Raw genomic sequence first — 111,600 nt, forward strand, 5'->3', positions numbered from 1 at the left:
AATATATATGATGCGTTTTGTAACCAATATACACGTTTTTATACGAGCCATGGACAAATACAACTTGAACTTGTGCACATAATATTGGATCATGTGCACATTGGGGCTGTCATGACGATCGACATTTTTCACTTCCTGGATTATCGTCACTACCTGCGCGAGCGGGTCAGCGAACTCAAATCGGAGGCTTCATTTAATGTCCGCATGTTTGCGGAGCGCGCCGGAATCAGCGCGCCCGGCTATTTAAAGATGGTCACCGACGGCAAGCGCAACTTGACGCCCAAGACCGCGAAGAAGTTCGCCCACGCGCTCGAACTCGAATCGCCTCGATCCGACTACTTTCGGACACTCGTCCTGTACAACCAAACCACCGATCCGGACCGGAAGCGCGCCGCGTTTGATCGGCTGATGGAACTGCGTCCCCGTTCCCAACATTTCACCGAAGAGAAGCGGATCAAACGCTATTTCAGTCAGCCCCACTATGTCTGCATTCGGGAGATGGTCGCGTTAAAGCGCTTCCGCGAGGATTATCGCTGGATCGCACGGCAATGCGTCCCCAGCATCAGTCCCACCGAGGCGCGCGAGGCCGTGGCAACCTTAGTGGAACTCGGGTTGCTGGCCCGCACGCCAGAAGGACGCTTGGTGCAGGCTGAGGGATTCGTCCGTACCGCAGACCAAGACACGCAGGCGATCGAGGCATACCATTTCCACGAGGCGATGCTGGTGAAAGCGCGACAAGCCCTGACGCTGCTGCCGCAAGAGGAACGGAATTATTACGCCTTGACGGTTCCACTCCCGAAGTCGATGTTCGCCGAAGTCGTGAAGGAATTTTACGCGCTCCGCGATCGCATCATGGAGCGAATCACCCACGCGCCGGAATACGACGACGTGTATCACGTCAATTTTCAAATCTTCCGAGCCACGAAAGACGATGGAGCAAAGGGATAACGCATTATGAAACATGCGCAACAAGACAGCTGTCTCATGCGCACCACGCTGCACCAGTGCATCATCGGCTGTACGTTGAGTCTGCTGCTCGCGGCCTGCGGTGACGTTGGGTCCGGTGTCGCGAACCCGCCGACGGCCGATCCGACAAAACTGGCCGCCGCAGCGGTCGGAAGTTTATTTAATCAAGAGGGCGAGACAAACATCGCCGTCGTGGGAAAGAGCGACTCATTGGCCGCCTTCTGTCCCAACGATCCCGGCTGCACGTGCACCGGCATCCAGACCGGCCAGGCCGAACCGAACGATGTCTCCGTGGCCGCATTCAACGATCCTGGGACGTACGGCGCGGACAACGCTGGCATCACAGTGCTGACCGATCACTTTTGCACTCAACCGGACGGCACCGCGAATAGTGGCCTCGGGCCGGACGGACTCGGCCGGCTCGCCGGATTCGTGCTGACCGGCGACGTAAACACCAGCTGCGCGCTGGGCAGCACCAGCACCCCGGTCGTGATGAAAACCGGTTCCCACGGCATTTGGCGCAACACCGACACCAACGCCGAAGGCGTGGCCTATCAGCCACAGATCTTCGGCACGTTCACGTTTTCCGTCAATGGCACCGAAGTTATCTACGACTGCACGATCTACCTCGGCAACGACGAACGCATCGTTTTCGCCAGCTGCTCCGACGAATCCGGCTCCGCAGTCAGCTTGGAGAGCGACGCCAGCTGCCAAGTGTTGGGTGGGGAGTAGCAGAGAAACGCTTTCTTATGGTGCGGCAGTTTTCAGACGATCACGCAATTGCTCCGCCACGTGGCGCATCGCTCGATAGTATTGCAGTTGAATTTTTTGAAAGATCCGACGGGTCGTGGCGTAGTCGTACACATGCGTACAAATATTGCGATCCTCCAGCATGGCCAAATAGGCCGTTTCCTCCGCCAAGAGTCCCTCGCGAAACGCGGCCTTCAAGGTGTCACGCGGGTTATTAGTCGGTTGTCCAAGATACGCCAAGTAGCGTTTGAGCGTTTTCCAGAGGAGTTCAAACGTAAATTCAAACCGCTGAATCACGCCATCCTGTTTGAGCTCGTCCGCATCAGCGGCCGATTGCAGCGCAGTCTCCAGCCGCTGCAACGCTTGCTCGAGTTGGCATAGTGCCAAATGGACTTCACGCGTGCTCATACACCACTTTCCCGGTGGTTTCGACGAGCGCGCGGAATGGCGCATCGACCTCGTCGAGAAAAATGAGATTCGTGGAATACAATCCGGCTACGACGTCGAGCAGCTCCCGAATGCGCGATTTTTCTCGGTCCTGGAGCACGGCACCTTCCACTGCCAAGTCAAAGTCGGAAGTCGGCTGCGCCGTCCCCTTGGCGCGCGACCCAAACAAATAGATCCGCCGCGGCATGCACTCGCGCACTAAGAGCGCCACCCCATCACGCAAGATCTCCGCCTCCCGGCCCGGCGACGTCGCGACCATACGCCGTGGCTAACGCAAGTTCCGCACGGGTGTCAAAAGATATCGGGATGAGATCTGAACAGCAGCCGTCAAATCCGGACGCTCGATCTACACCGGCCGGATGGCCCAATAGAGATGTTGGGGATTGTCGTTCAAATCGATCAGCGTCGGCACTAAATATTCATCCAACGGCGCTGCGGACACCCAGTACATATCAGTCGGCGGCTCCCAGCGCATGCGTTGCGGAGGCGCTTCCGTCGCCAGCAACAGATGCCCACCGGGGAGTATTTGATCAAACACCTCAGGACGCGCCGGATATTCGATCAAACCGGGCCATGGCATACTCCAACAGGCGACATGGGTCGGCTCGTAGTCTCCGACGTTACGCTGTTCCACAGTTTGCCCGGCAATTTCAGCTCGAACTGCGGGTCTGCGAAAAAACATTTCGGCAATCACTCGAGACGCCTCATTCGGCTCATATCCGACCAAATGTGAAAATCCCGCCCGCGCGGCGGCCAGCACGGTGTACGATTGCAAGGTCCCACCACAGTGCTCGGCAAAATGTGGCACTGCCCCACCGAGTTGCAACCGCAGGAGCGCGAAGAGTGCCTCCATTTTCGGAAAGCGATGACGCGCATCGAGAGAGCCCCAGATTGCATGATACGAAGGCCCGGATTCCAGTCGCGGCAAATGACGCAGTTGTTCCCGCCAATATGCGCACTGTTCCCGAACACCGGGCGGCTCGACCTGATGTCCCGCCAGGAAAGCGCTGGCCGTCCGTGGAATCGGTCCGGCAGCGCGTGGAGCCGGCACTGGGCGTGACACTGTCGCTGTTCTCATATGGCACTATATCGGCAGGTCTGAAAAAAAGTTGCGCACGGCTCACGCCCAGCGGACGATTGCAGTCACGAGGCGGCTGATCCCAGCATCGGCCTCGGCAATGGTCGTGGCGAGCATATAGGCCGGCGTCGTCACCACACGATGCGTGTCGTCGACGCAGATTTGATCGACCGGCGTCGCGACGTGGACCGCGCCCATCGCTTCGAGTTGTTGGGCCGTTTTCGGATCGGTCCCAATGGTAAGACGGGGATGCTCCGCCCCCAGCACTTTCGCAATCACGGCCGGCGCAATGCAGATCGCGCCGATCGGTTTGCGGGCGGCGTGGAATGCGCGCACCACGCGTTCCACTTCCGGGTGCACGGTGCACTGCACACCCGCCGTGCCGAAGCTGCACAGGTTCAGCGCCGCGCCGAAACCTCCGGGGAAGATCACTGCGTCGGCCTCATGCACGGTCAGCAGCGCAAGATCGGCAATCTCGCCACGCGCAATCCGCGCCGCTTCGACGAGGGCATTGCGCGAAACGGTTTCGGCCTCACCGCTGAGGTGATTCATGACGCGCGTCTGCGCCACGTTCGGGGCATAGCAGCGCGCTACCGCCCCAACTTGCGCCAGATGCAGCAACGTTAAGACCGACTCATGGATTTCCGCGCCGTCTTGCACGCCACACCCGGACAAAATTACTGCAACGCGTTTGCTCATATGCACTCCTATGTCCCGTCAAAACTTCAAATCATCCAAATCCGGCAACCAGTCGTCGCCGGGGGGCAAGTCGGCGGGGGGCGGGATCGGGGGGGCTCGCGGGCGGGACGGCGGTGTCGGCGCGCCGTGGCGCGGCGCGGTCGGCGCGGGGGCATTAAAGCCGTATTGGCCGAGCGACAAGTCGGGACTATTGCCTTGCACCACATCGATCCGCTTGCCGGTTTGTGCCTCCCACTTTTTCAGCGCCTTCTCGAGCAACGGCTGATTGACGCTCCAGACCGAAATCCCTTGCGACTTGATCTGCTGTGAACTGAAGAGATTGAAACCGATGCTGAAGGTCTGGAATCCGGATTCGTCCGCGCCGCCCCAACAAATGAAACTGGCGGGCTCTTGAATACGGACGCGCACTTGATTGTCCGGGTCCCAATCGGCGCGGATGAATCCGACGATGCTCAAATTGAGCTTCAAAACCCAAAGCGACTCCTTCAGGTTTTTCATGATCAGCATGAGCTCATCGAGAAACGTCATTTGGTCCAAATTTTCACGTTTGACCTGCTTCGTAGCGTTGTAGGTCATCAATTCGAGCTGGTCGGGCATCACGACGCCGAAAAACGCGCGCAAGAAATTGAACGCCTGTTCAAAAAACCAGACGTTCGTCTCTTCCGCGGCCATCCGCGTGAAATCTACATTTGAGGAAAATCCCCACGAACCGACGACCTCGCCACGCTGCGAGGTGGACGCCAGAAAGTCGTCGTGGCTGGTGTAGGTGGTGTCGGCGGCTGACGGCATAGACGGCGGCTACTGTACGGCCAATCGGGACGGACGGCAAGCTGGGATCGTAGGGGCAGAGAGGAAAACAACGTCGGCAACTCACCGCACGCTGTTGCCCAGCAGCGCGACGATCCGCGAGGGGAACAGGCCAGCGGCCAAGACTCCGAGGACGGCGACTGCCAGCACGACGCGCGTGCCGAACGCCAAACGGAAGGTGGGGACGACAGTTTCCGCCGGGGCACGGAAATACATCATGACAATGGGTCGCACATAATACGCGACAGAGACGACACTGCTTAAGACGGCCACAATCACCAGTGGGATTTCGTCCGCAGCCACGGCGGTCTGGAAGAGATAGTACTTGCCGAAGAATCCGACCGTCGGCGGCATGCCGGCCAACGAGAGCAGGAAGACGCTGAACAGCGCCGCAACGGCCGGACGACGATATGCCAAACCGGCCACCGTGCTGACTTGCGTCGTTTCCCGATCCGCAGGGCTCATGGTCAACAAGACCGCAAAGGCGCCGAGCGTCATCAGCGTGTAGGCGAACAGATACAACAACAGCGGCGCGACGACACCGGACTCGCCACGACTCGCCAACACGATCGCGATCAACGCGTAGCCGGCATGCGCAATGCTGGAATACGCAAGCATTCGCTTCATGTCGTCTTGGGCCAGCGCGGCCAAGTTGCCGATGACCATCGTCGCGACCGCAAGCCACCAGAGGCACTCCGTGACACTCCCGTCGTTTAGCGCGACGACGGATTGCACAAGCCGCAACAACGCGATGAACGCCCCCGCCTTGACGCCGGTCGCAAAGAACGCAGTGACTGGCAATGGCGCGCCACTGTAGACATCCGGGGTCCAAAACTGGAATGGCACGGCGGCGATTTTAAATGCGAAGCCGACCATTAAACACGCCAGGCCGATCCGGACATAGTTCCACGCCATCGGGGTCAGAGCATCACTCCGCACCGCTTGAATCGCAAAGAGATCGAGCGATCCGGTGCCGGCATACAGCAGCGCCATGCCGAACAGCAGGAAGGACGCGGCGATGGAACCGAGGACGAAATACTTGATCCCGGCTTCCAAAGACGTGGCTTCACGACGATGATATGCGGCCATCACATACGACGCGATCGAGAGTGTTTCGATGCCGACGAAGATCAGCGCGAGGTGATGCGTGGCGACCATGCACCACATCCCGACCGCAGCGAAGAGGATCAACGCGGCGAATTCCGCCAGCGGCAAACGGCGTGCGCGCAGATACGTGGGCGACAAAATTAAGGTCAGGCCTAGCGCCAATAATATCAACGCCCCGCCGACCCACGCGAGGCCGTCGAAATAGAACAATGCTTGCGGCAGCGCGCCGACCGTGCCGCGCCATTGCGGGATCAGCGCGACGATCGCGCCCAAGACACCAACCACGGCCAAATCGAACGCGCGGCGTTGGTTCCAGAGTCCGAGCATCAGCGTCATGAGTCCCGCGACCGCCAAGATAAGCAACGGCGCGGCGTTCGCGGTCAAATGGGTCCAGCTGAGCGTTTGGAGCAACATGTTACGGCGCCTCCGTGAGTGGCGAAACCGCAGGGGCAACCGCAATCGGTTCCACGACCACCGGCGTTCTGCGCTGCACGAGTTGGAGGAAATCGGCCACCGAGGTCTTGGTATGATCGAGGATCACGCGCGGCGCGACCCCGAGCCACACCATCAGCACCAGCATCGGCACGACGACGAGGGCCTCTCGCGCATTGAGGTCTTTGAGTCCTGCGACGGCCACTTGCGTCTCGCCGATCATTTCTCGTGGACTGCCAAAGAAAACGCGCTCGACCATCCAGAGGAGATAGACCGCCGCGAAGATCACGCCGGTGGCGGCCACTATGGTGTACACCGGCTGGGTGCGGAACGAGCCCAACAGCACGAGAAACTCGCCGACGAAATTATTGAGGCCCGGCATCCCGAGCGACGAGAGTGTGGCGATTAAAAACGCGGTGGTGAACAATGGCAATTGCCGCGCGATCCCGCCGTAACTGGCAATCGCACGCGTATGGGTCCGTTCGTACAGCATGCCGAAGAGCAAGAAGAGCGCGCCGGTCGAAATGCCATGATTCAGCATTTGAATGACGGCGCCTTGCACCGCTTCCGGTGTGAGCGCAAACAGGCCGAGCATCACGAAACCTAAGTGGCTCACCGAGGAATACGCGATCAGTCGCTTCACATCCGGTTGGACCATCGAGACGATCGCGCCGCCGACGATTCCGACGACGGCCAAAAAGAGAAACAGCGGTTGCGCCGCCGCGACCGCATCGGGGAAGAGCGGCATCGCGAAGCGATAGAAGCCATAGGTCCCGACCTTCAAGAAGACGCCGGCCAGCAACACGCTCCCGGCGGTCGGGGCTTCGGTATGGGCGTCGGGCAACCAGGTGTGAAACGGGAACAGCGGAACTTTTACTGCAAACGCGAGCGCAAAGGCCGCGAAGAGCCACAGTTGCGCCTGCGCAGACAACGCGACGTCGTAGAGATCCAACAGATTGAACGTCTTGCCGCCGACGACATAGAGATACAGGATCGCAACGAGCATCAGCAGACTGCCGACCAGCGTATAAAGAAGGAACTTCATCGCGGCCATCACGCGCTGCTTGCCACCCCACACGCCGACCAGGAAATACATCGGGATCAGCATGATTTCCCAAAAGACATAGAACAGGAACAAGTCGAGCGCCGCGAAGGCGCCATTCAAGCCCACTTCGACCAACAACAGCAGCAGCATGAATTCTTTGGTCCGGCTGCGGATGTCGCGCCACGCGCAGAGAACACACAACGGCACTAGCAACGCCGTTAACACGATGAGCGACAAGCTGACGCCATCGATCCCGATTCGGTAATAGATGTTCAGTTCCGGCACCCAAGGGAGCGCCATCGCCAGCGCAAACCCCTCTGCGGGGGCGGTCGCGACGTAGCGCGCCGCCAGACAGAGCGAGAGAATGAAGGTGGCGAAACTGACGACAAACGCGATTTCGCGGCTCGCGGCCTCGTGGCGGCGTGGCAGCCACAGCAGCAGCAACACGCCGACCACCGGGAAGAAGATAGTCAGCGAAAGAATATTCGTTTCAACAAATGGGAACATATTTTTTTAGTGACTGGTGGCTGGGAAAAGACCTCACATGGTTCCGACCCCCAGTCACCAGTCACTAGCCACTAGTCACACATTATAAAATCATCCACCACAACATCACGACGGCGCCGAGGATCATCGCGAAAATGTAATGGGGCGTCGCTCCGGTCTCGACGGCGGCGCCCATCCTTCCTAACAATAATGCGACACGCCCGGTGCCATGAACGCCGATCCGGTCGATCAATAATGCGTCTTGGATCTTCCACAGCACTTCGCGGGAGACCCAGACGAGCGGCCGGATCAGATAGCGGTCGTAAATTTCATCGACAAAATAATTATGCACTAATACGTAATACCAACCCTTGAACCGCGCCGCCATGCGCGCCGGGGCCTCGCTGCGGCCGGCATAGATCGCCAATGCGACGATCGCCCAGAGCGAGCCCCATAACATTGTGCCCAATCCGACGAGCATTTCCAGACTCTCGTCGTGCTCCAGATGCGGCTGATGGACAAAGACCGGCGCGAGGAAGTGATGAAAATGGTCCGCGCCGCCAAAGCCCTTCGGCACGCCGATCCATCCGCCGACGAACGACAACACCGCCAAAATGACCAGCGGGACGAGCATCGTGACGCTGTCTTCTTTATGGCAATGGATCTGCTTCCCGGCCTCGCTGCGCGGCCCAAAGAACGCCAACCCCATCATGCGGAACATATAGAACGACGTCAGCCCTGCGGCCAAAATGCCAAGTCCCCAGATATAGGTGTGGCCGGCAATCGCGATCGGCGGATGCAACGCGGACCACAGAATCGCGTCTTTGCTGTAGAACCCGGCAAACGGATAAATGCCGGCGATCGCGCAGGTGGCAACTAAACAGGTCGTGAACGTAATCGGGAGATATTTGCGGAGCCCCCCATATGCGGAAAGACGCTGTTCATGATGCATGGCGTGGATGACGGCCCCCGCACCGAGAAACAGCAGCGCTTTGAAGAAGGCGTGAGTCATCAGGTGAAAAATTCCGGCACTGAACGCCCCGGTGCCGACGCCGATGAACATGAATCCGAGTTGGGACACGGTCGAATAGGCCAACACCTTTTTAATGTCGTCTTGGACTAAGCCCATCGTGGCAGCAAACAAGGCCGTGATGCATCCGGTCCAGGCCACCACCGTTAATGCAAGCGGCGTGAGGGCATACAGAAAATTGAGCCGCGCGATCATGTAGACGCCCGCCGTCACCATCGTGGCCGCGTGGATCAGCGCGGAGACCGGCGTCGGGCCGGCCATCGCGTCGGGGAGCCAGACATAGAGCGGAATTTGCGCCGACTTGCCGCAGGCGCCGACGAAGAGACAGAGGCAAATCGCCGTCGCGGCCGGAATGAGTGGATTGCCTTCTTGCAGCGCCACTTGCTTGATGACTTCGAAATTCAGTAACGCGCTCCCCGGCTCCACGGCGTTGTGGATCGTCACCCAAATCAGCAAGATTCCCAACATGAAGCCAAAGTCGCCGATTCGATTCACCACGAACGCCTTCTTGCCAGCATAGGCCTTGGCCGCGTCAGTGAACCAAAAGCCGATCAATAAGTAAGAGCAGAGTCCGACCCCTTCCCAGCCGACGAACATCACGAGCAAATTATCGCCGAGCACGAGCAAGAGCATGAAGAAGAGGAAGAGATTCAGATACGCGAAATAGCGCGCGTAACCGGGGTCTTTCTCCATATAGCCGATGGAGAAGAGATGAATGAGGGAGCCGACGCCGGTGACAACCAAGACCATCACCATCGAGAGTTGGTCGGTACGCACGCCGATCTGCAACACCCAATCGGAAAACGCGACCCAGGTATATAAAGGTGGGATGGCCGGAGCGAATTCGCCCGCGTCGAAACTCGCGAGCACATAAAAAAACCGCGCGGCGATAAAAAAGGCGAGAAACGGCAGTCCGACGCCGAGGAGCGACACCAGCATTTTCGGCGCCGCACGTTTCGTGGAGGCGCAGACGAGCGCCACCGTCCCGTTGATCGCCGCCCCCAGCAACGGCAGCGCGATCACTAGCCAAATCATTCCGGGCATAGAAAAATAGTACGACACTCCCTACCCCTGTAGTTGCCGCCATTCGGTCACTTCGACCGTGGGGCGATGGCGGAAGGCCGCCACGACGATGCCTAATCCGACCGCCACTTCACATGCCGCGATCACAAACGAAAACAGGACCAAGACCTGACCATCCAACGAGCCGCCGAAACGCGAGCTGGCGACCAGTGCCAAATTGGCCGCCGAGAGCATGATCTCGACCGACATCAACATGACTAATAAATTGCGACGCACCAACACGCCGAGCGCGCCGATACAAAACAGGATCGCGGAAAGTACGAGATAATGGTTCAGACCGATAGCCGTCATCGCAGTTCCCGCTTCCCTAAAACCACGGCGCCGATAATCGCGACGAACAACAGAATCGACGTGACTTCAAACGGAACGACATAGCGCGACAACAAGAGTTGCCCGACCGCCTCGACCGTGCCATCCGCCAGCTCCGTCGATTCCGCAACCGCAGCCGAGCGCGCCATGTAGAGCCCGAACAACAGCAGCGCCAACAGATACACAGCCGCGCTCCCCTGCAACAGCCGCGACCCGGAAATGGCGCGCCACCGCAGTTGTTTCGGTTCGAGGTTCAGCAACATGATCACGAAGACGAAGAAGACCATGATCGCGCCGGCGTAGAGCAAGATCTGCATGATCGCGATGAAGTGGGCGTGCAGCAGCACGAAGAGCAGCGCTACACCAAAAAAACTGGCCACCAGGGCCATCGCCGCGCCAACCGTGTTGGGCTGAAAAATGACCAACAGGGACATCAGCACGGTGAATCCGGCGAACGCGTAGAACAAAATTTCCATACGCGCGGTGTCCCTAACGTAGCCCGATTCGAATTGCAATGATTTGAACAGGGATCAGGTGACGTGATGCAACGGCGTCAGGCGGGGGTACAAGTGGCTCACGAACATTCCGGCCTCGGTCAGGCTATTGTTGTTTGCAGACGGAGTTCCACCACGTCGTCCGGCTCGCCACGCGGCATCTTCTTGACCTTCGGATCGGCGTTGACAGTTTTTCTTATTGAATAATGTATTCGATTCGAATACATTATAACTATGCGAGATAGAAAACAAAAAACTGCAATCATGACAGTCCGCCTATCCACAGCAGAAAGAGCTGCGGTTGCGGCGTACCTGCGACAGAATCCTTTATTCGACAGCTTCTCCGCTCTCGCTCGCGTGGCCACCCTCAGCCTCATCAATCAAGCCGGAACAATCCAACTCAACCCTGTGTCCTTCACTACGACGGCCAAGCGTCCGCATTTTCTTTGGGACTACGACCTGACCGAGACACACGTGCGAGAGATCCTCCATACTCCCGGCCTCTCGGCGCAGAAACGATGGCTCCTAGGCCGACTCCTCACCGCGGCCCGTTTCGAAGAGATTCCGGCGTTCGTACCAATCACAGAGATTGCACGTCATTTCCATGCGCTCCGTCTCTCGGCCAAGGTGCGCACTCGGTGGGCATACGCGCTGCATCATTGGGGGTACGATGCCTAACCGCTCGACTCCGAGCATCCTTACGCCGTTGCAACGGCGTTTTCTTCAGGCAGCCTTTCACAACGACTGGTTCCGCCGACATTTCTATCTGACAGGCGGCACAGCACTCTCGGCTTTTTATCTCCAGCACCGTTATTCCGAGGACCTTGATTTTTTTACCCATTCGGCAGCGCTCGACGGCATTGCCCCCATGGTGGCGACTATTGCCAAGCAGCTTAAAGTCTCAAGCAAAGCGCTACAGACGACTCCTGGGTTTCAACGCTATTTGCTGAGCGGCGACCTCAAACTCGACTTCGTCGTCGAGACAGAGTTCCGGATCGGCACTCCGGAGTTGATTGATGACTTTATGGTGGACTGTCTGAAAAATATTGCCGTCAATAAGGTCTGTACGATCCTCGGCCGACTGGACGTGAAGGACTACGTCGATCTCTTCTTCCTTTTGACTAAACAGCCGTTCGATATCTACGAACTCATGGAGCACGCACAGCAAAAAGATGGAGGCATGGACCGCTTCATTTGGGCATCGCTGATCGCCGACATCAAGACATTGCAGATCATGCCGCGCATGATCGCTCCCCTGACCAAAGAGACCCTCGATCATTATTTCCTGGGGCTTCGAGATCAAATTCTTGATTCCATCAATCCGAAAACCATTAAAAAGTGACAATGATGCATTCTCGGTGTTTCATAGCGGCCCTCTTGTTGTTTATCGCAACCCCCAGCATCGCCGCCGATTTGACGTTCGAAAACGTCGGACGTTCAACAATCGGTTTCGTGCGGAGCAATGGCACAGTGGAAAATGCGAATCGTTCTACCATGGGACATCTGTTGGCGAACGGCGCCGTGGAGAATGCGAGTCGCTCCACGATCGGATTTGTTCAAACGAATGGGATGATCGAAAACGGGAGCCGCTCCACGATCGGCTTCTTCGTGCGGCGTGGCGATGCGATCGTGCTGGAAAACAGCGGCCGCTCCACTTGTGGTCGCGTGCGCTCCAGCGGGATGGTCGAAAGCGCGGGTGGAAGTACAGTGGGATTTATCCACGGCGGCGTGGGCGGTCAGGAACGGGCCATTGTCGGCGCGTTGGTATTTTTCTTTTCGCTGCTCGGATGCCCGTGATCCGGATTACTCTTCCTCTTCTTCTATGGGCCCCTCGCGCGGTGGCAAATAGCGATCGAGCGCACGCGTGAAAGGGAGATCGGCAAACGGGTCTTCAAATGGACCGCGTGCCGGACGGATCGGCGGCGGAACGGTCCATTCGACTATGGCCGGCAGTCGCGGAGACGGTGCCGGTTGGCGCACTCCGAGTTCGGGCGGTATCGCTTGGCGCTTCTTGGCGGCGACCAGAATCCCGCTCCAGGTCTCCGATTCCCGCACCACAACGGCATCGACGAGTTTAGACATCACGGCAAACCCGCGCTTGCTGAGGTCGCGTTGTATCCCGAGTACTGCGTCCCGCGCGTTTTCCGGATCCTGAAAGACACAACGGAGATCGTCGCCCACGGCGAGATACGCAGCCGCCGCTGCCAACAGCTGACCGTATTGTGCGCCATGTAGCCCCAGATCATCGATATCGACCAAGAAGAGGAGACGGCATTGCCCCACTTGGGCCTGGGCATGGGCCAAGAATTCGCGCGGATCTCCCCAGCAATGGAGGGCCATACTTCCGCAGAGCTTCGTCTGCCGCGAGGCATGAGGAGTCGTTTCGGCCCACGGCACGTCGCGGGGCGGTCGCATACAATGCCAGCGCGCCAAACTGAACGCATTGGCGGTCGCGGCATAATTCGCATCAAAAAGATCTTCGAGACCGAGGTAGTGTTCCGGCCCAATCAGACAGACATTGCCGACGCGCCGCGCTCCCAATGGAGGGAAACAGAAGCGGGCCAGGCCGTCCAGCGGTTGTGCAAAACGGGCTTGGGGCAGGTCGGGGACTTCCTCTCGGCCCAAGGGAAAGTCGGGAATCGATCGCATATATAGCTTCTGCCGCGTCGGCAGACGACTCAGCAACGGATGGGCCTGCGGCATACGCGTTTGCATGTACTCATGCTCCGGATTCGAAACCGCACCGTGCTAGTGGTTGGCGCCGGCGCGTCCTACTAGCACGTAATGCAGCGGCGATACATATGCAATCAGGTTTTGCGGTCTGCCAAACATTTCAACTTGCGCCCATTGCTGGGCAGCGGGTAGGTCTGCGTATGGAGGTCTTATCATGATCCGGGCCGCGGCACCGGCAGTGAACCTAGCCCCCGCCTCTCGTCCCCGAGGCGGCAAAGTCGTCCGGCTCATCCCTTACACGTTGCGCCCTTCCGCCGTTTTGCAACGCGGGGATGCTTATGTTGAAATCCATCACCAACGTCCCGGGATCGCGATCGCGAATCCGTGGCCGCAGCTCACGCGCCATGGCCCGATCACGGCATTTGATCTGGCCCGTGCGCTGTGCAGTAAGGCCGCGTGGCGCACGCTGATGCGCGGCGGGCCGATCATGCAGCCCGGTCCCATTTGGGTCTTCCGCCGCGACGACCAAGCCCTCGCGCCATTGGTGCCGCTCCTCAAGGCCCACAGCATCCAACGACTCGCGGATTTCAGCCCCGACCCACGCTTTGTGCATCCGCGCGACATCGTCGATTTTGAACAGTTTGCGCAGGGCATTGCTGCCGGCACCGTTCCGCTCCCGATCATCTTCAAGCCGAACCACAACGCGTATGGCTGGCATATCTTCATCACGACCGGGCGGCACGACCAGGCCGTTGAGATCACGATGGCGCACTGTCCCGACCAACGCGACGGCGACGCGGCCGGCATGCTGCACGAACTGGGCAATCCGGACGAGATCCGCGTTGACTCCGAAAAGAATCTCGTCCACTGGACCGTGCGACGCGACCGCCACGATATTGCCGACACGTTGTACCGACTCTGGGCACGCAACGCCGTTAACTTGGAACACCGCTTGTTCGATGCGGGAATGGCGGAACGGATGATCCGCGACCCCGCGTGGCAGATGATCCGCGCGGACGGCGGCCGCTGTTACGAAACGCGGCACAAATTCGTCGGCTCATTGGCGACCGGACGAGTTTTCCTGCTCAACAGCGCGAATTGCGCCAAGCTCGGCGCGTCGTCGTTCATTGCCAATATTACCGGCCGTCCGGCTTCCGACGATGTCCGCGCGTCTCATATGTACGAACCACTGCTCGCCGGTGGCCATTTGCAGCCGCATGAATTCGCCGCGTTCCGGGATTACGTCGACGGCTTGGTGCTCGCCGCGTTCACGTACCTCGTGCAACGACTCCGCGCCGCCGGGGTCCACGCCGACTTCGGTCCCGGTCGCACTGTCCACGGCTGCTTCGATTTGATGTGGCTCGCGCCAATTCACGGCCGCGGCTTTCCCCGCCCGTTGCTGGTCGAAGGCGCTATCCCTATGCTCAAAGACTTCGGCCGCGCCGCCCTTCAAACCCTCCGTGTCACGGAATGAATGCACCCCGCCCCAAGGGGCGGGGTATCCACCTCCCTCTCCCTTTGGGGAGAGGGTTGGGTGAGGGGGAGACCACCAGGACTCTCACTATCTTGTAATCCTCCCCCTCACCCTAGCCCTCTCCCCAAAGGGAGAGGGGGGAAAAAAGCGCGGCAAGCCGCGAGGAATTTCACCTAGGAAGATTCAACCGGACCGCCTCATAACCTGAAACCACCGGGAGGCGGCTCATAACCGAATCTCGATGAGTTCTTCTTGAATCGGGGGAAATTGCCTCGTTGTGCTGTTGCAGACTACGTTAGGTACCCGTGCATGGCATCATGAATATTGCAGACGGCCTCGTCCCGTGTCAGCAGGCCATGCTGCTCGTCCGCTTCGTTGGGCCATAGGTGGATGCTTCAACAACGGCCGTGGGCGTGCGGTGGGGGCCGTAGGGGCTCTCGCAGCCGTTTTCTCCTTGCGTAATCTAATGACGAAAACGGCGAGGGCGAGCGCGCGGCCGCTCGATGCGGCCGCGATAGCGTACCCTGCGGCCCCCACCGCACGCCCACGGCCCCTCGTCTACAAAAACCAACGCATTATATCCCGCCAAGAAGGGGTTCGGGTTTTTCCAGTTGTTCCTTCACCAATTTCAAGAACCCGACCGATTCGCGGCCGTCGATGATGCGGTGGTCATAGGAAAATGCGACGTACATGATTGGACGAATCGCGACTTGGCCCTGCACGACGACTGGACGGTCGGCGATATTGTGCATGCCGAGGATGCCGCTCTGCGGCGGATTGAGGATCGGCGTGGAGAGCATCGAGCCGAAGACGCCGCCGTTCGTCAGCGTGAAGGTGCCGTTCGTCATATCGTCGAGGGTCAACTTGCCGCTGCGGGCCTTCTCGGCCAATGCCGCGATCGATTGTTCGATTTGCCCCGCGTGCAGCGCCTCCGCATGGCGGATGATCGGGACCATCAAGCCCTTCGGCGCGCTGACGGCGATGCCGATATCCATGTAGTCGTGAAAGACGATTTCATCGCCTTCGATCGCGGCATTGACGGCGGGGAATTCCCGCAATGCGCCGACGACGGCGCGGACGAAGAAAGACATCAGGCCTAACTTCACGCCATACTTCGTTTGAAACGACTCTTTGTGCCGGGCCCGCAGCGCCTGCACCGCGCTCATATCGACTTCATTGAAGGTCGTGAGCATCGCCGTCGTGTTCTTCACCGCCACGAGGCGTTCGGCGAGACTCTTGCGCAACATCGACATGCGCTCGCGACGGACTGGCCGGTCTGCTGCGGAGCTGGGCGCTGGGGGCTGAGAAGGCGTGACTGGTGGCTGGGGACCGGTGACTGGTGGCTGGTGGCTGGTGGCTAGTGTCGGACGTTCGGCGGTCGCTGCAACTGGCTTCGGTGTAGCGCCCTTCCCGGCCGCGTCGATTGTGGCCAGCACGGTTCCGACGGCCACGACATCGCCGACGGGAACCAGGATTTTCAACTGCCCGGCGGCGGACGCTGAGACGGTCAACGTGGCCTTATCGGATTCGATTTCGCACAAGACATCGTCTTTCTGCACGACATCGCCGTCTTGCTTCAACCAAACCGCCACTTGCACTTCACTGATCGACTCTCCTGGACTCGGGGCCTTGATTTCGGTCGGCATATAATAGACTCCTTCCTTATTCTCCCTCTCCCCTTGGGGAGAGGGCAGGCCGCCCGTTATTGGCGGCCGGGGTGAGGGGGAGACCGCACCGATGGACCTCCCCCTCACCCTGTCCCTCTCCCCAACGGGGAGAGGGGATATTATTTTACTCGTCGCGGACGCGCGACCCGCACCGGGGCATCGGCAAACGCCTGCGTCAGAATTTCTTGCTGTTGCGTCTGGTGTTGGCGGTGGAATCCGGTGGCCGGCGTGCTGCTCTCTTTGCGCGCCACGACGCGCAACGCGGACGCGGTCCAGGCCCGCAGGAGAAACGGCCACGCCCCCATATTCGCCGGCTCTTCCTGCACCCACACCCACTCCGCGTGCGGATAGCGCTGCACCAGTTCGGCGCATTGCGCCTTCGGCAACGGATACAATTGTTCCAGCCGACAGATCGCGACGTCGCGCCGCCCTGCCTGTGCGCGCTGCTCCACGAGTTCGTAATAAATTTTTCCGGTGCAGAGAATCACGCGCGTGACGCAGGTCGGGTCGACCGTGGTGTCATCCAAGAGTTCGCGAAACCCGCCGTGCGTGAAATCGCTCAAAGGGCTCACCCAGCGCGGATTGCGCAAGCCGCTCTTCGGCGTACACACCACGAGCGGCTTACGGAACGGACGCGCCAACTGGCGCCGCAACGCATGGAAGAGATTCGCCGGCGTCGTGCAGTTCACCACTTGCATGTTCTGGTTCGCACACAGCGCTAAGAACCGCTCCACACGCGCGGAGGAATGTTCCGGACCTTGGCCTTCGTAGCCGTGCGGGAGCAGCAAGACCATGCCGTTCATGCGTTGCCATTTGGTTTCGGAGCACGACAGGAATTGATCGATGATAATTTGTGCGCCGTTGGCGAAGTCGCCGAACTGCGCCTCCCAAACCACCAGCTGACTCGGGTCGGCGGAGGCATAGCCGAATTCGAAGCCGAGGCCGGCGTATTCAGAGAGCAGCGAATTGAAGATCGCGAAGCGACCTTGGGTCGGCGCCACGTGGCGCAACGGGACGTACTCTTCCACGGAGTCTTCGATCGTGATCACCGCGTGGCGATGCGCGAACGTGCCGCGCTCGACGTCTTGTCCGCTGATCCGCACACCGACGCCTTGCTGCAACAACGATGCGTAGGCGAGCCACTCTGCAATCGCCCAATCGATCGCGTTGCCCTTCTGAAACGTCCGAAAGCGCTCGTCGAAGAGTTTGCGGATCTTTTGAAAACAGCGCACCGTGGGCGGGATCGTCAACATCCGCTCGCCGAGCGGTCGCAGCACCGCTTCCGCGACCCCAGTCTCCGGCGACTGTTCGAAGTCCGCCTCGGTCGCCAAGCGTAATCCCTGCCACGCGCCATGAAATAACGCCGCGGTCGTAATCCGCGGCTGCTGTTTGGCCGCTTCATAGCGGTCATCGAGCAACGCGGCGCAAGTCTCGGCGATCTGATTCGCCTCCGCGACCAACACGCTCCCTTCGGCGTCGAGACGGCGTTTATAAATCTCGAACGGATTCGGATGTTGTTCGATGATTTTATAGAGGATCGGTTGGGTGAAACGCGGTTCGTCCGCCTCGTTGTGGCCGTGGCGGCGATAACAGAGCAGATCGATAAACACGTCGCGGTGAAACTCTTGGCGAAACGCCATCGCCAGCTCCACGGCCAACACCACGGCCTCGACGTCGTCGCCGTTGACATGCAGGATCGGCGAACGCGTGACCTTCCCGATATCAGTGCAATAGATGCTCGAACGTGCGTCGAGGAAACCGGTCGTGAATCCGAGCTGATTATTGATGACCAGATGCACCGTGCCGCCGGTGCGAAACCCGTCGAGCTGCGCCATTTGGACGACTTCGTAGACCACGCCTTGCGCGGCCAACGCGGCGTCGCCGTGGATCAGCACCGGCGTGATCGCGTCCAAGTCGCTTTGCCGTTCTTGTTTCGCGCGCACCATGCCTTCCACGACGGGATCGACCGCTTCGAGATGCGACGGATTCGGCGTCAACGTCAAGTGCATGGAACGCCCGCTCGCCAACGTGCGATCGCTGGAAAATCCGAGGTGATATTTCACATCGCCGTCGAAGATCGCCAACTCGCCTTCGGGCCCTTGACCTTCAAATTCGGCGAAGACCGCTTCGTACGGTTTGCCCAACACGTTGGTCAGGACGTTCAAGCGCCCGCGATGCGACATGCCGATCACGAATTCGCGGCAGCCGTGTTCGGCACCGGTCCGCAACATCGCTTCCAACGCGGGAATGGCGGACTCCGCACCTTCGAGCGAGAAGCGCTTCTGGCCGACGAATTTGGTGTGCAAACACCGTTCGAACAGGACCGCGCGCGCGAGTTGCTCCAGAATGGCCCGCTTCTTTTCCCGACTAAAGTTGGGACGATTGCGCGTGGATTCCATTCGCTGCTGCCACCAGCGAACCATGGTCGGATCGTCGAGATATTTGAACTCCGCGCCGATCGACTCGCAGTACGTTTGGTGGAGCAGGTCGCGAATCTGGCGCAACGGCACCGGGCCTAAGCCGACATCGATCCCGGCGTGATAGACCGTATCAAGGTCAGCGTCGCTGAGTCCAAAATTGTCCAGTTCCAGCGTCGGGAGATACTGACGCCTTTTCCGTACCGGATTCGTCTTCGTGAACAAGTGACCGCGATGGCGATAGGCGTCGATCAGTTGCAGGACGGCGATTTCTTGTTTGGGCGCCGTGATTGGTGACTGGTGGCTAGTGGCTGCGGCACCGTGACTGGTGACTGGTGGCTGGTGGCTGGAACGGAGTGTGGATTGCCCGAATTCAAATCCGGCGAAAAAGGCGCGCCAATTGGGATCGACGGACGCTGGGTCGCGTTGATAGTCGCGATGGAGCGCGTCGAGCAGCTCCGGTGCCAGATTGAAGAGAAACGAAAGATCCGCCGCCATAGAGACGCGGTAGATAAATCCACCACACCCCGCTTGTCGAGCCAAATCACATGCCGCGGATCATGTTGCGGTGACAACCGATCGATTCCCAAAGATGGTTGCTTGTCCCGGGGACCGGGGCAGCGGGGGAGGAGCAACAGGGTACGCGGTCGGTTCGCCATCGAGGCGAACCGCCGCTCACCCTCGCCGTTTTCGTCGTTAGATTTCGCAAGGAGAAAACGGCTGCGAGAGCCCCTGTTGCCCCTCCCCCGCCGCCCCGGCCGATGCTCAATCCATCCCCACCATATCAAGCGCACAATCATCTTTGGATCCGCATGAGAGTGCGTATTACGGATTCTCAAGGGGAGAATCAGGCTGTTCAAAAAGGTCCTAGTGGTCCATTCAGATTGAAACACGTGGTCCTCGGCAGGGGCAAGGGGGAGGGCCGCGGGCGAGTCTGAGAGAGGGAGATCTATGGAGTTGAAGCTCGACCGAGCGAGGTCTCAGTGAGCCGAGCGCCGTAACGCGAGGCGAACGGCCCGCGGCCCTCCCCCTTGCCCCTGCCGAGGACGCGGCTCAGCATTTCAATCTGGGTTGTCAACTAGTGGCTGGGCCTTTTTCAACAGCCTGCAAATCACCAATCGACGAAACTGCGCAGGCGTTTGGCGCGGCTGGGGTGGCGGAGTTTGCGGAGGGCTTTGGCCTCGATTTGGCGGATCCGCTCGCGGGTGACCGCAAAGTCGCGGCCGACCTCTTCCAGCGTGTGGTCGGATCGCTCGCCGATCCCGAAGCGCATCCGCAGCACTTTTTCTTCCCGCGGCGTCAGCGTCGACAACACACGTTGCGTGGAATCGGAGAGACTCAAGTTCACGACTGATTCGATCGGCGACAGGACCGATTTATCTTCGATGAAATCGCCTAAATGGCTGTCTTCTTCTTCGCCGATCGGCGTTTCGAGCGAGATCGGCTCCTTCGCGATCCGCAGGACCTTGCGGACTTTCTCGACCGGCAGTTCCATTTTTTCGGCGATCTCTTCCGGCGTCGGCTCGCGGCCCAAGTCCTGGACCAAATAGCGGGACGTCCGCACCAGTTTATTGATCGTTTCGATCATATGGACCGGAATGCGAATAGTCCGCGCTTGGTCGGCGATCGCGCGCGTGATGGCTTGGCGGATCCACCACGTGGCATAGGTGCTAAATTTGTAGCCTCGGCGATATTCGAATTTTTCCACCGCCTTCATTAAGCCGATATTGCCTTCCTGGATCAGGTCGAGGAACTGCAAGCCGCGATTGGTGTATTTCTTCGCGATGCTGACGACGAGGCGCAGATTCGCTTCGACCAATTCATTTTTCGCATGCTCCGCAAAATTCTTGGCGCGATCGATGGCAATGTAGGTTTGACGCAGACTTTCCACATCTTGGCCGGCCTCGACTTCGAGTTGGCGCAATTGGCGTTCCGTATTTTTGAAATCCTCTTCCAACTGCGCGAACGCGTCTTTGTCGAGTCCGATGTCGCTCAAGATCTTCCGTTGTTGATAGGTGTTGCGATGAAATTTGCGCAACAGTTCTTTCGGATCTTCGTGCTTCGGACAATGCAGCTTATGGGTATATTCCGCGATGCGCCGTTTGAGCCGGCCGGTATCCATGACCAAAGTTTGAAAGCGCTGGATAATCTCGTCAATCGTGCGTTTGCTGAGATTCATTTCCTTCACGCACTCCAACATTTTTTCCTGCAAGTCGCTCAACTTGGACTTCGCGGCCTCGCGCGTCGTGTCAGTCAGTCGATCGCTCTTCAGTTTCGCTTGATACGGCTTCGCCGCCTTCACCAACAACCGCGCCCGGCTCATGTGCTTGAGCACGCGCAGCCGATGTTCACCTTCGTTGAAGTCGCCTTCGGCCGCCACATCTTCCAGATCTTTCACGACCTCGACGACACGGACTTTATTGCGGCTCAGTTGATCGCCCAGCTGTAACACGGCCGAGATGCCCATCGGGGATGAGAGCAGGATGTTGAACATCTCGTTCTCGCCCTGCTCGATCCGCTTCGCGATCTCGACTTCGCCTTCGCGCGTCAGCAACGGGACTTGTCCCATCTTGCGCAAATAGAGCCGCACCGGATCGGCGCTGCCACCGGCCATTACCAAGGTTTCGGCGGCTTCTTCTTCCGGCGTCTCTTCTTCGGCGGCCTTGCCCTCGCCGTTTTGCTTTTGTTGGCGCTTTTTCCCTTCTTCTTCGTTTTCCACGATGTCGATATCGAGGTCGTCGAAGACGGCGAGGACATTGTCGAGTTGGTCAGCGGCAATCACGTCCGCCGGCAACGCGTCGTTGACCTCCTCGTAAGTCAGGAAGCCGCGCGTCTTGCCTTTATCGATCAGTTGCCGCACCTCGTTCGCATTGAGCACGGACGGCGGTACGGTGGGCGTCGCTTCTGCTTTGGTCACTTCCGTTTTGGCCATATGGATTCCCTAGTGGCTGGTGACTGGGGGCTGGTGACTGGGGGCTGGGGGGAGCATGCCGCGTGGGCCGTTCACCAGTCACCAGCCACCAGCCACCCCCTTATGCCTCGCCTGCAATAATGTCTGCTTCTCCAACAGCAATCGTTCCAACACCTCGCCCTGCGCGCCGCGTTCGGCGGCCGCGATCGCCGCGTTCAATTGTTCGCAGGTCTCTTGATGTTGTGTGCGCCGCATCGCCCCCGCCAATTGGCTCGCCAGCTCGTGACTGGGCCCACTATCCTCATATTGGCCCTCCGTCAATGCCAGTTCTGCCACCACACGCCGCACCGCTTCATCCGTTTCCCGCGCCAACACACTCCCCACCCGCAATTCGCCGTCCGCTTCGTAGGCCGTCCACAAATGCGTCGCAATGCGCCGCGCCGTCGGGTGTTGGAAATCTTGGGGACTCAGCTCTCGAACGATCGGGCCCATACCGGCCGGCACTTGGAGCAGGAATTCCAGACAGCGCCGCTCCACGAGCGGCAACGGCCGCGTGGCATCCACGAGCGTCCGCTCACGCGCGTGCACCGGCGACGGCAGCACCGCCGTCCCACTGCGCAGTGCGCGCTGGACCACGGAGCCCTCGATCCCGACCGCGCGCGCGACGCGTTCCATATACACCGCTTCCTGTACCGCATCGCGCAGCCGCGCAAAATACGGCCGCAACGCATCCACCGCGCGCACGCGGCCGATCGTATCTGTGCCGGCCAGCACTACGAGATCGTCGATCAGCCATTCGAACACGGTCGGCGCGGCGTCCAGTCGCGCGACAAACGCCTCGCGCCCCTCGCGCCGCATCACGGTATCCGGGTCGTCGCCGTCGGGGAGCCGCACCATCCGCGGGATCAGACCAACGTCGAGGCACAGCAGCAAACTCCGCTGCGCCGCTTGGCGTCCGGCCGCGTCGCCGTCGTAGGCGAACCAGACGTTTCGCGTGGCCCGCATGATGAGCCGCAAATGATCCGCCGTCAGCGCCGTGCCGAGCGGCGCGATCGTTTCTTCGAGTCCCGCCAGATGCAACGCGAGCACATCGAGATACCCTTCAACCACGATCGCGCGATCGTGTGTCCGCATCGCGGCAAGCGCCATCGGGAGGCCGTAGAGGGTCTTCCCTTTATGGAAGACCGGCGAATCGCTGCCGTTCAGATATTTCGCGCCTTCGTCGGCGGCGCCATCGGGCAGTACGCGCCCGCCGAAACTCACCACCTCCCCCTTCATCCCCCGGATCGGGAAGATGAGGCGACGGCGGAAGAAATCATAGTAGCCGGCACCTTGGTTGCGCCGACGAACCAACCCCGCTTGCATGGCCAACTCCATGGGAACGCGGCGCGATTGTAAAAAGTGTGTCACGCCTTCCCACTCTTCTTCGGCGGCCCCCAGAAAATGTTGCGTCCAAAATGCGGGCTCGGCGAAACCCCGCGAATTCAGGTAGGCTTTGACTGGCGAGCCGATCCGGCCCGCGACCAGCGTTTGTTGAAAGTACTCCAGCGCCAATTGATTCACACGCAGCAACAGCCGCCGGGTGCGGTCTTCCGCTTGGACGGCGGCGGCCGCGACCGGGTCTTCCGCCGTCGGCAACACCACGCCCGCACGCTCCGCCAGCTGCCGCACCGCCTCGGGGAAATTGAGCCCCTCGCGCTTCATGATGAAATGGAGCAGGTCGCCCCCCTCCCCGCAACCGAAGCAGTGAAAGAGCTGCTTCTCATCGTTCACCATGAAGGACGGCGATTTTTCCTGATGGAACGGACAGAGCCCTTTGTGGTTGCGCCCCGCTTTTTTGAGTTGGACATACTCGCCGATCAGCCCGACGATCGAGAGTCGATCTTTGATTTCCTGCAGGATGGCGGGGGGGAAGATCATACAGAGGTGGCTAGTGATTCGTGGCTGGTGATTTTGGCGTCCACAAAAGCGATTGCCGTATCCATTTCCCGGGAGGGGCACAAAGGGGACCTGCGGGCCGTTCGCCTCGCGTTACGGCGCTCGGCTCACTGAGACCTCGCTCGGTCGAGTTTCAACACCATAGCGCTCCCTCGCTCAGACTCGCCCTCTGGTCCCATTGGGGCCCCTCCCGGGACCATGTTGCAATCTGGATATTCGATACAACGTTTTTACCCATTTGATGACCAATTGCGGGGACTGATCGTGCTCTTGCCGGGCGGAGTGGCCCGGGGCCTCCAGGGGCTCTCGCAGCCGTTTTCTCCTTGCGCAATCTAAAGCCGAAAACGGCGAGGGCGAGCGCGCGGCGCCTCGATGGCGCCGCGACAGCGTACCCTGGGGGCCACGGGCCACTCCGCCCGGCCCTTGGAACGGGTACTGACTACTGCAGCCCGGATTGCTCCTCAGGACCCGCACACCGAAATCGATTTTACTCACAGCCCAGGCACGGCTATGCGCCGGATCCCTGCAGCTTTGCCTTCACTAACGCACTAACCACTTTCCCGTCGGCGCGGCCGGCGGCTTGGACGAGGACGGCCTTCATGACACGGCCCAGATCCTTCACACTCGTCGCCGCTTCGGCCTGGATGACGGCGTCGACTAACGCCGCAAGTTCGGTCTCGCTCATCGCCTGGGGCAGCAAACTTTCGAGGATCGCCAGTTCGGTTCGTTCTTTGGCGGCCAAGTCTTGGCGTCCGCCCTGTTCGAACTGAGCAATAGACTCACGTCGTTGTTTGGCCAAGCCAGCGATTAATTTGAGCAACTCGGCGTCGTCACAACGGCGCAACAGTTCGATTTCTTTGTACTGGATGGCCGATTTGATCCCACGGAACGTCTCCAGACGCACCACGTCCTTCGCCCGCATCGCGGCCTTCACTTCTGATTCGATTTGCTCGCGAAGGGACATATTTTACGTGTGTAAGTGCGCACGCGTACTATCTTGGTCCGAAACTCCGCCGCACGACGCGCTTCTTGGCCTGCGCGGCCTTCCGCTTCTTCCGCACACTCGGCTTCTCGTAATGCTCGCGCTTGCGCAATTCCGTCAGGATACCGGCCTTTTCGACCGATTTCTTGAACCGCCGCAACGCCGCTTCGAAACTCTCGCCGTCTTTGACTCGTACATTCGACATAAAGGAAACAATCACCCCGCTTTCACGACTATGAACTTTTTGGCCCTCCCCCCATAGGCAACCGGTCCCGGATTGTCAAAAAGATTCGCTTCGAGGTGTGTAAGGTTGATCGGATTCACGCGCTGTGCAAAGATGCCGACATGTATTCACCACTCGCTACAGAGCCCCCTGCGCCGACGCTCACAGCACAGCAACGTCTCGAACAAGCATTCAATCTCTTCTGGACGGCGTGCGCGCTGAAAGCGGCGTGGTTGCGGCAAATGCACCCGCAGGCGAACGCATCCGAAATTCAACGCCAATTGCGCCGCTGGATGTTGCTCTCGCGGAGTTGATCACCCGGTATCGTGCGAGGCCCCGATGTCGAACAACCTTCTTACGCTCTTCACAACACCACTCGAAACGGCGCGCATTCCCTATATGGTCACGGGGAGCATGGCGGCGATTGTGTACGGCGACCCACGACTCACGCATGATGCCGACATCGTGCTAGCGCTGCAAGCGGCGCATCTGCCCGTATTACTCACGGCCTTTCCGTTGACCGTTTTCTACACGCCGCCTGAGGAAGCAATAGCCACGGAACTCGCACGGAGCCAGCGCGGTCACTTCAACGTTATTCACCATGCCTCGGGCTTTAAAGCGGACATGTATCCGGTGGGGCGAGATCCGCTCCACCACTGGGCGCTCTCACGTATCACGACACTGATGATGGATGGGCACTCGGTACGAATCGCACCGCCGGAATATGTCATCACTCGCAAGTTGGAATTTTTTCGCGAAGGTGGAAGCGAAAAACATCTGCTCGACATCCGCAGCATGCTCGCGCATTCTCGTGCCCAAATCGATCAAGCGATCCTCGACCAATGGATCACACAGCGCGGCGTGCGCCCCCAATGGGAGCAAGTGCTGGTGGAAAATACCACATAGCGATCGCTGCGACGAGAGGCCAACCACGTCGATATTGACCGGCTTTGCTGACCCCCTGTAACGTGGCACGTCCTGGGTTTGAAAGTACTTTTGCGGTCCCGCTACACCCTGCCGCACACATACATCACGTAACAGACAGACATAGCAGCAATTTTTTCTATCGAGACTCGCGCTGCTGCGGCTTCTGCACTCAACCAACTGCGCATTCTCAGGTGGTCTTTGACCCGCCGCGTTCGGCCCGCGTGAGACAACGCACCAACATTGCACGATATTTTTTCCCAACCTCCGTTGGCACTCGCCTTGCTTTATCACAGGCCACGCACGGGACGGGTATCTGGATTGGTCGAACAGGGGGGGCGCTTATGAGTCGTCAACGCATTGGGGTGTTGGGTTCGCTCGCCGTGGCCATCGGCTACCTCTACACGGTCGGCTGCGGGGCCTTGACCGCCAACTTGAACGGCAGCAGCACCGGCAGCGACGGCACGAGTAGTGGGAGCGGCACGACGGTGACCGTCAGTGGGACGATCACCACGCCCGGCGCCAGTGCGTCGGCCGCGCTCTCTAAGGGGCTCGGCCGGAAGGCGATCGAAGACGTCGCGGCGGCCGGCTTGGCGGGGACGTTGTACGACGCCGTCACCGGCGAGGCCGTCGGGACCTTCACGACCGATAGCGCCGGGGCCTACACCGTGGACTGTGAGTTGGCAGAACACCCCGAGTCCGACAGCAACGCCTCGGCTGACGATGCGATCGTCACCGTGCAACTCGCGCTCGAGGCCGAGAACGCGGACGGGTCCATCCATATCGAGACGTATGTCGAAGTCAGCATCGATCCGGACAACGCGACCGATCCGATCACCGTGAATGCCGATTCCGACACCACGATCGCCGCGCAGGCCTTGCGCAGCCAGTTCGGCATCGCGGCGTGGGCGCAGGGCAACGCCGCGGCCTTCGTGCAAGGCGATCCGTTCTGCTTCTTCAAACTCCAACACGAGGTATTCACGAACGCCGATACCGCCAGCGACGGGATGGGCGATGACTTGGGCTCCCTCAAGGCCTTGATCGAAGGCGCGATGGCCGGTGGCGACGTCCAACCCGAAGACCTCGGCTACGACAACTGGGGCGCGGTCATGCAAGCCACGCTCGGCGGCGAGCTGCCGACGACCGACGCGGATGGCGACGGCGTCGCGGATGCACTCGACGCGCTGGCCACGGCGGCGGCCGGCGCCACGGGCGAAAGTGCGGACGCATTGCTCAACAACTACAGTGACGGGCTGAGTGCCATGGCGATCCTCGGCACCGCGTTCGGCGACAACATGGCCGGCGCCATGCCGGCCGCCGCGAATCTGGCCAAGGGGCGGCAGAAAACCGCCGCCACCGGCGGCGAGAGTGCGTGCGATACGCTCACCGGCAGTGGTGACGACAACGCCAGTTACCTCGACGTCTTGGTCGGATCGGTCCTGGAATGCGAAGTCGAAGACGGGGGGTGTGACGAGGCGTATGCCGATCCCGAAGGGCTGGCCGTCATGATCGGCACGCTCGACGAATTTCTGGCCGCCGACAATTTGGCACAGGCCGGTCTCCCGTTTGTGTTGAACAGCATGCTCGTGACTGACGGCGCCGACGGCTTCGACGAATACCTCAGCGCCGATGGCACGCTCGATCCGACCAAGATCGACGGCTTTTACGCCATCTGCGGGACGTTCGATCCGGAGCTGAGCGAAGGTCAGCTGGAAGATTGGTCGTACGCGATGATCCAGACCGTAGAGACCCAAGGCTGGGACACGATGTTCAAAGCGGACGGCACGGTCGATACCGGCAAGATGGAATTTTTTGGTGGATACTACGATGCGCTGCTCGGCAGTGGGGACGCGAACACGCTCGACTTCTCGGGCATCGACTACGACGGCACGGCCGAGCTTCTGCAGCAGGACTTCACCGAGCTTGGCGCCGGTGGCACAATCTTCGGCGACTGCTACGCCAGCACGGGCGACTTCCTCGGGTGCCAAGGCGACTCCGGGTCAATGACCGTCTACTCGGCGGATGGGACAACTTCCAGTGTCGAATTGGAGCCGTGGGGGGATGGGGGGAGCTACTTTTCCTGTTATCAGGAAGGGACGGCCCTCGGCACGTGTGACACGCTGTATGGCGAAGGGATGGGCGGGTCCTCGTCTTCTTCCAGTGGCGGCATGGACATGGCGACGTTCTGCCAAAGCAACCCGGACGACCCGGCCTGCGACTTCGGCAGCTCTTCAAGCAGCAGTTCGTCCTCCTCCAGTGGGGGCATGGAAGAGTTCTGTCAGCGGTATCCGGGCGACCCGTCCTGCGACTTCGGCAGTTCCAGCAGCAGTTCGTCGTCTTCCAGCTCCAGCGGGGGCATGGAAGAGTTCTGTCAGCAGTATCCGGACGACCCGTCCTGCGACTTCGGCAGTTCCAGCAGCAGCTCGTCGTCTTCCAGCTCAAGCGGGGGCTCGAGCAGCTCCTCGAGTGGTGGCGGTGGGGGGCTCGCGATCTCCGGGACCTGGCGTGACTCGCTGTGCTGGGGCGCCGCTGATTTGGAATTTGTTGATGGGAGTGCCTTCGTATCGGTGGGCGGCTTCGACATCGATGTCACGATCGCCGAAACATGCACGATGCTGGTGCCCGATACTCCCCTCACCTGTACCTGTACCGCACTCGGCGACCCAACTGTAGTGGGTTCACGCATTACTTATAGTTGCAACGCAGGGGGCGCACCCTGCAGTGGTCAACTGACGAAACGATAGACGAAACGCCAATCCACGACGCGGCCCGGGAACAGATCCCCGGGCCGTCGCTTTTCCACTTGCCCCTGCGCCACTGCCCTGTTAGGCCCGCCGACATTAGTTGCCGGCGCGTGCAGGGAAGCGGGGTGCAAAACCCCCACGGTCCCGCCACTGTGAAAAGGAAGTTGCTCGGCGTTCCAGTCACTGTCTGCCCCAACGGGCCGATGGGAAGGCAAGCCGGGTAATAAATGTGCGTACGAACGTCCGTGCGTCCCTTTGAGTCAGGAAACCTCGCGCGTTGGTGTTGTATCCATGGTTCACCTCCGCGGAGAGGGGCCTGATGCTGCGCTTTGTTTGCGATGTATTTTCAGTTCGTCCACTGCTCGGTTTACAAAACCCGTTATTGGTTGGCGGGTCCTGCCCGGGGGAGGGCCCCACCAAACGCGGGGAGGGTGCCCCTAATGATTCGCGGTGTGTTGCACGTGCAGCACCGCAGTGCTTGTCAGACCAACCATGCTCGCCATCCGGCCACTTGCTGGCCACTCCCCGAATCCCCGCGTCCGGTGGGGCCCTCCCCCGGTCACCCGCCGACGTTCATCAGGTTTTTCCAACCTTCGCGGCAGCTATCCACTTAATGATCATCGCGCTCTCCGCGTTTGTGGGGGTGGCGCGGACCGCTGTGGCGGCGGAAGTCCCGGACGGCGCGGTGTTGCCGGCGGTGGTGGTGACGGCGCCGGAGGAAAGAGCGGCAGCGCCGACGGCGTTTCATACGGTGATTCGGCCGGCGGAACAGCCGCAGAGTTTTACTACGGTCACGGAATTGCTGGCCACGGCGCCGGGGACGCAAGTGCGGCAGCTCGGATCGCCGGGGCAGTTTGCGTCAGTGACCATCCGCGGATCGAGCGCGGAACAAGTGGCCGTCTATTTAGATGGCGCGCGGCTTAATAGTGCGGGCACCGGTGTCGTGGATCTGGCAACGATTCCGCTCGGCGCGGTCGATCGGATCGAAGTGATTCGCGGCGGCGGCTCCGCGCAATTCGGCAGCGACGCGATCGGCGGCGTAGTGAACATTTCGACCGCGAACGCGCCGCTCGGGACGACGACCGCGGCCTCGGTCACCGGCGGTTCATTCCTGACGCTGCAAGGCAATGCGAGTTTTGCGCATCGCGATGACACGCAGCGCGTGCTGATCAGCGCCACGCATTGGAGCAGCGACGGCGATTTCTCGTTCCACCCCAGCACCACGACGTTGGCCGGAACCACGCTGGCCGGCAACACCGCACGCGTCCGGGAACATAATCGCACGCTCGGCGAATCGCTGCTGTTGCAATACGGCACGCAATCGGACGCCCACACGGAATTCCGCGCCACCAACGATTTCTATTTCGGCGATCGCCAACTCCCCGGTCTTGAAGTCGAGGCGACGCAACTCGCACCGCTCAATCCATTGGAGGCCACGCAGCAACTTTATCGCGACACCGCGACCGCAGGCATAACGTTTACAGACCTCGGCACGGAGGGGCTGCAGCTCGATATCGGTCTCAACAATGTCTTCGAAGTGAATCGGTTCGACGACCCGAGTCCCGCGCTCGGACCGGCCATTGCGCGCACTGCGTACAGCAACGGACTCAATCCGCATGTGCGCATGGCCTATACGCGCGGTAACGCCACGTTCACGAACACGCTCGCCGCGCGCTACGATTTTCGCTTCGACCTCTTTGATGATCGCGCGCGCAATCGAACCACGACGGCGGCCGGCACGCAGGTGCGCGACACGCACACGCTGTTGTTGCACGACGAATGGCAACCGTGGCGGGATCGACTGTTCGTCGCGCCGAGCCTTCGCCTGACGACGACGCCGACCGTCACACGCCATGCGGAATATCGGCTCGGCATCTTGGGCCGGCCGCTCCCATGGCTCGCGTTGCTCGGCAATATCGAAACGGCGCATCGCTTACCGACGTTGTTGGAACTCTATCACCCGGATCAAGGCTTCATCCGCGGGAATCCGGACCTCGACGCCGAACGCGCCTGGCATTGGGACGCCGGCGCGCGCATCGAAACGGCCGTCGTGCAAGCGGACGTGGCCTACTTTCAGCAGCACATCCACAATTCGATCCTGTTCGTCCCGATCAGCGCCACGACCATCGCCCCGATCAATACGTTTGCAGTCCGCAGCGACGGCATCGAAGCGAGTGCCACGCTGCAACCGTGGGAGTGGATGCGTCTCTCCGCGAACTATACGTGGCTGCGCGCCGCGTTTCGCAGCACCGGCTTGCAACTCCCGGGACGCCCACGCCATGCGGCCACGGCACGGTTGGAACTCGCGCACGATCTCTCCGCCCGCCTCCGCGGCAGCGGCTATACCGAAGGCCATTGGGTCGGCGCGATGCCGCTCAACGTCGACAACACCGTCTTCATCGCCGGCCGCGTCACATTGGACGTCGGCCTGAAGGCCACTTGGCAACCGCGCACCGGACACGAATACTTCGCCGCCCTCGAAGCCCGCAACGTGAGCAACGTGCAAATCTACGACGCGCGCGGGTTCCCACAACCGCGCCGCGCGTTCTATCTGACCGTGGGGGGGAAATGGGGATGAATGACCCCCGCCCCTGAGGGCGGGGTATCCACTTCCCTCTCCCATTTGGGGAGGCTAAGGGCGCAGCGGCCTGAGCCGCTGCATGGCCCGCAGCAGCGGTTACAGCAATGCGACGAACAGGAGCATTGCTCACCATTGCAGTTGGGTGAGGGGGAGAGGGAGAGTACCAGGAGAGCACCCGCTCAATCCCCCCCCTCACCCTGGCCCTCTCCCCAAATGGGAGAGGGAACATTAGAGAATGCGCTGACGATACAAGGAACTGCAACTATGAAGAGACCCTCTCACGCTTGCGTATTAGCCCTCTTTCTTTCCGCCTGCGGCGGCGGAGGACTCTACACCACCGCACTACCGGACACTGATCTCAGCATCGGCACGGCGCAGGAATTTGCGCTCGGCAGCGATTATCCGGCAGGCCTTGCCATTGCGGAATTTCCCGGCAAGCGCGCCACGGCATTCATCGTCAGCGTCGATAGTCCGGTCGGCGTGGTCGCGATCGATCTCGACGCCCCGAGTTTACGCCTCTCCGCGCAATTCGCCGGCTGCCAACTCCCTCCCGGCACCGGCCTCCCCGCCGGACCGCTGCTGGCGCTCGCTTCCACGCGGCTGCTCCTGCTCACGTCCAGCCACGTGATCGATTGCGACCCGACGACCGGAATGATCCGCGCCGCAGTACAACTGACCGATCCAGTCCAACTGCCCCACGCCGCGCCACTCTCCGCTCCGTTTGATCTCAACGGCGACGGCCGCGACGAAACGACGGTCGCGCGCGTGGATCCCAGTTATCCCGGCGGCATGGCCCTTCTCGGCGACGCGCTCTACATCAGCTTCGGCAACTATCTGATGCCGATCGGCGACCCCGTGGCCGCACCCGGCTTGGTGCTCCGCTATCGACTCCACGCAACCGCGCCGTTCGTCACCCGCGATCCCGCGCAGCCGATCGTCACCACCGCCTTCAACCCCACCGCACTGCAGGCATTGCCCAATGGGCAACTCCTGATCGTCGAATCGGGCATCAACGGCATCGTCAACGGTGCCACTGCGCCGCAAACCGACTCCGGCGTGGAGATTTTCACGCCCTCCACCGGAGCCAAGACGTATCACGGCCTCGGGCCAGTCGCGCTCGCGTTCCAGCCCCCGGCGATCACCGGCGACGGAACGCTGGCGTTTTTCACCAGCGCGGCGTTCGCCGAAGTGTATGCCCTCGATTTGCAACAACTGGCGTGGCTCCGCGACCACGACGACCCGATCACGCTCGGCCTTGCAACCAACACGAGTGATTTCCTCCCCGCCGCGACACTCGACGCGACGGAAAGTTATCTGTTCGTCGCGAGTTTCAGCACGAGCGCGATTTACCCGATCCGACTCGATGCCGACGATTTCACCCCACTGCCGCCGGAATACGCCACCCCGTTTCGGTTGGGATATGCGGCCGGCGCTACGGCCGCGAATCCGAGCGGCACCAACACCGGCGTCAGTGCCGTGGCGTTTCGCGGCACCACGACACGGCTGTACGCGCTGACTGCCAATCCGGGCAAACTCGTCGCGCTCGACGCACGTCCAAAAGCGGTCCCCAGTATTGCGTCTCCAGACGTCGCACCCGCTCCACCCGCTACGGGCAATCCGCCCCCAGAGACGGAAACAACGGCCCCAGCCACCAGTCCCCAGCCCCCAGTCACACCGGCGCCTCCGACTCCCGCGACATCCGCACCAACGGCACCGGCCACCACACCAACGCCTGCACCGACACCGCCGCCCCCAGCAGTACCGCCCCCGCCACCCAACACGCCAACACCCAAACCCGCGCTCGTGCCGCTCGCGCTGATGAATCCACCCGCCACCAGCCAAGTCCCGTTCGCCGATGCGGTGGCGTCCTTCACGCCCGACTGCAAGAAAACCGCCCATTACGGATGCAGCGAATTCCCCGCCAACGTCTTCGGCGCGCCGCACGGTGCCGGCGCCAATGCCGGCGCCACCAACAGCGTCCTCTCGCTCGGATGTGGCGGCCAGATCGTATTAGAGATGACGGATTTTTTAATCGCCGACGGCAAAGGCGCCGACTTCATCGTATTTGAAAATGCGTTCCTGATCGGCGGCGGACCGGCCACGTTCGCCGAACCAGGCGTAGTCGGCGTCAGCCAAGACGGTGTCATGTTCAAAGAATTTCCCTGCGCCGGGAAATCCGCGAATTATGCGGGTTGCGCGGGCGTGCGTCCGGCGTTGAGTCACCCGGATAACGGCATCGACCCAACCGACCCGTTCGCAGCCGGCGGCGACGCATTCGATCTAGCCGCCGTCGGACTCCCGACCGCGCGCTTCGTCCGCATTCGCGACGTCAGCTGCACCTCCGGCACCGCCCCGAACGCCGGATTCGATCTGGACGCCGTTAGTATTGTCTGGGGAGTCAAACCATGAACTGGAAAACGATGCAGCCGTATGCACTGCGCTGGACCCGACATCTCCGCACATTTTGCATGTTCCATTTTGCACTTTGCCTTTTGCCTTTTCCAGCCGTTGCCGCCATGCCGCAACGGATCGTGTCGCTGAAACCCAACATCACGGAAATCCTCTTCGCCCTCGGCGTCGGCGACCGCGTCGTCGGCGTGACGACGTGGTGCGACTTCCCGGCTGCGGCGCGCGCCCTCCCGAAAGTGGCGGATTACGTGCGTCCGAACTTGGAAGCCATACTAGCACTACGACCGGACTTGGTGATCGCCTCGCGCGAAAACTCGCTGCGCGCCCCGATTGAACGCTTGAGTCAATGGCAGATTCCCGTCTTACTCACGGACTTTACTTCAGTGGAGTCCCTGCGCACCGCGATTACGGCCATTGCCACGCGCGTCGGCGCGGAACCCGCCGGCGCCCGACTCACCCAACAAATCGCCGCTGCGATCGCGCCGCCTCCAACCGCCGCCACGCCCGCGCCGCGCGTCTTGTTGTTGGTCGGCCACTACCCTCCAGTGGCCGCCGGTCCCGCCTCGTTACTCGGTGAACTGTTGCGATACGCCGGCGCGCAAAATGTCATCACCGCGCCGCAACCCCTCTACCCGCAACTGAGCCGCGAACAGCTGCTGGCATTGCAACCGGATGTCATCCTCGATGCCGCCACCTCGATGGAAGGCGTGAGCAACAGCAATGCAAAGTGCAAAATGCAAAATACAAAATGCAAAATGGTGGACATCGATCTGTTGCGCGCCGGACCGCGTGTCGCTGCGGGCATTGCGGCCCTCCGCGACGCTATTGCTGCAGCAACCGAGCCGGAGCCAACGCCATGATCCGCCGCACCGCGCTCATATTCATGACCCTCGGTGGTTTGCTGCTCGCCGCACTGCTGATCGGTCTGGATGTCGGTCCGTCGTCGATCACGTTGTGGAGCCCCGCCGCGGATTTGAAAACGGCGATCCTGTGGCAGACGCGGCTCCCGCGACTATTGCTCGCCATGTTGGTCGGTGGCGGATTGGCCGGCGCCGGCGTCGCGTATCAAGCCTTGCTGCACAATCCGTTGGCCGACCCGTATATCCTCGGCGTGGCCGGCGGCGCTGCGCTCGGGAGCGCACTGGCCGTCGCCTGCAACGGGACTTGGCCATGGGTCCTCGCATGCGCCTTTCTGGCCAGCTTGCTCACGATGGCGGCGATTTTCTCCATCGCTCGCCGACCCGCGCGCTACTTCGCCCACAGCCTGCTGTTGACCGGCGTCGTCTGTAACGCGTTCGCCTTCGCACTGATTATGTTGCTGCACACCTTCGTGCCGATCCAACGCGGCCAAGAAATCCTCTTTCTGTTGATGGGCACCTTAGCGATCGCGGGACCGGAAGTCCTGCCGGTCGCTGGCCTCACCATCGGACTCGGCAGTCTCGTGCTCTTCTGGCGCGCCCGCGCGCTCGACACGCTCGCACTCGGTGAAGAAACCGCGTGCTCGCTCGGCATCGCCGTTCAACGTTTGCAGTGGGAAATTTTTGTCGCCGGATCGCTGATGGTCGGCACCGTCGTCGCCGTCAGCGGATTGATCGGCTTTGTCGGCCTCTTCATCCCGCACGCGATGCGCTTACTCGTGGGGCATCGGCACCGGCTCCTGATCCCCGCCGCCACGCTGGCGGGCGCGGCCTTCCTGAGCCTCGCCGACACCGTCGCACGCGCCGCACTCTCCCGCGGCACCGTGCAAACCGAACTCCCCGTCGGCGTGATTACGGCGTTAGTGGGCGCACCGTGTTTTGTCTGGCTGTTGCGAAAAACGTGAGGGAGGGAATGAATGCCCCCCGCCGCAAGGGGCGGGGCATCCACCTCCCTCTCCCTTTGGAGAGAGGGTTGGGTGAGGGGGAGACCACCAGAACCAACCTCCCCCTCACCCTGGCCCTCTCCCCAAAGGGAGAGGGGATAAAAAAGAACGCGGCTGACCGCGAGAAATTTCACGAGGAAAATGCAAAATGCAAAATGACGGACTGGAAGACATCGCACTCCGCTGCGAGCAACTCAGTTTCTCCTACGGCCCCCATGCAGTCCTCCACGACTGCACATTTGCCTGCCCCAGCGGGCAAATCACGGTGCTGATGGGCCCGAACGGTGTCGGCAAATCGACGCTGCTCAAGCTCTGCGCCGGACTACTATCCCCACAGCACGGCACCGTGCGCTGCTGCGGCGCATCGCTCCAGACCCGCACGCCACGCCAGCGCGCACGCATGATTGCGTATGTCCCCCAACAACTCCACTGCCCTTTTCCACTCGCCGTGCGCGAATTCGTCGGCCTCGGCCGCGTCCCGCACGAATCGTGGTTTCCGCACCGCACCGCCGCCGACACCGCCGCGATCGACACCGCGTTACACGATCTGGACCTCCTTCCGCTCGCCGCGCGCCCGATCCATTCCCTCTCCGGCGGCGAATGGCAGCGCGCCCAACTTGCCCGCGCGCTGGCGCAACAACCGCACCTGCTGCTGCTCGACGAGCCGACCTTGCACCTCGACCTCCACCACCAACACCATTTGATCGCACAACTCCGCACGCTCTGTGCCGACCGCCGACTGACGATCCTCTGCGCCCTCCACGACCTCAACCTCGCACTCCGCAACGCCGACCATCTGCTCCTCTTGTCCCACGGCACCATCGCCGCCGCCGGCACCCCCACCCAACTCGCCGACCCCGCCCTCTTCAGCCGCCTCTTCGACGTCCCACTCCACTACGATACAGCCCTCTGCACCGGCCCCATCCCAGCCACCGAGTAACCCCATGTCACTCCGCCCCGCCTTCATCCTCTTCACCCTCTACTCCCTCCTCCTCCACACCCTCGCCCTCCATTTCGTATGGCAACAATTCGCTCCCCCACTCACCCCACCCCAACGCGTCGGCACTCCACACGACTCCAATGTCATCTTGGTAGATTTCATTCAGCCGAACGCAAGGACCATGGCGGCAAGTGAAGACGTAGGTTCAACACAACGGTCGGTCGGCGAGTCCCATCCGGGGGGACTTGCGGAGCGCGCTGCATCCATGCGGATGAAACCGCAGCGCGCGAGCATGAGCGCGGCTTCGGCGCGTAAGCCGAAGCCGACGCGTGCCCCCCGGATGGGACTCGCCGACCGACCGTCCATGGTCGAGAATTTTCAAGAGCGACTCTCTGGAGAGACCGTACAAGGGGGCCATCAACCAACTGCCGACGCCACCCTCGCCCGCATCTATGACCGCCTCGCCCGCGCGCGCCACTACCCGCCGCTCGCCCGCGCGCGCCGGCACGTCGGGAGTCCCGTCGTCCGTTTTCAAATTCAACCCGATGGTTCGATTGCCGACTTGAACTTACTCACGTCCTGCGGAATTCCGCTCCTCGATGACGCCGCCCTCCAAACCGTCCGCCGCGCCGCGCCCTTCCCCTACTTCCCCCGCCCCATCACCGTTCCGATCCAATACCGATTGAGCCCACAGTGAATCGAATTCGGCGACGGCCAGGTCGCCGCCGCCCGCACCGCCATCGACCACGCCATCGAGATCGACCGCGCCCAAAGTCGACTATACCCTCATACGCAACTGTGGGCGGTGCGCATTGACATCGCCGCAGGGCGGTGGGCGGCGGCGGAGTCCCTCCTGCGAGCGCTCGATCGGCAGATGACCCAGGCGCGGCGGTTCTATCTCCCAGCGGTCGCGTGGTACGCCGTCGTGCTGCTGCACGAGACCGAACTCGATGCGCTATCCACCCTCACCCAACAGCCGGCCTGGCCTGACCTCCCCGCGCGCTTCCGCGCGGCTATCGGGACCGCAGCCGGCGCAGCAGATGCCGCTCGGCGGTCCCTCGATCCGATCTATGCGGCACTCCGGGCGGACGCACGCGAGCTCGAGCAGATCCTCTTCGTCGGTCTCGCGGCCAAACGGGCCCGCGCGCGGGGCGCCATCGTCCGCAATCTCGGGTGGCGGATCGAGCGGCCGACGTGAACCGGCGCTGAAGAGAAAACCATTTCCTGATCATGACGGCCTGGCAACACCACTTGGAGCGGTCTCGAACTCGGCAGTCAGGATCGCACCGCAGGTAAGATCTCCCGCAAGAAGGTGCCGTAGGGCACGGCCAACGTGCCATCGGGGAATCGCTCGCGATGCGTACCACCGTAGACGAGATACCGCTGGACCGGCTTATGCGCGATGTCGGCAAACGAGCGTAATCCGCCGAGGTCGCGCGCCGAAGTCTTGGATCCGGATTTACACTCGATCGCCAGGAGCGCCCTCCCGGTATCCAGCACCAAATCCACCTCCACGCCCGCTTCCGTGCGATACGCACTGGCCCGCCACTCCCGGCGGTGTGCCCGCGCGTAACTCAGACATTGCAGAATGAACCACTGCTCGAACCGCGCCCCCCGTTCGACCGGGGTGACCGTGTGGCGGTGGACACCAAGAATAGCATTGCGCACGCCGAGATCAAAAAAAATGAAACGGTCGCGCTGCGACACGCGCCGTAACGACCATTTCGGCTGAAAAGAGGGGATCCGATGCACGATGAGCGTATCCTCGAGAATGGAGAAAAAACGGCGAACCGTCTCTTTGGGGATTTCCCCGTCACTGGCGAGCTTCGAATAGTTGATCCACTGCCCACTGGCTTCGGCGGCGAGATCCAGAAACCGGGCGTACGTTCCCACGTCTTTGGTCAGGGCCTCGGCCTGGATCTCTTCGCGCAGATACACCGTGGCATACGTGCCAAAAACAGCGTCTCCCTGTTCATGCTCGAGATCAATCCCCGGCAGCGTCCCGACCCGGAGCGCGCGGTCCAGGTCGAAGGCGTCTCCCAGCTCCCAGAAAGAGAGTGGGTCCAAATATTCCAAGAGGATGCGGCCAGGCAACAGATTGGCCCCACCCCGTTTTAATTTGCGTGCACTCGATCCCGTCAGCAGAACGCGACGCGCGGGCGCTTCATCCAGCAGCGCTTGCACCGAATTTAGCAGCGCGGGGAGTCGCTGCACCTCATCGATGACCACCAATGCGGCGCGCGGCACGGCCGCCACCCGGCGGCGCAGAAGGCCCGGATCCCGCGCATAACGCAGGAATTCTTCCTGATCCGCGAGGTTGATATTCAATGTCGGGTGCAGGCGATGGAGCAGCGTCGACTTGCCGACCTGCCTGGCGCCGAGCAACAGGACACTTTTCTTGCCACGCCGCAACCGCTCAAAGATTGCACGATCTATCATATGGGTCATTTACGTCCATAATGACCCACTGTCAGGACGGCCGGAAATACCGCGCTGAGCACGACGTCGGCCGCCAGCCTCCTGATCACCACCGAGGCGCAGGTCTCACGACCTTCGCCCCGGGTGATTTCCCAGCCCACCACCACACCATCAAAGACGAGCTGCGATTCATGTGGTTTGAAGGTTGATCGGGTGCACGCGCTGTGCAAAGATGGCACAGATGCATTCACCACTCGCCACAAAACCTCCGCCGCCGCGGCTCACCGCACCGCAACGACTCGAACAAGCATTCAATCTCTTTTGGACGGCACGTGCGCTGAAAGAGGCGTGGTTGCGGCAAAGCCAACCCGAGGCGGGAGCAGCCGAGATTCAGCGGCAATTGCGCCGCTGGGTGTTATTCTCGCGGAGTTGATGGCGCGTATTCCGTGGGCTCCCCGATGCCGACCAACCTCCTGGCCCTCTTCACAACCCCACTCGAAACGGCGCGCATTCCCTATATGATCACGGGAAGCATGGCGGCGATTGTGTACGGCGACCCACGACTCACGCATGATGTCGATATCGTGCTCGCGCTGCGAACGGCCCAGCTACCCGCATTACTTGCGGCCTTCCCGCTCGTTGATTTCTACGCACCGCCTGAGGACACTGTGACCGCGGAGCTGGCACGGGGCCAGCGCGGCCACTTCAACATCATTCATCATGCCACAGGCTTTAAAGCGGACATGTATCTCGTTGGCCGAGACCCGATCCATCACTGGGCACTCTCGCGCACCACGACACTGACGGTGGGTACACAATCAGTACGAATTGCGCCGCCGGAATATGTCATTATTCGCAAGTTGGAATTCTTTCGCGAAGGGGGGAGCGAAAAACATCTGCTCGACATTCGCAGTATGCTCGCCCACTCGCGTGCCCAGATTGATCAAGCCCTCCTCGATCAATGGATCGCACAGCGCGGCGTGCGGCCGCAATGGGACCAAGTGCTGATCGAAAAAACTCCCTAACGAGCGCCCCGAGGGACAGCAACAAGTCATGCATTGAATAACGCGGGCCCTAACTCGCTTCCGATTCATCCAATCCCGGATCTTCCTTCATATCCGTCGGATCCAGCGGCACCAAGTCGGGCAGCGAACGGAATTCATCACGCGGATGCGCCGGCTGATACAACCGCAACGGCAACCCCGGCCGATCCGCCTGCAGCAGTAATTCATCACCCTCCAGCAGCTCGCCCTCCAGGGTCTCCGCCGACTCATCCGCCGCAGACCCTTCCGCCGCCAACACCTCGTCGTCTGCCACTTCCTGGACCGACGCCTCCACTCCCGCACTACACAGCAACACGCTGAAACACCCCATCACGATGTACCAATTCAGCTTCACCATACCCCACCTCCGTTCCATGTGCGGCCCCATTATAGGCCCGACCTTCAGAAACGCCAGTGCTTTGTTCGCATAAAGTTGTATCCCTGACAACCCCATATTCGACGCAACCAAACGGAGAACCCGGGCCCGGTTGAGCAACGGCCGGGAGGGCGTACCGGGGGCCGCAGGGGCTCTCGGAGCCGATTTCTCCTTGCGAAATCTAATGACAAAATCGGCGAGGGCGAGCGGCGACTCGCCTCGATGGCGAGTCGACCGCGTACCCTGCGGCCCCCGGTACGCCCTCCCGGCCCCCCGAACGCAAGCACCGCAATGCACCACAACCCCTTGCACTTCCCCCGCGAACCCGCTATCGGCGGCGCATGAACGCCACCATCTTCGCCTCCCAACTCCCCGCCCATCTCGGACAAACCGTCACCCTCCGTGGCTGGGCCTACAACAAACGCTCTTCCGGAAAAATCCTCTTCCTCCAACTACGCGACGGCTCCGGCTTTACCCAAGTCGTGTACAACGCCGAGACCTTGCCCGCCGAGACCTGGCAGGCCATCGACACCTTGCCGCTCGAATCCTCCCTGACCTGCACCGGCACCGTCTCCAAACATCCGCGCCGTGAGGAGTATGAACTGCAAGGCACCGCCGCCCACGTCGTGCATCGCGCCGCCGAATATCCGATCGGCAAAAAAGAACACGGCCCTGATTTTCTGCTCGACCAACGCCATCTCTGGCTCCGCTCCCGCAAACAATGGGCGATCCAGCGCATCCGCGACACCGTCATCCAAGCCACGTTCGACCACCTCCACGCCCAAGGGTTCATCAAGATCGACACCCCGATCTTCACCCCCACGGCCTGCGAAGGGACCACGACGCTCTTTGAAGTGCCCTACTTCGACCTCGGCAAGGCCTATCTGGCTCAGTCGGGCCAGCTCTATCTCGAAGCCGCGATCTTTGCACACGGGCGAGCCTTCGACTTCGGCCCGGTCTTCCGCGCGGAGAAGAGCAAGACGCGGCGCCACCTCACTGAGTTTTGGATGATGGACGCCGAAGCGGCCTTCGTGGAGCACGACGAAAATTTGGCCATTCAAGAACAACTGGTCAGCGCCATCGTCCAAGCCGTCTTAATCAAACATCCAACCGAGTTGGCGTTGCTCGAGCGCAATACGGATGCATTGGCGCGGGTCACACCACCGTTTTATCGGATCACACACGCCGCCGCGATCGACAAACTCCGCACGCTCGGCTCCGACATCCAACCGAACGACGACCTCGGCGGCGACGACGAAACGTTGCTTTCGAATCAATTCGACAAACCGATCTTCGTGGAAAAATATCCCGCCCATGTCAAAGCGTTTTATATGAAGCGCGATCCGCAAGACCCAACCCGCGCGCTGTGCGCCGATCTGCTGGCTCCGGAAGGTTTCGGCGAAATCATCGGCGGCTCGCAACGCGAAGACGACTTCGACACGCTCCGCACCCGCATCGTGGAACACGGACTCTCGATCGAGCCGTTCCAATGGTATCTCGACTTGCGCCGCTACGGGAGCGTCCCGCACAGCGGCTTCGGTTACGGCCTGGAGCGGATTGTCGGCTGGCTCTGCGGCACCCCCCACGTCCGCGAAACCATCCCCTTCCCCCGCATGCTGCACCGCCTGACGCCGTAACCACTCGTCTCACACTTCGAGGATCCGACACGGCACATGCTCGGCAATGAGACGGAAATCGCGATGGTTCGCAGTCCATAATTCGGATCCAAGACGGGCCGCGCTCAGGGCAATGAGTACATCGTTCACAAGCCGCACCTTGCGGATCGTTTCGAAACCGTGCTGCATCCCAATCGCGGCCAATACCTTGCCACAGCGGATCCATTCCTGTTCGTTGGGCACCACGACACGCTCGTGCTCTGCAAACGTTTCATGCAGCGCATCGAGCAGTTGCGTCGTCCGCCGGTCAACGGCGCCTGCGAGGAGTTCTTGAAGCACAACTGCACTCAAGTACAAGATGGCGTTTGGGGATTGGAGCAATGGGAGAGGCGCGGTGCCATTCCGCAGCCACGGGATATAGACCGATGTATCCAACAGGACTTTAGCCACGCTGCGTACTCTGGTCCATATCCTCGAGTCGACACCGCCCCATAATCCGCCGATGCCCATCCGCAATCGCGGCATTCGCGATCACCAGGTTCAAGGCCGCCTCCACCGCAGCGGTATCCGTGTCAACTTGGAGAATCCGCCGCACTTGGCGAATCTTCGCGGCCTCGAGAATAAACTGTTTGCGCACCTTTGCCATACCACCTCCATGTGTGTATATAATTACATATCATACACACATGTCAACATATGATTCGGCACAGTCCCATTTGCTGCAACCACGCGACGGTTCGCTGCGCGGTCTCGGGAAACGGGCGAAAGACCATCCCCAGCTCGCGGCAGGCCTTGGTGTTGGAATAATAAAAATACGCCGTCGCCGCGCGCGCCATCACGGGCGTCAGCGTCGGGCGACGGCCGAACACACGCGCCACGACGGCGATCGCTCCAGCCCCGAGGCGAATCAGCCACCCAGGCAACGTGACGAACGGACCGCGCCGTCCGAGGCATTGCGCGAAAATCCGGCCGACCGCACGATACGGGAGATTTTCCGCCGTTAGAATGTAACGCTCGCCGGACCGCCCCCGTTGCCAAGCCCGCAGCATGCCTTCGACCACGTCATCCACATCGACGACCGACATCCCGCCCGGCGCACTGACCCAACTGACCAGCCCACGCACATACGCCGCACGCCGCCGATCCCCCGGGCCATAAATCGTGCCCGGATTGACCATCACCGCATCGAGGCCATTGGCCACAGCGGCACGCACGATCTCTTCCGCCGCCCGCTTCGATTCGGCGTAATTGTTGCGCAACGGTCCCGCATTGTACGGACACGTCTCATCGACCGGAACGCCATCGGGGGCATAGCCGACCGCCGCCACGGAGCTGACATGCACTAATCGCCGCACCCCGTGCCGCACACAGGCCGCGACGACATGTCGTGTCCCCTCGATGTTAGTGGCATTTTGCTCCGCGTTGCGGTCATCCCAATATTGAATGAGCGCAGCGGAATGGAAAACGGTTGCACACCCCGCCACCGCACGATCAACCGCTGCCGCATCGGTCAAATCGCCGATCACTTCTTCAACCGGTGCACCGCACAGCGCGTCCATTGGCGCCGCGGCACGCCGCAAGATACGGACGGGCTGCCCGTCGGCGCACAGTCGCCGTACTAAGGCCGAGCCCAGAAATCCGGTAGCACCCGTCACGAGAATCACTGCAGAATTTTGGCGATCTTCGGCAACGCCCAATCGATCGTCTCGCGGTCGATCACCAGCGGCGGCGCGAAACGGATCACTTGGTCGTGGGTTTCTTTCGCCAGAATCCCATCCGCAAAGAGTCGTTCGCAATACGGACGCGCCTTGCCGTAACTCTTTTTAATTTCCACGCCGATCAGCAATCCGCGCCCGCGCACCGTTTCCACGCAGGCCGCCTGAATTTTCTTCAACTCACCGAGGAAATACGTCCCCAGTTCCGCCGCGCGTTCCGATAAGCGTTCGTCCCGAATCACACCCAACGCGGCCCGCCCGATCGCGCACGCCAATGGATTGCCGCCAAACGTCGAACCGTGGTTCCCCGGTTCAAAGGCCGCGTCCATGATCGCGCGACTCGCCACGACGGCTGACACGGGGTAACATCCGCCACTCAACGCCTTGCCGATAATCACGAGGTCGGGCCGCACTCCGTCGTGTTCGCACGCGAAGAGCCGTCCGGTGCGACCGAGTCCGGTCTGAATTTCGTCGGCCATGAAGAGCACTTGATGCTGCGTACACAACGCGCGGAGGGCTTGCAGATATCCCGCCGGCGGAATGATCACGCCACCTTCACCTTGGATCGGCTCCACCAACACCGCGACGGTATGGGGCGTGATCGCCCGCGCAATCGCTTCCGCGTCGCCGTAGGGAACGATCGTAAATCCAGGCGTAAACGGGCCGAAGCCTTCGCGATAGGCCGCTTCCGTGGAAAAACTGATCACACTGATCGTCCGTCCGTGGAAATTGTTCTGGCAACAGATGATCTCGGCCCGATCAGCCGGGACCCCTTTGACTCGATATCCCCAACGCCGCGCCGCTTTTAACGCCGTCTCCACGGCCTCCGCGCCGCTGTTCATCAGCAGCGCATTTTCAAAGCCGGTGGTCTCGCACAATTCCCGCAGGAACGGTCCCATTTGATCATTGTGAAAGGCGCGTGACGTGAGCGTGAGCTTTTCCGCTTGTTCCACGAGCGCCGCGATAATCTTCGGATGCCGATGTCCCTGATTCAGCGCGGAATAGGCGGACAACATGTCACAATACTTTTTTCCTTCCACATCCCAGACCCAACATCCCTCGCCCTTCGCCAACACGACCGGCAATGGATGATAGTTATGGGCGCTATACTGTTCGACTTCTTGTAGATACTGTGGGGTAGTCGTCGGCATAAATTCTCCTTAAAGGTTGTGATCAGATGCGCGCGCTTCTGCTATAACTCTGACGTCGAGTCAATCCCGATCCCAATCAAATCTCATGGCACCACTCTGTCTGACAACGATCATATGATGCGGTGAGATTGATCAACGCCCTTTTGCGGATGCCGTGGCACGGTTCAATCAGCAGTGCGAATTCCTTTGCGGTGATACCGCAATATGCTATGCGCGGAACGTCATGCATCCCCTTGACTGTCGACAATGTGCTTCACGGATGATGGGCTTCTTCAGCGATATTAGCTCATCCGGCGTAGAGCAGTGCGCCCAACACACGACCAATACCTATAAGGCCGGGCAAATCTTATTCTATGAAGGCAATCGCGCGTTCGGCGTCTATTGCATCTACGCCGGTCGCGTCAAATTGTACAAAACGGGACACGGCGGACGGCTGCAAATCGTGCGGCTCGCCGGCCCCGGCGATCTGCTGGGCTATCGCTCGCTGTTCGCGGATGAACCCTATTCCGCGACTGCGGAGGCGATGGAAGACGCCACCGTCTGCTTTATCGAAAAATCGATTTTCATCCCGCTACTCTCGCAAGAGCCGAATTTGGCAATGAAGATGATCCGCAAATTGTCGCAAGAGTTGCGCCAAGCGGAAGACCGCATGACTGGCATCGCACAAAAACCGGTGCGGGAACGTCTGGCAGAACTGCTGCTGCTGTTGCGGGAAACGTATGGCAAGCAGAACGGCGGCGAAGGCACGGAAATCACGTTGGCGTTGTCGCGGGAAGAAATGGCCGAGATGATCGGGACCACCCAAGAAACCGTCATCCGTCTCCTCTCGGAATTCAAGTCCCGGAAGTTCATTAAGCTCGACGGTCGGCACATTACGATCACCGACCCCAAGCCGCTCCGCCGCATCGCCCACATTGAAGTCTGAGCAATACCATCTATATCAGCTGACCAAGGTCATGGCCCACGGCACAGCTTCTGCTTATGGTGGGCCTATGTGCCACATGCCTGTGAGTAGCGAGCAAATCATCCAAATGCGAGGCGAGCGGCCGGTCGCGCAATATCGGCCCGGACAAGTGCTCTTTTATCTCGACCACCGACCGATGGGGCTCTGGCTGTTGCTCCACGGCGAAGTCATCTTACGCGGCCGCAATCAACAGCGGACCTATGTAACGGCACCGGCCGTGCTTGGATTTGTGCAATTACAGACCGATGTGAGTTATCCCGCCACGGCGCAAGCCACCACCGCATGTGAAGTCGTGTTCATCGGCAGAGAAGAGCTGGGCAGCGATCTCAGCGCATTTGCAACCGCCAACGCGTAACACCATTATTTGTGAAATAAGTGTTTCGCGACGAACCACAAATTCTCTTTGCGTTCGCGCAGGCGCCGCACCACGTACGCGAACCACGCGTTGCCGTAGGGAACGTAAATGCGCACCGGCCATCCGTCGTGGAGCAACTGGTCTTGCCGCTGCCGCGCGATGCCATACAACATTTGAAATTCAAAGGCCGTGCGGGAGACTCCCAACTCGGTCACTAGTCGCAGCGCATGGGCCACAATCCGTTCATCATGCGTCGCAATCGCCGGATGTTCCGCCATTTTGAATAGTCGTTCCATCAACAGCACATAATGATGATCCACTTCTTCTTTCCGCTGGAATGCCAACGCCGGCGGCTCTTTGTAGGCCCCTTTCACTAAACGAATCGGGACACGCTCTCGGCACAACGTTTCCACATCGGCTTCGGACCGGTAGAGCATCGCTTGCAACACCGTGCCGACACCCGGATAGCTGCGATGCGCCGCGACCACAAGATCCAGCGTCGCTTGCGTATAGGCCGAACCCTCCATGTCGACGCGTAGAAATCCGTGCACGCCCGCCACGGCATTCACGAGCCGCATCAAGTGGGTCCCCGCCAGCTCGCGATCGATATCGAGCCCGAGCTGCGTCAGTTTCACGGAAATATTGCATTCGAGTCCGCAAGTGTGCAGCGTCTCGATCAGCTGGAGATAGCCATCCAGCGCCACGGCGGCCATGCGTCGGTCACTGACACTCTCGCCCAACAGATCCAGCGTCGTACGAAACCCTCGCGCCGCCAACGCGCTGACGTGCGGCAACGCTTCTTCCAACCGCTGTCCCGCAATAAACCGTTTTGCCAGGGGATATAACAGACGCATATGTTTCGTGCATTCGTCCTTTCGTGCGTTCGTCCGTGCGTATTTACAGTCTCTCCGCGACGCTCTTCGCCTGCAGAAAATGGGATAAATAATCACGTCCGCCGGCCTTCGAGTCGGTCCCCGACATATTAAATCCACCGAATGGATGGCCACTCACCAGCGCCCCGCTGGACTTGCGATTGAGATACAAGTTGCCGACAAAAAATTCCCGCCGCGCTCGCTCCAAATGTTGCCGATTGTTGGAGAACACGGCTCCGGTCAATCCATACTCGGTTCCATTCGCAATCTGCAGCGCTTCCTCGAAACTGTTCGCCTTCAACACCGCACAGACCGGACCGAAAATTTCTTCCTGCGCAATCCGCGCTTTCGGCTCGACATCGGCAACAAGCGTCGGCTCCAAAAAGAAGCCATCGGTGGAGATGCGTTTGCCACCGCAGACCACGCGCCCTTCGCCACGACCGATGTCGATATATTTCTGGACCGACTTGAGCTGCCGTTCGCTGATCACCGGCCCCATCCAGTGCCGCATGTCGGAGACGGGCCCGACCGTAATTTCCTGAATTCGCGCGGCCAGCCGTTCCACGAATCGATCGTGCACCGACGCCGCCACAATCGCCCGCGAACAGGCGGAACATTTCTGGCCCTGAAATCCGTACGCCGCGAGTGCGACACCGTCGACGGCGGCGTCGAGATCGGACTCATCGTCAATGATGGTCGCATTTTTCCCGCCCATCTCGGCGATCACGCGTTTGATCCAGCGTTGTCCCGGCCGATGCACGGCGGCCTGCTCCACGACGTGCAGTCCCACTTCGCGGGAGCCAGTGAACGCGACAAATCGCGTCCGCGGATCGGCCACTAAGTGATCGCCCACTTCACAGCCGGGACCGGTAACTAAATTGACCACACCCGGCGGCAACCCGATCTCGTCCATGACTTCCATGAATTTCACCGCGATGATCGGCGTCTCTGACGAGGGTTTCAGCACGACCGTATTGCCGGTGACCCACGCCGCGACCGTCATGCCGGTCAGGATCGCGAATGGAAAATTCCATGGCGGAATGACAACGCCGACGCCGAGCGGAAGATAAAAGAGTTCGGTTTTTTCGCCCGGCACACGACCCACGGGTTGCGCGCCGTCGTAGCGCAGCGCCTCGCGCGCGTAGAATTCGCAAAAATCGATCGCCTCAGCGACGTCTCCGTCGGCCTCGTTCCACGATTTTCCCGCTTCGAGAATCAACCACGCATTGAGTTCACAACGCCGCCGTCGCATCGCCGCGGCGGCGCGCAACGCATACTTGGCGCGCACTTCCGCCGGTGTCCAGCGCCATCCGGGGCCGTCGCGTTCGTCGCCGAAGGCCACCGTCGCCGCCGCCAACGCCTGTTCCGCATGAGCCACGGTCGCGCGCTGCACGATGCCCACGACGTCTTTCGGATTCGACGGATTCAGCGAACGAATTTTCTGCCCCGTTTTGATCGGCTCGCCGCCGATCAACAGCGGATACTCTTTGCCGAATTCTCGCTGCGCCTGCACGAGCGCATCGCGCATCGTTTGCGCACTCGCCGGCTCGTTGAAATTCGTTGCGGGTTCATTCGCGAACTCGGAGATATCGATCGGCATAGCGTGCCTCGCTTCGGTTTAGGATGTGGTATGTAGTACCGTGCTGGACAGGACCTCGCCGTCCATATATAAAGCCGACCGCATCCTGACAACCACATTCGAGTTTTTATGGATCACACCGCACGGCTGATTGTCGACAGTCCAAATCACGATCCGGATTTATTTTATGCCTGCCATTTTTCTGCGGGAGATCCGGTGATCTTCCTTGAACATCGACGGCGCAAATATCTCCTGCTCAGCGACTTGGAATTGGATCGGGCACGTCAAGAAGCTACCGTCGACGAGGTCCTTTCCATCTCGACAGTTGTCGAGGCAAAAAATGGTGTACGCCGCGCTGCGCGACGGCTGGGAGGACGTGCCGGGATCGTCCAGGTGTTTTGTCATGCGCATCGCATTAAGCGGCTCTTAGTGCCGGAAACGATGAGCGTCGGAGTCGTCGATGCACTGCGTACCGTCGGCCTCCGGATCGACGTCGCGGCGCTGCCGTTTTACCCACAGCGATTTTTTAAGACCCCTGGAGAATTGCGGGCAATGAAAATCGCACAGCGAGCCACGTTCGCCGCAATGTCCCTCGCAGAACAAATGCTGCGCGACAGCATAATCGATCGCAATCAACTGGTGTGGCAAGGAAAGCCGCTCACGAGCGAACGGATGCGAGCCGAATTGAGCACGTTCTTGTCTCACCAAGGATTTTCCTGTCCGGAAGGGATGATAATTGCGTGCGGTCCCCACACGATTGAACCGCATAACCACGGCAGTGGACCGTTGCGTCCCCATCAAGCCATCATCGTCGACATTTATCCGCGCTCCCTCACAACACGCTTCTTCGGCGACGCGACACGCACGTTTTGTCGCGGCACGGCGCCGGACGCATTGAAGCAGCTCTATTCTACGGTGAAAACCGCGCAAGTCGCAGCGCTGCGCCAAGTGCGCGCCGGGGTGAACGGGCAACGCGTGCACGGCGACATCGTGAAGCGGTTTGAAGCGGCGGGCTATGCCACGAAGGAAATGAACGGGCGCCGCCAAGGGTTCATCCACGGGACCGGGCACGGACTCGGCTATGCGGTGCACGAAGAGCCGTTGCGGATCAATCGGCTCCCGTGCCGACTCCGTACGGGACACGTCGTGACGGTCGAACCAGGGTTGTATTATGAAGGGATCGGCGGCGTCCGGATCGAGGATGTCGTCGTAGTCACGCCGAGCGGCGCGGACTTGTTGGCCCGCTATCCGAAACGTTTGGAAATTTTATAATCCGTTCAACACGGCTTGCCGTTTCGCGCGATACTCGCTCTCATTCAGCAATTTCCGCTTGTACAGTTTCTCGATTTCTTCCAGCCGCTCGGTCATGGATTCCGGCTGACGGTGTTGCTCGTTGCCGCTCGCCACATAGGTGGCCTTCGTGTCGAGGATCACTTCCGCCGCGTTGCTGGCACCCAATACCTGGCCGGGACCCGCTTGAAGCGTAATCCGCAAACTCTTCGCCCGCGCCAACGCCTTGTCGGCATAGCCGCGCTTGTCGAGATCGCCGACGACTTTGGCGAATAATTTCTGAAATTCGACGTGCAGCTCCGTCCCCTGCATCCATACGCGCCCGGTCGAAAAACGATCGTTGCCGAACACACGCTTCGGATCGCCGTGCAGGTAAGAAAAATACACGGCCTGTTGCGGCGTCGCGCGCCGTAACCCTTCCGCGAGATACGCCGACAAATAGTCGACCGCCGTGTCATCGAAGATTCGCAGATCGGTCAATTTATTCTTAATCAACGAGCGCCGAGTCATTTGCAGCGAGGTCAGCATTTCCCGCATCTTGTCGACCGCCACGACGGCCGGGTGGGTCGGCTGCAAGGCCGCTTGATCTTTGGCATCGAGCGCTTCGAGCTTGACGTAATCGAGCCGTCGATTGGTATGGATATAATTCGAATCGGCGTGGGTCGCAGACACAGCGCCCAGCCATAAACCACTCATCACCGCCAGCATGAACAATCGACGCATTTAAAGCTCCTTGGTGCACAACTGTTTGTGGTGCGCAACGCTCCTGCTCGTCGCGTTGCGGTCATCACTACCGCGGGCCACGGCTCCACTAACGTTCCGCCGCCCTTACTCCTCCTGAATTATGAGGCGTGGCGCTAACACGCGGGGGGAGCGGAGGTCAAGGCATCGCTTTGAGCTTCTTCAGCTCCTCGGCAGCCTCGCGGGCGAGGTCATTTTGGTCCCCATCCGGGGTGCTGGGCGCGACTACCCGTTCCGGGGCCGGCACGGCCTTCGGGACCGGGATGCCCGTCGTGGTTGCGCGCGGCGCCGCAGTGGACTTCGGCGCCGCGTTTGCGCGGCTTGCCATCCATGCCGGCGACGGATCGGCAACTGATTGTGGTTTGGCATGCACTTGCCGCGCCGGCGGAATGGCCCCGGCGTCCAAATAGCGCGTGGCCGTGCCCTTATTCGGATCTATGACCGGTTTCGTCGCGGTCGCAGCGGCACTCGGCTTGGCCGGTTTCGGCACGGTTGCAACTGTTGGTTTGGTGGCTGTGGGACTCGCGGTTGGGAGATTTTTTGCCACTGCTTTGGTGGAGACCGCCTTCGGCTCCGGAGCCAGGTCGGCATACTCGGGTTCTTCCGAACCGAGCGATGGCGACGCGGTCGGGGCCTTCGGCGTGCGGACGATAACAGGAGCCGCGATCTTCGGCGTGGCGGCCGACGGCGCCACGGCCTTACGGTTCGCGACCATAAAGCGCGGATCGCCGGCGTCCATCACGGCGAGATGATTTTCGACCTTCACCACGCCACGAGTCCGGCGCGCCAATGCTTCCGCCCGCTGCCGCTCGCCGTCATTGGCGACCCGCCCGCCGAGCGCCACGACGCCGCGATAGACATCCACATTCACACCACTCCCGTTGACCTGTTTATCCCGCGCCATTCGCCAATGCAGCGCGGTCTTGATCTTTTCGTCGCGCCACACTTCGCCCACGCCACGCCGCATCGGCGTCGCACCGCAGCCGGCCAGCAACGCGGCCAGAATCGCGAATGAAAAGAAACGGCATCGAGTCGTCATAAATCCCCCTTGGGAACGCAGTGTGAAAATTTCGACGCGATTATACGGATCAACAAATGGGGTGTCAAAATTTTCGTCACCGGTTTAGAAAAAATGTCACACACTGGAGACGACGTGACGATCCGAATCAAACGACTACTGTGGTGTGGCGCGGGGATTTTCTGCGCATGGCTGCTCGTGAGTCGACTGACACCGTCGCCGACCGGGATCGGGACGCACGAACAATTCGGGTTGCCTCCGTGTCCGCTACACTGGTTAACCGGTTGGCCGTGCCCGGCGTGCGGCCTCACCACCAGTTGGTGTCATTTGAGCCACGGCGCGTGGGCGGCCGCGTTTCGCGCGCATCTGCTTGGACCGTTGGTGCCGATCGGGTTGGCAGGGTGGGCCGCTTTCAATGTCCCGTCGGCACAATGGGCCTGGGCCGGAGGTTTAAGCATCGGGCTGGCGAGCTGGTTGATCTCAATTATGCGACTTTCCGGCCTATTCTAGCCCCGACCAGACTCACCAGGATGCGCTAGAATCGCGCCGCCGCCGCGCCCTCTATCCCCAACCCCTGCCTCAGAATCTTAAAAACATCAATAAAATCAACGAATAGTTTGCTCCGTCTGGCAGGCGACATAGATAACAGACGAAAAATCAAGGGGTGCAGCGAGGCATGGATTACTGGAGATTCACGACAAATTCGGCGATCACGCGGTAACAGGCCTCGGGTTGGTCGATCATTGGCCAGTGGCCGGCGCCGGGGAACAGATGATTGACGAGCTGGAAGTCGTGGATGAATTGGCGCGTCTGCGCGGGCGTGTTGCCGTCGCCCCAGAGATACAGCTTGGGACACGCGAGCGCGGCATACGCCTCGCCACTGGTTTGTACGCCGGTGGCCTCGTAACAACTCTGACCCCACGACAGCAGCGCGCGCGGATCGGCGAAGCGGAGGCTGGCGACGTAACGAAGCAAGGCTTCGTCGCCGTTCGCCTGCGCCGCCATCGCGGCCACATAGGTGCGGTGAAAGGCTGCGGCATCGGTCACGCCGATCGTCTGGCCGGTGCCGAACGTATCGGCACGGGTCAAATTCCCTTCGATGCTGACGACCGCGCGCACTTGCTGCGGCCATACTACCGCCGCGCGAGTGGCGACGATGCCGCCGAGCGAATGTCCGAGCAGCACCACCGGCCGCTGTGGCGAATGGACTGCGAGTAACCGCCCCAACACCCGCACCGAGCCGTCGATCGTCGCGGCCCCTTCCACGAATGGAGAGACGCCAAATCCGGGAAAGTCGGGGGCGAACAGGTTGCAGCGCTGCGCCAGCGGCGACCCGAAGACCTCGCGGAACGAAAGTCCCGATTCGCCGAAACCATGCAAAAACCACAAATCCAACAGCGCACCCGGATTGGCACGCGTCCGCAACAACACCTGATCGGTCGTCGTAATCGTCGCCATACCACCCTCCCGGCGCGCCGTGTAGCATAACCCGCCGCAGGGCCAACACGATAATATCAATTGACGGCAAATAAATTATACGTACACTGTAAATATGAGCTCGATATGTTTCGAGTGGGATGAACGGAAAAATCGAGAGAATATGCGCAAACACCGCGTCTCATTCGAAGAGGCACGAACGGTGTTTCTCGATGAACAGGCCATCCGTTATTTTGACCCGGATCATTCCGCAGATGAAGATCGCTTCATTATGTTGGGACTCAGTTATCAATTGCGGGTGTTGGTCGTCTGTCACTGCTATCGCACGAGCGAAACGACGATTCGGATCATTTCGGCTCGCAAGGCCGACCAACAGGAACGCACGGCCTACAGGAGATAAATGTATGCGCACTCATTATGATTTCTCCACGATGAAAGGCATCCGAAACCCGTATAGCAAAGATTTGAAGCAGCCGATCACGATTCGTTTGGATAAAAACACGGTTTCTTATTTCAAGACGTTGGCAACCACGCTGGGCATGTCGTATCAACATCTCATCAATCTGTATCTACGGGATTGTGCCGTCTCCCACAAAAAGTTGGCCTTACGATGGGAATGATCATCAACACGGGGACAGTGGCTAGGAAGAGGTGACGGGTAGATCGTGACTAGTGGCTGGTACGAGCGGGGGCGAAGGTTTGTTCCAAGCGCTGCTTGAAGCGATCCAGTTGCTCGACCGACAAACCACGGGAGCCCGCCTTGCTCGCCGCAGCGTCCTTCGTCTTGGCATGCGGTGCGGGGTCTGCAGGATCGATCGGAGGGGGCTTCACCGGGTCGTCCATCATATAGACCAACTGATGCTGTGCGGCCCGAATCGCTTGTTCGATCAGCGCATCGTCATGCGACACGGCAATCGCTACGCCATTCCGTTTCTGCAGGCCGCGACTCAGTTCTCGCGCTAACGCAAGGAGGTCGGCGTCGAGGATCTCCGCGCGACTGAGCACGCCATCCCGATCCGTGTCCAAACGAGTCAGGACGAGCTGTCCGAAAGTCGCGCTGCGCAACGATTTCAGGATCGCTGCGGCCTTCTGACGATGTTCACTGGGGAGCAGCGCCATCAACCGGGTCGAGAACTTGCGACTGAAGCTGTCATCGTCGACCGATGCCCCTGCCGTCATATCGTTGCCGGCATCCGCTTCGCTCAGCACTGCCGACGTCGAATTGGCCAGCGCCGGACACATGGTTTGCCGAATGATCCCCGACTCATTGACGTAAAAAGAGCGCTCGCCACTCTCGCCGCATCGTCGTGGGGCGGCGGTGGTGATCCACTTCGAACCTTCTTCCGCGGTTGAGACGTCGAATACGTAGTCCGCTTTTTCCCCGGACCCCAGGAGATCATCGATCGACCCATCGGCGCTCAGATTCGCTAGGCTATCCCCGTATCCGCCATATTCATCCTTGTGCAGGCTCTGCGCCGTCACAATGGATCTCATGCTGCCGATCGCGGACCCTTCGTTGGCGGCGATCCGGGCCCGCAGGAGATTGGGGATGGCGATGGCGGAGATGATTGCGATCAGGGCAACCACAATCATCAGTTCGATCAGGGTGAAGCCCCGCTGGCACTCGTGACCTCTCATGGTCGTCCCCCATTACTCTTTGCGATAGTGTGTCTCGTATTCGTCCAACAGCTGCTGACGTTCCGGCGCAACGACCGCCCGGAGGTCGTCAATCGCCGCTAAGGGCGTGTGCGATTCCGCACCGATATACGACTCGATCAAGGCCGACCGGACATCCTCATTGAGGCCGACGAGATCCACTCGGGCCAAGAGCTCGGGCAGATATAACGGCTCGATACGGGCCATGGCGCGCACTGCTTGCCGCTTAAGGGCCAAGACATTCAGATAGTCTTGCGGATGCTCGAAATAGTCAGACGTGACAATCGGCAGTTGTTCGATCGTCTCTTTCAACGTCACGACCATCTCCTCGTCCGGCAATTGGACGAGCACACTCATCGCCATCGTGCGCGCACTCCGCCACTGTTCCGCCAAACTTTCATCGTCCTGCGTGGAGGGTTCTGTCGCCAAGATAGTACGAATCTGCGCGATCACGGCCTCGCAACAGTGGTCCGAGGCCCGCTGCATCAGGGCCGCTCGCCCGGCCCGATACGCAGTGCCGTCGGCATCGTCCGTGCGTACTGCCAACAGTGCAAAAATTTCTCGGCGCAGCGGAAAGCTCGCCGCCGCGGCCTCTTCCTCCTGTCTGAGATCGGGGGGTGGCCAGCCAGAGGCATAGCCGGTCATGCGGGCCAGCGAGTGTTGCACATGCTGGAAATCGACACCCGCGCCCCGCAGCAAGACCGCCACGCCACCGAGCAGGATCAAGGCCCAAAAAGCAAAGAGCGATTTCTTCATGGTACGAATAGGATACCCGATCCACGGTCCGCTGCAAAGTCTGCGCGGTGAACCGACCCCGTTTATGGCGAGGGGATCGTGGTGAAGAGCCGCCGCACCAACCACGGCGCCACTTGACTCTCTAAGCAGGCCGCCAGCAAGAGCGTACCAAGCGCCAGCAGGAGGATCACAGTGCATGCACGCAGCACTTGGTAGAACTTCGCGTCAGACCAGCGATATTTCAGCATCGCCTTCGACAGGAACATCCCCGCCATCGCGGAGAGGATATAGGCCACGGCCTCCGCCACCAGATGCGGCATCGTGCAACAGAGCAGCTTGCTGGCCGTCATGAGTGTGGTTTCACCCGCCACTGACGCCTGAGTCGTGGTCACCCCAAAGATGGCGCCCCAGACCGACGCATTCCAGACCACGGCAAACACCGCGCCCGCGCGATAGAGGAGGGCAAAGAAGAGGAAGGTCAGCAGCGCCACGAGATTGTGCGCCAGGATGGGGCCAAAATGCGCAAAGTGCATCTGCGCGAGCTGGACCACGGCGCCCTCCAGCTGCGTGGCAAACAGACGCGCGCCCAACACCGCCGGCATCAGGAGAGCGATGGTAAAATAAACACACAACGCCCCCGAGAAGAGGACCAACAACGACAGCGTCATGTCGAGGTTCGCGTGCGCCGGATGGATCCGACGCCGCCAGATATCGTCGCCATTTTTTTCCAAGATCCAATCGAAGGCCGCCAACAGCGAAAGCGAGTGGAGAAAGACGGCCACGATGCCCATGGCGCCGGGAAACAGCAGAGACGCCGTGGCCACGGCGAGGAGGCCATAGAGGAATGCGACCAAAAAAAGTCCACACCGTTGGCGCACGGCCGATTGCGGCTCCCGATACCGAAGGATTCCCCACGCCGACGCGGTCACCGCTTGGAGATTCATTCGCGTTCGCCCCACCAGAGGTCGCTGCATCCCATCGTGTCATTCTTACTGCAATGGCGCGACCTCATCCATGGCAAATGTCAGGCATCGCAAAAACAAGCTATGCACGGTTTATTCGCTCCGACTCGTCACGCTGCCTGCCGCGTCCGCTTCCCCAACGTCTTGAAAGTCCCGCAGCCAACGATGCGTAATGTGGCCGAAGGCATCGAGGCGATCGGCGAAGCCGGCACGCACGCCGTCCACGCCGATCGCGGCGCCCGCACCCCACGCGAGGACGTTGCGGGCCACGGTGGGGAGACCGGGATATCCATACAGCACACGGGCGGCTTGGGCGATCCGGACTTGCACGGGCAACGGGACGTCATGTGGATCGCCGAAATGCGGGATCGGCACGTCGTCTTGGGTGCGAATCCGCGCTAAACGAATCCCGACAACTAATAGTTCGCAGAGCACCGACTCCGCAGGCTCCGGCACAGGCACGGCATGGTTCCCGTGCAGTCCGCGCCAGGCTTGTTGAAACTCGTCGCTTGCCACAATGGCGCGGCGAGTCAGTGGTTCCACTTGTCCTAGTCCCAGCCGATTCTGCGGGGGATTCAACATCCACTTCGTTTCAATCGAAACAATCGCCGCGATAAACGCCGGCGGCAGATCGACTTCCGGACGCTCTGCGACTTGTACCAGCCACGCAGCCGTCGCCGGTTTGTGCGCCAGGAAATGCTGGACCACGTTGCCGCGATGCCGCGTGACATCGATCGCGGCGCCGAGTTCCGCAGCCGCACGCGCGTCGTGGGCTCGGCGTGCGGCCATGCGCGGAGAGAGGGCCGCGTAACACGCAGCGGTCGCCTGCCAGCGAATTCGTTGCATCGCTGGGTCGTAGTACAAACAGGCGGGGACGGTCGCGGCTCCCGTGTCGGTCATTACCATGGTTTGTCGCGGATCGGCATTGACGAGCGCGACCGGGCCATCGGCTTCCAGAATACAGCGCCATTCTCGATCGTGCGTGCCGACGAACGGGACACAGCTCCCGGGGAAATCCACTGTGGCTTGTGTCTTCAGTCGTCCGTCACCCATCGCCGGCTCCGGGCATGGCCTTCATGCGCAGTCAAACTCGCTTCCACTACGGTCGTTATCGGCTCAGATGAAAAAAAGTTGCGCCGCAAAATAACACGCAACTTCTTCGACACCAGGCCGATATACAGAACCCAACGAGGAGGATGCTCATGAGCGTGATTCGGACGATGCAGCGACAGGCGGCACGGCAGTCTGCGCAACGGCGGCAATTGGGGCTCGCACCGCGAGGCAAGCAACGCAGTCGCACGCCGGGCACGACGGTCTATTCCGGGGCATTGGGGTTTTCCAACGGCACGTATGGCCTCGGGAACGGCCGCGCCGCGTTGCAATTTCGCTCGACGGCACCGGTAACGGCGTCTCGAACTTCCGGCCTGCATGGTCGCGGGATTTACAACGTCGGCGCTGCGGCGTTTGCACTGTTTACAGCCTCCAGTGTCGTACTGTCGGCCGTTGCGCAGGCGGATGAATACGAAGGCAGTCGCCCGGACTTCACTCCCGGCCAACATGTCTATTTCGTGCCCGACGGATATCAGGGCGCATTCACCAGTGAGCATGGCGGAATTTCAATCCTCTCCGCCGACTTCTTTAGCGGACAAACGCACTTTCCGTTTTACGTCGTCATCTTTACATAGCGTCGGCGGACTGGTCCGCGACGCGGACACCACCAACGACGCGGGGTGGGAAGTCGCCAAGCAGTGGCAAACCGATCCGCGGTTCGACGCGCGCCGCGCCACCGTGATCGCGCTCTCGATGGTGGAACGATCGGTCGCGATTCAGCCGGCCGCGATGTGGCAAGAGGGGCTGGGGCTGAAAGGCGACGCGCTCACGGCGCTTGCGCAGCAGGTCTTCATTCCCTACGCAAAGAGTGGCCGCTTCGCCGACGGACTCAAGGCGTTAGTGGACGACTTGAATCAGCGCTACCGATTGGCCGTGTCGGCAGCGCAGGCCCAACTGCGAGACGCGTTACACGCCGCCACGACGGTCATCCCCAATGTTCCGGCCGGCGCCGATACGACGGCACTGCTAAGCGCGATCGAGCGCGCCATGCCCGCCTTGAGCAGCAATGATTTAGAGCAATTGCGGCAAGCCTATGCTGAACTGACACGTCCACTCACGGCACTCCGCGAACTCGTCGTTGAAATAGCCACGCTGCAGGGCCGGATCAAGGCCGCGATGGAACAGGGCGACCGTTTGTTGGTGGCACACCAGACTGATCTCGCCCCAGTGGCGCCAGCCTACCACACGGCTCGAGAACACGCATCGAAGCTCACCGCAAATAGTGACCACCGCAGGCTCCAAATCGGGGCCAAGGCCATTGAAGAGACCAAGCAGGCGATGGAATCCCACATGGCGCGTTGGAACGCGGCGCGGGACCGGCTGCAACGGGCGTTGCAAGATGCCAAGGCAAATGACACACCATACAAAAACGTTTTCTTCCCCAACGCCCTCGCCCCACTCAACGCCGCCCTCACAGCGGCGGACGCCCTCGATCCGAAGGATCTCGAAGCGCATGAGCGCGTGGCTCGTGAGATCGAGAGCGCGCAACGGCCATTACAAGCATACATGGCCGAGCTGGATCGATTGCGAGAGGCATTGCAGCAGCGAGCCGCAACCGCGGCCGAACTGCTCCAAGAACACCGAGACTTGCTGACCACGACCGACACCGCGACTGCCCAGGCCGCGATCGACAAGGCCCGGCATGTGGCGTTGGAAACCGGCGTGAATGAGATGGAGACGGCATTGGCAGAATTGGATCGAACGACGGCGGCGCTGCAAGACCGCATCAGCGAATTATGGCGGCAGCAGCATATTCGCCGGCTTGCCATCGCCGGCGGCGTTTTCGCCAGTCTGGCGCTGTTGCTCGGCAGTCTCATCTACGGCCTGCGGCGACAACGACGTTATCGGCGAGGCCTCGAATGGCTGATGCGAAATTTGCAAGCCTTGGCGGATAAGAACAGCGCCGCGTATCAACAGATGCTCGCGCTGATTCAAAAACGGGATGCGGCCCAAGTCACCGCATTGCACGACTTGACTGGCGAACGGACGCGCGGCCTGTTGGCCGACGTCTCGCAGCAGATCGTCACGATCTTCGGCGGACTGGAAGCACTGGAGGCGCGCGTGGCGGAATGCCGCGGGATCGTCTCTGCGGCACCGTATACAAAACGACTCCCGGCCGTCGAACGCGCGGCGGCCCGGCTGCTGGAACCGTTGTCGTTCCAGCGCGAAACCGTGCGCGCCACGCAAGGGCTCTTCGCCGTCGCTGCGGACACCGTCACGGTCGAAGCAATCGAGATGGACGTCTTTCAGCGCGGGCTGGAAACCACCTACGAGAGCGCGCAGCAGGCGTGGGCCAAGATCGAACTGGCAATCGATGCCCTACAGCGCGATCCACGCGTGGACTTTCCGCCGACCGGGTTGCAACAGTTACGCGCGCAACTCGTCGCCGCGCAGATCCCACTGGCGTGGCTGGACCAACATCCGTTGACCCAACCGGAACGGACGTGGGCGGAATTGGACACGTTGAAGCAACGCGATCCGGTGGCCTACTTAGAGCAATTGCAGGCCTACCAGGCCCAACACGCCGCGTTCGCCGCCCGCATCGCAGCGATCATCGAAGACGTGCAGGCCGCGCGCGCGGCGAAAGTGCAGTGCGACGCGATTGCAATCGACTACGCGCAAACAGCCGTGAGCGGGACGCTGGATCCGCGCGAGGCCGAGCGAGCCGCGACCGAAACACTCCGAGCCGTGGATGACATGCTGAACGCCGCAACCGGCAATGAACAAGATGTGGATCGCGCCTGCGATGCGGTCGTCACTGCATACGCCGAAGCGCAAGGTCGCAAGGAACGGTTGCGCGCGGTGATGGCCAGCATCAGCGGAGAACTGGCGAACGTGCGAGGGACGCTGGCACACCTCGAAGGAGAAATCGGACGCACGGCAAGTGAGGCCGCAGCGCTCAGCACCGAACACGCCGCGCGCGCGATGGAGGCTGTGAACACCCCACTCGCCGAGGCGCGCGAAGACTACGCCGAGGGGAATGAGGCCAGCACGATGGCCACGCGGTGTCTGGCAGAGCGCGATCACTTCGGCGCGGCCGCGATGGCCCGACGCATCGCGGATGAATGTACGGAGATCACGGAAGACTTGGCGCGCGCCCGCGCAGCGATGCAGGCATTGCGGCAGGCCAAACAAGACGCCACGGCGACGATCGCGCGTGCCACGGCGCGGATCGAGGAAATCGCCACGGCACAAGCGCGAAGCAGCGAGACGGTCGCGGAGATGCGCGGGGAGTTCGGCGGCAGCGATATGACGGACGCCCAGCGCGAAGCAAAAGACGCAGACGTGGACTTGAATGAAGCGCGCACGGCGCTGGCCGGCGCGCGCGAGCAAGTTGAGCAGCGCGAATATGTCACCGCATTGCGGAACGCAAATTTGGCGCTGAAAGAATGCGCCGAGGCGGCCGAGGACCAAGCCGACGCTGGCCGCTACGTCCAACAATTGCGCGATGCCGCCGCGGAATACGCACGGCGACGCGCAGCGTTGGAGGGCCTGCGCTGCGGCCATGCCGGCACCGTCGGCGGATACAGCCTGAGCGTCGGTTCATACCTCGACACTGGCGACGGGCTGTTTTCACGGCTCCAAACGCCGAGCGGCACGGTGGATTGGGTCGCGCAGTTGGCACTCGTCCACGCGGTAGAAAAGAGTTGGACACAAGGCATCGCCAGGGCCAAGGAGGATTACGACGCCGAACAGCGACGGATTGCCGAAGCACGGGCCGAGGAAGAACGGCGGCGCCGACGCGAGCGGGAACGTCGCGAGCTCGAGGCCGCCGAGGCCAGCGCGGCCGCGGCCCGAGCCGCAGCGGCCTTATTCCGCAGCAGCCAACGATCGAGATCATCATCGTCATCTTCGATCTTCGGAGGCGGCGGCGGCCATCGTGGGGGCGGAGGTGGCTTCCACTTCGGTGGGGGTGGTGGCGGTGGCGGCGGAAGTCGCGGCGGCGGCGGCGGCGCGAGCTGGTAGATAGAAGCATCACTGGTGGCTAGTGATTGGCAATAACCATCGCAGGGGGACAGGTACCGTCAAATGCCTGCCAAATGGGCATCGCACGGTACCTGTCCCCCTGCGATGCATATGCGCATGAGTCGGCGGACTAGTACGGCGCAACTTCCTCCGCGAACTGCCGATACATATGTAGGGGTATCGGGGTTGGGGGGAGTCGCGTACTATGGCCAAATCCATTTCCAATAGACCAGGAGTCGGGGGACAGCTGCCGTCCAGGGTCCGGCAACAGCCGATCATACGGCGCTCGGCGTACCCGGTCGTTCCCGCAGCACTCCACGCACGCGCCGTGGGACCTGGGCGGTCATTGGTCCCCGCAGCACACGGGGAACCGCGCCGCGGCTGGCGCTCCCTGTTCGGCCCTGTCGGGCGCTTGGTCGCGCGCCTCTGGGGCGGCGGCAAGCCGCCACCGATCGATCCGGTCCAGCTCCTCATGCGCAGCATTACAATGATGGATCAACGCGATCCCGACCGTCCATTCGTGCAACTCGCGTTGGCCGACGACACGATGGCCGCACTCGCCAGCGCGCGCCCGGCCTTCAGCCTGACGTTTCAACGGGCGGAGGGCGTCCGCGTGCCGTTCCAAGTGACTACCAGCGGAACTGACGGATTTGTTGTCGCGCTCCATGGCCAGAATGCGCTCTTTTCCCGCACCGGCACCGTGGCGCTCGATTATCGAGACGGCGCATGGACGCTGGTGAACAGCGGCGACGGCGAACTGACGCTGGAAGGCAACGCGATGGAGAACGCATCGGTAACAACGCTCGCGTCCAAGGCGTCTCATCCCCTGTCACCGCTCGGTGGCACCGTGACCGTCCGGATGGGCGGTTATACATTGCTTCGCTTCACGTATCCGCGGGCGGAGGCCGATGACCAGTTCGAACCAAGAACTTTCTCGATCGGCATCGATGGCGTCGAGTCCGCCCGCCAAGCCCGCCTCGCGGCGCGCGCCGCACCCCACGAACTATCGCCCGACCCGGCACACGGCATCGTCGCCGGCCTGTTGACTGCGGCCGGAGATGATCCGCCAGCCGCCCGAAGACACGAAATCTCGCTCGCAGAACCCGCAGAACTGGCAGACGACTTTGGCGTCGCCATTGCCGACTTGCCCACGATTCCGGACCGGATCCTCGCGCTGCGCCGGGAGACATTTCGGCTTGAGGCCGAGGCGGCTCTCCATCGACTTCATTACAGTCGTTACGGCTTCAGTAGGCAAATGACCTCCATCCACCGTCTTCTCCCGCTACTCACGCACTGGGCGCGCCGCGACCAGGACTTCTCGCTATTGGAACTCGTCTTGACCCAACAGCGCGACCACGCCAGATACGGCACCGTCGATGAAGATTTCTTCCCTGATTGGCTGGCCCGCTTGTTACAAGCCAGTCGTGATCGGGCCACACAACGTTGGGATGAAGCGGGGATCAAGATCGCCGCGTCCGGCATGACGTATGCGGACTTCCGTTGGACGGACGCGATCCCGCCTCGATTGGCTCCGTACACTGCGGCAGAACAAGCACGGATCCTCGCACATGTGGCCCAGCGCGAATGGCGCGACCAGGAGAATACCCGAGCCGGCGCGCTCACTGCGATGCTCCTTTACGCCAGCGGCGAGCGTAGCCGCGCCTCGGCCATCGCGATCCGCACGCTGGCGCACGTGCGGCGGGAGTGACGGGGAAAAGCGGTGGCTGGTGACTGGGGGACAGCCCGCACGACACACTTTGTTCCCAATCCCCAGCCACCAGTCACGAGTCACCAGCCACCAGTCACCAGTCACGGCTTTCCCCAACCACCTTTCTATTGACTTGCCGCGCCCTTTCAACGAAGCAAACGCCCTGGGAGGGGAGTGCTTAAGTGCTTAAGCGCTTGAGTACGGACATCACATGGATAGTGAATTGACCGACACACCGACAAGTCACGGCAGTGCGCCGACACCGCCGACGGCGGCGGGCATCAGTGGGCGCGCGATGGCGGCGTTGGTGCTGGGACTCCTCGCGCTGATTCCGTGCTGCCTGTTCTTCACCGGCATTCCGGCGATTATCGTCGGACAACTCGAACTCGCGGCCATCGACAACGGCGCCGCGCCGACCGCCGGACGGGCCATTGCGAAGACCGGCCTCGTCTTCGGCGTCATCGGCTCGGCACTCGGCCTGCTGCTCGTGCTCGGCTGGTTCTTCGCCGTGGGCTTAGGCTTCATGGCAAAAATGGTGCACTGAATGCCGCTGTCCTCTCCATTTGGGGAGGCTAAGGGCGCAGCGGCCTATGCCGCTGCATGGCCCGCAGCAGCGGTTATAGCAATGCGACGAGCAGGAGCATTGCTCACCATTGCAGTTGGGTGAGGGGGAGTGTTAGGGCGTGTTTGTAAAATTGATACGGCAATGCAGGATTTTCCATCACGCAGTGGCGCGCGTTCGATACGAGGGCCGGGCGGAGGGGGCAGACAGGCCACCGAACATCGAAATCGATTTTGCAAACACGCCCTACCGAACGTAGCCGATCTGATGACAAGAGAACAACTCACGAAAACATTCCACTGTTACAAGCAATCTGGCCCTCATACTACCGGCGACGGTGCGGGTGGGGTATCTCCCAGGGGCTCTCGGAGCCGATTTCTCCATGCGTCTGTGAATGACGAAATCGGCGAGGGTGAGCGGCGCTGCGCCTCGATGGCGCAGCGACCGCGTACCCTGGGAGATACCCCACCCGCACCGTCGCCCCCGGACGCAATACACACCGAAATTATTTTGCAAACACACCCTAGGAGATTGCCATGCGCGTAATCGCCGGGAGTGCCAAAGGCCGGACGTTGCTGGGACCGAAACGCGACGATCCGATCCGTCCGGTCGAAGATCGGGTCAAGGAATCGCTCTTCAACATCTTGTGGGACGTGACCGGACTCCGCATCCTGGATGCATTTGCCGGCACCGGCGCGATCGGGATCGAGGGCTTAAGCCGCGGCGCCGCGCACTGCACGTTCATCGACCAATCCCCGCGCGCCATCGCGCTGATCACCGCCAATGTGGAACGCTGCGGACTGCTCGAACGCGCCACCATTGTCCGCGCCTCAGTCGACCGCGCGCTGGAACGCCTCGCGAAAGGGACCGTGCCATTCGATCTGCTCTTCATCGACCCGCCGTACACCCAAGACCTCGTTGCTCCGACACTCGCCCAGCTGGCCGCAACGCCGCTGCTCGCCCCCGCCGGACGCATCTTGATCGAGCACGAGCACAAACTCGTACTCGCACTCCCGCCGACCTTGCAGCTGACCGACCAACGCACATACGGGCAAACTGTGGTGAGCTTCGTGCGGCGTATGACAATCAATCCCGGCTAACGATAGGCCTCTTTGCGATGGCGGACGGCGGCAATCACGACCGTCTTGGCGACTTCGTCGATGAGGTAGAACAATCGAAAATGTCCGATCCGATAGCGATACGTCGGTGGATCGTAATCACGGAGCTTTTTAATCTGCGGACCAAAGTGGAGTTCAGCCCGCAGCTGCGGGTAAATCTGGCTGCGGAGCCGGTCACGAATCAGGCGCGCCTCGAACGGCGAGGTTGTTTTTTTCAACGAGCGCTCAAATGGCTCCGTTTCCGCGATCTGATACGCCATATCATTCTACGATGGTGTAACGACCCTTTTGATAGTCTGCCCAACTCCGTTTGATCTCTTTTTGGAGCGTCTCATCCACATGTAATGTCGCCATTTCCAATGCGTCGACGAATTGGGATTCTTCCATATGGCGGGTGAGAATCGTTTCGATCAGATTCGGCATACTGCGATTATCCGCGTCGGCCATCCGCTGCAGTCGCCGCCATAGGTCGTCTTTGAGATTGATCGTCGTCCGCGCCATCATCGCCCTCCTGATGCAATATGCATCAATTATGCATCAATTGATGCATATTGTCAATTTTCACACTCAACTCAGTTGACATTGCATATTTATATAAATTTGATATACAATACGTATGTACACGTGGGATGCCGCAAAGAACCGCGCAAACCAGGCCAAACATGGCATTAGCTTCGAGGAAGCACGCGATCACATTTTTGAAGGTCCCAACCTGTTGGCCGCCGGCATTGCGTACAACAAGGACGGGCCGCGCCACGCAGTGATCGGCAAGTGCCGAGGTAAATACTACGTCGGCATCTTTACCGTGACCCGGCAAGGTATTCGGATCATTTCAGTGCGGAGGGCACGCCATGAAGAAGAGCGGCAAGCGAAAGCCAAGGGACTTTGACGAACGATTCGACGCCGGTGAAGTAGCGATCAATTTTTCGACCGCCACACCCACGGAGGGTCTGAGCAAGACCATGAAATTCCCCCCGATGGATCTCCCCATGTGGCTGGCGGCAGAAATCGAACAACTCGCCAGATTTCAAGCGAACTCGAAGGCTTCCGTTATTCGGCAACTGCTGGTCGAAGCGGTAGAGGCCAGGCGGGTTCGCGTGGCGCCCTAAAAATGCACGCCTAAGTTTAACCCAGCGGAGAATTGCAGATCGACTTTGCCGTCCGTGATCGCGACGCCGCTCACTTCTTTTTTGTCGGGAAAAATAATCGCCTCTTCCACGCCGAGGTCGAGCATCAGTCCCGGCTTCCCAGCGACGAGCAGCAGTCCGCCGCCGAACGCCACGCCGGGACCGATCGCGCCGACCTTCGACTCGTTTTCCGTGCCCCCTTTCACGCCGAGCACGAACAGCGCCCCGCCGCCTTTCACATATGGCAACAACGCGGCCTTGTCGCCCAACCAGCTTTCGTGCGGGACGTAGACGTAGCGCGCGTTCAGATTCGCCAGCCCCGCCCATTCGGTCCGCTCCTCGCCGAAAAAGTCGGCCTTGGCATGAGAGAGCCGCACCATCAGTTCCGCGGCCAAGTTGTCGGTGACCGTATACCCAACCGTGAACGCATATCCGAGTTGGTAATCGCTCCCGAATTTTTCGCCGGTGAGAATATTGCGGTCCCGATCCAGATTCATCAGCGAGAGTCCGAACAACAGATAGGCCCCCTCCCCCCACCCCGCATCGGCCTCCGTCGCCCGCGGCGTCAGCCCGGTCGCACTGAGCGGCCGATACCGCGGCTCGCGCGCACCGGCGGTACAGTGCAAGAGCATCACGGCGAAAAAAACAACATAACAAGAGCAACGCATGCGATAGGGAGTAACACAATTCGTCATCAAACGTGAAGTGGCTGTTCCAACTTGACCCCTGGTACCGAACGCAGTACGACGCCGCCCGATGCATACGGCGATCTGTCCTGGGAGTTTCGATCCCCCGACCAACGGGCATCTGAATATTATCGAACGCGGACTCAAGTTGTTCGATCGGTTGGTCGTCGCGATTGCGGTCAATACGAGTAAAAATCCGCTCTTTTCCGCCGACGAACGCGTGGCGATGCTGCGCGAAATCTTCCAAGCGGAACCGCGTATTGAAGTCGACGCCTTCGAAGGGCTGTTAGTGGATTACGCGCGGCGGCGCCACATCACGACGATCTTGCGCGGGATTCGCACCATGTCGGACTACGAATACGAATTCCAAATGGCGCTCGTGAATAAGGCGATGTCGCCGCAAATGGAAACCGTGTTCATGATGACCGAAGGCCGATATTCCCACTTAAGCTCGACCATCATTAAAGATGTGATCCGCTTCGGCGGCAATGCCACGAAAATGATGCACGGCATCGTCGAGCAACGCTTGCGCAATAAACTCAACCCATAGAGGTTTGCATGCCATTCGCCCAACGCACAGCTGCCCTGGCCATTTCACCGACGCTCGCCACGGCCGCCAAGGCCAAGGCGCTGGCCGCGCAGGGCATCTCGGTGATCGACTTCAGTATGGGGGAACCCGACTTCGACACCCCGGCCCATATTAAGGCCGCGTGCGCGCAGGCGCTGACCAACGGCATGACGAAATACGGTCCGGCGGCGGGATTGCCGGCCTTGCGCACGGCGATTGCGGCGGCGCTGCAGCGGGACTGCGATCTCCGTTACCAAGCGAACGAAATCCTCGTCACATGTGGCGCCAAAGAGGCCCTCTTCGCCGCGTTGCAAGTGCTCGTCGACTCGGGCGACGAAGTCATTGTGCCGGCGCCGTATTGGGTCTCGTATCCGGAACAAGTGAAACTCTGCGGCGGGGTTCCGGTCTTCGTGGAGACCCAAACGCGGCCGGATCTCACGCTGACCGCGACGCAACTGGAGCAGGCCTGCACGTCACGCACGAAAGTCGTCATGCTGAACAGTCCCAGTAATCCGACCGGCGTCGTCTACTCCCGCGCCGCGTTGGCCGCAATCGGCCGTGTTTGCGCGGCGCGCGGGTTGTGGGTGATCAGCGACGAAATGTACGACCGCCTGGTCTATCCGCCGGCGACCTTCAGCAGTTTTGTGACTGCGGCGCCGGAATGTCGCGAGCAAACGATTCTGGTGAACGGCCTCTCCAAGACCTATGCCATGACCGGCTGGCGGATCGGCTACGCAGCGGGGCCGGCGGCCGCGATCGACAAGATGACCGCGTGGCACAGTCAAGTCGTGACCCATCCGACCAGTTTCGCGCAACACGGGGCCGTCGCAGCGCTGTCCGGCGACCAGGCCTGCGTCGCGACGATGCACCACGCCTTCCAGCAACGACGCGACGCCACGATGCGCGGCTTACGCGCCATTCCCGGCCTCCAGACGCCGGAACCCGCCGGGGCATTCTTCGCGTTCCCCAACGTGACCCATTTCTTGGGACGGACTGCCGGCGAGCGCACCATCACGACCTCGCTCGAACTGGCCGATTATCTCCTTGACCAGGCTCACGTCGCCGTGGTTGCAGGGGAGGGCTTCGGCGCGCCCGGCTTTATTCGGCTGTCGTACGCGTTGGAAATGCCCGCGCTGGAAGAGGGATTGAAACGATTGGCGACCGCACTCGCGCAACTGCAATAGCACCATCACACAAAGGAGTAAGGGCGGCGGAGCGGTAGCGAAGCCATGGCCCGCGGTAGAAAAGATCGAAACGCGACGAGGAGGAGCGTTGCGCACCAAAAGGAGAGGCATATGCCGACTATGACCAAAGGCAAGTACGACCAACTGATGGCCGTCTCGACTCCGGAAGGCTTTATCGCTGCGGCCGCAATGGATCAGCGTGGCTCACTGAAGAAAGCCATCGCCAAAGAACGCGGCGTCGACGCAGCGGCCATCACCGACGCCATGCTGGAAGAATTCAAGACCGCCGTCACGCAAGTGCTCTCGCCGCATGCCTCCGCCATGCTGCTCGATCCGCAATGGGGCCTACCCGCAACACGCGCCCGAGCCAAAGGGTGCGGCCTGTTGCTCGCGTATGAAGAAAGCGGCTACGACAACACGAAACCGGGACGGCTTCCGGACTTGCTGCCGACCTGGTCGGTGCGGCGACTGAAAGACGCGGGCGCGAATTGCGTGAAGATCCTGCTCTATTACACCCCATTCGACACGCCGGAAGTGAACGCCCACAAACACGCATGGACCGAACGGGTCGGCGCCGAATGCGCCGCGTACGACCTCCCCTTCTTCCTCGAATGCGTCGGGTATCCGGTCGACGGCGCGGAGGAAAAATCGCTGGCCTATGCGAAGATCAAGCCGGAGATCGTGCGTTGCAGCATGGAAGAATTTACCAAGCCGCCCTATCAAGTCGATGTCCTGAAAGTCGAAGTCCCGATCAACTTGCAGTACGTGGAAGGGGCCAAGGCCTTCGCGAATAAAGGCGTGGCGTATACGAAACGCGACGCGGCCGAGCTGTTCCGCCAAACAGCGAAAGTTGCCACCAAGCCGTTCATTTATTTGAGCGCGGGCGTCAGCGATGCGGAATTCCGCGAAGCGCTGGAACTCGCCGCCGAGACGGGTGTCTCGTACAACGGCGTGCTCTGCGGACGGGCCACGTGGAAGGAAGGCATTCCGGTCTATGCCAAAGAGGGCGCGGCCGCGCTGACCCGCTGGCTGTCTGACCGCGGCGTCACCAACATCCAAGCGCTGAACCAGACGATCCGCCAAGGCGCCAAGCCGTGGTGGGATGCGTACGGCGGGAAGGCCAAGGTCCACGTCGTATGAGTCTGGCACGATGGATCGCAACCCTGCTCTGTCTCGGCGTCGTCGGCAGCGGCATGGCGTGTCGACGGGCAGCGGAACAGAACGAATTCCGCGTCGGTCTCTATACCTCGCTGACCGGCGGCACCGCCACGTTCGGGCGATCCGCGCATAACGGCGTGAAGCTCGCCAGCGAAGAGATCAACACGCGCGGCGGCGTACTCGGGCGCCCCGTCAATCTGATCGTCGAAGACGACCAAGGGAAACCGGAAGAGGCGAAACTGGCCGTATTGAAACTGATCCGGCAACACAAAGTGACGGCGATCCTCGGCGAAGTCGCGTCTTCGCGCACACTGGCCGCCGCGCCGGAAGCGCAACGCACCAAGATCCCGATGCTGACGCCGACCTCCACCAATGCGACCGTCACGAAAGTCGGCGATTACATCTTCCGCGCCTGTTTCATCGATTCCTTTCAAGGCGGCGCGATGGCCACGTTCGCGCGACAAGAGTTGAAGGTCTCTAAGGCCGCGATCCTCCACGACGCGCGCAGCGATTACAGCGTCGGGCTAGCCGAATTCTTTCGCAAGTCGTTCACCCGCCAAGGCGGCGAAGTCCTCGCCGACGAAGCCTTTGCGGAAGGCGACGTCGATTTTCGTGCCCAACTCGTCGCGATCCAGGCCAAGCAGCCCGAAGCGATCTTCATCCCCGGTTATTACACCGAAGTGGGCTTGATCGCCCGCCAAGCGCGCGAATTGGGCATCACCGCGACGCTGCTCGGCACCGACGGCTGGGATTCGCCGAAGACGCTTGAGATCGCCGGACCGGCGTTGGAGGGCAGCTACTTCTCTAATCACTACGCCGCAGACGATCCCTCGCCGCTGGTGCATCAATTCATTACGACCTATCAAGCGCGGTTCGGGCAGATTCCGGACGCCATCGCCGCGCTTTCCTACGACGCCGCGCATTTGCTCTTCGACGCCACGCAGCGGGCCGGCAAAGTCGACTCCACCAAGATCCGCGACGCGTTGGCCGCTACCAAAGGCTTCCCCGGCGTCGCCGGGGCGATCACGATCGATCGCGAGCGCAACGCCGAAAAACCGATCGTCATCATCAAAATCGCCCACGGCGCCTTTGTCTTCGACCGACGGATCACGGATGTGGCCACGATCTCGAAAGGGCCATAGCCACATTATATAAGGAGGCAATATGAAACGATGGCTACTCGCGCTGGGATTGCTGGCCGCGCTCGGGTGTCAACACGCCGGCAATGAAATTCGGATCGGCGTCTATACCTCGCTCACCGGCAGTACCGCGACATGGGGACAATCCGGGAAAATGGCGATCGACTTGGCCGTGGCCGAAGTCAACACGAAAGGCGGTGTACTCGGCCGGCCGGTCAAAGTGATTTACGAAGACGATCAGAGCTTGCCGGAACAGGCGAAGACCGCCGTCGTCAAACTCATTAAGCAACACAAAGTCGTCGCCGTGATCGGCGAAAACGCGTCGTCACGCAGCTTGGCCGCGGCGCCGGAATGCCAACGCCACAAGATCCCGATGGTCTCGCCGTTTTCCACCAACCCCAAAGTCACCCAAGTCGGCGATTTCATTTTCCGCGTCTGCTACATTGATCCATTCCAAGGTGCCGCGATGGCGAAGTTCGCGTATCAGCAACTGGGCGCGCGACGCGTGGCGATCTTGCGCGATGTGAAGAACGACTACAGCGTCGGATTGGCGGAATATTTCAGCAAGACGTTTACCGGTCTCGGCGGCACGATCGTCGCGGATGCGTCCTACAGCGAAGGCGATGTCGAATTCCGCGCGCAGCTCACGTCGCTCAAGACCGCCAACGCGGACACGATCTTCATCCCCGGCTACTATACCGAAATCGGCCTGATCGCGCGCCAAGCGCGGGAACTCGGGATTGCCGTTCCGCTGTTAGGCGGCGACGGCTGGGATTCGCCGAAGACCGTGGAACTCGGCGGCGAGGCCATTAACGGCGCGTATTTCACGACCACGTTCGCACCCGACGACCCGAATCCGCTCGGCCAGGCCTTCATCACGGCGTATCGGGAGAAATACCACCAAGACCCGGACGGCACCGCCGCCGTCGGTTACGAAGCCGCGCTCGTGTTGTTCGACGCGATCACGCGTGCCGGCAACACGGAAGGACCGGCCATCCGCGACGCATTGGCCAAGACCAAAGATTTTCACGGCGTCTCGGGAACGTTGAGCATCGATCACGAACGCAACGCGGTGAAGCGGATCGTGATCATGAAAATCGACGCCGGCAAAGCCCGCTTCCACAGCGCCGTGGAGCCGGGATAAATTACTGTATTCACGCCCACGCAACATGATGCCAGGGTCGCACGCGGATGTCTGCTCCCAACGCGGATTCCGTCCCGACCGGCGCAAGGATTTCTTTTTTCAACGGTCGGCGCAGCAACGTCTCCACGATACGCAGTGGTTCCGCGAGTTGAGGAACCAGCGTCCGCGTACTCTTTATTTCGCGCGCGTACAGTGTCTGTCCCTGTTCGATGAAACAATCGATTTCAACGCCCTCTTTGGTCCGAAAAAATGTCAGCGCCGGCATGTCGCCACGCTGGGCCGCCCATTTCAGGTGTTCCATGATCACGGCTGTTTCGAACAACGCGCCGTAGGAAGGGCCATGAATCAGCGTAGCCGGATCGTGGATCCCCATAAGATACGTTGCGAGGGCGGTATCCGCAAAATAGAGCTTCGGCGCCTTGATCAACCGTTTGCTCAAATTGGCATGAAACGGTCGCAGCAAAAAAATTTGGTAACTGGCCTGCAGGATCGAGAGCCAGCGCTGCGCCGTCGGCTGACTGACACCGGCATCCCGGCCCAGCTCGCTCACATTCAAGATTTGGCCGGTGCGCAATACGACGAGTCGGAGGAAGCGTTCAAAGGTGTCTAAGTCTCCTACATTGGTTAGTTGGCGGACATCGCGCTCCAAAAAAAGCCGGATATAGCTGGCACACCACGTGCGCCGATCCAATTCCGGACGCGCACGGAGTTCCGGATATCCGCCACGCAGGATCCAGTCCGCTACGGCGTCCGGTGTGGATCGCGGCGACGCATCGCCACCATCGACTTCGTCCACACTACAAGGATACAGCGTCAACAGTGCCGCACGTCCGGCGAGCGATTGCGACACTCGTTCCATCAACAGAAAGTTTTGCGAACCGGTGAGGACATATTGGCCATACGTGTGGCGGTCGGCATCGACTATCCCTTGCAGATAACTGGGAAGATCGGGCGCATACTGGATTTCGTCGAAAATCACTGGCGGTGGATGGATCTGTAAAAAAGTCCGTGGATCCTGCAGCGCCAGCGCCCGCACATCGGGGTCTTCAAGCGACACATACGCATGCGAGGTATGCAGCAAGCTCTGACAGAGCGTACTCTTCCCCGTCTGCCGCGCGCCCGTTAAGATGATTACGGGAAAGCTCTTTACGGCTCGCAAAAAATAGTCAGTAAGTGCCCGTTGAAACATAGGAAAAGCCTATAACATCCATTATAAATATTCAATATTAAATTTGGCCACTCCTCCAAGATGGTTGCCGGAGACACTCTGAGCGTGTATTGATGATCGTGCACCGCTAACGCATGCACACATTTCTCCAACAACTGATTAACGGCCTGGCGTGGGGGAGCATTTATGCGCTGATCGCGCTCGGCTATACGATGGTCTACGGTGTCTTGAAGCTGATCAACTTCGCGCACGGCGATGTCTATATGATCGGCGCGATGACCGGCTACTACCTCGGCCGCGCCCTCGGGATCACGGAATCCGGCACCTTCTTCCAATTTTTATTAGTGCTCGGCGGCTCGATGTTCGTCTGCGGCGTGCTCGGTTTTTTGATCGAGCGCCTCGCATACCGACCGCTGCGCAATGCCCCACGACTCGCGGCACTCATTACGGCCATCGGCGTCTCGCTCTTTCTGGAATATGCGGGGCAATGGCTGTTCGGTCCCGATCCGAAACTCTTTCCGCCGCTGCTCACCGCACGGCCGGTATTCGCCGTCGGCGGCATCGTCCTCAACACGATCCAAGTCACGATTTTCGCCGTCTCGCTGACGATCGCGCTCGGTTTACGCTGGATTGTCATGCGCACGCGCATTGGCACCGCGATGCGCGCCGTCTCGTTCTCCCACACCGCGGCCCATTTAATGGGGATCAACGTGAATCGCGTGATCTCGTTCACGTTCATACTCGGCTCCGTGCTCGCAGCCGCGGCGGGTATTTTGGTCGGGATTTCGAATCCGAAAGTGGAACCGCTGATGGGCATTTTGCCGGGGTTGAAGGCCTTCGTCGCGGCGGTGTTGGGCGGGATCGGCAACATCCCCGGCGCATTACTGGGCGGCCTGCTGATCGGCGTCTCGGAATCGATGGTCGTCGGCTATTTATCCTCGACGTATCGCGACGCGCTCGCGTTCATTATCTTGATCGTGATTCTGCTGTGCCGTCCGCAAGGACTGCTCGGCGAGCGCGTGGTGGAGAAGGTGTGAACACATGGCGCGCATCGGCAAACTCATCGTATTGCTCGTCGGCCTCTGGGGATTGAATTGGCTGATCCAGGCATTCGCCGCCGACGTGTACGCGTACGAACTCCAGATCCTCAACTTGGTCGGCATCAATATCATCATGGCGACCAGTCTGAATCTCATTAACGGAATCACCGGACAGTTCTCGATCGGACACGCCGGTTTCATGGCGATCGGCGCGTACGTCAGCGCCGCGATGACGACATTCGGCGACCCGTGGATCGCCACGCATGGCGCATTCCTTCCCGCGAGTGTCCGCGAAACCGGGTGGTTTCTCTGCGCCTTGGCGACCGGCGGCGGCGTCGCGGCCGCGGTCGGCTGGTGCGTCGGCCTCCCGTCGTTGCGGCTGCGCGGCGATTACTTGGCGATCGCGACACTCGGGTTCGGCGAAATCATTCGCGTCGTCATTCTCAATCTGGACGTCGTCGGCGGGGCGCGCGGCTTTCCCGGCATTGCCGAACGCGCGAACTTTTTCTGGATTTACCTGTTCGTCTGCCTCACGGTCTGGATCCTCTGGCACTTAGTGCGAACGCCGAAGGGACAAGGTTTCTACGCCGTGCGCGAAGATGAAATCGCCGCCATGGCAATCGGGATTTCGACCACGCGCTATAAAGTCACGGCCTTCGTCATCGGCGCCTTCTTCGCCGGACTCGGCGGCGGACTGTTCGCCCACTATCTGACCTATCTCCACACCAACAGCTTCACCTTCATTCGTTCGTTCGAATTCGTCGCAATGGTCGTGCTCGGCGGTTTAGGCAGTTTCACCGGCTCCATCCTCGCCGCGATCCTCCTCACCGCGCTGCCAGAATTGCTCCGCACCGTCAGCGAATACCGGATGATCCTGTATTCGCTGTTACTCATCATCTTCATGTTAGTCCGCCGCGAGGGGCTGCTGGGGCGACGGGAATTTTCGTGGCAATGGATCCGTGCATTAGTACACCACCAACGGAGCCCGCGCTGATGCCCGCACTTCTCGACATCGCCCATTGCACGATGCGCTTCGGAGGCCTCACTGCGCTCGCCGATTTCAACGTGCAACTCGCTGCCGGCGCACTCATCGGCATCATCGGGCCAAACGGCGCCGGCAAGACCACGCTGTTCAATATCCTCACCGGCGTCTATCCGCCGACCGAAGGCACTATCACGTTTCAACAACAGGCCATCGCGGGACTCGCGCCACATCAAATCAACCGCCTCGGGATCGCGCGGACCTTTCAAAATATTCGGCTGTTCGGTGACTTGACCGTCTTGGAAAATATTACCGTCGCGATGCATCGCCGGATGCACAGCAACCTGTGGGGCGTGGCCCGCAGCAGCCGCCGCGCGCGCGCCGAGACGGAGACGATCGTCGCCGAGGCCACGACGCTGCTCGATCGCTTCGGCCTCGCCGCGCAAGCACCGCATCAAGCGCGCTCCCTCCCGTACGGCGACCAACGCCGTTTGGAAATCGCGCGCGCGCTTGCCACCCAACCGCAGCTGCTGCTGCTCGACGAGCCCGCAGCCGGGATGAATCCGACCGAAAAAAACGAATTGATCGGCCTGATTCGCTCGCTGCACGCCGACGGTTTGGGCATCATTCTGGTGGAGCACGACATGCACGTCGTGATGACCCTCTGTCCGCAATTGATCGTCCTCGATTACGGCGTCACGATCGCCCACGGCACGCCGACGGAGATCCGCCAAAATCCCAAAGTGATCGAGGCCTATTTAGGAGAGCCGTATCATGAGGTATAAGCGGCTATGTTAACCATCACCGACCTCCATGTGTGCTACGACGGAATCAAGGCGCTGCAAGGGGTCTCGCTCCACGTCGCGCCGGGCGAGATCGTCACGCTGATCGGCAGCAACGGCGCCGGCAAGACCACTCTGTTGCGGACCATTTCCGGTATCCTCTCCGCCACCGCCGGCCGTATCGCGTATGCGCGGAGCGGCGCCATGCAAGAACTGACGCAGCTGCCGCCGCACAGGATCGTCGCGGCCGGCGTCGTGCACGTTCCGGAAGGACGCTTGATCTTCCACAACTTGACGGTCCGCGAAAACTTAGCCCTCGGCGCCTATCAGCGCCGCGACACGCGCGCCATCGCGGACGATCTCGCGTTCGTCTTCAGTCTATTTCCGCGGCTGCATGAACGCCTCGCCCAATCGGGCGGCACCCTCTCCGGCGGAGAGCAACAAATGCTCGCAATCGGCCGCGCGTTGATGGCGCGTCCGCAACTGTTGCTGCTCGACGAACCGTCGCTTGGCATCGCACCGGCGCTGGTGCAACAAATCTTCGCCACGCTCAAGACGATCAACCAACGCGGCGTCACGATCCTGCTCGTCGAACAAGACGCGTTCCTCGCGCTCGAAACCGCACACCGCGGCTATGTCTTAGAAACCGGCCGGATCGTGCTGGAAGGCGCCGCCGCCGCGTTGCTCCACAACCCCGAAGTCCGCCACGCCTATCTCGGACAGTAGACCAACCATCCTTACATGACGCTCGCTGGCTAATTTAAACTTGCCGCAGGATCACCCACTCTGCGCGTTTTGCAGAGAAAAACACCCGCGCATTCCATTGTAGGACTCCTCCTACAGACTGCACGCATTCGATAAAGCACGGTTTTTTCGACACTCCCCATGGCACTCGACTTGCTCAACATCCAGGCTGGAGTGGTGTGGACCCTTACATGGGGCTGGGGGGGACTGTGACAACACGAACGATTAGGAATCACAGCAACGATCGGGGACAAACGCCCTACTCTGCTTTCATAGGAGCCGCCCTCACCCTGCTCCTGTCAGCCTGCGGACCGATCACATTGAACACCACCAGTACCACAACCGAAACCACCGCCACTACATCCGGCGACCTCACGATCAGTGGAGCCTTTGAAATCCCCCGCACCGCCAATCCGGCGTTGCACCGCAAGCAGGTAACGACGCGCCCGCGCTGGGTCAAGAGCACCGACGAAACGTCCGCGACGGGCGTCTGCGCGCTGCTCGATGCGCAATTCAGGAGCATCGCGTCGGTCGCGACCGACAGCGACGGCCGCTATCGCTTCTCTATCAACACGACTGACATCATCGATGGGCACAACGAGCAAAGCGGTGGCCGGCTGACGGCGCATGTCCGCTGTACGACCGGCGCGACGACAACGCAACATCCGATCATCGCCATGGTCTCGGTCTCCGACACGTCCACGGCCGTCACCACGGCCATCGCGGCCGGGGCCTCGCCGCTGGAAGATTTGCGCACGAACACCGGTTCCACCACGACGAGTTTACTCCTCTACCAGGGGAGTCAGACGGAGAGCGGCGCCCACTTCAACCCCCTCACGGCGGATGCCACCACCGCCCCGGCACCGCTCGCGGGGATCGGCTCCGTGCTGAAATTAGCGGCCAATGCCATCACCGTGACCGACGCGAGCCAAACGAATGGTGCCAGTGCCGCAATGGCTCGGAAGGCCGTCGATGCGAACGCGGAGACCAGCCTCGCGGCCAACACCGCGGATGAGAGCGTGAACTTCCTGCAAACGGTCGTGGCTGCCTTGAACACCGGCGAGACGTTGACCGATGGCACGTCGCCGTTTGATGTCCTCGCGCGTCTCACCGACCCGGACGCCGTCGACGAGTCGTTGTTGGCGACGATCGTGTCCACGCTGCGCGACCGCCAGATTGCGACCACGGCCGCACAAATCCGGTCCGCCTCGACCCTCCTGCAAGACGTCCGGCAGACATTGACCGTGTTGTCCGAGAGTCCGCAGATCCTCACTGCGCTCGATGACGACCCCGATGCGGCCGCGTTGGCGGTTGGCGGCATCCTGAAAGGGAGCACGGGGACCATGATGCGGCAGCTGACGGCCAATGACACACTCATCAATGTCATCATGACGATGGCGTCCCAGGTCCAGACCCCGGCGAAGGGGGGCGGCAACAGCATGACGGCACTCCTCAACGGTTTCGGCGATTTGATTCAGCCGGAGACGGTCGTCGCCGCGGCGGCGAATTCGGACGTGGCACAAAGCATCAACGCCATCGTGATGAGGACATTAAATAACGCCGCGGGGATCGACACGCGCGTCACCAAGTCGCTCGGCGAGGGACTACAGGCCAAGGCGACCGACGCCGCATTCTGGGAGACCTTTACCGCGGGCGAATTCGTGGACGCGACGAAGATCGACAACTTCGTGGATTTCTTCGACGTCTCCGCCCAGCAGAATCTGTTCGACACGGATACCAGCGACGGCCAAATGATCGACTGGAACGCCCTCCTCAGTACCGTCGATTATTCAGTCGACTATGCGGCGCTCGACGCCGGCGATTTTTCGGGACTGACCGACGACTGGTTCACGAGCGCCACGGTTGAGTACGATCTGGCCTCCTGCACGTTCAGCGGCGGCGACTGGTGCGGCGGCAGCCCTGGTTGGCAATGGCAATGCGGTTGTGACGACTACTGCACGACACGGGGCGATTGCTGCAGCGACAAGGTCGCGACCTGCGGCGAAAACACCTACGTCCACTGGCTCATCCAATGGGGATACGATCCGGCCGATGCCAACGGCATCGCGATGGGGACGACGCAGGATAGCGATGGTGATTTGGTCGTCGATAGCAACGACAACTGTCTCTACGACTACAATCCGGACCAGGCCGATGACGACAGCAACGGGATCGGCAATATCTGCCAAGACTCGGACCACGACGGGGTACGGGACCTGGCGGACAATTGCCCCGCGCTCGCAAACGGCGGACAATACGACTCCGACTACGACGGCATCGGCAACGCGTGCGACGACGACGCGGCACTCGCGGATACCGACAGCGACGGCGTCGCCGACGACACCGACAACTGCCCGAATGCGGAGAACGCGGACCAGGCCGACTTCGACGGCGACGGCAGCGGCGACACTTGCGACCCCGACGCGGACGGCGACTTAGCCTATGACACGTACGACAACTGCCCGACGTTGGCCAACGAACAAACCGATACCGACTGGGACGGATTGGGCAATGCCTGTGACGAGGATGACGACGGCGACGAGTTGCATGATCAGTATGACAACTGCCCGATCGTCGACAATGCCGACCAGGCCGACCTTGACGGCGACGGGGACGGCGATGCGTGTGAGAACGATAGCGATGGCGACGGCGTCGAGGACGTAGCCGACAACTGCGTCGACACCGTGAACGCGGATCAGGCCGATATCGACTGGGATGGCGCGGGCGATGGCTGCGACGCCGACATCGACAACGATAGCGTACCAAACGACGAGGACAATTGCCGAGACACCTCCAACATCGGCGAATCCAGCTGGGTGATGGATGGGGACGGCAATTGGCAATTGGTCAGCGATCCCCAAACCGATACCGATACGGACGGGATCGGGGATGCGTGCGATGACGACACGGATGGCGATGCCGTTCCCAATACACTCGACAATTGTCCGCTCCTGGAAAACACCGAACAAGCCGACCGCGACGCAGACGGCGAGGGCGATCTCTGCGACGATGCCGACTCCGACAACCTGGCCGACAACATCGACAATTGCCCTGAGAGCTGGAACAGCGACCAGACCGATACGGATAGCGACGGCGACGGCGACGCCTGCGATGACGACGACGACGCCGATGGGGTAGCTGACGAAGGCGACAACTGCGCGCTCATCGGCAACGAGGATCAGACCGACACCGACAGCGATGGCCAAGGAGACGATTGCGACAGCGATGTGGACGGCGACGGCTATGCGAATGCGGCGGACAACTGTCCTGCCGCATACAATGATCAAAGCAATACGAACGTCTTTGAAGACACGAGATTCTACGACACGGACTCCGCTCCCCAAACGGCCGTACGCGCGGATTTCAACGAGGACGGCGCAGTAGATTTGGCCGTCGGCAACTTTGACGCCGCGAGCCTCTCGCTCTTCTGGGGATGGTTCTCCTGGCAAATGACTCCTGCGGATGCGATCCCGCTCTCGGATGCACCGACGGATCTCTTCGCGCAGGACCTCAACAACGACGCACATGTCGACCTGTTGATCATCTATGGCGCGGCGGGATCGAACCGCATGGAGTTTCGCCCCGGCAACGGCGATGGCTCATTCGGGGCGGAGACGGTGTACACGTCGGATCAGGTCCATCAATTCATGACCCCGAATTTGGCGGACCTGGATGGCGATGGGGATGCCGACCTCGTCGTGATGGACCTGGAAACGAACGACCTGCTGATCATGCCCAACGATGGCGACGGGGCGTTCGATACCAGCAACGCCGTCCGCTATCCGTTAGACGCCGCACCGGCCGTGCTGACGGCAGATGTCGACGCGGACGGCCTGACGGACGTCGTCGCGAATTACAATGACCACATCGGGGTGTTGCGGAATCTCGGCGATGGCACTCTCGACAGCGTTGTCGCGTCCGGCAGCTTCAGCGGCTTAACGGAGTTGATCGCCGCCGATTTTAACCCGGACGGGGCAATCGACTTGATCGGCATGGACAATGGAAGCGTCGTGCTGCTCCGCAATGACGGCACGGGCACCTTCGGCGAGGCCGAAGTCCTCGTGACGCCGACGTATCTCAGCAGCTTTGCCGTTGGCGACATCAATAGTGACAGCGCACTCGATCTTGTAACGGGATATCTCTGGACCGCGACCATCACCGTGGCCCTGGGGAATGGCGATGGCACGGTGACGGGCGTGGGGTTCATTGAGAACGGCGATAATTTACACCCCTATCGCCTCCAACTTGCCGACTTCGATAGTGACGACGAGACGGATCTGCTCGCCATCAATCGCGAAAACAGTTCGATCACGATCGCACGAAATTTCGGCGATGCCATCGGCGATGCCTGCGACGACTCCGATGAAGACGGTCTGATGGATGATGTCGACAATTGCCGCACCGTCACGAATGTCGATCAACTCAACTACGACAGCGATACCGAAGGCAATGCCTGCGACACCGATGATGACGACGATGAGATCATTGATGACTGGGACAACTGCGCCACCGTGGCGAATGCCGAGCAAACCGACACCGACAGCGACGGCGCCGGCGACTTGTGCGATTGGCTCAGCCGATCCGAATCGTGGTGGACGATCACTGAGACCTCTCCGAATAGTGGCGCGACGCTCGCCAATACCCTCGTCGTCTTTACCGCAGCGGAATATATGCCGGACAGCGCGTACGACAGCACCCCGGTCGCCACGTTCACTGGGACCTCCATATTGACCGGGGAGACGTGGATTGACATTCGTGTCGAATATCCCTCCCTCTGCAGTGCAACGCTCTATCACGACGACGACACGACCTCGGAACTCAGCTGCGGATACTATAGTGGCGATACCGAATACTTCAGTCTCTCGGGCAACTTTGCGGAAGACGTCGATTATCTGATCCTCAATCACAATACCGATGCCGACAACGACGGGCTCTACGCGTGGCAAGACAATTGTCCCTATGCCGTCAACGGTGACCAGGCCGATTACGACAGCGATGCGCTCGGCGACGCGTGCGACGACTATGACAGCGATGGGGTCATGGACGATGTCGACAATTGTCGGGAGATCACCAATATCGATCAAGAAGACGACAACGCCAATGACGTTGGGGACTACTGCGAAGATCTGAACGAGAATGGCACTACGGACGGGAATGAAGACTCGGATGCGGACGGCGTCGATGACTTACATGACGCGCTGCCGGCGGATGACACGGAATATGCAGACACGGACAACGACGGTACTGGTGACACGGCCGACACGGACGACGACGACGACACCGTCGCAGACACTGACGACAACTGTGTCTTGGCGGCCAACAGCGATCAGGCAGATACGAACGGAAATGGCGTGGGCAATGCCTGCGAACCGTCGGCACTGACCGGCCTGATGATCTGGTTGAACCTCGACAGCAACTACTTTTCGAACGACGGCGATCTGCTCAGCGCAATGGCCGACTACTCGGGCAATTCGCTCCACGCCTGGATGCCGGAGGTGGGCTCACGTCCGACCTTTGCGACCAATGCCATTAATGGACATCCAGCCGTGCGCTTCGACGGCATCGACGATTGGCTGCTCATTTATAACACGTCCGCACTCGCAACACCGATTGTCGATATGTTCGTCGTGATGGCCGCGACAGGCGACGCCACAAATGACCCGGTGCTGTACGTCCCCGACGACGAGACCGATTACGATACTTGGAGTTTCGGCCACGTCTCCGATGGCGTGGTCTGGGCGAATGCCAACACACGCGAAGAAAGTGCATGGACCAGTGCCGCGGCGGCAGAGCCCGCACTGTACAACTTTGAAACGGCCACGCACAATGTGCGGCATAACGGCGTTCAAATCCTCGATGCGACCGGCGGAACCGTGCTCACCTCCGCGTCGCCCCCGTTGATCATTGGTACCGACTTCGAAAACTACTTACAGGGCGACATCGCCGAAGTGATGCTCTTCAATCGCACGTTGAGCACAAGCGAGCGCCGCTCGTTAGAATGCTACCTCAGCGAGAAATACGAACTCGGCATCAGTTTCTGCAACGACGATGAGGATGACGTCTGGAACGCCGTGGACAATTGCCCGCGCACGACCAATGCCGGTCAGGACGACATGGACAGCGACGGCCTCGGCGACGATTGCGACAGCGATATGGACGGCGATTGGACCGAGGATGTCAGCGACAATTGTCCGGGACTCGCGAATCCGACACAGGCCGACGGCGACTGCGACGGCCTCGGCGATGACTGCGATCCAGAGAGCCTCACCGTGACCACGGCCGATACGCACGGCATGGTCTCTGCCGACTCGGGCAATATTACGGCCTGCCGGAATGGCGATGCCAGTACGTGCGACGATACATTCGTGTACGGAAGCAGTGTCTCGCTCACGGCCACGCCCGACGCCGGTTACGTGTTTGCCGGTTGGACCGGCGATTGTTCAGGCTTCTCGACATGCGATCTCACGATGGACGGCACTAAAGCGGTCAGCGCATCGTTCGTCGATCCCAGCAACTTGGTGCTCTTCGCGTCACGTCGCAACTTGAACGGCGATCCGTCAAGCGCGTCGGGATATTATAATATCTGGGCCGCGTCGTCGGATGGCAGCGTGATGACGACGATCACGAATCTCACGCTGGCGAATGCGCAGTCCCCACAATTTTCTCCGGATGGGACCAAGATTCTCTTTGTGTCCAATCGCAGCATTACGGAGCCCTACCCTGATGAGCCGCTCGCCGTCTCGAATACCTACAACCTCTGGCTGATGGACCCGGACGGCACCAATGCCGCACCGCTGACGCAGCTGACGGCGGCGGATACCAGTTGCTATCATCCGCGCTGGTCGCCGGATGGGACAAAAATCATTTACACGTCGCTGCAGGCCCTGGATGGAACGGATGTCGTCGATCCGAGCGGTATCGAAAATGTGTGGGTCATCAACAGCGATGGCACGGGTCGTACGCCACTCACAACGAACGCCGCTTCGTATACGGACAATCAGGAACCGGAGTGGTCGCCGGACGGTGCGCAGATCGTCTTTTTCTCGCGCCGCGCATTGAATGGCGACGACGCGAATGCCGGCGTCTACAATCTCTGGCTGATGGGGAGTGATGGCACCAATCCCCAGCCGTTAACCACGTTGACGGGTGCGAACGCGCATAACTACTACGCGGCCTGGGCGCCCGATGGGACGACGATCTATTACCGATCGCTTGCCGACATCAGCGGCAGCGACAATATGGGTGCCTCAGCCAACATCTGGTCGATTGCGGTGGGTGGGACAAACCGCGTTGCGCTGACCACCTTTAATGGCGCCTCGCTGGACATTGATGCACGCGCCCCTGCGATCTCTCCGAACGGCACTTACATTGCGTTTGTTACCAATCAACAGATTGCCGATCCAGCCACTGGCGGCGGCAGCCAAAATATCTGGGTCATGGAGAGCGACGGCAGCAACGCCACGCCATTAACCACGTTGACTGGAACCGGCGAGCCGCACACGGGAAATCCGCAGTGGTCACCCGACGGGTTGCAGATCGCGTATGAGTCCGATGGCCACTTAGACGGTTCCGATGCGGCGAATGCCGAGTATACGCCGAACATTTGGATCATGAATAACGATGGCACGGGGAAATTGCCGCTCAGCAATGCAACCGGCGATTATGTCGCGGGCGCCGATTCACCGCAGTGGAACAGCTACGACGCAAATGATTTGGATCGGGACCACGCTGACGACAGCACCGACAATTGCGCCGGTCTGTGGAACTACAACCAACTCGACAGCGACAGCGACGGCAGCGGCAATGCGTGCGAGACCGACGATGATAACGACACCATAACCGATGCCAGCGACAATTGCCCGCTGCTCAACAACGCCGATCAGGCCGACTTCGATAGCGACGGCACCGGCGACGCCTGCGACAGCGACGCGGACGGCGACAGCGTGGCGGATTCGATCGACAACTGTCTCGGCCTCAATGATGCGGATCAAGGCGACAGCGATGGCGACGGCGAAGGCGACCCCTGCGATGTCGACGACGACGGCGACTCGATCACCGATGTCGGCGACGTCTGCCCGAACGTGTCCGATGTCGCTCAGGCCGATGCCGACACCGACGGCGTCGGCGACGCGTGTGATCTGAACGCCAGCGTTGCGCCGGCCTTGTGGTTGCGTGCCGATGCAGGGATCACCAAGGACGGCAGCAACCTGGTCAGCATCTGGAAGGACCAGAGCGGCAACGACTACAATGCCGCGCCCACCGTCGATCCCGAGCTGTGGGTCGACGCCCAACTGGGTGGCAAACCAGTGATCCGCTTCGACGGCTCGACTGCGGAAGGCGGCTATCAGTCGACGTTGACCTCCGCGTTGACCAGCCCCTACACCATCATCTCCGTGCATGCGATCAACGCCTATCACAATTATGGCGCCGTCTATTATATTGCCGACAGCAGCTTTGGCATCCTGACCGGCACCGACGCGGAAGTCCCATGGACCCGCCTCACGAATAATCCGAGCCAACCGACCCTTGCGATTGGCGAGACCGGCTATCACCTCATGACTACGGTGCATTACGATGAAGCGGCCGCCACCTACGCCATCGATACAGTCTCCCTCTCCACCAGCGACTATGGCGGAGCGAACACCCTCACTGGTCTGTGCATCGGCGGGGCGTGCGGCGGCATGACCATGGATGGCGATATCGCAGAAATCCTCGTTTTCCCCGGTGCGCTCTCGACCGCGGATCGCGCGGCCGTCGTGTGCAACTTGAGCGACAAGTACAGCTTCGGCACCACCGGCTGCACCGATGACGACGCGGACGGCGTCCGTGAGGCGGCCGACAACTGTCCGACCGATGCCAATCCGAGCCAGACCGACACCGACGAAGACGGCGAGGGCAACAGCTGTGACACCGACGATGACAACGACGGCACGCTGGACGATGACGACGCCTTCCCGCTCGATGCGGCGGAGACGCTGGACACCGACGGCGACGCCATCGGCAACAACGCGGATCTGGACGATGATGGCGACGGCACCGACGACGGCAGCGACAACTGCCCGCTGGTGGCCAACGCGGATCAAGCCGATGCCAATGGCGACAGCACCGGCAACACTTGCGATTTCGATAGCGACTCCGACGGCGACGGGTACATCGACGCCTACGACGCCTTTGCGGATAATGTCCTGGAGCACCTGGATACGGACGGCGATAGCGACGGCGACAACGGGGACACCGACGACGACGGCGACACCGTGGCGGATACCACAGACAATTGTTGGTTTGTCTCGAACCTCGACCAGACGGACACCGATGCCGACGGCCTCGGGGATGCCTGTGAACTCTCCGCGGTAGGCACCAAGACCCTGTGGCTCCGGGCCAGCGACCTCACGAGCTTGAGTGATGGCGACCCGGTCTCGACCTGGACCGATGCCTCCGGTGCCGGCAACGACGCCACCCAAACCACCGAAGAGCGCCGCCCGACCTTCCGCACCAATGTCGTCGGCGGCAAACCGGTCATCCGTTTCGATGAATTCGATGACGGGCTATCGATCGCCGACAGCGCCACATACAAGACACCGGTCGTACAACTCGTCCTCGTGGCCAAGTCGACGAGTTCAGGCCGCACCCTGATCGGCTACCCGCACGATACCACGCACACCGATCCATATTACCGGTGGTCTTTCGGGCATGCCGGTTCGGACGCCATCAATTTGCGGATCGGGTCGAACTTCGAAGACACCACGGCCAACGCCGGTTGGGCCGATATGGGGCTCTATGCCTACGAGACCGAGACCCGCAATGTCTACCACAACGGCACGCTCTTTTACCAAGGGACCTCGGGGGAGGCCGTCACCTACCCGAACGCCACCGGCCTCCGGATCGGATACAACGCGGACGGCCTGGAAAACCTCACCGGGGACATCGCGGAGATCTTGCTCTTCGATCAGGCCTTGACGGCGCTGGAACGACGGACGGTCACCTGCGCCCTCAGCACCGAATATACACTCGGTCTCCCCGATTGCGATGACGACCTCGACCATGTCGCCAACGGCACGGACAATTGCGGCGCGGCCGACAACCCGGATCAAGCCGACTTCGATGGCGACTCGATCGGCGACGCCTGCGACGATGATGAAGATGGCGATTCCGTCACGAACGACAACGATAACTGCCTCAGCCTCGTCAACAGCGACCAGGCCAACAGCGACGACGACGCCTCCGGCGACGCGTGCGACAGCGACGACGACGGCGATAGCGTCGCGGACGGTTCCGACAACTGCCCGCTGCTGGCAAATGCGAGCCAGACGGACACCGACGCCGATACAATCGGCGATGATTGCGATCTGGATCTGACGCCCGCCCTGTGGCTCCGCGCGGACGGCGGCGTCACAAAAGACGGATCGGGATATGTCAGTCTCTGGAAAGACCAGACCAGCCTCAGCAACGACGTGACAGAGGATAGCAGCGATTGGCAACCGCAACGCATCGACGGCGCAGTGAATAGCCTCCCAGCGCTGCGTTTCGACGGGATCGATGATCGTCTCGAGACCGCCACCGCCCTGTTCCTGGGGAACGATTCACGCAGCCTGTTCGCGGTCTATAAGCCGACGAACGATTGGCAAGACGGGTCCATGACGACGGTCGCCGGACAGGGTGGACCGACCGACGCGGATACGCAATTCCTCCTCCAGTCGAATCCGCTGGGTGATCCGTACCTGGCGTGGGGGATGAGTGGTCTGTCCGGTCCGGAGCGGACTACGGCCTGGAAGATCGGCAGCGCCGACTTCGACAATTCATCGGGCACCGTCCGCCTCTTCAAAGACGGCACCCTGCTCACCTCCGATACGAAAACGTTCAACACCAACGACACCCCCTTCGTCATCGGCACGAAGTACGCCAGCTGGAGTTATTCGGAATTCTTCGACGGGGATATCGCCGAAGTCCTGGTCTTCGGGGGCACACTCACGGATGCCGACCGGAACGCCGTCGAATGTTACTTGAGCGACAAGTATGCCCTCGCCCTCACGGGGTGTGATGACGGCGATCTGGACGGCCTCCGGGCAGCCTTAGACAACTGCCCGAACGATGCCAATGCGGGTCAGGAAGACGCCGACTCGGACGGCGATGGAGATGCCTGCGACACCGACATCGATAACGACGGGGCACTCAACGCCGACGACGCCTTCCCGTACGACGCCGGCGAGACACTCGACACGGACGGCGACGGCGACGGCAATAACCTCGACACCGACGATGACGGCGACACGAGCGCCGACGGGAGCGACAATTGTCCGCTCGTGCCGAACCAAGGGCAGGAGGATACGGATACCGATGGAACCGGCGACGCCTGCGAGACGTACACCCCGGCGCTCCTCGATACGACGTTCGACACCGACGGCATCGCCAGCATCGACGCAACGGATGAAGATCAAGCCGATAGTCCGACCGATGTCGTCGTCCAATCCGACGGCAAGGTCCTCACCGTCGGATATGGCCCCACGACCGGCGGCAACTACGACTGGCTCCTCACCAATTTCAACACCGACGGGAGCCTCAACACGAGTTTCAATACGAGCGGCCTGCTCCGCTTCCCCGTCGGCAGCGGCAACGAGGAGGCACACGGCGTGGCACTGCAGTCGGACGGCAAGATCATCGTGGCCGGACACACCATGGCCGACGATTGGGATTACGCCCTCGCCCGCTTCAACGCGGACGGCACGATCGACACGATGTTCGGGATCGACGGCATCGCCACCGGTGACTTGGTCGGACCCAGCGACCACGATTACGTCCAAGACGTCGTCGTCGACGCCAGCGACCGGATTGTGATCGCCGGCACGACCGGCGGATACTTGACCGTTGCGCGCTTCATGCCGACCGGCGATTTAGACTTCGGCTTCGCCGACGGCGGTGTTTTCCAGGCAACGGCGTATTCAATGACGGCGCAGGGCATCGCCCTCGATGCCAACAATGAGCAGATCTATCTGGCCGGCATCGAATATTCTAGTGCAGACGAGGCCTGGGAATTTGCGGTCACTTGCCTCGACTTCAACGGCAACGAGTGCGCCGGCTTCGGCACGAACGGCCATGCATTAGAACAGATCGGGACCTACACCGAGGCCGCAGTCGCCGACATCCTTGTCCAACCGAACGGCAAGGTCGTCGTGGCCGGCCGCATCCAGGATTTTGGAGTCAATCATCTGGCCGTCGCCCGTTTCACCACGGCTGGGGCACTGGACACCGGATTCGGTAACAACAACGGGGCCTACGTCCTACCCGACATCGCCACCTTCTATAACACCAGCGCGGCCGACGCCATCGGCCGCCAGAGCGACGGCTCGCTGGTCGTGGCCGCTCACGCCACCCATGGAGAGGCGTCGTACGCGAAAAGTGTGTTTGCGTTGATCCGTCTCACCTATCAGGGGGAATTAGACACGTCCTTCGACGACGACGGCATCCTGTTTGCAACTACGGCCGACGGCATAGGTGGCAGTCTGCAAGCCCTCGCGGTGCGCTCCAACGACGCGCTCGTCGCGTTAGGCACCTCGCGCGTGCCGCACCTCGACGTCTCCGACCCGGAAAATCCGGTCTGGGAGTGGTTGGCCACCGATTCGATCCTCTTCCAATTCGAGAGCGGCCTGCCGGACAGCGTCGCCGAAGACACCAACGACTATTGCAGCGACACGCTCGATAACGACGCCGACGGCCTGACCGATTGCGATGATAACAACTGCATCGGCTCCATCGCGTGCGGCGGCACGGCGGAAGCGGTGGCCTTCACGTCCTATCGCCGACTCGACAGCGCCGACCTCCCCGCCGATCCGCTCGTCAACAATATCTGGAGCGTCCTCCTCGACGGGACCACCTTGACCCCCGCGACGACGATCACAACGGCCGATGCGCACAGCTATGAACCGCAATGGTCGCCCGACGGCACCAAGATCGCATTTTACTCGTCGCGCCACCCCGATGGCAGCGACGCGCTGAACAGTAACTCCATAGCAAACATCTTCGTGATGGATGCGGATGGCACCAATCTGCTGGCACTCACGGCCACTACGGCCTCCGATACCGGTCATTATCAACCGTCCTGGTCGCCGGATGGGACACAGCTCGCCTTCACCAGCGCCCAAAATCCGGACGAGAGCAACTCCACCGTCTCCACGCGCAATATCTGGGTCGTCAATGCCGATGGCACCGGGCTCAACGCGCTTACGACGCTCACGAGCTCCACGGCGCTTTGCTTCACACCACAGTGGTCGCCCGACGGGACCAAGATCCTCTTCAACAGCAACCGCAAACTCGACGGTTCGGACAACCTCACCGACAACGGGAATTATAACATCTGGACCGTCGACGCGGACGGCACCGACCCGACGCCCCTCGCAGGCATCGATGTCTCAGCGATCCAACAACAAGATGCGCAGTGGTCGCCCGACGGAACCGAGATTGTCTTCGTGTCCAATCGCGACATCGACGGATCCGCCGCCCTCAGTCCGAACGGGGCCTATAACCTCTTCGTCATGAACGCGGATGGAACGGGCTTGACCGCGTTGACCACGACGGAACTCGACGGGGCCGTGCTCCATATGGATCCGCAATGGTCGCCGGATGGCACCAAGATCGTCTTCGACTCGACGCGGGTGTTGGACGGCTCCGACGCCGCGCTGAACGGCGGCGCAACGATGAACCTGTGGGTCATCAATGCCGATGGGACCAGCCTCACACCACTGACCACATCTACCGACGATGGGATCACGAGCGGTCTCCCGCGATGGTCATCTGATGGGGCGTGGATCGTGTTCCAATCGCAGCTCAACCCCGACGATCCGACGTCGAGCCACGTCAACCCCTCGTGGAACATCTGGGTCATCCAGGCCGGCGGGACCGGATTGGCGCCGCTCACAACGGTCCGCGACGAGTCGATGGACAATGAATCCAGCGACCCGTTACCATAAAGAGGTGCGCACTGGCGGCATGAGAAAATTTTGGTTCATATTGGGACTCTGCGGCCTGCTCGCGAGTGTCGCGGGCTGCAAGGCCGTGGTCACGGAGCCCGATGGCGGCACGACACTCGGCGGCTCGGATTCCGAATTGGGTGGCGCCGGCGCGACCGGCACCGATCAAGAAAATACCGACGACGGCGGGGAAGTCGTCCCCACGGGAGGAACGCCCACGCCGATCCCGATCGAACTCCCCGGCGCCAGCGAATACGATCGCTCCACCTTCGACGCGACCACGATGGAGTAATTTCCGCGCCCGCATAATGAACACTCGCTGTCGCCCATCAGGTCAATAAGCACTCGATCGCTGCACCACGTGGTAAGCAGACACTCCCTGTTTCGTCTGTCAGACAATTCCTACACGCGGAGGTATTGAATCGGGCATGGTATTTTGCCCGCCGCGGGTGGCCGTTCGCTTGCATTGGCAACTGGGGTGAGTCTCAGCCCGCATCGGGCCAGGGGGGGCACTATGACAACACGGACCCGCGCTGTTCAGTTGACGTGGTGGCTGGCCATCGGCATTCTCCTCCCCGCGTGCGGCGCGATTACCGCGAACGCCCCGGCGACCACCAGCACGAACCCCAACGGCATCACGATCACCGGGACCTTCACCCTGCCGACCGGCACGCTTGCCGACCTCGGCGCCGGCACGGCGGCCGTGCGCAAGGCCGCGGGCGGCGCCTCGCACAAGGCCGCGACAACCGTCAGCCTCAGCGAAACGGCCGTCGCCGTTGGCACCTGTGAACTCCTCGACAGCACGTTCGCGGTCCTCGACACGGCCGCGACGCAGGCCGACGGCACCTTTGCGTTCGACGTGCCCCACCTCGCTGCGCTCCGCGATACGACAAACACGGACGACGCCGCGACGCTCTGCTTTCACCTCCGTTGCGCCGTCGCCACCCCGGACGGGGACCCGATTACGGAAGTGGCCAGTCATTGCCTCGATCGCGCCACCACGGAAACGGCCTTGCTGGATGCCGACCCCGCCACGGCCCCGCTCGCGGACCTCCCCGTCTCCAACGCGTCGAGTGTCACCAGCGTACTCGCCTACGCCGACACCGCCTTCAACCCGCTGACCGCCACGGCCGCGACGCCACCGCCGGCCCTGGCCGCGCCGACTCAGTATTTGCCCGCCCTCGACGCCGCCGTTACTATCGCCGCCACGGCCGGCGACGCCACGGCCACGGCCCAGACCGTCGATGGCTCGCTCGCCTTTCTCCTCGCCGCCACCGCCGCGTTGAATGACGGCACCCCGCTCGCCGATGGGACCGCCCCGGCCGCCGCCATCGCCCAGCTCTTCACGGCCGATGCGACCACCGCCGCCGCCACCCTCGACGTCCTGGCCGCGGCTTTGCAGAACACCGACGGGCTCGGCCACACGACCGCCACGACGTTGCGCGCCGTGACCGCGACGACCGAGGACGTCACGGCCGCGGTCGGATTGCTGGCCGCGCATCCGAACTTTGCCGCCGCCCCCCGCACCACCACCGCCCTGCTCGTCGGCGGGCTCATCTTGGGGAGCACGCCCACCGCGCTCCTCCAGATGGTCGCCACCGACACCAGCATCGGCACGCTCGTGACCTTCGCCACCACCGCCGCGACCGCTGCGGCCCCCACCAGCACCACCGCCGCGACCCAGGCCACGCATCTCAGCGCCCTGTTCGAACCCGCGCTCGTCCTCGCCGCCGCCCGCAATCCCGCCGCGGCCCAGGCCATGACCGCGATGCTGACCGAAGTGTTTGCCGCCCCCCGCGTCACCACCGCGACCGTCACCGCGCTCGGCAGCGGCCTCACCGCGCAGGCCGCCAATCCCGCCTTCTGGGGCACCCTCGCGACCGACACCACCGCCGACGCCACGGCCATCACCCGGCTCGTCGCGTTTGTCGACCAGGCGCACGCCGCGAACGTCGTCGACACCAATGCCGCGGACGGCACCACCCTCGATTGGGGCCAACTCTTCACCGCCGTCGACCTCCAGACCGACTGGGCGGCCATGGACGCCGCCACCTTTACCGCCCAGACCAGTGACTGGATCGAACAGAGCACCCTGCTCTTCAACACGGCCAGTTGCACCTATGCCGGCGGGAATTTCTGCGGCGGGCTGAACGCCGGCGGCAGCTGCGCCTGCGACGACGATTGCGTGCCGCGCGGCGACTGTTGCCCAGACAAAGTCGCCACCTGCGGCGCCAACACCTGGGCCACGTTCCTGACGACGTGGCAGGTCGACGTGAAAGACACGACCCTCTGGAGCACGACCTTCGCCCCGGCCACGGACGCCGACAGCGACGGCGACGGCGTCGCCGATGCCCAGGACAATTGCGGCTGGTGGTGGAATCCCGACCAGGCCGACGCCGACGGCAACGGCTTCGGGGATGCGTGCAGCGACACCGATCACGACGGCGCGTTCGACGACTGGGACAATTGCCCCACGACGTGGAATCCCGACCAAGCCAATACCGACTATTGGGCCGACAGCGCCGGCGATGCCTGCGACCTCGATGCCGACGGCGACGGCACTCCGCGGACCGCCGACAATTGCCCCGGGCTCTACAATCCGGACCAAACGGACAGCGACGACGACGGCCGCGGCGACGCGTGCGATGGCAAAGACACCGACGGCGACGGCTGGCTCGACAGCTGGGACAACTGCCCGCGCGTGGATAACCCGGACCAAATGAATACGGATTATTGGGCCGATGCCGACGGCGATGCCTGTGACGCCGATGATGACGGCGACGCGGTCGCCGACACGCACGACAACTGCCCCGTCTATTGGAATGCCGACCAGACCGACACCGACGACGACGGCGAGGGTGATTGGTGCGATGGGAGCGATAGCGATCAGGACGGCTGGCTCGATCTGTATGACAATTGCGCCACCGCCCCGAACCTCGATCAGGCCGACAGCAACTGGGACGGCGAGGGCGATGCCTGCGACAGCGACGACGACGGCGACGGCGTCGCGGACGCGAGTGACAACTGCCGCCTCGCCTGGAACCTCGAGCAAACCGACAGCGATGGCAACGGGCGCGGCGACGCCTGCGACGGCACCGATACCGACGGCGACGGCTGGATTGACGTCTCCGACAACTGCGACACGGTCAAGAATCCGGACCAGCTCGACAGCAACTGGGACGGCGAGGGTGATGCCTGCGACAGCGACGACGACGGCGACGGCGTCGCGGACGCCACGGACACATGCCGGTTGGCCTGGAACGCCGATCAAGCGGACGCGGACGGCAACGGGCTCGGCGATGCCTGCGACGGGACCGATACGGACGGCGACGGCTGGATCGATAGCGCTGACAACTGCGACACGGTCTCGAACCTCGATCAAGTGAACACCGACTACTGGGCCGATGCCGCCGGCGATGCCTGCGACGACGATGACGACGGCGACGACGTGGCGGATAGCCACGACACCTGCGCCGGCTATTACAACCCCGACCAGGCCGACAGTGACGGCAACGGCCAGGGCGACGCCTGCGACGGAACCGATGCCGACTTCGACGGCGTCATGGACAGCGTCGATAACTGCCCGTACCTGCCCAACCCCGATCAATTCGACACCGACAGCGACGGCGCCGGGAATTATTGTGACCTCGACGGCCTGACCATGCTCGCCGACGGCCCGGATGACCTCCCCGCCGCCGACTTCGACGGCGACGGAGTCCCAGACAGCACCGATAACTGCCTCGGCACGCTCAATGCGGATCAGGCCGACAGTGATAGCGACGGGCAAGGCGATGCGTGCGACGACGCGGACAATAACGACACCGACGCCGACGGCGTAGCCGATACCAGCGACAACTGCCTCGGCCTCTCGAATGCCGACCAGGCCGATACGGACGGCGACGGCCAAGGCGACGCCTGCGACGCCCTGAACGATGCCGATGACGACTTCAGCGACGACACGACGGACAACTGCCTCACCCTTTCAAATCCCGACCAGGCCGATACGGACGGCGACGGCCAAGGCGACGCCTGCGACGCCCTGAACGATGCCGATGGCGACTTCATCGACGACACGACGGACAACTGCCTCACCCTCTCAAATGCCGACCAGGCCGATACGGACAGTGACGGCCAAGGCGACGCCTGCGACGACCTCACCGATCAAGACGCCGACGGTATTGCGGACGACATCGACAACTGCCCGCTCACGGTCAACGTGGATCAGTCCGACCTCGACAGCGATTTCTTTGGTGATCTCTGTGACACCGACGACGACGGCGACGACGTCAGCGACGACACCGACAACTGCCCCACCCTATCGAACGCCGACCAGATCGATGTGGACACCGACACAATCGGCGACGCCTGCGACGATCTCGTCGACAGTGACGCCGACGGAGTTGCGAATGCCACCGACAACTGCCCGCTCACGACCAATACCGACCAGGCCGATGACGACAGTGACGGCTACGGCAACGCGTGCGACTCCGACGGCGACGACTTCGCCGATCCGACACCCATTTCAGCGCTGCCGTTTACTGAGACACGCGATGACACGATCACGAACACCACGGAGACGAATGAACCGATCGAGTGTAACGGAGCCCCGATCAGCAACACCGTGTGGTACAGCTATACGGCGTCGAGTGACACGTTCATTCAAGTCGACTTTCGTAATAGCAACTTCGACACAGTCGTCGCCGTCTACACTGGAACCGACCTCGACGACCTGAGCGCGGTCACATGCAATGACGACTTTTTTGATGTGCATGCGTCCGTGACCCTGCCGGTCACGAGCGGCACAACGTACTATATCCAAGCGGGTGCGTATGGTGGCGACACCGGCACCGATCTGACCATCGATGTCACCGAAGTCGATGCGCCGCCGGCGAACGACGACTTCGCGGACGCGATCCCGCTCACCGAAGTGGATCTGCCGTATAGCCCCGCCCCGTTCAGTACGACCGGCGCCGACAAAGAACCCGACGAGGCGGACGACTGTGCCTGGTCGGCGAATACCGTCTGGTATAGCTTCACCCCGACGGTCGATACCGTCGTGAACATCGATGCCACCGCCAGTGATTTCAACGTGGCCGCCACCGTCTACACGGGCGCCACACTCGGCACCCTGGGAGAGGAGTCCTGCGAATACAATACTATCGTGCAGTTCACCGCCACCGCCGACACCACCTACTACATCCGCTTCGGCGGCCTCAATGCCACCGGCGGCAGCAGCTTGAACTTCACGCTCTCCGAAGTGTTGCCACCGACCAACGACGACTTTGCCAGCGCCCAGGCGATCGGCGCCTTGCCGTACAGCGATACCCAGACCACCTCGCTTGCCGCCACGACGGAAGGCAGCGAATCGACCACGTGTAGCGGCCAGGACCTGGCAAACACCGTGTGGTACAGTTACACGGCCGGCAGCGATACGTACCTGAATCTGGATACGCGCTCTAGCAACTTCGACACCGCCGTCGCCGTCTACACCGGGACCGACCTCGCCAGCCTGTCGCTCGTCGCGTGCGACAATGACAACTTCGTGGAAGAACGCGGCGCCGTGACCATCCCCGTGAGCAACGGCACGACGTATTACATCCAAGTCGCGGGCAATTGGGGAGAGACCGGCACCGATCTCACGCTGGATGTCACCGAAGTCGATGCGCCGCCGGCAAACGACGACTTCGCGGACGCGATCCCGCTCACCGAAGTGGATCTGCCGTATAGCCCCGCCCCGTTCAGCACGACCGGCGCCGACAAAGAAGCCGACGAGGCGGACGACTGTGCCTGGTCGGCCAACACCGTCTGGTATAGCTTCACCCCGACGGTCGATACCGTCGTGAACATCGATGCCACCGACAGTGATTTCAACGTGGCCGCCACCGTCTACACGGGCGCCACACTCGACACCCTGGGAGAGGAGTCCTGCGAATACAATACTATCGTGCAGTTCACCGCCACCGCCGACACCACCTACTACATCCGCTTCGGCGGCCTCAATGCCACCGGCGGCAGCAGCTTGAACTTCACACTCTCGGGACTGTAAACCACCGCACGGCCACAACACACCCCCAGTTGGATTACCCAACTGGGGGTGTGTCTTGTTCCATATCAGTACACGGGGTATTGCACACCCGCGCGGCTCCACCGGGAGTGCAAACATACCGCACTTTTCCAGGATCGGCAGCGGCCTACAAACCTAATAGTTCGATAATGCACGGAGTTTTATTGCGCCCTCTTTGGCATGCGAACTGCTAGATAATACAGGCGGCGGGCTCAACGCCTGAGAATATGAGCATCATCAAACTACGACGCCGACGGCGTCGATGATCTCACGGTCGACAACTGTCTCAATGAGACCAATACCGACCAATCCGATTTGGACGGCGACGGCCAAGGCGACGTCTGCGATGGCGATGATGACAACGACGGCGCCGATGACGGCGACGACAACTGCCCCACCATCTGAAACAATCCCTGGACCGATCTCGACAGCGACGGCCTCGGCGACCTTTGCGACGATGGCGATGGGGATGGCGTCGTGGATGCAAGTGACAATTGTGCCGACGACTACAACGACACCCAAGCCGACGCCAATAGCGACGGAGAAGGAGACCTCTGCGATGCGGATGACTCCGACACCGACGGGATCGCCGATAATCTGGATAACTGCCCCGCTGACGTGAATCCAATCCCGACGACTGTCAACCTGAGCGAGTTCCTCGGGTACCTCGATAGCGGATACGCAAACATCACGACGCTAGTGCCGAACATTTTCTCCTTCGACGAGGGCGAAACCGGCGTCGAGATCGTCGATGGCGGTTTCGACATGTACGACGGCGGCAATCTGCTCGCCACGGATTTCGCCGATTCGTTCAGTTATACCGATGGCATCGTCACGGACGGCACTGCCATCTTCGGCGCCGACAGCGAATACTTCACCGCCAAGTATCCCGGCCTCTTTGTCTTGGCCGCCAGCAATATCACGATCGACCACTTTGACATCAGCGGGAATAATGGCGCCGACGGCGGCGGCAGTGTCACGACCACAACGCTCGGCGTGACCGTGAACGAACAGGCCTACACCGTGTTTATTAAACGTGTCATCGGGACTAGCGATCCGTCGATCAACCATCTCTTCATCGTCCCCGGCGATGGGACCGGGATCGATCACACCTATGCTGAGAATACCGACGACGATCTGGATGCGCTCGACGGACTCACGGGTATCGAAGAATTCTATTACCTGCTGGTCGCGCGTGAAAACGGAGCAGAGCTATCCGACGAAAGTGCAGAGGCCATCGTCACGGCGTTCTTGGATCTGATCCCCAGTACGACGGACCAGACCGATACCGACGGCGACGGACTCGGCGACGCCTGCGACAGCCTCAACGACGCCGACGACGACTTCGTCGATGACACGATCGACAATTGCGCCGACATCGCAAATCCCGACCAGGCCGACACCGACGCCGACGGCACCGGCGACATCTGCGATGACTCCGACAGCGACGGCTACTACGATGACATCGACAACTGTCTTGACACCAGCAACGCGGACCAAAGCGACCTCGACGTCGACGGCGTCGGCGATGCGTGCGACGACTCCGATAGCGACGGCGTGGACGACGACACCGACAACTGCATCGCCGACAGCAATGCCAACCAGGCCGATGCCGATACCGACGGAGCCGGTGACGCGTGCGATACGGGCGATTCCGATGCCGATGGCATCGCGGATAACCAGGACAACTGCCCCGCCACCGACAACGTGGACCAAACGGATACCGACAGCGACGGGATCGGAGATCCCTGCGATGACTACGACGGCGACGGGATCCTCGACGGAGACGATAACTGCCCGAATGACGACAATGCCTCGCAGGCCGATCTGGATCTGGATGGCGAAGGCGACACCTGCGACACCGACGACGACGGCGACACGACGCTGGACGGCGACGACCTCTGTCCCCGCGACAGCGACCCGGCGTGCGTCCCTTCGTTATATACATTCAGTGGCGTGGCCGCTGCTCTCCCCGAAGTGGACCTGATGAATTGGGAGACGTGTTGGAGCGGGACGTACGACGGATCGGCATCGCTTTCCGACGTCCTGACCGCATGCTCGGGCAGCAAACTGCTCCTCGCCTGCCGACCAGTCGGGGATGAAAATCTCACGCTAGCAGCCATGGCCCCACGCGCGGACGTTTTATTCGATTGTGATACAACAAGCGACTGTTCCCACAACGCCAACGATGTCGAATGGTACTATAGCGACTCGTATTCATGGGGATTTGCCCCCGGCGACGCCGCAGTGAGTCGCAGCGCATGCGATTGGCTCGGGGATGAGGGCGATTCGCGGATGTGTTGGCACACCAGCGGCAACTCGATTTCCGACGGCTATCGCTGCGGCAGCAACAATCTCGTCGGAAATAGTACGTGGGAGCGCGTGATCTACCAGCCGATCGATTGGGATAGCGACGGGTTCGACGACGGAGAAGACAACTGCGTCAACGACAGCAATATCGATCAGGCGGACATCGACGGCGACGGCGTCGGGGACGTGTGCGGCGACATCGATGGTGACAGCATTACCGATGCGCTCGATACGGACATCGATGGGGATCTCCTCGCGAATGACGACGACAATTGCCCGGCCGTGGTCAACGGCGACCAGACCGACACGGACAGCGATGGCATCGGCGATCTCTGTGACGACGCCGATAGCGACGGCGTCCTCGATGTGGACGACAACTGTCCGGACGACAATAATGCCGACCAAACGGATTGGAACACGAATGGCATCGGCGATGCATGCGACGATACCGATAGCGATACCGTCGCCGACAGCGCGGACAACTGCATCCTCGTAGCCAATGGCGACCAGGCCGACTATAACGCGGATACCCAAGGGGATGCCTGTGACGACACGGATGCCGACACCGTGAACGATGATATCGACAATTGCCGCGAAACGACGAACGCCGACCAGGCCGACACCGATATCGACGGCATCGGAGACGTCTGCGACGACGACGATGGCGACGGGATCCTCGATGTGGACGACAATTGTCCCAACGATAGCAACGCGAACCAGGCCGATCTGGACCTCGACGGGGAAGGCGACACGTGCGACACGGACGACGACGGCGATGCACTGCCGGATGGCACCGACCCGTGTCCGCGCGATAGCGACCCGGCCTGCGAGGCCTCACTGTATTCCTTCTCCGGCGTGCAAGAGAACCTCCCGGAAAGCGATCTGCAGAATTGGGAGACGTGCTGGAGCGGGACATACGGCGGATCGGCATCGCTTTCCGACGTCCTGACCGCTTGTTCGGGCAGCAAACTGCTCATGGCCTGCCGACCGGTCGGGGATGAAAATCTCACGCTGGCGGCCATGGCCCCACGTGCCGATGTGCTCTACGATTGCGGCACGACCAGTAGCTGTTCCAATAACGCCAATGGCGTCGAATGGTACTATAGCGACTCATATTCATGGGGATTTGCCCAAGGCGGCAGCGCCATCAACCGTAACACATGCGACTACCAGGGCGACGACCCGACGTTACGCATGTGTTGGCATACGAGTGGCGGCAACGTCTCCGGCGGCTATCGCTGCGGCGACAACTCGCTCGGCGAAAGCAGTACGTGGGAGCGCGTGATCTTCCAACCGATCGACTGGGACGGTGACGGCATCGATGATGGAGAGGACAACTGTATCGCCGACGTCAACGCAGACCAGGCGGATACGGATTCCGACGGCATCGGGGATGTATGTGACACTCCATAAATGGAGTTCGATGGATACGATGTGAGGCTGCGGCCACACCGATCACCGCCACACGAACGCCAATAACCACCCGTCCGCGGCGGACATCAGCCCGAGGGCCAGGTAGCAGCAGAGGTTGAAGCGGCGGGAGTTGACGTATTCGCCGAGCAGGGTGCGATCGTTGGCGAGGCGGAGGATCACGAGCATCAGGATCGGAATCACGAACCCGTTGATCACTTGGGACAGGATCATGATCTCGAACAGTGGGAACCGCGGCCACAGCACCGCGACCGCGCCGAGCACGATGATCGCGGTGTAGAGACCGTAAAATTGCGGCGCCTCCTTAAACGTCTTATTCACGCCGTGTTCGAACCCGAGACCCTCGCAAACCGTATATGACGTCGAGAGCGGGAGAATCGACGCGGCGAACAGCGACGCGGTCCCGAGCCCGAACGCGAAGAGCAGCGCCGCGTAGTCGCCCGCCAACGGCCGCAACGCCCGCGCGGCGTCGGCCCCCGATTGAACGGCGATCCCCGCCTTGCCGAGCGTCGCGCCGCACGCGACGGCAATGAAAAACGCGACCACGCTCGCCATGCAACAGCCGGCGATCACGTCCCATCGCGCCATCCGCAGATTGTCGACCGCGATCCCTTTTTCCACGACTGCCGCCTGCACATAAAATTGCATCCACGGCGCCACGGCCGCACCGACCAGACCGACCAACATATAGAGATACGACCGATCCCAACGCGCCTGAGGAAAGACGACCGACCGCGCGACATCCCCCCAATCGGGCTGTGCCAACCATCCGGAGATGATGTACGCGACGTAAAACAGCGTCGCGATCAGGAAGACCTTTTCCACCGTCTTGTACGTCCCGCGCACCACGATCAGCCAAACCACCGCAGCCGCGATCGGGACCGAAAACCACTTGCCGATGCCGAAGAGGCCTAAGCTGGCGGCGACGCCGGCGAACTCCGCCATCGTATTGGCAACGTTCGTCACCAATAAGACCAACATCAGATAGAATGTGAGTTTGAGTCCGAAGCGCTCGCGCACTAAGTCCGCGAGCCCTTTGCCGGTCACGGCGCCCATCCGCAGGCCCATTTCCTGGGTCAAGATCAGCATGCCGGTAATCGGAAATAACGCCCAGAGACAGGAATAGCCGAACGGATATGATCCCGCGGTCGAGTAGATCGCGATCCCACCCGCGTCGTTATTGACATTGGCCGTAATAAACCCTGGCCCCAGGACCGCAAAGAGCATCCAGAGATTCCGCAACAACCCTTTCGGCGACGGCCGCCGCACCTTTCCCCAACGCATCCACCCTCCACTCCCAATAGCCCTCTGCGTTTCGCTTCAACATCAATGGCCGCCAGGGGGGCGTCCCCCTCGGGCGAGTCTGAGCGAGGCGGCACCATGGTGATGAAACCCCGCCGAGCGAGGTCTCAGCGAGCCGAGGGCCGTAACCCGAGGCGAGCGGCCCGAGGGGGACGCCCCCCTGGCGGCCATCCCCGCGAGCAGACGGGCTTCACATAATCCCGCTCTTCTCACCCCAAGCGGCTTGGATCACCAGGCTCAGCACGTCGTCCATTGTGATGATGCCTTGCAATACGCCGCGTTCATCCAACACCGGCATCGCGAAGCAATTATATTTGTCGAGCAGGAACGCCACTTCTTTCGCGGAATCCGTCACCCGGACGCTCACCGGACGCGCGTCCAGGATTTCTTTGATCGGCCGCTCGACCGGCTCCACCAACAGCGCGCGGAAATTGACGACACCCTCCAATTTGCCGGCCTCGTCGACCGCGTACGCGTAGTAAATCGTCTCCGCGACGCCGGTGAGTGCTTTAATCCGCTCAATCGCTTCGCCGACCGTCGACCCGGTGGGCAACGTGATGAAATTGGTCGTCATCAGACCGCCGGCCGTATTGTGATGATGCGACAACAATTGCGACAACTTCTGGGCCTGCGACGAACTCATCTCCCCCAAGAAGCGATCCGCGTCGCGCCGCGGCACGCTCTGCAACACGTCAGTCGCCTCATCCGGCGGCATCCGCTCCAACACGGCCACCGCGGTTCTGGTGTCGAGCTCGGCGATCAGCTCCGCGCGAAAGCGCTGATCCAATTCGCCGAGAATCTCCCCTTGGATTTGCGGTTCGAGCGATTTGAACAACGCCACGCGTTGATACGGATCGAGTTCGACCAACATCTCGCTCAAATCCGCCGGCGGAATGGTTTTAATATCGGCCTGCGCGACGGTAATCGCCAACGTCCCCGCAGTCGGGTTGACCTGCAACGGCTGCACATATTTCCACGCAATGAAACTCTCGCGCGTCAAGTAGCGGGAATGCGGATGGAGCACGCGCATGATCCGGTCCATCAACTTTTCCCACCCCAATCGCCGCACCATCCCCCGCAACCCGACATCGACGTGCGCAATGCGGAAGTCGCCGTTCACTTGCAACAAATGCACGTCGTTCACCCGCACTACGCGACGATGATAGACGTCCACCACTTGTTGATCGAGGATATGCCGCCGCAGCGAGCTATCCGTGAACGGAGGCGGCTGCTTCGCGTAGCTGAGCGTTTCCATCGGCACACGGAGTTGGAAGGCCGGACGCCCCTGATACGTCCCGCCATGCACCTGTGACCACGGCACTACGGCGTAACGCCGCCGCAACCGCCCGACCCGCAGCACTAGTCCCGACAACGCCGGATACGGGCCTTCCAGCGCGCAGAGGAAGTCCGTCGGCCAGCCGGCCCAACGGCCATGGCGGTCGATCACATCGCGCTTCGTCAATTCGGTGTAAAAGAGAAACATACGCACGTACGCACGTTACAACGTTGGCCACTCGACCACCGGTTCATACACGGCCTCATACAACCGTCGATCGCAGCGCTGCAAGAAATGTTCGATCTCCGTTTCACTTTTTTCTCCCTTCCGCCACGTCCGCCGCAATTGTCGCCACTGCACCACGGCCTCGTGTTCGCGCGACATCCCGGTCGGATCGCCGGCCAGGCACGGCGCGGTCTCTGGCGCGCGGAGAAAATCCAATACCGTTCGTTCCACTAATCGCCGAAAATGCCGCACGCGTTCCTCCCGGAGCGACCAACGCGACCGATGCGCATAGGCTTGCAACCCGTGACGCAACTGCTGGAGACGATGCATCACTAAAATCGTCGCGAAAATGCGCTTGCTGGTACGAAACGAAAAAAGCGTCTTACGTAACACGCGCTCCAGCAGTCGATCGAATTCGCGAAAGTCTCCCTGCACCAACGCCGGAATCACGGCCCACGTCTCGCGCGATACCGACAAGTCGAAGCGCATCTCCCAATAGGTATGGCCGAGTAACCGCGCCTTGAAACTGCGAACGATCTTGTACGGAATGTAATACCCGTGCGCCACCACATCCGCCGCCAAATGAACGAGATAGCCATACACTGCCGCGCGCAGCCGATCCGTGCCGGCCTCGCTCAACAATAACTTCCCCATGCCCCACTGATGGCAGTGAAACAGATAGCCCGCGCGCTTCTTGGAGAGAAAAATATCGGGACTCACCGCACCGTAAATGAAGTCATGCGGATACCGCCGCAACAGCCGCGCCACCACCGGCGCCGCCAACGCGATGTGCCCCAAACACCACTGCGCCAATTCGAGATGCATCCCCGGCCCCCACGCAAACGCCGGCGCGGACCAAACAAGACACGCGAAGAGGAAGCACCACCATGTGTACATGCAGCACCTATTATCATTCCACACCCGTTGAGACCAGCAGACTCAGCAGGGAATTATTACCTCTTGATTTTAGGAGATGCATCTCCTAAAATCAGACTCAAATGTTAACCCGCGAATTTACTAAACCTTTACAGCACCGACTCTTGGAGCCCGCCCCGTTGCTGCAAGTGTTGCTGGGGCCTCGCCAAGTGGGAAAGACCACCGCCGCCCGATATATCTATGACCACTGGTCGGGACCGAAATTGATGATCTCGGCCGATGAGCCGAGTCCACCGACGCCGGAATGGATCACGACCCACTGGCAACAGATTGCCAGACAAGGCCCCGGGGGATTGTTTATCATCGATGAAGTCCAAAAAGTGCCGGGCTGGAGCGAACGGATCAAGGCACTCTTCGATCCGGTACGCGGCACCGGACAACTCAAGGTCTTGCTGCTCGGCTCTTCCAGCCTCTTCCTCCAACGAGGACTCCGCGAGAGTCTGGCCGGTCGCTTCGAACTCATCCAGGCCCCGCACTGGAGCTATCGCGAATGCCGCGACGCCTTCGGTTGGGACCTTGACACGTATCTCCGTTTCGGCGCCTATCCCTCTTCGGCACCATACATTCAGGATGAAGCGCGGTGGCGCGCGTACATCCTGCACAGCATCATCGAACCCGTGATCGGCCGCGATCTCTTAGGCCTCGCGCCCGTGACTCAACCCGCGCTCTTCCGCCAGGCCTTTGAATTGGCTGTCCATTACCCGGCCCAAGTCGTCAGCCTGCAAAAACTCCTCGGCCAACTGCAAGATCGCGGCAATGTCACCACCGTCAAACATTATTTGGCGCTGCTCGAGCAGGCGTACTTGATCCGTTGTCTCCAAAAATATTCCGGATCGATGATCCGCAGTCGCAGCTCCAGCCCCAAGATCGTGGTCCTGAACCCGGCCCTCACCCATGCCTATCAGGCGCAGGCCCGACTCGCACACGATCCGACCTGGAACGGGCTGATGTTCGAATCGATGATCGGCGCCCATCTCGCACAACGTGTCGCCGGGACGCTCTATTACTGGCGCGACGGACAGGATGAAGTGGACTACGTAGTCGTCACTCCCCAAGCAACGCTGGCGATCGAGATCAAATCCGGACATCACAAGAAGACGACACGCGGCTTGCAAACGTTTGCCCGTCGCTATCCGGACGTCCTTTGCCAAACTTGGGATTACGCTCGCTGTCTGGAATTTCTGGAAACAGACCAATGGCTCCGCAGGTGATGCATCTTGACCCGGCCCCCGAGACCCTTTACAGCACGGCCATGTCCGATACCCCGACAGCGACCGATGTATGGCGTGAAGTGGACCGCTATCTGCGCTATTGTGAAATCACCGAGTGCACGCTTATCCCGAAACCGGCACCCGCCGCCGCGCCGGCAACGACCGCGACGCCGATGGTGGTCGGCACTCCGCCACCGGCTGAGACACCGGCACGCGCCCCAACCGAAGATCCCACGGCACGACTCGCCGCGATCCGCGCCGAACTCGGCGATTGCCGCCGCTGCCGCCTCTGCGAAGGTCGCACCAAGCTCGTCTTCGGCGTCGGCAATCCGTTCGCCACGCTCGCGTTCGTCGGCGAAGGACCGGGAGCCGACGAAGACCGCCAAGGCGAACCGTTCGTCGGCCGCGCCGGACAGCTGCTCAACAAGATCATCGAGGCGATGCATCTGCAACGCACCGACGTCTGGATCGGCAACGTCGTCAAATGCCGTCCGCCGCAAAATCGCGCGCCGCTCCCCGACGAAGCCGCGACGTGTCTCCCCTTCCTCCGCGCCCAGCTCGCAGCGATCCGGCCGCAGATCATCGTCTGCCTGGGGAGTATCGCAACGCGCTACGTGCTCGGCGACGAACATCTCCAGATCAGCAAAGTTCGCGGGCATTTCATGCCATGGAACGGCATGACCGTGATGCCGACCTACCACCCCGCCTTCCTGCTCCGAAATCCCGCGATGAAAAAACCGGTCTGGGAAGACATGCAAAAAGTGATGGAAGCATTGCACGCCCAATCAACATGATTGCTGCCAGCCAAAACTGGCAAGATCACACCCAGCTGGTAAGATCACACCCAGACTGATCATCGGCAGCCTTTTCAAACGACCGATTATTCAACTATTTTTACGCTCCGCCCTGGCACAGCCCATGCAACTCTAGCAACTCGCATGTCTCGACATACTCGCCGTCTCAGTGTGGGGCTCGGCGTCTGGCTGGCCACTGCTGCGGTATTCAGCCTCGGATGCGGTGCCGGACTCGCCCCCACCGGCACCGGCTCCACGCCAGTGCCGATCGAACTCCCCGCCAATTTTCTCTTTCCAGGCGAGCTCGGGATTTCCGTCAACGACGTCCGTGCCGGCACCGCTCTGTCCATGCGGCCACAGAAATCGCTCGCCGGCGACACTGCCACGGCAAAGGCGTTGTCACTCGTTGAGACCGCACAAATCCGGCTCGACCAAATCCTCGGGTTCCTGATGGAGATTGCGGTCACGACCAGCGATACGACCACCAGCGCCTCCGGCCTCTTGAGCGACGGCACCGCGTGGTATATTGATTTTTCCAATTACTCCTGGCCTCCATTTTCCACGCAATCGCTCACCGACATCGACTGCCAAACGGCCTGTTCCGGACACACAGCCGCCTATCCACTCTGCGTGCGCCTCTATTTAAACGATCGCCGTGTCTGGATCGGCCGCTTTACGGCGCAGCCCTCCAGCACCAGCCGTGGTGCCGGGTGTTTTCGGACCGTCTCGACGAATACCACCGCAACGACCCTCGCGGCGCTCTTCGACGGGACCGAATCATTTCCCATCAGTGGAGTTTGGGAACAACAAACAGACGCCGATCGCACGCTCGAACTCTTTTGGGCCACGACGACCGCCGACACCAACGCCGTGACGGTCACAGCTTCGCACGCCACAGTGACACAACAAACGCCGACCGCCTCCGCATCGCTCGGCACACACGCCGTGGAAACTACCACCCCCATTGTGTCGGTCGCGTCGCTGTCTAGTTATCTGAGCAACGATACCAATTTCAGCACTGACATCACCGCGCTGTGGCAACGCGCAAGCGATCGCATTCGCACCAGTCTCACCGTGGAAGACACGACACTGACGGATACGTGTCTCACCTTCGCCGGCCTCACGGCAGCGACAGGCTGCCTCGGGTCGAGTCTCCCACCGCTTCCCGGAACCGCCCTGACGAGCGACATCGGCATCACCGACGACTTGGCCGCCGACGTCATGAACGCTGCCGCCCCGACAGTCACGGCCACATCGCCCACTGCCGGTGCAACGGATGTGTCGATCGACACGGCCATTACGATCACGTTCGATACGCCCATCGATCCCGCCAGTGTCACGACCTCAACGATCAGCGTCAGCGGCGGCGTCACGGGGACACTCAGCAGCGACGGCGCCACCGTGACGTTCACGCCAACCGGCGCCTTCGCTTACGAGACCACGTATTCCGTCACCGCAAGTCATTTGCTGCAAAGCGCCGAGGGCGTCGCGATGAATGCCGATTACAATTGGTCGTTCACGACCACGACCGCGCCGGCCGGCGATCCGGCGGACTCGTCTCCCGCTGAAGAACCAGCGACCGCGACATTTGCGCTCGACACAACCTTCGGCACCAATGGCATCGCAACAGGAGACACCGGCTTGGGGATGGATGTCGCCGTGGCCGCAGAGCGACAATCAAGCGGTGCAGTCGTCGTATGCGGCGCGACCAATAATTCCACGCTGTCGCTGCTCACTCGCTTCACAGCGGATGGGACTTTTGACACGGACTTCACCATCACGGCCGACCTTGCGGTCGGCGCCATCAGCGAAGGCTGCTATGACCTGGTCCTCCAGAGCGATGATCGGATTCTACTGGCCATCTATAATCAAGACACCTTTGTCGTTCAACGCTACACCGCCGATGGCGCACTCGATCCGACGTGGAGCGATGACGGCACGGCCACCGTCCCGATCGGAACCAGTCTCGTGTACACAACAGCCATTGCGCTCACTCCCGATGGCAACGTCTTAGCGGCCGGTTCCGCCGCCGGCGGCGACTTCAGCTATAATCAGATCGTCCTCACACAGTTGAACAATACCGGCGCCGTCGACACTGCATTCGGAACGGATGGCGTCACGGTTACGGATGCCGGCGCTGTGGCTGGCACAATCAGCTTGGTCGTGCAGCCGGATGGGAAAATACTGGTCGGCGGTTGGGTCGACAATGTCACCCGCGACTTTCTCTTGCTCCGCTATACCGCGACTGGAGCGCTGGATACGACATTCGGCACTAACGGAAGAGTCGTGACCGACGTCGGATACGATAACCAATTAACTCGCCTCGTCGTCGCGACGGATGGAAAAATCTGGGCCGCCGGCAGTCGGTACGGCGCGCAGGCAACGAATCCCTTCGTGCTGGCACGCTATAATAGCGACGGATCACTCGACACGACGTTCAGTGACGACGGATACCTGACATATGGTGGATCCAATACGGCCGTGACCGGGATCGTCGCCCAACGCAGCAACGGCAGTTTCGTGGCCCCCGTCCTCGTGCGCGACGCCGTGACACAGGCCTACTCCTCCGGCATCATCGGATTTTCCAGCGATGGATCACTCAACACGACCGAGTTCGGCACGACGGGCATGGCCACAACCAGCTTCGGCACTGCCTTAGCGGGTGCCACGGATATTCTCGTATTGCCGGACGGCAACCTCGTTTGGAGCGGCTACAACATCACGACCGGCAATCTCACGCTACTCCGCTTCAGCCAATAATTACGACACTAACCGCGGGCCGCGGGTCTCGGTCGCGCTGGTCGGGGCGTCACTGCGTGCGGGATAGGCCACGACGCGATTCCGGCCGGTGTCTTTCGCCTCGTAGAGCGCGATGTCGGCATGATCGATCAAATCTTCAATGTGCTGCGCATCGTCGGGGTGGACCGCCAGACCGGCGCTGATCGTCAGCGGCCGCACGGCCCCTTCCTGCGGCACGGGAAAGCGCTCCAGTTCGATCAAGCGGCGCAGCTTTTCCCCCACATGCAGCGCCCCGGCACGATCGGTGTCGGGGAGCAGCACAATGAATTCCTCGCCGCCGAACCGCGCCACGGTATCGACTTCGCGCAAGTTGCGGCGCAACACCTCGGACAGGTGACGCAAGACTTGATCGCCATGCAAGTGGCCGAAGGTGTCGTTGTAGGCCTTGAAGTGATCGACGTCGATCATCAACACCGAGAGGGCGCGGTGAAAACGCACCGCTCGCTTCCACTCGATCTGCAAGACCTCTTGAAAGTGACGCCGATTATACAAACCCGTCAGTTCGTCGCGTACCGCGAGCTCGCGCGTCTGCATATAGAGCCGCGCGTTGGCGATCGCCAATGCCACTTGATTCGCGATCAAATTGAGCAGCCGAATCTCTTTTTGCGGAAAGCTGCCGACCCCGGCCCGTCCGAAATTGACGACGCCGAGGACTTCGTTTTTATACCACAACGGGATCGACACCAACGCGCCGTCCGCCTGCAGCTCCCCGCGATAATAGAGAAAGCGTGGCTCTTTGCGCGTGTCGCGGACATAGAGCATCTTGCCGCTCCGCGCGACCTCGCCGCTGACGCCTTCGCCGACGTGAAAAATCATATTCTGCAGCCGTTGATCGTCCGCAAAACCAAACGCGGCCCGCACTTGGAGAAACTGATGTTCCGGATCGAACAATAAAACGACAAATTCGCGCAACGTCAGATTGGTGCGGACCAACGCCGTGATCCGCTCCAACAGTTCCGGCAGCTCGATCGTACTGCTGACCCCTTGCGCGATCTCGAACAACAGCCGCATATCGCGCAGCGCCTCGTGCGTCTCACGGCGCGCTGCAATCGCAGTCGCCGTCGCAAGTGTCGTCCCAGCTTGCTGCGGCACCAGACCGGTGCGGGTGGCCAGCAGGGCCGTGACAATAATACTCCCCACGACTTCCACAATCGGCTGCCACAACGGCGTCTCCGCAGCCGTCTCCGGTCGCGTCAAATAGAATGCAAGATGCAACACCACATAGGCCCCGGCCCCAGCTGCGGCGGCCACAACCCAGCGCGCCACAGACCTGCGTGTGGGCACAGGTGGCGGCGTCCGCGCAGCGCGACGCGATACGTTCCGTGAGGGGCGTGGCATAATCGTTGTCTTCACTTCCTGAATGTATTATCGACGCCGCACTGGAAAACGTTGCGCCAAAATGTACGAAATATTCACCACTATAATCAATCAGTTACGAGTCGCGCCGCGTTGGTTCCTCCCGCTGCTCGCCCTCTGTGTCAGTGCGCGTGCAGAATCGGCGCAGACCGCGTCTCCAACTCGCGCCGTCTCGGAGCTGCGGATCGCGCTCGTGGACCACGCCGGCTCGTTGCAACTGGCGGCGCGCGCCTTTCACTGCGCGCTGGCGCCGGACCAACTCACCGAGGCCGCAGCGCTGGAACCGTTGCACGCCGCAACCGTGCGTCCCACCGAGGCCGGACTGTTGCTCAACACCCAATTCTTCGCCGCCGATTTTCTGTTTTGTCGTGCGCGCCTCGGCGCGCTGACGGTCAATCGTATGCCCGTTGCGGGAACCTTGCAAATTTTTCGCACCTCCGGACAATTGTTCGCCATTGAATCGCTGCCGCTGGAACAGTACCTGCTCGGCGTCCTCGCCGGCGAGATGCAGGCCAACTGGCCGCGGGAAAGTCTCCGCGCCCAAGCGGTGGCAGCGCGCAGTTACGCGGTCGCACAGTTCCTCGGGCGCGCGACTGAATCACGCCCCTATGACTTGCTCGCATCGACCGAAGACCAAGTTTATCGACCGGGCTTCGTCCCGCCAGCCACGATCGTCGATGCCGTACAATCCACGAACGGTGAAGTTCTGCGGTCAGATGAGCAAGTGCTCAAAGTCTATTTTCACAGTTGTTGCGGCGGCCAAACCACCTCCGCCGCGAACGTGTGGGGAGCCCGCGCAGCGCCCGGCACCACGCGCGTGACCGATCCGTATTGCCGCCGCGCGCCGCACGCGCGCTGGGAGCTGCGCCTCTCGCGCGCGGAGCTGGAAGCGCGTCTGAGTCGAGCCGGCGTCATCACGCCCGGCGTGCAAGCCATCGAGATGGAACACGACGCTGACGACGCCCGCACTGCCCGCGTCCGCCTATTGACGGAAGGCGGCGCGGTCACGATCGCGGCAAACGACTTCCGTCGCGCGCTCGGCTTTCACGAATTGAAAAGCACCTGGTTCGACAACCGCCGCCGCCGCGACCAATGGATCTTTCGTGGCCGCGGCTTCGGCCACGGCGTCGGCCTTTGCCAATGGGGCGCCAAGGCGATGGCGGAGCAAGGAAAAGGCTATCGCGAAATATTGGAATTCTACTATCCGGGAGGTCAAGTTGAGAGAAGGTATTAGTGGTTCATCCAGCAATCGAAGCTCGGCCGGGGCGGGAGGGGGCCCCACGGGCCGTTCGCCTCGCGTTACGGCGCTCGGCTCACTGAGACCTCGCTCGGTCGAGCTTCAAC

General features: G+C 61.1%; 90 protein-coding genes, 4 pseudogenes and 1 riboswitch. Of the genes and pseudogenes, 54 read left to right on the top strand and 40 right to left on the bottom strand.

Translation table 11 applies throughout. The features are described from left to right. Window positions 1-111 precede the first annotated feature (111 nt). On the top strand, window positions 112-948 hold the full coding sequence (locus tag HY696_06385) for a TIGR02147 family protein (protein MBI4238030.1): 837 nt from the start codon (window positions 112-114) through the stop codon (window positions 946-948). A 6-nt stretch (window positions 949-954) separates the two neighbouring features. Then, window positions 955-1,698, top strand: a complete 744-nt coding sequence (locus tag HY696_06390) for a hypothetical protein (protein MBI4238031.1) — start codon at window positions 955-957, stop codon at window positions 1,696-1,698. Window positions 1,699-1,713: 15 nt separating this feature from the next. On the opposite strand, the gene HY696_06395 is transcribed toward HY696_06390, so the two are convergent. The 10 genes from HY696_06395 to HY696_06440 form a co-directional block, all read right to left on the bottom strand. Continuing rightward, window positions 1,714-2,124 carry a nucleotidyltransferase substrate binding protein gene (locus HY696_06395; GenBank protein ID MBI4238032.1) on the bottom strand — a complete coding sequence of 137 codons (411 nt, stop codon included), beginning with the start codon at window positions 2,122-2,124 and terminating at the stop codon, window positions 1,714-1,716. After that, window positions 2,111-2,422, bottom strand: a complete 312-nt coding sequence (locus tag HY696_06400; GenBank protein MBI4238033.1) for a nucleotidyltransferase domain-containing protein — start codon at window positions 2,420-2,422, stop codon at window positions 2,111-2,113. Before HY696_06400 ends, HY696_06395 begins: the two co-directional genes overlap by 14 nt. An 87-nt stretch (window positions 2,423-2,509) precedes the next feature. Then, entirely contained in the window at window positions 2,510-3,241 is a 732-nt protein-coding gene (locus tag HY696_06405) for a hypothetical protein (GenBank protein MBI4238034.1), read from the bottom strand. Window positions 3,242-3,283: 42 nt separating this feature from the next. Continuing rightward, window positions 3,284-3,940: an isoprenoid biosynthesis glyoxalase ElbB gene (gene elbB, locus HY696_06410; GenBank protein ID MBI4238035.1), complete on the bottom strand. Its 657-nt coding sequence runs from the start codon at window positions 3,938-3,940 to the stop codon at window positions 3,284-3,286. An 18-nt stretch (window positions 3,941-3,958) separates the two neighbouring features. After that, a complete protein-coding gene (locus tag HY696_06415; protein MBI4238036.1) occupies window positions 3,959-4,729 on the bottom strand; it encodes a hypothetical protein in 771 nt (256 codons plus the stop codon). Between the two features lie 81 nt (window positions 4,730-4,810). Beyond that, the gene (locus HY696_06420) at window positions 4,811-6,268 is read right to left on the bottom strand and encodes an NADH-quinone oxidoreductase subunit N (protein ID MBI4238037.1); all 1,458 of its coding nucleotides are present in this window, start codon (window positions 6,266-6,268) and stop codon (window positions 4,811-4,813) included. Window position 6,269: 1 nt separating this feature from the next. After that, on the bottom strand, window positions 6,270-7,838 hold the full coding sequence (locus HY696_06425; GenBank protein ID MBI4238038.1) for an NADH-quinone oxidoreductase subunit M: 1,569 nt from the start codon (window positions 7,836-7,838) through the stop codon (window positions 6,270-6,272). 82 nt (window positions 7,839-7,920) lie between these two features. Next, window positions 7,921-9,891 carry an NADH-quinone oxidoreductase subunit L gene (nuoL, locus tag HY696_06430; GenBank protein MBI4238039.1) on the bottom strand — a complete coding sequence of 657 codons (1,971 nt, stop codon included), beginning with the start codon at window positions 9,889-9,891 and terminating at the stop codon, window positions 7,921-7,923. A gap of 21 nt (window positions 9,892-9,912) precedes the next feature. Further along, the gene (gene nuoK / locus HY696_06435; protein ID MBI4238040.1) at window positions 9,913-10,221 is read right to left on the bottom strand and encodes an NADH-quinone oxidoreductase subunit NuoK; all 309 of its coding nucleotides are present in this window, start codon (window positions 10,219-10,221) and stop codon (window positions 9,913-9,915) included. Next, on the bottom strand, window positions 10,218-10,715 hold the full coding sequence (locus HY696_06440) for an NADH-quinone oxidoreductase subunit J (protein ID MBI4238041.1): 498 nt from the start codon (window positions 10,713-10,715) through the stop codon (window positions 10,218-10,220). The genes nuoK and HY696_06440 overlap by 4 nt, the downstream gene beginning before the upstream one ends. Window positions 10,716-11,090: 375 nt before the next feature. Here HY696_06440 and HY696_06445 point away from each other — a divergent pair, with 375 nt between their 5' ends. From HY696_06445 to HY696_06455, 3 genes are read left to right on the top strand one after another with little or no spacing between them, the layout of a single operon-like run. Next, window positions 11,091-11,411, top strand: a complete 321-nt coding sequence (locus HY696_06445) for a hypothetical protein (protein ID MBI4238042.1) — start codon at window positions 11,091-11,093, stop codon at window positions 11,409-11,411. Continuing rightward, entirely contained in the window at window positions 11,404-12,075 is a 672-nt protein-coding gene (locus HY696_06450) for a nucleotidyl transferase AbiEii/AbiGii toxin family protein (GenBank protein MBI4238043.1), read from the top strand. The genes HY696_06445 and HY696_06450 overlap by 8 nt, the downstream gene beginning before the upstream one ends. A gap of 2 nt (window positions 12,076-12,077) precedes the next feature. Continuing rightward, a complete protein-coding gene (locus HY696_06455) occupies window positions 12,078-12,530 on the top strand; it encodes a hypothetical protein (protein MBI4238044.1) in 453 nt (150 codons plus the stop codon). Window positions 12,531-12,536: 6 nt separating this feature from the next. Here the strand turns inward: HY696_06455 and HY696_06460 are convergent, their stop codons facing one another. Further along, window positions 12,537-13,448: a hypothetical protein gene (locus HY696_06460; protein ID MBI4238045.1), complete on the bottom strand. Its 912-nt coding sequence runs from the start codon at window positions 13,446-13,448 to the stop codon at window positions 12,537-12,539. A 172-nt stretch (window positions 13,449-13,620) separates the two neighbouring features. Here HY696_06460 and HY696_06465 point away from each other — a divergent pair, with 172 nt between their 5' ends. Then, complete coding sequence (locus HY696_06465) at window positions 13,621-14,880, top strand: hypothetical protein (GenBank protein MBI4238046.1); 1,260 nt, start codon at window positions 13,621-13,623, stop codon at window positions 14,878-14,880. Between the two features lie 575 nt (window positions 14,881-15,455). Here the strand turns inward: HY696_06465 and sucB are convergent. The 6 genes from sucB to HY696_06495 all read right to left on the bottom strand — a co-directional run bounded on the left by sucB (window position 15,456) and on the right by HY696_06495 (window position 25,000). Continuing rightward, entirely contained in the window at window positions 15,456-16,526 is a 1,071-nt protein-coding gene (gene sucB, locus HY696_06470) for a dihydrolipoyllysine-residue succinyltransferase (protein ID MBI4238047.1), read from the bottom strand. 140 nt (window positions 16,527-16,666) lie between these two features. Then, window positions 16,667-19,462 carry a 2-oxoglutarate dehydrogenase E1 component gene (locus HY696_06475; protein ID MBI4238048.1) on the bottom strand — a complete coding sequence of 932 codons (2,796 nt, stop codon included), beginning with the start codon at window positions 19,460-19,462 and terminating at the stop codon, window positions 16,667-16,669. 613 nt (window positions 19,463-20,075) lie between these two features. Continuing rightward, the gene (gene rpoD, locus HY696_06480; protein ID MBI4238049.1) at window positions 20,076-21,896 is read right to left on the bottom strand and encodes an RNA polymerase sigma factor RpoD; all 1,821 of its coding nucleotides are present in this window, start codon (window positions 21,894-21,896) and stop codon (window positions 20,076-20,078) included. Window positions 21,897-21,974: 78 nt separating this feature from the next. Further along, window positions 21,975-23,795: a DNA primase gene (locus HY696_06485; protein ID MBI4238050.1), complete on the bottom strand. Its 1,821-nt coding sequence runs from the start codon at window positions 23,793-23,795 to the stop codon at window positions 21,975-21,977. A 526-nt stretch (window positions 23,796-24,321) separates the two neighbouring features. Next, window positions 24,322-24,777, bottom strand: coding sequence for a GatB/YqeY domain-containing protein (locus HY696_06490; GenBank protein MBI4238051.1), 456 nt, complete (start codon window positions 24,775-24,777; stop codon window positions 24,322-24,324). A gap of 28 nt (window positions 24,778-24,805) precedes the next feature. Next, a complete protein-coding gene (locus tag HY696_06495; protein ID MBI4238052.1) occupies window positions 24,806-25,000 on the bottom strand; it encodes a 30S ribosomal protein S21 in 195 nt (64 codons plus the stop codon). Between the two features lie 140 nt (window positions 25,001-25,140). Here HY696_06495 and HY696_06500 point away from each other — a divergent pair, with 140 nt between their 5' ends. The 10 genes from HY696_06500 (at window position 25,141) to HY696_06545 (ending at window position 37,675) form a co-directional block, all read left to right on the top strand. After that, entirely contained in the window at window positions 25,141-25,332 is a 192-nt protein-coding gene (locus HY696_06500) for a hypothetical protein (GenBank protein MBI4238053.1), read from the top strand. Window positions 25,333-25,357: 25 nt separating this feature from the next. Beyond that, on the top strand, window positions 25,358-25,924 hold the full coding sequence (locus tag HY696_06505; GenBank protein ID MBI4238054.1) for a hypothetical protein: 567 nt from the start codon (window positions 25,358-25,360) through the stop codon (window positions 25,922-25,924). Between the two features lie 362 nt (window positions 25,925-26,286). Continuing rightward, window positions 26,287-28,686 (top strand): hypothetical protein, encoded by a 2,400-nt coding sequence (locus tag HY696_06510; protein MBI4238055.1) that lies wholly within the window; start codon window positions 26,287-26,289, stop codon window positions 28,684-28,686. Window positions 28,687-28,800: 114 nt separating this feature from the next. After that, a riboswitch (cobalamin riboswitch) is annotated at window positions 28,801-28,957 on the top strand. 342 nt (window positions 28,958-29,299) lie between these two features. After that, window positions 29,300-31,264: a TonB-dependent receptor gene (locus HY696_06515; protein ID MBI4238056.1), complete on the top strand. Its 1,965-nt coding sequence runs from the start codon at window positions 29,300-29,302 to the stop codon at window positions 31,262-31,264. Window positions 31,265-31,531: 267 nt separating this feature from the next. Beyond that, entirely contained in the window at window positions 31,532-33,676 is a 2,145-nt protein-coding gene (locus HY696_06520; GenBank protein ID MBI4238057.1) for a hypothetical protein, read from the top strand. Between the two features lie 107 nt (window positions 33,677-33,783). Next, window positions 33,784-34,536: an ABC transporter substrate-binding protein gene (locus HY696_06525; GenBank protein ID MBI4238058.1), complete on the top strand. Its 753-nt coding sequence runs from the start codon at window positions 33,784-33,786 to the stop codon at window positions 34,534-34,536. Further along, a complete protein-coding gene (locus HY696_06530) occupies window positions 34,533-35,498 on the top strand; it encodes an iron ABC transporter permease (GenBank protein MBI4238059.1) in 966 nt (321 codons plus the stop codon). Before HY696_06525 ends, HY696_06530 begins: the two co-directional genes overlap by 4 nt. A 187-nt stretch (window positions 35,499-35,685) precedes the next feature. Next, window positions 35,686-36,477 carry an ABC transporter ATP-binding protein gene (locus HY696_06535; protein ID MBI4238060.1) on the top strand — a complete coding sequence of 264 codons (792 nt, stop codon included), beginning with the start codon at window positions 35,686-35,688 and terminating at the stop codon, window positions 36,475-36,477. A gap of 265 nt (window positions 36,478-36,742) precedes the next feature. Next, the gene (locus HY696_06540) at window positions 36,743-37,174 is read left to right on the top strand and encodes a TonB family protein (protein MBI4238061.1); all 432 of its coding nucleotides are present in this window, start codon (window positions 36,743-36,745) and stop codon (window positions 37,172-37,174) included. 108 nt (window positions 37,175-37,282) lie between these two features. Then, window positions 37,283-37,675, top strand: coding sequence for a hypothetical protein (locus HY696_06545; GenBank protein MBI4238062.1), 393 nt, complete (start codon window positions 37,283-37,285; stop codon window positions 37,673-37,675). A gap of 77 nt (window positions 37,676-37,752) precedes the next feature. Here the strand turns inward: HY696_06545 and HY696_06550 are convergent, their stop codons facing one another. Beyond that, window positions 37,753-38,916, bottom strand: coding sequence for an ATP-binding protein (locus HY696_06550; protein ID MBI4238063.1), 1,164 nt, complete (start codon window positions 38,914-38,916; stop codon window positions 37,753-37,755). 211 nt (window positions 38,917-39,127) lie between these two features. Here HY696_06550 and HY696_06555 point away from each other — a divergent pair, with 211 nt between their 5' ends. Further along, a complete protein-coding gene (locus HY696_06555; protein ID MBI4238064.1) occupies window positions 39,128-39,328 on the top strand; it encodes a hypothetical protein in 201 nt (66 codons plus the stop codon). A 25-nt stretch (window positions 39,329-39,353) separates the two neighbouring features. Continuing rightward, on the top strand, window positions 39,354-39,920 hold the full coding sequence (locus tag HY696_06560) for a hypothetical protein (GenBank protein ID MBI4238065.1): 567 nt from the start codon (window positions 39,354-39,356) through the stop codon (window positions 39,918-39,920). Window positions 39,921-39,969: 49 nt separating this feature from the next. On the opposite strand, the gene HY696_06565 is transcribed toward HY696_06560, so the two are convergent. After that, complete coding sequence (locus HY696_06565) at window positions 39,970-40,296, bottom strand: hypothetical protein (GenBank protein ID MBI4238066.1); 327 nt, start codon at window positions 40,294-40,296, stop codon at window positions 39,970-39,972. A 359-nt stretch (window positions 40,297-40,655) separates the two neighbouring features. On the opposite strand from HY696_06565, the gene asnS reads away from it, so the two are divergent. Continuing rightward, window positions 40,656-41,951, top strand: coding sequence for an asparagine--tRNA ligase (gene asnS, locus HY696_06570; protein MBI4238067.1), 1,296 nt, complete (start codon window positions 40,656-40,658; stop codon window positions 41,949-41,951). A 9-nt stretch (window positions 41,952-41,960) separates the two neighbouring features. Here asnS and HY696_06575 read toward each other — a convergent pair whose 3' ends face one another. Genes HY696_06575 through rocD form a run of 4 tightly spaced genes read right to left on the bottom strand, consistent with a single transcriptional unit; the run spans window position 41,961 to window position 44,796 of the window. After that, a complete protein-coding gene (locus HY696_06575; protein MBI4238068.1) occupies window positions 41,961-42,380 on the bottom strand; it encodes a type II toxin-antitoxin system VapC family toxin in 420 nt (139 codons plus the stop codon). Next, window positions 42,373-42,576 carry a hypothetical protein gene (locus tag HY696_06580; protein MBI4238069.1) on the bottom strand — a complete coding sequence of 68 codons (204 nt, stop codon included), beginning with the start codon at window positions 42,574-42,576 and terminating at the stop codon, window positions 42,373-42,375. Before HY696_06580 ends, HY696_06575 begins: the two co-directional genes overlap by 8 nt. Before the next feature lie 43 nt (window positions 42,577-42,619). After that, a complete protein-coding gene (locus HY696_06585; GenBank protein MBI4238070.1) occupies window positions 42,620-43,585 on the bottom strand; it encodes an NAD-dependent epimerase/dehydratase family protein in 966 nt (321 codons plus the stop codon). Window positions 43,586-43,590: 5 nt separating this feature from the next. Further along, window positions 43,591-44,796 carry an ornithine--oxo-acid transaminase gene (gene rocD, locus HY696_06590; protein MBI4238071.1) on the bottom strand — a complete coding sequence of 402 codons (1,206 nt, stop codon included), beginning with the start codon at window positions 44,794-44,796 and terminating at the stop codon, window positions 43,591-43,593. Window positions 44,797-45,055: 259 nt separating this feature from the next. On the opposite strand from rocD, the gene HY696_06595 reads away from it, so the two are divergent. Further along, complete coding sequence (locus HY696_06595) at window positions 45,056-45,721, top strand: Crp/Fnr family transcriptional regulator (protein ID MBI4238072.1); 666 nt, start codon at window positions 45,056-45,058, stop codon at window positions 45,719-45,721. A 67-nt stretch (window positions 45,722-45,788) separates the two neighbouring features. Beyond that, window positions 45,789-46,115: a cyclic nucleotide-binding domain-containing protein gene (locus HY696_06600; GenBank protein MBI4238073.1), complete on the top strand. Its 327-nt coding sequence runs from the start codon at window positions 45,789-45,791 to the stop codon at window positions 46,113-46,115. A gap of 5 nt (window positions 46,116-46,120) precedes the next feature. On the opposite strand, the gene HY696_06605 is transcribed toward HY696_06600, so the two are convergent. Together HY696_06605 and pruA are read right to left on the bottom strand one after the other, a co-directional pair. Then, the gene (locus tag HY696_06605; protein MBI4238074.1) at window positions 46,121-46,969 is read right to left on the bottom strand and encodes a proline dehydrogenase family protein; all 849 of its coding nucleotides are present in this window, start codon (window positions 46,967-46,969) and stop codon (window positions 46,121-46,123) included. Between the two features lie 43 nt (window positions 46,970-47,012). Continuing rightward, complete coding sequence (gene pruA, locus HY696_06610; protein ID MBI4238075.1) at window positions 47,013-48,587, bottom strand: L-glutamate gamma-semialdehyde dehydrogenase; 1,575 nt, start codon at window positions 48,585-48,587, stop codon at window positions 47,013-47,015. Between the two features lie 108 nt (window positions 48,588-48,695). Here pruA and HY696_06615 point away from each other — a divergent pair, with 108 nt between their 5' ends. Then, the gene (locus tag HY696_06615) at window positions 48,696-49,838 is read left to right on the top strand and encodes an aminopeptidase P family protein (GenBank protein MBI4238076.1); all 1,143 of its coding nucleotides are present in this window, start codon (window positions 48,696-48,698) and stop codon (window positions 49,836-49,838) included. On the opposite strand, the gene HY696_06620 is transcribed toward HY696_06615, so the two are convergent. Continuing rightward, window positions 49,833-50,579, bottom strand: coding sequence for a hypothetical protein (locus HY696_06620; protein MBI4238077.1), 747 nt, complete (start codon window positions 50,577-50,579; stop codon window positions 49,833-49,835). The genes HY696_06615 and HY696_06620 overlap by 6 nt on opposite strands. A 157-nt stretch (window positions 50,580-50,736) precedes the next feature. After that, on the bottom strand, window positions 50,737-51,636 hold the full coding sequence (locus HY696_06625) for a BON domain-containing protein (protein ID MBI4238078.1): 900 nt from the start codon (window positions 51,634-51,636) through the stop codon (window positions 50,737-50,739). 93 nt (window positions 51,637-51,729) lie between these two features. Here HY696_06625 and HY696_06630 point away from each other — a divergent pair, with 93 nt between their 5' ends. Next, a complete protein-coding gene (locus HY696_06630) occupies window positions 51,730-52,125 on the top strand; it encodes a DUF2752 domain-containing protein (GenBank protein MBI4238079.1) in 396 nt (131 codons plus the stop codon). A gap of 171 nt (window positions 52,126-52,296) precedes the next feature. On the opposite strand, the gene HY696_06635 is transcribed toward HY696_06630, so the two are convergent. Further along, complete coding sequence (locus HY696_06635; GenBank protein ID MBI4238080.1) at window positions 52,297-53,073, bottom strand: alpha/beta hydrolase; 777 nt, start codon at window positions 53,071-53,073, stop codon at window positions 52,297-52,299. A gap of 94 nt (window positions 53,074-53,167) precedes the next feature. Between HY696_06635 and HY696_06640 the strand changes: the two genes are divergently transcribed. Both HY696_06640 and HY696_06645 read left to right on the top strand, forming a co-directional pair. Next, window positions 53,168-53,452, top strand: a complete 285-nt coding sequence (locus tag HY696_06640) for a BrnT family toxin (GenBank protein MBI4238081.1) — start codon at window positions 53,168-53,170, stop codon at window positions 53,450-53,452. A 4-nt stretch (window positions 53,453-53,456) separates the two neighbouring features. After that, window positions 53,457-53,672, top strand: coding sequence for a BrnA antitoxin family protein (locus HY696_06645; protein MBI4238082.1), 216 nt, complete (start codon window positions 53,457-53,459; stop codon window positions 53,670-53,672). A gap of 49 nt (window positions 53,673-53,721) precedes the next feature. Here HY696_06645 and HY696_06650 read toward each other — a convergent pair whose 3' ends face one another. The 4 genes from HY696_06650 to HY696_06665 all read right to left on the bottom strand — a co-directional run bounded on the left by HY696_06650 (window position 53,722) and on the right by HY696_06665 (window position 57,458). Beyond that, window positions 53,722-54,690, bottom strand: a complete 969-nt coding sequence (locus HY696_06650; GenBank protein ID MBI4238083.1) for a prepilin-type N-terminal cleavage/methylation domain-containing protein — start codon at window positions 54,688-54,690, stop codon at window positions 53,722-53,724. A gap of 12 nt (window positions 54,691-54,702) precedes the next feature. Beyond that, window positions 54,703-55,464, bottom strand: a complete 762-nt coding sequence (locus HY696_06655; protein ID MBI4238084.1) for a hypothetical protein — start codon at window positions 55,462-55,464, stop codon at window positions 54,703-54,705. A gap of 62 nt (window positions 55,465-55,526) precedes the next feature. Continuing rightward, entirely contained in the window at window positions 55,527-56,417 is an 891-nt protein-coding gene (locus tag HY696_06660) for a stage II sporulation protein M (GenBank protein ID MBI4238085.1), read from the bottom strand. A gap of 81 nt (window positions 56,418-56,498) precedes the next feature. After that, window positions 56,499-57,458 carry a hypothetical protein gene (locus HY696_06665; GenBank protein ID MBI4238086.1) on the bottom strand — a complete coding sequence of 320 codons (960 nt, stop codon included), beginning with the start codon at window positions 57,456-57,458 and terminating at the stop codon, window positions 56,499-56,501. A gap of 149 nt (window positions 57,459-57,607) precedes the next feature. Between HY696_06665 and HY696_06670 the strand changes: the two genes are divergently transcribed. From HY696_06670 to rsmD, 5 genes are all read left to right on the top strand, one after another. Next, on the top strand, window positions 57,608-58,090 hold the full coding sequence (locus HY696_06670; GenBank protein MBI4238087.1) for a hypothetical protein: 483 nt from the start codon (window positions 57,608-57,610) through the stop codon (window positions 58,088-58,090). Further along, window positions 58,011-61,481, top strand: a complete 3,471-nt coding sequence (locus tag HY696_06675; GenBank protein MBI4238088.1) for a hypothetical protein — start codon at window positions 58,011-58,013, stop codon at window positions 61,479-61,481. The genes HY696_06670 and HY696_06675 overlap by 80 nt, the downstream gene beginning before the upstream one ends. Before the next feature lie 205 nt (window positions 61,482-61,686). Continuing rightward, a complete protein-coding gene (locus HY696_06680) occupies window positions 61,687-63,189 on the top strand; it encodes a hypothetical protein (protein ID MBI4238089.1) in 1,503 nt (500 codons plus the stop codon). Window positions 63,190-63,400: 211 nt separating this feature from the next. Beyond that, entirely contained in the window at window positions 63,401-63,733 is a 333-nt protein-coding gene (locus tag HY696_06685; GenBank protein MBI4238090.1) for a DUF4190 domain-containing protein, read from the top strand. Window positions 63,734-64,287: 554 nt separating this feature from the next. Beyond that, the gene (gene rsmD / locus HY696_06690; protein ID MBI4238091.1) at window positions 64,288-64,851 is read left to right on the top strand and encodes a 16S rRNA (guanine(966)-N(2))-methyltransferase RsmD; all 564 of its coding nucleotides are present in this window, start codon (window positions 64,288-64,290) and stop codon (window positions 64,849-64,851) included. On the opposite strand, the gene HY696_06695 is transcribed toward rsmD, so the two are convergent. Both HY696_06695 and HY696_06700 read right to left on the bottom strand, forming a co-directional pair. Continuing rightward, window positions 64,848-65,129 carry a type II toxin-antitoxin system RelE/ParE family toxin gene (locus HY696_06695; GenBank protein MBI4238092.1) on the bottom strand — a complete coding sequence of 94 codons (282 nt, stop codon included), beginning with the start codon at window positions 65,127-65,129 and terminating at the stop codon, window positions 64,848-64,850. The genes rsmD and HY696_06695 overlap by 4 nt on opposite strands. 1 nt (window position 65,130) lies before the next feature. Beyond that, window positions 65,131-65,373, bottom strand: a complete 243-nt coding sequence (locus HY696_06700; protein ID MBI4238093.1) for a ribbon-helix-helix domain-containing protein — start codon at window positions 65,371-65,373, stop codon at window positions 65,131-65,133. Window positions 65,374-65,485: 112 nt separating this feature from the next. Here HY696_06700 and HY696_06705 point away from each other — a divergent pair, with 112 nt between their 5' ends. Further along, the gene (locus HY696_06705; GenBank protein MBI4238094.1) at window positions 65,486-65,758 is read left to right on the top strand and encodes a BrnT family toxin; all 273 of its coding nucleotides are present in this window, start codon (window positions 65,486-65,488) and stop codon (window positions 65,756-65,758) included. Continuing rightward, on the top strand, window positions 65,721-65,978 hold the full coding sequence (locus HY696_06710) for a hypothetical protein (GenBank protein ID MBI4238095.1): 258 nt from the start codon (window positions 65,721-65,723) through the stop codon (window positions 65,976-65,978). Before HY696_06705 ends, HY696_06710 begins: the two co-directional genes overlap by 38 nt. Here the strand turns inward: HY696_06710 and HY696_06715 are convergent. After that, the gene (locus HY696_06715; GenBank protein MBI4238096.1) at window positions 65,975-66,631 is read right to left on the bottom strand and encodes an acyloxyacyl hydrolase; all 657 of its coding nucleotides are present in this window, start codon (window positions 66,629-66,631) and stop codon (window positions 65,975-65,977) included. The two genes, HY696_06710 and HY696_06715, sit on opposite strands and share 4 nt — an antisense overlap. 121 nt (window positions 66,632-66,752) lie before the next feature. Between HY696_06715 and coaD the strand changes: the two genes are divergently transcribed. The 5 genes from coaD to HY696_06740 all read left to right on the top strand — a co-directional run bounded on the left by coaD (window position 66,753) and on the right by HY696_06740 (window position 71,875). Next, on the top strand, window positions 66,753-67,232 hold the full coding sequence (gene coaD / locus HY696_06720; GenBank protein ID MBI4238097.1) for a pantetheine-phosphate adenylyltransferase: 480 nt from the start codon (window positions 66,753-66,755) through the stop codon (window positions 67,230-67,232). 8 nt (window positions 67,233-67,240) lie between these two features. Next, complete coding sequence (locus tag HY696_06725) at window positions 67,241-68,434, top strand: pyridoxal phosphate-dependent aminotransferase (GenBank protein ID MBI4238098.1); 1,194 nt, start codon at window positions 67,241-67,243, stop codon at window positions 68,432-68,434. A 111-nt stretch (window positions 68,435-68,545) separates the two neighbouring features. Beyond that, window positions 68,546-69,574: a tagatose 1,6-diphosphate aldolase gene (locus HY696_06730; protein ID MBI4238099.1), complete on the top strand. Its 1,029-nt coding sequence runs from the start codon at window positions 68,546-68,548 to the stop codon at window positions 69,572-69,574. Further along, a complete protein-coding gene (locus HY696_06735; GenBank protein ID MBI4238100.1) occupies window positions 69,571-70,734 on the top strand; it encodes an ABC transporter substrate-binding protein in 1,164 nt (387 codons plus the stop codon). Before HY696_06730 ends, HY696_06735 begins: the two co-directional genes overlap by 4 nt. Before the next feature lie 22 nt (window positions 70,735-70,756). Further along, entirely contained in the window at window positions 70,757-71,875 is a 1,119-nt protein-coding gene (locus HY696_06740; protein ID MBI4238101.1) for an ABC transporter substrate-binding protein, read from the top strand. A 10-nt stretch (window positions 71,876-71,885) separates the two neighbouring features. Here HY696_06740 and HY696_06745 read toward each other — a convergent pair whose 3' ends face one another. Then, entirely contained in the window at window positions 71,886-73,064 is a 1,179-nt protein-coding gene (locus HY696_06745; GenBank protein MBI4238102.1) for an ATP-binding protein, read from the bottom strand. Window positions 73,065-73,177: 113 nt separating this feature from the next. Here HY696_06745 and HY696_06750 point away from each other — a divergent pair, with 113 nt between their 5' ends. From HY696_06750 to HY696_06810, 13 genes and pseudogenes are all read left to right on the top strand, one after another. Further along, window positions 73,178-74,080 carry a branched-chain amino acid ABC transporter permease gene (locus HY696_06750; protein MBI4238103.1) on the top strand — a complete coding sequence of 301 codons (903 nt, stop codon included), beginning with the start codon at window positions 73,178-73,180 and terminating at the stop codon, window positions 74,078-74,080. 4 nt (window positions 74,081-74,084) lie between these two features. Then, the gene (locus tag HY696_06755) at window positions 74,085-75,077 is read left to right on the top strand and encodes a branched-chain amino acid ABC transporter permease (GenBank protein ID MBI4238104.1); all 993 of its coding nucleotides are present in this window, start codon (window positions 74,085-74,087) and stop codon (window positions 75,075-75,077) included. Beyond that, a complete protein-coding gene (locus HY696_06760) occupies window positions 75,077-75,850 on the top strand; it encodes an ABC transporter ATP-binding protein (protein MBI4238105.1) in 774 nt (257 codons plus the stop codon). The genes HY696_06755 and HY696_06760 overlap by 1 nt, the downstream gene beginning before the upstream one ends. Before the next feature lie 6 nt (window positions 75,851-75,856). Then, entirely contained in the window at window positions 75,857-76,573 is a 717-nt protein-coding gene (locus HY696_06765) for an ABC transporter ATP-binding protein (GenBank protein ID MBI4238106.1), read from the top strand. 338 nt (window positions 76,574-76,911) lie between these two features. Continuing rightward, window positions 76,912-90,552 (top strand): thrombospondin type 3 repeat-containing protein, encoded by a 13,641-nt coding sequence (locus HY696_06770; protein ID MBI4238107.1) that lies wholly within the window; start codon window positions 76,912-76,914, stop codon window positions 90,550-90,552. Next, a complete protein-coding gene (locus HY696_06775) occupies window positions 90,527-90,844 on the top strand; it encodes a hypothetical protein (protein ID MBI4238108.1) in 318 nt (105 codons plus the stop codon). Before HY696_06770 ends, HY696_06775 begins: the two co-directional genes overlap by 26 nt. 222 nt (window positions 90,845-91,066) lie before the next feature. Next, window positions 91,067-96,598: a thrombospondin type 3 repeat-containing protein gene (locus tag HY696_06780; GenBank protein ID MBI4238109.1), complete on the top strand. Its 5,532-nt coding sequence runs from the start codon at window positions 91,067-91,069 to the stop codon at window positions 96,596-96,598. 333 nt (window positions 96,599-96,931) lie between these two features. Then, a complete protein-coding gene (locus HY696_06785; GenBank protein ID MBI4238110.1) occupies window positions 96,932-97,021 on the top strand; it encodes a thrombospondin type 3 repeat-containing protein in 90 nt (29 codons plus the stop codon). Between the two features lie 72 nt (window positions 97,022-97,093). Further along, window positions 97,094-97,240 (top strand): annotated as a pseudogene (locus HY696_06790) (thrombospondin type 3 repeat-containing protein). 141 nt (window positions 97,241-97,381) lie between these two features. Beyond that, window positions 97,382-98,092 (top strand): annotated as a pseudogene (locus HY696_06795) (thrombospondin type 3 repeat-containing protein). An 81-nt stretch (window positions 98,093-98,173) separates the two neighbouring features. Continuing rightward, window positions 98,174-98,332: pseudogene (locus HY696_06800) on the top strand (thrombospondin type 3 repeat-containing protein). Between the two features lie 21 nt (window positions 98,333-98,353). Continuing rightward, window positions 98,354-98,539: pseudogene (locus HY696_06805) on the top strand (thrombospondin type 3 repeat-containing protein). A 372-nt stretch (window positions 98,540-98,911) separates the two neighbouring features. Next, window positions 98,912-100,339 (top strand): thrombospondin type 3 repeat-containing protein, encoded by a 1,428-nt coding sequence (locus HY696_06810; GenBank protein ID MBI4238111.1) that lies wholly within the window; start codon window positions 98,912-98,914, stop codon window positions 100,337-100,339. 42 nt (window positions 100,340-100,381) lie between these two features. Here HY696_06810 and HY696_06815 read toward each other — a convergent pair whose 3' ends face one another. The 3 genes from HY696_06815 to HY696_06825 form a co-directional block, all read right to left on the bottom strand. Further along, the gene (locus HY696_06815; GenBank protein MBI4238112.1) at window positions 100,382-101,641 is read right to left on the bottom strand and encodes a divalent metal cation transporter; all 1,260 of its coding nucleotides are present in this window, start codon (window positions 101,639-101,641) and stop codon (window positions 100,382-100,384) included. Window positions 101,642-101,849: 208 nt separating this feature from the next. Further along, window positions 101,850-103,142, bottom strand: coding sequence for a magnesium transporter (locus tag HY696_06820; protein MBI4238113.1), 1,293 nt, complete (start codon window positions 103,140-103,142; stop codon window positions 101,850-101,852). A gap of 15 nt (window positions 103,143-103,157) precedes the next feature. Continuing rightward, a complete protein-coding gene (locus HY696_06825) occupies window positions 103,158-104,057 on the bottom strand; it encodes a zinc dependent phospholipase C family protein (protein MBI4238114.1) in 900 nt (299 codons plus the stop codon). A 101-nt stretch (window positions 104,058-104,158) separates the two neighbouring features. On the opposite strand from HY696_06825, the gene HY696_06830 reads away from it, so the two are divergent. The 3 genes from HY696_06830 to HY696_06840 all read left to right on the top strand — a co-directional run bounded on the left by HY696_06830 (window position 104,159) and on the right by HY696_06840 (window position 108,861). Then, a complete protein-coding gene (locus HY696_06830) occupies window positions 104,159-105,307 on the top strand; it encodes an ATP-binding protein (protein ID MBI4238115.1) in 1,149 nt (382 codons plus the stop codon). A 41-nt stretch (window positions 105,308-105,348) separates the two neighbouring features. After that, window positions 105,349-106,101: a uracil-DNA glycosylase gene (locus tag HY696_06835; GenBank protein MBI4238116.1), complete on the top strand. Its 753-nt coding sequence runs from the start codon at window positions 105,349-105,351 to the stop codon at window positions 106,099-106,101. Between the two features lie 144 nt (window positions 106,102-106,245). After that, window positions 106,246-108,861 (top strand): Ig-like domain-containing protein, encoded by a 2,616-nt coding sequence (locus HY696_06840; GenBank protein ID MBI4238117.1) that lies wholly within the window; start codon window positions 106,246-106,248, stop codon window positions 108,859-108,861. Here HY696_06840 and HY696_06845 read toward each other — a convergent pair whose 3' ends face one another. After that, window positions 108,862-110,166, bottom strand: coding sequence for a GGDEF domain-containing protein (locus HY696_06845; GenBank protein ID MBI4238118.1), 1,305 nt, complete (start codon window positions 110,164-110,166; stop codon window positions 108,862-108,864). It lies immediately after the preceding gene. A 133-nt stretch (window positions 110,167-110,299) separates the two neighbouring features. Between HY696_06845 and HY696_06850 the strand changes: the two genes are divergently transcribed. Next, window positions 110,300-111,490 (top strand): SpoIID/LytB domain-containing protein, encoded by a 1,191-nt coding sequence (locus tag HY696_06850; protein MBI4238119.1) that lies wholly within the window; start codon window positions 110,300-110,302, stop codon window positions 111,488-111,490. Window positions 111,491-111,600: the final 110 nt, after the last annotated feature.

The organism is Deltaproteobacteria bacterium (genome assembly GCA_016210045.1).
In the GTDB taxonomy this organism is placed as follows: Bacteria; UBA10199; UBA10199.

Coding starts and splice junctions, on each gene's coding strand:
- HY696_06625 (MBI4238078.1), bottom strand. CDS start 51,636: ATGACGACTCGATGCCGTTTCTTTTCATTCGCGATTCTGGCCGCGTTG.
- HY696_06760 (MBI4238105.1), top strand. CDS start 75,077: ATGCCCGCACTTCTCGACATCGCCCATTGCACGATGCGCTTCGGAGGC.
- HY696_06725 (MBI4238098.1), top strand. CDS start 67,241: ATGCCATTCGCCCAACGCACAGCTGCCCTGGCCATTTCACCGACGCTC.
- HY696_06560 (MBI4238065.1), top strand. CDS start 39,354: ATGCCGACCAACCTCCTGGCCCTCTTCACAACCCCACTCGAAACGGCG.
- HY696_06695 (MBI4238092.1), bottom strand. CDS start 65,129: ATGGCGTATCAGATCGCGGAAACGGAGCCATTTGAGCGCTCGTTGAAA.
- HY696_06555 (MBI4238064.1), top strand. CDS start 39,128: ATGGCACAGATGCATTCACCACTCGCCACAAAACCTCCGCCGCCGCGG.
- HY696_06700 (MBI4238093.1), bottom strand. CDS start 65,373: ATGATGGCGCGGACGACGATCAATCTCAAAGACGACCTATGGCGGCGA.
- HY696_06520 (MBI4238057.1), top strand. CDS start 31,532: ATGAAGAGACCCTCTCACGCTTGCGTATTAGCCCTCTTTCTTTCCGCC.
- HY696_06705 (MBI4238094.1), top strand. CDS start 65,486: ATGTACACGTGGGATGCCGCAAAGAACCGCGCAAACCAGGCCAAACAT.
- HY696_06515 (MBI4238056.1), top strand. CDS start 29,300: ATGATCATCGCGCTCTCCGCGTTTGTGGGGGTGGCGCGGACCGCTGTG.
- HY696_06620 (MBI4238077.1), bottom strand. CDS start 50,579: ATGCGTCGATTGTTCATGCTGGCGGTGATGAGTGGTTTATGGCTGGGC.
- HY696_06495 (MBI4238052.1), bottom strand. CDS start 25,000: ATGTCGAATGTACGAGTCAAAGACGGCGAGAGTTTCGAAGCGGCGTTG.
- HY696_06810 (MBI4238111.1), top strand. CDS start 98,912: ATGTGTTGGCACACCAGCGGCAACTCGATTTCCGACGGCTATCGCTGC.
- HY696_06615 (MBI4238076.1), top strand. CDS start 48,696: ATGGATCACACCGCACGGCTGATTGTCGACAGTCCAAATCACGATCCG.
- HY696_06390 (MBI4238031.1), top strand. CDS start 955: ATGAAACATGCGCAACAAGACAGCTGTCTCATGCGCACCACGCTGCAC.
- HY696_06485 (MBI4238050.1), bottom strand. CDS start 23,795: ATGATCTTCCCCCCCGCCATCCTGCAGGAAATCAAAGATCGACTCTCG.
- HY696_06505 (MBI4238054.1), top strand. CDS start 25,358: ATGTCGAACAACCTTCTTACGCTCTTCACAACACCACTCGAAACGGCG.
- HY696_06750 (MBI4238103.1), top strand. CDS start 73,178: ATGCACACATTTCTCCAACAACTGATTAACGGCCTGGCGTGGGGGAGC.
- asnS (MBI4238067.1), top strand. CDS start 40,656: ATGAACGCCACCATCTTCGCCTCCCAACTCCCCGCCCATCTCGGACAA.
- HY696_06740 (MBI4238101.1), top strand. CDS start 70,757: ATGAAACGATGGCTACTCGCGCTGGGATTGCTGGCCGCGCTCGGGTGT.
- HY696_06765 (MBI4238106.1), top strand. CDS start 75,857: ATGTTAACCATCACCGACCTCCATGTGTGCTACGACGGAATCAAGGCG.
- HY696_06565 (MBI4238066.1), bottom strand. CDS start 40,296: ATGGTGAAGCTGAATTGGTACATCGTGATGGGGTGTTTCAGCGTGTTG.
- HY696_06735 (MBI4238100.1), top strand. CDS start 69,571: ATGAGTCTGGCACGATGGATCGCAACCCTGCTCTGTCTCGGCGTCGTC.
- HY696_06850 (MBI4238119.1), top strand. CDS start 110,300: ATGTACGAAATATTCACCACTATAATCAATCAGTTACGAGTCGCGCCG.
- HY696_06475 (MBI4238048.1), bottom strand. CDS start 19,462: ATGGCGGCGGATCTTTCGTTTCTCTTCAATCTGGCACCGGAGCTGCTC.
- HY696_06400 (MBI4238033.1), bottom strand. CDS start 2,422: ATGGTCGCGACGTCGCCGGGCCGGGAGGCGGAGATCTTGCGTGATGGG.
- HY696_06540 (MBI4238061.1), top strand. CDS start 36,743: ATGCGGATGAAACCGCAGCGCGCGAGCATGAGCGCGGCTTCGGCGCGT.
- coaD (MBI4238097.1), top strand. CDS start 66,753: ATGCATACGGCGATCTGTCCTGGGAGTTTCGATCCCCCGACCAACGGG.
- HY696_06640 (MBI4238081.1), top strand. CDS start 53,168: ATGAGCTCGATATGTTTCGAGTGGGATGAACGGAAAAATCGAGAGAAT.
- HY696_06405 (MBI4238034.1), bottom strand. CDS start 3,241: ATGAGAACAGCGACAGTGTCACGCCCAGTGCCGGCTCCACGCGCTGCC.
- HY696_06550 (MBI4238063.1), bottom strand. CDS start 38,916: ATGATAGATCGTGCAATCTTTGAGCGGTTGCGGCGTGGCAAGAAAAGT.
- HY696_06425 (MBI4238038.1), bottom strand. CDS start 7,838: ATGTTCCCATTTGTTGAAACGAATATTCTTTCGCTGACTATCTTCTTC.
- HY696_06660 (MBI4238085.1), bottom strand. CDS start 56,417: ATGCAGCGACCTCTGGTGGGGCGAACGCGAATGAATCTCCAAGCGGTG.
- HY696_06525 (MBI4238058.1), top strand. CDS start 33,784: ATGCCGCAACGGATCGTGTCGCTGAAACCCAACATCACGGAAATCCTC.
- HY696_06530 (MBI4238059.1), top strand. CDS start 34,533: ATGATCCGCCGCACCGCGCTCATATTCATGACCCTCGGTGGTTTGCTG.
- HY696_06670 (MBI4238087.1), top strand. CDS start 57,608: ATGAGCGTGATTCGGACGATGCAGCGACAGGCGGCACGGCAGTCTGCG.
- nuoK (MBI4238040.1), bottom strand. CDS start 10,221: ATGACGGCTATCGGTCTGAACCATTATCTCGTACTTTCCGCGATCCTG.
- HY696_06645 (MBI4238082.1), top strand. CDS start 53,457: ATGCGCACTCATTATGATTTCTCCACGATGAAAGGCATCCGAAACCCG.
- HY696_06840 (MBI4238117.1), top strand. CDS start 106,246: ATGTCTCGACATACTCGCCGTCTCAGTGTGGGGCTCGGCGTCTGGCTG.
- HY696_06665 (MBI4238086.1), bottom strand. CDS start 57,458: ATGGGTGACGGACGACTGAAGACACAAGCCACAGTGGATTTCCCCGGG.
- HY696_06510 (MBI4238055.1), top strand. CDS start 26,287: ATGAGTCGTCAACGCATTGGGGTGTTGGGTTCGCTCGCCGTGGCCATC.
- HY696_06730 (MBI4238099.1), top strand. CDS start 68,546: ATGCCGACTATGACCAAAGGCAAGTACGACCAACTGATGGCCGTCTCG.
- HY696_06395 (MBI4238032.1), bottom strand. CDS start 2,124: ATGAGCACGCGTGAAGTCCATTTGGCACTATGCCAACTCGAGCAAGCG.
- HY696_06685 (MBI4238090.1), top strand. CDS start 63,401: ATGGATAGTGAATTGACCGACACACCGACAAGTCACGGCAGTGCGCCG.
- HY696_06710 (MBI4238095.1), top strand. CDS start 65,721: ATGAAGAAGAGCGGCAAGCGAAAGCCAAGGGACTTTGACGAACGATTC.
- nuoL (MBI4238039.1), bottom strand. CDS start 9,891: ATGCCCGGAATGATTTGGCTAGTGATCGCGCTGCCGTTGCTGGGGGCG.
- elbB (MBI4238035.1), bottom strand. CDS start 3,940: ATGAGCAAACGCGTTGCAGTAATTTTGTCCGGGTGTGGCGTGCAAGAC.
- HY696_06580 (MBI4238069.1), bottom strand. CDS start 42,576: ATGGCAAAGGTGCGCAAACAGTTTATTCTCGAGGCCGCGAAGATTCGC.
- HY696_06440 (MBI4238041.1), bottom strand. CDS start 10,715: ATGGAAATTTTGTTCTACGCGTTCGCCGGATTCACCGTGCTGATGTCC.
- HY696_06420 (MBI4238037.1), bottom strand. CDS start 6,268: ATGTTGCTCCAAACGCTCAGCTGGACCCATTTGACCGCGAACGCCGCG.
- HY696_06655 (MBI4238084.1), bottom strand. CDS start 55,464: ATGAAGAAATCGCTCTTTGCTTTTTGGGCCTTGATCCTGCTCGGTGGC.
- sucB (MBI4238047.1), bottom strand. CDS start 16,526: ATGCCGACCGAAATCAAGGCCCCGAGTCCAGGAGAGTCGATCAGTGAA.
- HY696_06490 (MBI4238051.1), bottom strand. CDS start 24,777: ATGTCCCTTCGCGAGCAAATCGAATCAGAAGTGAAGGCCGCGATGCGG.
- HY696_06455 (MBI4238044.1), top strand. CDS start 12,078: ATGATGCATTCTCGGTGTTTCATAGCGGCCCTCTTGTTGTTTATCGCA.
- HY696_06675 (MBI4238088.1), top strand. CDS start 58,011: ATGGCGGAATTTCAATCCTCTCCGCCGACTTCTTTAGCGGACAAACGC.
- HY696_06385 (MBI4238030.1), top strand. CDS start 112: ATGACGATCGACATTTTTCACTTCCTGGATTATCGTCACTACCTGCGC.
- rsmD (MBI4238091.1), top strand. CDS start 64,288: ATGCGCGTAATCGCCGGGAGTGCCAAAGGCCGGACGTTGCTGGGACCG.
- HY696_06595 (MBI4238072.1), top strand. CDS start 45,056: ATGATGGGCTTCTTCAGCGATATTAGCTCATCCGGCGTAGAGCAGTGC.
- HY696_06815 (MBI4238112.1), bottom strand. CDS start 101,641: ATGCGTTGGGGAAAGGTGCGGCGGCCGTCGCCGAAAGGGTTGTTGCGG.
- HY696_06680 (MBI4238089.1), top strand. CDS start 61,687: ATGGCCAAATCCATTTCCAATAGACCAGGAGTCGGGGGACAGCTGCCG.
- rpoD (MBI4238049.1), bottom strand. CDS start 21,896: ATGGCCAAAACGGAAGTGACCAAAGCAGAAGCGACGCCCACCGTACCG.
- HY696_06605 (MBI4238074.1), bottom strand. CDS start 46,969: ATGCGTCTGTTATATCCCCTGGCAAAACGGTTTATTGCGGGACAGCGG.
- HY696_06500 (MBI4238053.1), top strand. CDS start 25,141: ATGTATTCACCACTCGCTACAGAGCCCCCTGCGCCGACGCTCACAGCA.
- HY696_06775 (MBI4238108.1), top strand. CDS start 90,527: ATGAATCCAGCGACCCGTTACCATAAAGAGGTGCGCACTGGCGGCATG.
- HY696_06600 (MBI4238073.1), top strand. CDS start 45,789: ATGTGCCACATGCCTGTGAGTAGCGAGCAAATCATCCAAATGCGAGGC.
- HY696_06755 (MBI4238104.1), top strand. CDS start 74,085: ATGGCGCGCATCGGCAAACTCATCGTATTGCTCGTCGGCCTCTGGGGA.
- HY696_06830 (MBI4238115.1), top strand. CDS start 104,159: ATGTTAACCCGCGAATTTACTAAACCTTTACAGCACCGACTCTTGGAG.
- HY696_06635 (MBI4238080.1), bottom strand. CDS start 53,073: ATGGCGACGATTACGACGACCGATCAGGTGTTGTTGCGGACGCGTGCC.
- HY696_06535 (MBI4238060.1), top strand. CDS start 35,686: ATGCAAAATGACGGACTGGAAGACATCGCACTCCGCTGCGAGCAACTC.
- HY696_06630 (MBI4238079.1), top strand. CDS start 51,730: ATGTCACACACTGGAGACGACGTGACGATCCGAATCAAACGACTACTG.
- HY696_06745 (MBI4238102.1), bottom strand. CDS start 73,064: ATGTTTCAACGGGCACTTACTGACTATTTTTTGCGAGCCGTAAAGAGC.
- HY696_06835 (MBI4238116.1), top strand. CDS start 105,349: ATGTCCGATACCCCGACAGCGACCGATGTATGGCGTGAAGTGGACCGC.
- rocD (MBI4238071.1), bottom strand. CDS start 44,796: ATGCCGACGACTACCCCACAGTATCTACAAGAAGTCGAACAGTATAGC.
- HY696_06825 (MBI4238114.1), bottom strand. CDS start 104,057: ATGTACACATGGTGGTGCTTCCTCTTCGCGTGTCTTGTTTGGTCCGCG.
- HY696_06780 (MBI4238109.1), top strand. CDS start 91,067: ATGACAACACGGACCCGCGCTGTTCAGTTGACGTGGTGGCTGGCCATC.
- HY696_06650 (MBI4238083.1), bottom strand. CDS start 54,690: ATGAGAGGTCACGAGTGCCAGCGGGGCTTCACCCTGATCGAACTGATG.
- HY696_06450 (MBI4238043.1), top strand. CDS start 11,404: ATGCCTAACCGCTCGACTCCGAGCATCCTTACGCCGTTGCAACGGCGT.
- HY696_06465 (MBI4238046.1), top strand. CDS start 13,621: ATGATCCGGGCCGCGGCACCGGCAGTGAACCTAGCCCCCGCCTCTCGT.
- HY696_06820 (MBI4238113.1), bottom strand. CDS start 103,142: ATGTTTCTCTTTTACACCGAATTGACGAAGCGCGATGTGATCGACCGC.
- pruA (MBI4238075.1), bottom strand. CDS start 48,587: ATGCCGATCGATATCTCCGAGTTCGCGAATGAACCCGCAACGAATTTC.
- HY696_06460 (MBI4238045.1), bottom strand. CDS start 13,448: ATGCAAACGCGTATGCCGCAGGCCCATCCGTTGCTGAGTCGTCTGCCG.
- HY696_06415 (MBI4238036.1), bottom strand. CDS start 4,729: ATGCCGTCAGCCGCCGACACCACCTACACCAGCCACGACGACTTTCTG.